This window comes from Nonomuraea wenchangensis (assembly GCF_900111685.1).
Taxonomy (GTDB): domain Bacteria; phylum Actinomycetota; class Actinomycetes; order Streptosporangiales; family Streptosporangiaceae; genus Nonomuraea; species Nonomuraea wenchangensis.
The window spans coordinates 1-113580 of the sequence record NZ_FOHX01000016.1 but is presented as its reverse complement, the minus strand read 5'-3'; the positions used below and the strand labels follow the sequence as shown (position 1 = coordinate 113580).

The 113580-nt window shown below is 70.7% G+C and carries 105 protein-coding genes, 1 tRNA gene and 1 pseudogene (1 of these 107 only partly in view); 60 read left to right on the top strand and 47 right to left on the bottom strand.

All coding sequences use genetic code 11. The features are described from left to right. The 3 genes from rho to thrC all read right to left on the bottom strand — a co-directional run. Nucleotides 1-1653: the 5' portion of a transcription termination factor Rho gene (gene rho, locus BMW85_RS36315; protein WP_091090803.1), read on the bottom strand. The gene continues 417 nt to the left of window position 1, outside the view; only the first 1653 of its 2070 coding nucleotides appear in the window; it begins with the start codon at nucleotides 1651-1653; its stop codon lies off the left edge, out of view. Between the two features lie 456 nt (nucleotides 1654-2109). Continuing rightward, nucleotides 2110-3015, bottom strand: coding sequence for a homoserine kinase (gene thrB / locus BMW85_RS36310; protein WP_091090800.1), 906 nt, complete (start codon nucleotides 3013-3015; stop codon nucleotides 2110-2112). A 31-nt stretch (nucleotides 3016-3046) separates the two neighbouring features. Continuing rightward, nucleotides 3047-4105: a threonine synthase gene (thrC, locus tag BMW85_RS36305; RefSeq protein WP_091090798.1), complete on the bottom strand. Its 1059-nt coding sequence runs from the start codon at nucleotides 4103-4105 to the stop codon at nucleotides 3047-3049. Nucleotides 4106-4283: 178 nt separating this feature from the next. Here thrC and BMW85_RS36300 point away from each other — a divergent pair, with 178 nt between their 5' ends. Next, the gene (locus BMW85_RS36300; protein ID WP_091090796.1) at nucleotides 4284-5771 is read left to right on the top strand and encodes a glycosyltransferase; all 1488 of its coding nucleotides are present in this window, start codon (nucleotides 4284-4286) and stop codon (nucleotides 5769-5771) included. Nucleotides 5772-5797: 26 nt separating this feature from the next. Here the strand turns inward: BMW85_RS36300 and BMW85_RS36295 are convergent, their stop codons facing one another. From BMW85_RS36295 to BMW85_RS36270, 6 genes are all read right to left on the bottom strand, one after another. Further along, on the bottom strand, nucleotides 5798-7438 hold the full coding sequence (locus BMW85_RS36295; RefSeq protein WP_091090793.1) for a glycosyltransferase family 2 protein: 1641 nt from the start codon (nucleotides 7436-7438) through the stop codon (nucleotides 5798-5800). Beyond that, on the bottom strand, nucleotides 7435-8514 hold the full coding sequence (locus BMW85_RS36290) for a glycosyltransferase family 2 protein (RefSeq protein WP_091090790.1): 1080 nt from the start codon (nucleotides 8512-8514) through the stop codon (nucleotides 7435-7437). The genes BMW85_RS36295 and BMW85_RS36290 overlap by 4 nt, the downstream gene beginning before the upstream one ends. 71 nt (nucleotides 8515-8585) lie before the next feature. Then, the gene (locus BMW85_RS36285) at nucleotides 8586-9875 is read right to left on the bottom strand and encodes a homoserine dehydrogenase (protein ID WP_245775266.1); all 1290 of its coding nucleotides are present in this window, start codon (nucleotides 9873-9875) and stop codon (nucleotides 8586-8588) included. Further along, nucleotides 9872-11254: a diaminopimelate decarboxylase gene (lysA, locus tag BMW85_RS36280; protein ID WP_091090786.1), complete on the bottom strand. Its 1383-nt coding sequence runs from the start codon at nucleotides 11252-11254 to the stop codon at nucleotides 9872-9874. Before lysA ends, BMW85_RS36285 begins: the two co-directional genes overlap by 4 nt. 124 nt (nucleotides 11255-11378) lie before the next feature. After that, a complete protein-coding gene (locus BMW85_RS36275) occupies nucleotides 11379-12002 on the bottom strand; it encodes an anticodon-binding protein (RefSeq protein ID WP_091090783.1) in 624 nt (207 codons plus the stop codon). A 10-nt stretch (nucleotides 12003-12012) separates the two neighbouring features. Next, a complete protein-coding gene (locus BMW85_RS36270) occupies nucleotides 12013-13857 on the bottom strand; it encodes a glycosyltransferase family protein (RefSeq protein ID WP_245775265.1) in 1845 nt (614 codons plus the stop codon). A 71-nt stretch (nucleotides 13858-13928) separates the two neighbouring features. Between BMW85_RS36270 and BMW85_RS36265 the strand changes: the two genes are divergently transcribed. Further along, the gene (locus tag BMW85_RS36265; protein ID WP_091090779.1) at nucleotides 13929-15566 is read left to right on the top strand and encodes an asparagine synthetase B family protein; all 1638 of its coding nucleotides are present in this window, start codon (nucleotides 13929-13931) and stop codon (nucleotides 15564-15566) included. Between the two features lie 258 nt (nucleotides 15567-15824). Continuing rightward, nucleotides 15825-17558 (top strand): maltose alpha-D-glucosyltransferase, encoded by a 1734-nt coding sequence (gene treS, locus BMW85_RS36260; protein ID WP_091090776.1) that lies wholly within the window; start codon nucleotides 15825-15827, stop codon nucleotides 17556-17558. Here the strand turns inward: treS and BMW85_RS36255 are convergent. The 3 genes from BMW85_RS36255 to BMW85_RS36245 are packed head-to-tail and all read right to left on the bottom strand — an operon-like array spanning nucleotide 17545 to nucleotide 21040. Then, nucleotides 17545-19812, bottom strand: coding sequence for an ABC transporter permease (locus tag BMW85_RS36255; RefSeq protein WP_091090774.1), 2268 nt, complete (start codon nucleotides 19810-19812; stop codon nucleotides 17545-17547). The two genes, treS and BMW85_RS36255, sit on opposite strands and share 14 nt — an antisense overlap. Next, a complete protein-coding gene (locus tag BMW85_RS36250; protein WP_091090771.1) occupies nucleotides 19809-20537 on the bottom strand; it encodes an ABC transporter ATP-binding protein in 729 nt (242 codons plus the stop codon). Before BMW85_RS36250 ends, BMW85_RS36255 begins: the two co-directional genes overlap by 4 nt. Continuing rightward, the gene (locus BMW85_RS36245; protein ID WP_020546714.1) at nucleotides 20534-21040 is read right to left on the bottom strand and encodes a PadR family transcriptional regulator; all 507 of its coding nucleotides are present in this window, start codon (nucleotides 21038-21040) and stop codon (nucleotides 20534-20536) included. Before BMW85_RS36245 ends, BMW85_RS36250 begins: the two co-directional genes overlap by 4 nt. 163 nt (nucleotides 21041-21203) lie before the next feature. Here BMW85_RS36245 and BMW85_RS36240 point away from each other — a divergent pair, with 163 nt between their 5' ends. The 7 genes from BMW85_RS36240 (at nucleotide 21204) to BMW85_RS36210 (ending at nucleotide 27595) form a co-directional block, all read left to right on the top strand. Beyond that, nucleotides 21204-22433, top strand: a complete 1230-nt coding sequence (locus tag BMW85_RS36240) for an ABC transporter substrate-binding protein (protein WP_091091097.1) — start codon at nucleotides 21204-21206, stop codon at nucleotides 22431-22433. An 8-nt stretch (nucleotides 22434-22441) separates the two neighbouring features. Beyond that, nucleotides 22442-23773: an ABC transporter substrate-binding protein gene (locus BMW85_RS36235; protein WP_091090769.1), complete on the top strand. Its 1332-nt coding sequence runs from the start codon at nucleotides 22442-22444 to the stop codon at nucleotides 23771-23773. 12 nt (nucleotides 23774-23785) lie between these two features. Next, complete coding sequence (locus tag BMW85_RS36230) at nucleotides 23786-25162, top strand: ABC transporter permease subunit (protein WP_091090766.1); 1377 nt, start codon at nucleotides 23786-23788, stop codon at nucleotides 25160-25162. Further along, a complete protein-coding gene (locus BMW85_RS36225; RefSeq protein ID WP_091090764.1) occupies nucleotides 25159-26082 on the top strand; it encodes a carbohydrate ABC transporter permease in 924 nt (307 codons plus the stop codon). Before BMW85_RS36230 ends, BMW85_RS36225 begins: the two co-directional genes overlap by 4 nt. 111 nt (nucleotides 26083-26193) lie before the next feature. Continuing rightward, nucleotides 26194-26871 carry a uracil-DNA glycosylase gene (locus BMW85_RS36220; protein WP_091090761.1) on the top strand — a complete coding sequence of 226 codons (678 nt, stop codon included), beginning with the start codon at nucleotides 26194-26196 and terminating at the stop codon, nucleotides 26869-26871. A gap of 10 nt (nucleotides 26872-26881) precedes the next feature. Next, entirely contained in the window at nucleotides 26882-27211 is a 330-nt protein-coding gene (locus BMW85_RS36215; protein WP_091090760.1) for a hypothetical protein, read from the top strand. A 93-nt stretch (nucleotides 27212-27304) separates the two neighbouring features. Continuing rightward, on the top strand, nucleotides 27305-27595 hold the full coding sequence (locus BMW85_RS36210; RefSeq protein WP_091090757.1) for an MTH1187 family thiamine-binding protein: 291 nt from the start codon (nucleotides 27305-27307) through the stop codon (nucleotides 27593-27595). 3 nt (nucleotides 27596-27598) lie between these two features. On the opposite strand, the gene BMW85_RS36205 is transcribed toward BMW85_RS36210, so the two are convergent. Beyond that, the gene (locus BMW85_RS36205) at nucleotides 27599-28126 is read right to left on the bottom strand and encodes a CGNR zinc finger domain-containing protein (protein WP_091090755.1); all 528 of its coding nucleotides are present in this window, start codon (nucleotides 28124-28126) and stop codon (nucleotides 27599-27601) included. A 25-nt stretch (nucleotides 28127-28151) separates the two neighbouring features. Here BMW85_RS36205 and BMW85_RS36200 point away from each other — a divergent pair, with 25 nt between their 5' ends. Together BMW85_RS36200 and BMW85_RS36195 are read left to right on the top strand one after the other, a co-directional pair. Then, entirely contained in the window at nucleotides 28152-29423 is a 1272-nt protein-coding gene (locus tag BMW85_RS36200) for an MFS transporter (RefSeq protein ID WP_091090753.1), read from the top strand. A 77-nt stretch (nucleotides 29424-29500) separates the two neighbouring features. Next, complete coding sequence (locus BMW85_RS36195; protein ID WP_091090750.1) at nucleotides 29501-31099, top strand: FAD-dependent monooxygenase; 1599 nt, start codon at nucleotides 29501-29503, stop codon at nucleotides 31097-31099. Between the two features lie 36 nt (nucleotides 31100-31135). Here the strand turns inward: BMW85_RS36195 and BMW85_RS51515 are convergent, their stop codons facing one another. From BMW85_RS51515 to glgX, 6 genes are all read right to left on the bottom strand, one after another. Beyond that, entirely contained in the window at nucleotides 31136-31270 is a 135-nt protein-coding gene (locus tag BMW85_RS51515) for a CGNR zinc finger domain-containing protein (protein ID WP_245775276.1), read from the bottom strand. A 41-nt stretch (nucleotides 31271-31311) separates the two neighbouring features. Beyond that, a complete protein-coding gene (locus tag BMW85_RS36185) occupies nucleotides 31312-31920 on the bottom strand; it encodes a hypothetical protein (protein ID WP_091090748.1) in 609 nt (202 codons plus the stop codon). A gap of 41 nt (nucleotides 31921-31961) precedes the next feature. Continuing rightward, nucleotides 31962-32909: a hypothetical protein gene (locus BMW85_RS36180; protein ID WP_091090746.1), complete on the bottom strand. Its 948-nt coding sequence runs from the start codon at nucleotides 32907-32909 to the stop codon at nucleotides 31962-31964. Between the two features lie 145 nt (nucleotides 32910-33054). Beyond that, entirely contained in the window at nucleotides 33055-34773 is a 1719-nt protein-coding gene (gene treZ, locus BMW85_RS36175; protein WP_091090744.1) for a malto-oligosyltrehalose trehalohydrolase, read from the bottom strand. Then, nucleotides 34763-36913 carry a malto-oligosyltrehalose synthase gene (treY, locus tag BMW85_RS36170; protein WP_091090742.1) on the bottom strand — a complete coding sequence of 717 codons (2151 nt, stop codon included), beginning with the start codon at nucleotides 36911-36913 and terminating at the stop codon, nucleotides 34763-34765. Before treY ends, treZ begins: the two co-directional genes overlap by 11 nt. Further along, nucleotides 36906-38999, bottom strand: coding sequence for a glycogen debranching protein GlgX (gene glgX, locus BMW85_RS36165; RefSeq protein ID WP_091090740.1), 2094 nt, complete (start codon nucleotides 38997-38999; stop codon nucleotides 36906-36908). The genes treY and glgX overlap by 8 nt, the downstream gene beginning before the upstream one ends. 775 nt (nucleotides 39000-39774) lie before the next feature. On the opposite strand from glgX, the gene BMW85_RS36160 reads away from it, so the two are divergent. The 6 genes from BMW85_RS36160 (at nucleotide 39775) to pip (ending at nucleotide 43519) form a co-directional block, all read left to right on the top strand. Further along, a complete protein-coding gene (locus BMW85_RS36160) occupies nucleotides 39775-40626 on the top strand; it encodes a helix-turn-helix domain-containing protein (protein WP_091090737.1) in 852 nt (283 codons plus the stop codon). 181 nt (nucleotides 40627-40807) lie between these two features. After that, on the top strand, nucleotides 40808-41014 hold the full coding sequence (locus tag BMW85_RS36155; RefSeq protein WP_091090736.1) for a DUF397 domain-containing protein: 207 nt from the start codon (nucleotides 40808-40810) through the stop codon (nucleotides 41012-41014). 159 nt (nucleotides 41015-41173) lie between these two features. Continuing rightward, entirely contained in the window at nucleotides 41174-41389 is a 216-nt protein-coding gene (locus BMW85_RS36150; RefSeq protein WP_091090733.1) for a DUF397 domain-containing protein, read from the top strand. A 78-nt stretch (nucleotides 41390-41467) separates the two neighbouring features. Continuing rightward, a complete protein-coding gene (mscL, locus tag BMW85_RS36145; RefSeq protein WP_091090732.1) occupies nucleotides 41468-41887 on the top strand; it encodes a large conductance mechanosensitive channel protein MscL in 420 nt (139 codons plus the stop codon). Between the two features lie 40 nt (nucleotides 41888-41927). After that, the gene (locus BMW85_RS36140) at nucleotides 41928-42524 is read left to right on the top strand and encodes a hypothetical protein (protein ID WP_245775264.1); all 597 of its coding nucleotides are present in this window, start codon (nucleotides 41928-41930) and stop codon (nucleotides 42522-42524) included. Between the two features lie 23 nt (nucleotides 42525-42547). Continuing rightward, a complete protein-coding gene (gene pip, locus BMW85_RS36135; RefSeq protein WP_091090727.1) occupies nucleotides 42548-43519 on the top strand; it encodes a prolyl aminopeptidase in 972 nt (323 codons plus the stop codon). Here the strand turns inward: pip and BMW85_RS36130 are convergent. After that, nucleotides 43473-44021 (bottom strand): phosphatase PAP2 family protein, encoded by a 549-nt coding sequence (locus BMW85_RS36130; protein ID WP_091090725.1) that lies wholly within the window; start codon nucleotides 44019-44021, stop codon nucleotides 43473-43475. The genes pip and BMW85_RS36130 overlap by 47 nt on opposite strands. A gap of 99 nt (nucleotides 44022-44120) precedes the next feature. After that, nucleotides 44121-44423 carry a hypothetical protein gene (locus BMW85_RS36125; RefSeq protein WP_091090723.1) on the bottom strand — a complete coding sequence of 101 codons (303 nt, stop codon included), beginning with the start codon at nucleotides 44421-44423 and terminating at the stop codon, nucleotides 44121-44123. Nucleotides 44424-44503: 80 nt separating this feature from the next. Between BMW85_RS36125 and BMW85_RS36120 the strand changes: the two genes are divergently transcribed. After that, entirely contained in the window at nucleotides 44504-45298 is a 795-nt protein-coding gene (locus tag BMW85_RS36120) for a universal stress protein (protein ID WP_245775263.1), read from the top strand. 10 nt (nucleotides 45299-45308) lie between these two features. Beyond that, a complete protein-coding gene (locus tag BMW85_RS36115; RefSeq protein ID WP_218156088.1) occupies nucleotides 45309-47417 on the top strand; it encodes a sensor histidine kinase in 2109 nt (702 codons plus the stop codon). Here BMW85_RS36115 and BMW85_RS36110 read toward each other — a convergent pair. Then, the gene (locus tag BMW85_RS36110; RefSeq protein WP_177241064.1) at nucleotides 47358-47966 is read right to left on the bottom strand and encodes a response regulator transcription factor; all 609 of its coding nucleotides are present in this window, start codon (nucleotides 47964-47966) and stop codon (nucleotides 47358-47360) included. The genes BMW85_RS36115 and BMW85_RS36110 overlap by 60 nt on opposite strands. A 99-nt stretch (nucleotides 47967-48065) precedes the next feature. On the opposite strand from BMW85_RS36110, the gene BMW85_RS36105 reads away from it, so the two are divergent. Beyond that, nucleotides 48066-48797: an ABC transporter ATP-binding protein gene (locus tag BMW85_RS36105; RefSeq protein ID WP_177241063.1), complete on the top strand. Its 732-nt coding sequence runs from the start codon at nucleotides 48066-48068 to the stop codon at nucleotides 48795-48797. Continuing rightward, nucleotides 48794-51154: an ABC transporter permease gene (locus tag BMW85_RS36100; protein ID WP_091090719.1), complete on the top strand. Its 2361-nt coding sequence runs from the start codon at nucleotides 48794-48796 to the stop codon at nucleotides 51152-51154. The genes BMW85_RS36105 and BMW85_RS36100 overlap by 4 nt, the downstream gene beginning before the upstream one ends. A 30-nt stretch (nucleotides 51155-51184) precedes the next feature. Here BMW85_RS36100 and BMW85_RS36095 read toward each other — a convergent pair whose 3' ends face one another. Together BMW85_RS36095 and BMW85_RS36090 are read right to left on the bottom strand one after the other, a co-directional pair. After that, complete coding sequence (locus BMW85_RS36095) at nucleotides 51185-52303, bottom strand: glycosyltransferase (protein ID WP_218156087.1); 1119 nt, start codon at nucleotides 52301-52303, stop codon at nucleotides 51185-51187. Beyond that, nucleotides 52300-53271, bottom strand: a complete 972-nt coding sequence (locus BMW85_RS36090) for a glucosyl-3-phosphoglycerate synthase (RefSeq protein WP_091090717.1) — start codon at nucleotides 53269-53271, stop codon at nucleotides 52300-52302. Before BMW85_RS36090 ends, BMW85_RS36095 begins: the two co-directional genes overlap by 4 nt. On the opposite strand from BMW85_RS36090, the gene BMW85_RS36085 reads away from it, so the two are divergent. Together BMW85_RS36085 and BMW85_RS36080 are read left to right on the top strand one after the other, a co-directional pair. Continuing rightward, nucleotides 53218-54321: a Gfo/Idh/MocA family protein gene (locus BMW85_RS36085; protein ID WP_342743477.1), complete on the top strand. Its 1104-nt coding sequence runs from the start codon at nucleotides 53218-53220 to the stop codon at nucleotides 54319-54321. The genes BMW85_RS36090 and BMW85_RS36085 overlap by 54 nt on opposite strands. Continuing rightward, on the top strand, nucleotides 54314-55432 hold the full coding sequence (locus BMW85_RS36080) for a zinc-binding dehydrogenase (RefSeq protein WP_091090713.1): 1119 nt from the start codon (nucleotides 54314-54316) through the stop codon (nucleotides 55430-55432). The genes BMW85_RS36085 and BMW85_RS36080 overlap by 8 nt, the downstream gene beginning before the upstream one ends. A 9-nt stretch (nucleotides 55433-55441) precedes the next feature. On the opposite strand, the pseudogene BMW85_RS52675 reads toward BMW85_RS36080, so the two are convergent. The 3 genes and pseudogenes from BMW85_RS52675 to BMW85_RS36065 all read right to left on the bottom strand — a co-directional run. Beyond that, nucleotides 55442-56686, bottom strand: a pseudogene (locus BMW85_RS52675) (MGH1-like glycoside hydrolase domain-containing protein); the annotation flags it as partial. Next, the gene (locus BMW85_RS36070) at nucleotides 56617-57402 is read right to left on the bottom strand and encodes a sugar phosphate isomerase/epimerase family protein (protein WP_091090711.1); all 786 of its coding nucleotides are present in this window, start codon (nucleotides 57400-57402) and stop codon (nucleotides 56617-56619) included. The pseudogene BMW85_RS52675 and the gene BMW85_RS36070, both read right to left, overlap by 70 nt. 2 nt (nucleotides 57403-57404) lie before the next feature. Continuing rightward, nucleotides 57405-58433, bottom strand: coding sequence for a zinc-dependent alcohol dehydrogenase (locus tag BMW85_RS36065; RefSeq protein ID WP_091090708.1), 1029 nt, complete (start codon nucleotides 58431-58433; stop codon nucleotides 57405-57407). Between the two features lie 241 nt (nucleotides 58434-58674). Here BMW85_RS36065 and BMW85_RS36060 point away from each other — a divergent pair, with 241 nt between their 5' ends. Genes BMW85_RS36060 through BMW85_RS36045 form a run of 4 tightly spaced genes read left to right on the top strand, consistent with a single transcriptional unit; the run spans nucleotide 58675 to nucleotide 62948 of the window. Then, nucleotides 58675-60042: an ABC transporter substrate-binding protein gene (locus BMW85_RS36060; RefSeq protein WP_091090706.1), complete on the top strand. Its 1368-nt coding sequence runs from the start codon at nucleotides 58675-58677 to the stop codon at nucleotides 60040-60042. Continuing rightward, nucleotides 60039-60959 (top strand): carbohydrate ABC transporter permease, encoded by a 921-nt coding sequence (locus tag BMW85_RS36055; RefSeq protein WP_091090704.1) that lies wholly within the window; start codon nucleotides 60039-60041, stop codon nucleotides 60957-60959. Before BMW85_RS36060 ends, BMW85_RS36055 begins: the two co-directional genes overlap by 4 nt. After that, nucleotides 60946-61791: a carbohydrate ABC transporter permease gene (locus BMW85_RS36050; RefSeq protein ID WP_177241062.1), complete on the top strand. Its 846-nt coding sequence runs from the start codon at nucleotides 60946-60948 to the stop codon at nucleotides 61789-61791. Before BMW85_RS36055 ends, BMW85_RS36050 begins: the two co-directional genes overlap by 14 nt. Before the next feature lie 5 nt (nucleotides 61792-61796). Further along, nucleotides 61797-62948: an ROK family transcriptional regulator gene (locus BMW85_RS36045; RefSeq protein WP_091090699.1), complete on the top strand. Its 1152-nt coding sequence runs from the start codon at nucleotides 61797-61799 to the stop codon at nucleotides 62946-62948. Here the strand turns inward: BMW85_RS36045 and BMW85_RS36040 are convergent. Beyond that, nucleotides 62945-63697 carry a helical backbone metal receptor gene (locus BMW85_RS36040; protein WP_177241061.1) on the bottom strand — a complete coding sequence of 251 codons (753 nt, stop codon included), beginning with the start codon at nucleotides 63695-63697 and terminating at the stop codon, nucleotides 62945-62947. The two genes, BMW85_RS36045 and BMW85_RS36040, sit on opposite strands and share 4 nt — an antisense overlap. Before the next feature lie 76 nt (nucleotides 63698-63773). On the opposite strand from BMW85_RS36040, the gene BMW85_RS36035 reads away from it, so the two are divergent. Continuing rightward, a complete protein-coding gene (locus tag BMW85_RS36035) occupies nucleotides 63774-64586 on the top strand; it encodes an SAM-dependent methyltransferase (protein ID WP_091090696.1) in 813 nt (270 codons plus the stop codon). A gap of 27 nt (nucleotides 64587-64613) precedes the next feature. Here the strand turns inward: BMW85_RS36035 and tpx are convergent, their stop codons facing one another. Both tpx and icmF read right to left on the bottom strand, forming a co-directional pair. Continuing rightward, nucleotides 64614-65114, bottom strand: a complete 501-nt coding sequence (gene tpx / locus BMW85_RS36030) for a thiol peroxidase (RefSeq protein WP_091090695.1) — start codon at nucleotides 65112-65114, stop codon at nucleotides 64614-64616. Nucleotides 65115-65165: 51 nt separating this feature from the next. Beyond that, nucleotides 65166-68372 (bottom strand): fused isobutyryl-CoA mutase/GTPase IcmF, encoded by a 3207-nt coding sequence (icmF, locus tag BMW85_RS36025; protein ID WP_091090692.1) that lies wholly within the window; start codon nucleotides 68370-68372, stop codon nucleotides 65166-65168. A gap of 105 nt (nucleotides 68373-68477) precedes the next feature. On the opposite strand from icmF, the gene BMW85_RS36020 reads away from it, so the two are divergent. Beyond that, nucleotides 68478-69533, top strand: a complete 1056-nt coding sequence (locus BMW85_RS36020) for a glucose 1-dehydrogenase (RefSeq protein ID WP_091090689.1) — start codon at nucleotides 68478-68480, stop codon at nucleotides 69531-69533. 16 nt (nucleotides 69534-69549) lie between these two features. Here BMW85_RS36020 and BMW85_RS36015 read toward each other — a convergent pair whose 3' ends face one another. Next, a complete protein-coding gene (locus tag BMW85_RS36015; RefSeq protein ID WP_281249652.1) occupies nucleotides 69550-70509 on the bottom strand; it encodes a CHAP domain-containing protein in 960 nt (319 codons plus the stop codon). A gap of 170 nt (nucleotides 70510-70679) precedes the next feature. After that, the gene (locus BMW85_RS36010; RefSeq protein ID WP_091090685.1) at nucleotides 70680-71450 is read right to left on the bottom strand and encodes a PP2C family protein-serine/threonine phosphatase; all 771 of its coding nucleotides are present in this window, start codon (nucleotides 71448-71450) and stop codon (nucleotides 70680-70682) included. A 76-nt stretch (nucleotides 71451-71526) separates the two neighbouring features. Here BMW85_RS36010 and BMW85_RS36005 point away from each other — a divergent pair, with 76 nt between their 5' ends. Both BMW85_RS36005 and BMW85_RS36000 read left to right on the top strand, forming a co-directional pair. After that, on the top strand, nucleotides 71527-73443 hold the full coding sequence (locus BMW85_RS36005) for an N-6 DNA methylase (RefSeq protein ID WP_091091069.1): 1917 nt from the start codon (nucleotides 71527-71529) through the stop codon (nucleotides 73441-73443). Nucleotides 73444-73535: 92 nt separating this feature from the next. Continuing rightward, nucleotides 73536-74426 carry a serine/threonine-protein kinase gene (locus tag BMW85_RS36000; protein ID WP_091090682.1) on the top strand — a complete coding sequence of 297 codons (891 nt, stop codon included), beginning with the start codon at nucleotides 73536-73538 and terminating at the stop codon, nucleotides 74424-74426. A 122-nt stretch (nucleotides 74427-74548) separates the two neighbouring features. On the opposite strand, the gene BMW85_RS35995 is transcribed toward BMW85_RS36000, so the two are convergent. Next, entirely contained in the window at nucleotides 74549-75058 is a 510-nt protein-coding gene (locus BMW85_RS35995; protein ID WP_091090679.1) for an enterochelin esterase domain-containing protein, read from the bottom strand. Between the two features lie 170 nt (nucleotides 75059-75228). Between BMW85_RS35995 and BMW85_RS35990 the strand changes: the two genes are divergently transcribed. From BMW85_RS35990 to BMW85_RS35965, 6 genes are read left to right on the top strand one after another with little or no spacing between them, the layout of a single operon-like run. Next, on the top strand, nucleotides 75229-76518 hold the full coding sequence (locus tag BMW85_RS35990; RefSeq protein ID WP_091090678.1) for an ABC transporter substrate-binding protein: 1290 nt from the start codon (nucleotides 75229-75231) through the stop codon (nucleotides 76516-76518). Beyond that, nucleotides 76515-77480, top strand: a complete 966-nt coding sequence (locus tag BMW85_RS35985) for a carbohydrate ABC transporter permease (protein ID WP_091090675.1) — start codon at nucleotides 76515-76517, stop codon at nucleotides 77478-77480. The genes BMW85_RS35990 and BMW85_RS35985 overlap by 4 nt, the downstream gene beginning before the upstream one ends. Then, nucleotides 77477-78280, top strand: a complete 804-nt coding sequence (locus tag BMW85_RS35980; RefSeq protein ID WP_091090673.1) for a carbohydrate ABC transporter permease — start codon at nucleotides 77477-77479, stop codon at nucleotides 78278-78280. The genes BMW85_RS35985 and BMW85_RS35980 overlap by 4 nt, the downstream gene beginning before the upstream one ends. After that, on the top strand, nucleotides 78277-79638 hold the full coding sequence (locus BMW85_RS35975; protein WP_091090671.1) for a GH1 family beta-glucosidase: 1362 nt from the start codon (nucleotides 78277-78279) through the stop codon (nucleotides 79636-79638). The genes BMW85_RS35980 and BMW85_RS35975 overlap by 4 nt, the downstream gene beginning before the upstream one ends. 32 nt (nucleotides 79639-79670) lie before the next feature. Beyond that, complete coding sequence (locus BMW85_RS35970) at nucleotides 79671-80666, top strand: LacI family DNA-binding transcriptional regulator (protein ID WP_091090668.1); 996 nt, start codon at nucleotides 79671-79673, stop codon at nucleotides 80664-80666. Further along, nucleotides 80663-81526 carry a phosphotransferase enzyme family protein gene (locus BMW85_RS35965; protein WP_091090665.1) on the top strand — a complete coding sequence of 288 codons (864 nt, stop codon included), beginning with the start codon at nucleotides 80663-80665 and terminating at the stop codon, nucleotides 81524-81526. Before BMW85_RS35970 ends, BMW85_RS35965 begins: the two co-directional genes overlap by 4 nt. A 10-nt stretch (nucleotides 81527-81536) precedes the next feature. On the opposite strand, the gene BMW85_RS35960 is transcribed toward BMW85_RS35965, so the two are convergent. The 5 genes from BMW85_RS35960 to BMW85_RS35940 form a co-directional block, all read right to left on the bottom strand. Beyond that, nucleotides 81537-83045 carry a glycoside hydrolase family 13 protein gene (locus tag BMW85_RS35960; RefSeq protein ID WP_091090663.1) on the bottom strand — a complete coding sequence of 503 codons (1509 nt, stop codon included), beginning with the start codon at nucleotides 83043-83045 and terminating at the stop codon, nucleotides 81537-81539. Nucleotides 83046-83049: 4 nt separating this feature from the next. Further along, complete coding sequence (locus BMW85_RS35955; RefSeq protein WP_245775262.1) at nucleotides 83050-83985, bottom strand: carbohydrate ABC transporter permease; 936 nt, start codon at nucleotides 83983-83985, stop codon at nucleotides 83050-83052. Beyond that, the gene (locus tag BMW85_RS35950; RefSeq protein WP_091090660.1) at nucleotides 83982-84848 is read right to left on the bottom strand and encodes a carbohydrate ABC transporter permease; all 867 of its coding nucleotides are present in this window, start codon (nucleotides 84846-84848) and stop codon (nucleotides 83982-83984) included. Before BMW85_RS35950 ends, BMW85_RS35955 begins: the two co-directional genes overlap by 4 nt. A gap of 5 nt (nucleotides 84849-84853) precedes the next feature. Beyond that, complete coding sequence (locus BMW85_RS35945) at nucleotides 84854-86206, bottom strand: ABC transporter substrate-binding protein (protein ID WP_091091067.1); 1353 nt, start codon at nucleotides 86204-86206, stop codon at nucleotides 84854-84856. A gap of 93 nt (nucleotides 86207-86299) precedes the next feature. Continuing rightward, the gene (locus tag BMW85_RS35940; protein WP_091090658.1) at nucleotides 86300-87289 is read right to left on the bottom strand and encodes a LacI family DNA-binding transcriptional regulator; all 990 of its coding nucleotides are present in this window, start codon (nucleotides 87287-87289) and stop codon (nucleotides 86300-86302) included. A gap of 238 nt (nucleotides 87290-87527) precedes the next feature. Between BMW85_RS35940 and BMW85_RS35935 the strand changes: the two genes are divergently transcribed. Then, entirely contained in the window at nucleotides 87528-90803 is a 3276-nt protein-coding gene (locus BMW85_RS35935) for a discoidin domain-containing protein (protein ID WP_091090655.1), read from the top strand. A gap of 3 nt (nucleotides 90804-90806) precedes the next feature. Here the strand turns inward: BMW85_RS35935 and BMW85_RS35930 are convergent, their stop codons facing one another. Further along, nucleotides 90807-91679 (bottom strand): sugar kinase, encoded by an 873-nt coding sequence (locus tag BMW85_RS35930; protein ID WP_091090652.1) that lies wholly within the window; start codon nucleotides 91677-91679, stop codon nucleotides 90807-90809. Between the two features lie 191 nt (nucleotides 91680-91870). Here BMW85_RS35930 and BMW85_RS35925 point away from each other — a divergent pair, with 191 nt between their 5' ends. The 4 genes from BMW85_RS35925 (at nucleotide 91871) to BMW85_RS35910 (ending at nucleotide 94534) form a co-directional block, all read left to right on the top strand. Further along, nucleotides 91871-92614, top strand: coding sequence for a hypothetical protein (locus BMW85_RS35925; protein WP_091090650.1), 744 nt, complete (start codon nucleotides 91871-91873; stop codon nucleotides 92612-92614). 149 nt (nucleotides 92615-92763) lie between these two features. Beyond that, a complete protein-coding gene (locus tag BMW85_RS35920; RefSeq protein WP_177241060.1) occupies nucleotides 92764-93486 on the top strand; it encodes a DUF4344 domain-containing metallopeptidase in 723 nt (240 codons plus the stop codon). A 31-nt stretch (nucleotides 93487-93517) separates the two neighbouring features. Next, nucleotides 93518-94225, top strand: coding sequence for a maleylpyruvate isomerase family mycothiol-dependent enzyme (locus tag BMW85_RS35915; protein ID WP_091090645.1), 708 nt, complete (start codon nucleotides 93518-93520; stop codon nucleotides 94223-94225). Between the two features lie 27 nt (nucleotides 94226-94252). After that, complete coding sequence (locus BMW85_RS35910) at nucleotides 94253-94534, top strand: DUF6343 family protein (RefSeq protein ID WP_177241059.1); 282 nt, start codon at nucleotides 94253-94255, stop codon at nucleotides 94532-94534. Here BMW85_RS35910 and BMW85_RS35905 read toward each other — a convergent pair. The 3 genes from BMW85_RS35905 to BMW85_RS35895 form a co-directional block, all read right to left on the bottom strand. Next, entirely contained in the window at nucleotides 94505-94744 is a 240-nt protein-coding gene (locus BMW85_RS35905; protein WP_091090642.1) for a DUF3040 domain-containing protein, read from the bottom strand. The genes BMW85_RS35910 and BMW85_RS35905 overlap by 30 nt on opposite strands. Nucleotides 94745-94830: 86 nt before the next feature. Further along, nucleotides 94831-95076 carry a type B 50S ribosomal protein L31 gene (locus BMW85_RS35900; protein WP_091090639.1) on the bottom strand — a complete coding sequence of 82 codons (246 nt, stop codon included), beginning with the start codon at nucleotides 95074-95076 and terminating at the stop codon, nucleotides 94831-94833. A 28-nt stretch (nucleotides 95077-95104) separates the two neighbouring features. Next, a complete protein-coding gene (locus BMW85_RS35895; RefSeq protein WP_177241058.1) occupies nucleotides 95105-95866 on the bottom strand; it encodes an SDR family NAD(P)-dependent oxidoreductase in 762 nt (253 codons plus the stop codon). A 35-nt stretch (nucleotides 95867-95901) separates the two neighbouring features. Here BMW85_RS35895 and BMW85_RS35890 point away from each other — a divergent pair, with 35 nt between their 5' ends. The 3 genes from BMW85_RS35890 (at nucleotide 95902) to BMW85_RS35880 (ending at nucleotide 100166) form a co-directional block, all read left to right on the top strand. Further along, nucleotides 95902-97101, top strand: a complete 1200-nt coding sequence (locus BMW85_RS35890) for an MFS transporter (RefSeq protein WP_245775261.1) — start codon at nucleotides 95902-95904, stop codon at nucleotides 97099-97101. A gap of 120 nt (nucleotides 97102-97221) precedes the next feature. Next, nucleotides 97222-99063, top strand: a complete 1842-nt coding sequence (gene recQ / locus BMW85_RS35885; protein ID WP_091090633.1) for a DNA helicase RecQ — start codon at nucleotides 97222-97224, stop codon at nucleotides 99061-99063. Nucleotides 99064-99257: 194 nt separating this feature from the next. Beyond that, nucleotides 99258-100166: a helix-turn-helix domain-containing protein gene (locus tag BMW85_RS35880; protein WP_091090631.1), complete on the top strand. Its 909-nt coding sequence runs from the start codon at nucleotides 99258-99260 to the stop codon at nucleotides 100164-100166. Between the two features lie 266 nt (nucleotides 100167-100432). Here BMW85_RS35880 and BMW85_RS35875 read toward each other — a convergent pair whose 3' ends face one another. Further along, a complete protein-coding gene (locus BMW85_RS35875; protein ID WP_091090628.1) occupies nucleotides 100433-101077 on the bottom strand; it encodes a TIGR03086 family metal-binding protein in 645 nt (214 codons plus the stop codon). A 324-nt stretch (nucleotides 101078-101401) separates the two neighbouring features. Between BMW85_RS35875 and BMW85_RS35870 the strand changes: the two genes are divergently transcribed. Together BMW85_RS35870 and BMW85_RS35865 are read left to right on the top strand one after the other, a co-directional pair. Next, nucleotides 101402-101737: a hypothetical protein gene (locus BMW85_RS35870; RefSeq protein WP_143082521.1), complete on the top strand. Its 336-nt coding sequence runs from the start codon at nucleotides 101402-101404 to the stop codon at nucleotides 101735-101737. A 128-nt stretch (nucleotides 101738-101865) separates the two neighbouring features. Beyond that, nucleotides 101866-102417, top strand: coding sequence for a dihydrofolate reductase family protein (locus BMW85_RS35865; protein WP_091090623.1), 552 nt, complete (start codon nucleotides 101866-101868; stop codon nucleotides 102415-102417). A 9-nt stretch (nucleotides 102418-102426) separates the two neighbouring features. Here BMW85_RS35865 and BMW85_RS35860 read toward each other — a convergent pair whose 3' ends face one another. After that, nucleotides 102427-103242 carry an alpha/beta hydrolase gene (locus BMW85_RS35860; RefSeq protein WP_091090621.1) on the bottom strand — a complete coding sequence of 272 codons (816 nt, stop codon included), beginning with the start codon at nucleotides 103240-103242 and terminating at the stop codon, nucleotides 102427-102429. A gap of 55 nt (nucleotides 103243-103297) precedes the next feature. Further along, on the bottom strand, nucleotides 103298-103537 hold the full coding sequence (locus BMW85_RS52670; protein ID WP_177241057.1) for a hypothetical protein: 240 nt from the start codon (nucleotides 103535-103537) through the stop codon (nucleotides 103298-103300). A 98-nt stretch (nucleotides 103538-103635) separates the two neighbouring features. Here BMW85_RS52670 and BMW85_RS35850 point away from each other — a divergent pair, with 98 nt between their 5' ends. Together BMW85_RS35850 and BMW85_RS35835 are read left to right on the top strand one after the other, a co-directional pair. Beyond that, complete coding sequence (locus BMW85_RS35850; RefSeq protein WP_177241056.1) at nucleotides 103636-105063, top strand: recombinase family protein; 1428 nt, start codon at nucleotides 103636-103638, stop codon at nucleotides 105061-105063. 853 nt (nucleotides 105064-105916) lie between these two features. After that, nucleotides 105917-106114 (top strand): helix-turn-helix domain-containing protein, encoded by a 198-nt coding sequence (locus BMW85_RS35835; RefSeq protein ID WP_091090610.1) that lies wholly within the window; start codon nucleotides 105917-105919, stop codon nucleotides 106112-106114. Between the two features lie 309 nt (nucleotides 106115-106423). Here the strand turns inward: BMW85_RS35835 and BMW85_RS35830 are convergent, their stop codons facing one another. Together BMW85_RS35830 and BMW85_RS35825 are read right to left on the bottom strand one after the other, a co-directional pair. Continuing rightward, nucleotides 106424-107704 (bottom strand): winged helix-turn-helix domain-containing protein, encoded by a 1281-nt coding sequence (locus BMW85_RS35830; protein ID WP_143082520.1) that lies wholly within the window; start codon nucleotides 107702-107704, stop codon nucleotides 106424-106426. Nucleotides 107705-108607: 903 nt separating this feature from the next. Continuing rightward, the gene (locus tag BMW85_RS35825) at nucleotides 108608-109129 is read right to left on the bottom strand and encodes a hypothetical protein (RefSeq protein ID WP_091090606.1); all 522 of its coding nucleotides are present in this window, start codon (nucleotides 109127-109129) and stop codon (nucleotides 108608-108610) included. Between the two features lie 425 nt (nucleotides 109130-109554). Between BMW85_RS35825 and BMW85_RS35820 the strand changes: the two genes are divergently transcribed. The 10 genes from BMW85_RS35820 to BMW85_RS35780 all read left to right on the top strand — a co-directional run. Continuing rightward, complete coding sequence (locus tag BMW85_RS35820) at nucleotides 109555-110100, top strand: HNH endonuclease (protein WP_091090604.1); 546 nt, start codon at nucleotides 109555-109557, stop codon at nucleotides 110098-110100. Then, the gene (locus tag BMW85_RS35815; RefSeq protein WP_091090601.1) at nucleotides 110100-110714 is read left to right on the top strand and encodes a bifunctional DNA primase/polymerase; all 615 of its coding nucleotides are present in this window, start codon (nucleotides 110100-110102) and stop codon (nucleotides 110712-110714) included. Before BMW85_RS35820 ends, BMW85_RS35815 begins: the two co-directional genes overlap by 1 nt. A gap of 14 nt (nucleotides 110715-110728) precedes the next feature. Next, nucleotides 110729-110917, top strand: coding sequence for a hypothetical protein (locus BMW85_RS35810; protein WP_091090600.1), 189 nt, complete (start codon nucleotides 110729-110731; stop codon nucleotides 110915-110917). 12 nt (nucleotides 110918-110929) lie between these two features. Further along, nucleotides 110930-111226, top strand: a complete 297-nt coding sequence (locus BMW85_RS35805) for a hypothetical protein (RefSeq protein WP_091090597.1) — start codon at nucleotides 110930-110932, stop codon at nucleotides 111224-111226. Further along, a complete protein-coding gene (locus BMW85_RS35800; protein WP_091090596.1) occupies nucleotides 111223-111894 on the top strand; it encodes a hypothetical protein in 672 nt (223 codons plus the stop codon). Before BMW85_RS35805 ends, BMW85_RS35800 begins: the two co-directional genes overlap by 4 nt. Continuing rightward, a complete protein-coding gene (locus BMW85_RS49955; protein WP_177241055.1) occupies nucleotides 111894-112037 on the top strand; it encodes a hypothetical protein in 144 nt (47 codons plus the stop codon). Before BMW85_RS35800 ends, BMW85_RS49955 begins: the two co-directional genes overlap by 1 nt. Further along, nucleotides 112034-112321, top strand: a complete 288-nt coding sequence (locus tag BMW85_RS35795) for a hypothetical protein (protein ID WP_091090593.1) — start codon at nucleotides 112034-112036, stop codon at nucleotides 112319-112321. The genes BMW85_RS49955 and BMW85_RS35795 overlap by 4 nt, the downstream gene beginning before the upstream one ends. Beyond that, the gene (locus BMW85_RS35790; RefSeq protein ID WP_091091066.1) at nucleotides 112321-112536 is read left to right on the top strand and encodes a helix-turn-helix domain-containing protein; all 216 of its coding nucleotides are present in this window, start codon (nucleotides 112321-112323) and stop codon (nucleotides 112534-112536) included. The genes BMW85_RS35795 and BMW85_RS35790 overlap by 1 nt, the downstream gene beginning before the upstream one ends. Nucleotides 112537-112863: 327 nt before the next feature. Further along, a tRNA-Met gene (locus BMW85_RS35785) sits at nucleotides 112864-112935 on the top strand. Between the two features lie 378 nt (nucleotides 112936-113313). Further along, a partial coding sequence (locus BMW85_RS35780; protein WP_143082519.1) for a helix-turn-helix domain-containing protein occupies nucleotides 113314-113580 on the top strand: 267 nt, incomplete at its 3' end.

The following is a 113580-nucleotide window of genomic DNA, read 5'->3' as shown; positions in this document are numbered from 1 at the left end:
ACCACCCGACAGGATGCGCCCGGACGCCGGGGCCGCCAGGTTGTAGGCGCGGCCGAGCCGGGTGATCGAGTCGAGCAGGACGACCACGTCGTGGCCCAGCTCCACCAGGCGCTTGGCGCGCTCGATGGCGAGCTCGGCGACCGTGGTGTGGTCCTCGGCAGGACGGTCGAAGGTCGAGTGGATGACCTCGCCCTTCACCGACCGCTGCATGTCGGTGACCTCTTCCGGCCGCTCGTCCACGAGCACGACCATCAGGTGGCACTCGGGGTTGTTGCGGGTGATCGCGTTGGCGATGGCCTGCAGCACCATCGTCTTGCCGGCCTTGGGCGGAGAGACGATGAGGCCGCGCTGGCCCTTGCCGATCGGGGAGACGAGGTCGATGATCCTCGTGGTGAGGATGTTGGGCTCGGTCTCCAGGCGCAGGCGCTCCTGCGGGTAGAGCGGCGTCAGCTTGTTGAAGTCGGGCCGGTTGCGGGCCTGGTCCGGGTCCATGCCGTTGACGGTGTCGAGGCGGACCAGGGCGTTGAACTTCTCGCGCCGCTCGCCCTCGCGGGGCTGGCGGACCGCGCCGGTGATGACGTCGCCCTTGCGCAGGCCGTTGCGGCGGATCTGGGCGAGCGAGACGTAGACGTCGTTGCTGCCCGGAAGGTAGCCGCTGGTCCTGACGAAGGCGTAGTTGTCGAGGATGTCGAGGATGCCGGCGATCGGGATGAGCACGTCGTCGTCGCCGATGACGGGCTCGCCCGCCTCGAAGCGCTCGCGGCCACGGCCACGGTTGCGCTCCCTGAAGCGGCCACGGCGGCCGCGGCCACCGCGCTCGTCGTCGTCGGCGCCGCCGCCCCGCTGGTCACCGCGCTGGTCGCGCTGGTCACCGCGCTGGTCGCCCCGCTGCTCGCCCCGCTGCTCGCCGCGGCTGCCCGCGTCGGCGGCGCGACCGTCGGCCCGGCCGTCCGTGCGACCGTCGGTGCGGCCACCCTCGCCGCGGTCACCGCGCTCGCCCCGGTCACCGCGCTCACCGCGGTCGGACGAACGGTCGGAGGACCGCTCGGCGGAACGGTCTGCGGAACGGTCGGAGGACCGCTCGCCGCGCTCACGGCGCTCGCCACGGCTGCGGCGCTCCCTGCGGCTCTCGCCGCGCTCGGCGCGCTGCTCGCCCTGGCCGGCGTCGGCGGCCTGGGCCTGCTCGACGACGGGCTCGGCGGCTGCGGCGGGCGCGGCCACGGGCTCGGGCGCCTGGGCCACGGGCTCCGGCGCGGCGGCCACGGGCTGCGGCGCCGGCTGCGGCGCGGGCTCCTCGACGGCGGTCTTGGCGCGGGAACGTTCCCTGCGTGCCCGGGTGGGCCGCTCGGCCGCGGGGGCCGCCTCGGCCACGGGTGCGGGCGCCTCCGCGGCGGCCGCGGGGGCCGGCGCGGCGTCGCCCGTGCCGCCACCCTGCTTCTCCTGGATGGCCGCGATCAGCTGGCTCTTCCGCATGCGCCCCGTCCCGCTGATGCCCAGCTCAGCTGCGATCTTCTGCAGCTCGGGCAGCACCTTGGCGGACAGGCCGGTGCCGGAGCGACGCGCACGAGGCTTGGCCGCGGCGCGAGTGGGGGTGTCGCCGGACGCGGGCTCAGCGCCTGGTGCGTCGGAGAGGAGTTCGGTGGTGTCGCTCAACTAAAAGGTCCTTCCCAGGGGTCGGGCGCCGGTTTTGTTCTGCCGGGCGTCCCGGAGGTGCTTGCGATCCGGCGGGACAGACCGGGTCGGGGTGCACTTTGCGATCTTCGGCTGTCGCTGGAGACGGCCGCCACTCTTGGAGAGGGGTTGGTCACGCCGCCGCTGGGCCGTGGCGCGTGCCTGACACCCCCCAGATTGCTGTCGCCAGCCAGATGTCGATTGGATTCGAATGCGCAGATCCCCGTCGTCGACGCCTCGGTTCGGGCCAACCGGGTGTGGGCCAACCGGAGGCGACTAATTCCGGGGAGACAGCCGCGCTGCCCACGCCTCGCGACGTGAAGCATGATGCAGCGATGTGTGGCTGACAAGCACGCACCCACCAAGGGGGCATCTGGTGCGGCTATCAGCCTAACATCACCAGCGCACACGGCTATTCCCTGAAGGTCTAAAGAGGCATCAGCGTGTCTCGGGGAACTGAACGTTCGCACCAACCGGGTCGACGTCCATTTGCTGGATGTGCCAGTCATTACCCACTTCTGGCGCGATCAAATCCTGCGTATCCGATGTCGAAAACGCAAGAACCGTGGGACCCGCTCCCGAAACGACCGCGGGCACGCCCACTGCACGCAGACGTTCTACCAGAGCCGCGCTCTGCGGCATCGCAGGCGCGCGGTAATGCTGATGGAGCCGATCTTCCGTGGCGGCGAGCAGGAGCCCCGTCTCGGGCCGCTGGGTCAGCGCGGCTATCAGCAACGCGGCCCGGCCGGCGTTGAAGGAGGCGTCCTTGTGGGGCACGTCCTTCGGCAGCAGCCCCCGGGCGGTCTCCGTCGCCAGCCGCGCGGACGGAACCAGGACGACGGGACGGACCCGCTGGTCGGGAGCCAGTTTCACCATATGCGGCGCCCCCGCGTGGTCGGACCAGGCGACGGTGAGACCGCCCGCCAGGCACGGCGCCACGTTGTCGGGGTGGCCCTCCATCTCGGTGGCCAGCGCGAACACCTCGTCGTCCGGCCACTCGACCTCCGCGAGCGCGCGGGCGGCGAGCAGTCCGGCGCACACGGCGGCCGACGACGAGCCGAGGCCGCGGGCGTGCGGGATGCGGTTGCGGCAGCGCAGGCGGATGCCCGCGGGCTGCGCGACCCCCATGCGGCCGAACGCCTCGCGCATGGCGCGTACGACCAGGTGGCGCTCGCCGAGGTCGACCTCACCCGCGCCCTCGCCGCTCACGCTGACCTCGACGCCGCGCTCGCCGGTGAGGCCGGCCTCGACCTCGTCGTACAGGCTCAGCGCGAGGCCGAGCGCGTCGAAACCCGGGCCGAGGTTCGCCGAGGTGGCGGGCACGCGGATGTCAACGGTCCTCATTCACGCATCAGATCCTCACTCCCCGCCCCCGTCAGGCGAGGTTGAGCGCCGCCGCGGCGGCGTGGACGTCGATGGGGATCACCGTCGGCGCCGGCGCTCCCGAGATGGCCCAGTCAGGGTCCTTGAGTCCGTTGCCGGTGACGGTGCAGACGATGCGCCGCCCCGGCTCGACCAGGCCCTGCTCGTGCGCCTGGAGCAGCCCGGCGACGCTCGCCGCCGAGGCCAGCTCCACGAACACGCCCTCTTCCTGGGCCAGCAGTTTGTACGCCGCCGCGATCTGCCGGTCGGTCACCGACTGGATGACGCCGCCCGACTCGTCGCGCGCCGCCGTGGCGAGCGACCAGGAGGCCGGGTTGCCGATGCGGATGGCGGTGGCGATGGTGTGCGGACGGGTCACCGGCGCGCCCTGGACGATCGGCGCGGCGCCGCTCGCCTGGAAGCCGAACATGCGCGGCTTCCGCGTCGCCAGGCCGTCGTCGAAGTATTCCTGGTAGCCCATCCAGTAGGCCGAGATGTTGCCCGCGTTGCCCACCGGGATGCAGTGGATGTCGGGCGCGTCGCCGAGCGTGTCGACGATCTCGAACGCGGCCGTCTTCTGCCCCTGCAGCCGGTAGGGGTTGACCGAGTTGACCAGCGCGATCGGGTAGCTGGACGACAGCTTGCGGGTCATCTCCAGACAGTCGTCGAACGACCCCTCGACCTGCAGCAGCGTGGCCCCGTGCACGAGCGCCTGGGCGAGCTTGCCCATGGCGATCTTCCCGCGCGGCACCAGGACGGCGCAGGTCAGCCCGGCGCGCACGGCGTAGGCCGCGGCGGAGGCGGAGGTGTTGCCGGTGGAGGCGCAGATGACCGCCTTGGCTCCCTCCTCGACGGCTTTGCTGATGGCCATCGTCATGCCGCGGTCCTTGAAGCTGCCGGTCGGGTTGGCCCCCTCGACCTTCAGGTAGACGTCGCACCCGGTGAGGGCGGAGACGCGGTGCGCGGGCACCAGCGGCGTGCCGCCTTCGAGCAGCGTGATGACCGGCGTCTTCGTCGTCACGGGAAGACGCTCGCGGTATTCCTCGATGAGGCCACGCCACGACCTGCTCATGATGACTCCCTACCTGCGGTGTTGGTCACAGAGTGTACGGGGTGCGGGCGACCGCAGCCGATTCGCGTCCATGAGTCGGACACAGCTCGGACACGGGTCGGACGTATGGGTTGGACAACGGTGCTATTGAGGAAATTCTCAGCATCTCCCGATAAGGTCTCGGCAGGGGGTCACGACCATGAACGCGCGTCCTGCTCTGAGGCAGAACGACTATTCGCCGATCGAGGCGCCGCCGCTGGGCGCCTGGTCACCCGCCCTTTCCGTGAGCGTGGTGATACCGGCGCACGGCGGGCAGGACAAGCTCGACCTGACGCTGGCGGCGCTGGCGGCGCAGACGTACCCGGACCGGCTGATGGAGGTCCTCGTCGTCGACGACGGCAGCGAGCCGCCCATCCGCCTGCCCGAGCTGCGGCCGGTCAACACGCGCGTCGTACGGGTGCGGGACGGCTGGGGCATCTCCAACGCCGTCAACACCGGCGCCAAGGCCGCCGACGGCGAGATCATCCAGCGGCTCGACTCGGACATGGTGGCCTGCCGCGAGCACATCGAGGCGCTGGCCCGCTGGCACCATGTGACCGACTACCTGGTCACGATCGGGATGAAGAAGTTCGTCGAGCCGCCGGCCGTCACGCCCCGGCAGGTCTTCCAGGCCCGGCGCCTGGACGAGGTGTTCGCGCTGGAGGAGGCCGTCTCCAGCTCCACCGAGGCGACGATCGCCAAGACGGACGGGCTGCGCGCGAGCCGCAACCCGTACCACGTGTGTACGGGGCCGACGTTCGCCCTGTCGCGGGAGGTCTTCCACGCCGTGGGCGGTCTCGACCCGACCGTGGCGCGCGGCGAGGACACCGAGTTCGCCTACCGGCTGGCCATGCACGGCGTCGTGTTCGTCCCCGACCTGGAGGCGCAGGCCGTCCACCTGGGGCTGCCGGCGCAGCACCGCGACAGGGAGCAGGCGGTGCGGGCGGTCGAGCCCTACCTGGCGCACCGCATCCCGCTGCGCAGGGACCTGCGCAAGGATCCCGGACGGCGGTGGCTGGTGCCGTACGTGGAGGTCGTGCTCGACGTCACCGACACCTCCGGGACGGTGGTGCGGCAGGCGGTCGCGGCGGCGCTCGGCGGCAAGCTGCAGGACGTCGTGGTGACGCTGGTCGGGCCGTGGTCGCTGCTGCGGGACGGGCGGCGTTCGGTGCTCGGCGACCCGTGCTTCGAGCTGCGGCTGCTGCGCGACCTGTTCGCGCACGACGAACGCATCCGGCTCATCGACGAGGCCGCGCCGACACCCGCGCCGTGCCCGTTCCGCTACCGGGGGCCCGTGGACGTGCCGCTGCACCGGGCGACGTTGGAGCGCATGATCGAGTCGGCGCAGAAGGACCTGGCGGGCGTGCTCGTCGTTGACCTGCCGGACGGGCGGACGGCCCGGCTGGAGCGTACGTCGGCGCTGGGGCGCGCGGTCCTGCTCACCGAGCCCGGCGCCGGCCCCGCCGACCTGGACGCGGTCATCGCGGCCACGCACGGCGTACGGCACGAGCCGCCGGACCGCTACTGGCCCGCACCGAAGCAGCCCGAGCCGGTCACCATCCCGGCGCCTGGGCCGGTGACGATGCCCGCCGCTGATGCCGAGCGCTCCTTGCTCGGCCGCCTGAAGTCCGCCCTCCGCCCCAACTGACCGCGACCTGGGGCGGCTGCGTAGCTTTAGTCGCGGGGGCGGCGGAGGGCGCGGCGCATGGTGGTGGAGACGACTGTGCGGAGGCTCTGCTGGGCCGCGCGGTTGGCGGCGGCGAGCTCGCGGCGCAGACCGCCGACCTCGCGCCGGAGCTCGACCGCCGACTTGCGCCAGCGCCCGGCCTCCTCCTTCCACTTGCTCACCTGCGCCCGCAGCCGCTCGTTCTCCTTGGCCAGCCGGGCCGCCTCGGCCTGGGCCTCCGCCCGTGCCCGGTAGACGCTCCGCCGGCCCAGGGGCGGCGCCGCCGCTTCGGCGGCGAATCCGTACGTCTCGCCGTCCACCCACGTGACGCCGGACACCTCGTCCACCACGTCGTCCAGGTCCTCGCCGGGCGCGGCCACGAGGCGGGCCCTGGCGAAGGCGGAGAGGCGTTCGAGCCGGGCCGCGACCACGCCCTCGGCCGACTCGCTCAGCAGCACGTTGACCAGCCCCAGCCCTTCGTCGCGGGCCAGGTCGAGCAGCCGGGCCAGGCTGTCCTCCTCGGGGACCCAGCCGGCGGGCAGCCGCAGCACGTACGGGACGGCGGGGTCCACGTCCTCGGCGGCGGCGGCGAGGCGCACCCGCCCGTCGTACCGGTAGTGGCCCTCGACCAGCACCAGGTCCAGTGCGGGGTCGCGGAGCGGGGCGCGGCGCTCGCGGCGCAGGGTGTCCCAGGGCCCGACGACCAGCACCGACAGGTCGGGCACGGTCGCGGCGAGCAGCGCGTCCACGCTCGCCCGCACCTCGTCGTAGCCCGCCGTGCCGTCCACGACGGCCGTCACGTAGGGGACCTTCCACTGCCGCCCCGGATGCCCGCGCAGCCACCGGTAGGCGGGGACGCGGTCGGCCACGAACGCGTGGCTCACCCGGTCGATGGCCGGCTTGTCGCGCATCCGCATGGTGGGCCCGAGGTGGTAGGCGCGGGCGGCCGGCTCGGGCACGAAGACCGCGCCGGCCTGGCTCAGCCGGTAGCCCATCTCGGTGTCCTGGCCGAGTACGAGGTCGTCGTCCATCGGCCCGGCCGCCGCGACGAGCCGGGCGTGGACCGAGGTGGCGCCGCCGACGTGCAGGCTGAAGGGCCGCTGCGGGTTGTCGGTGAGCCCGCCGGTGCGTTCGACGAGGTCGACGATCCAGGTGTGCGGCTCGGCCGGCTCGAAGTGCGCCTCCAGGTCGTCGGGCAGCTCGGCGGGCGGCTCGGCCTCGGTGAACCTGATGTAGCCGGTGACGACGAGGTAGGGCGCCGTGTGGTGCCAGCGCATGTGGGCCTCGATCGCGCCGGGCGTGAGCACAACGTCGGAGTCGAGCCAGTGGATGACCTCGCCGCTGGCCTCGGCCAGCCCGGCGTTGCGCGCGGCGGCCCGGCCCGGCTCGGGGCAGCGGATCAGCCGGGCGCCCTTGGGCGCGGCCCCGGGCAGGCGCAGCGGCGGCTCGCTGCCGTTGTCGACGACGATCACCTCGGTGAGCTCCGCCGGATAGGTCTGCCGGGCGAGCGCCGCCAGCACGAGGTCGAGCTTGTCCTGCCCGCCGTACGCGGGGACGACGACGCTGACCGTCAGCTCCGGTGTGAAGCCGGGCTCCGGCCGCAACGTCCGGTAGTCGTTGCCGCGTACGCGGGCGATCCGGTCGGTCACGCGGCCTCCATGAGCAGGCTCGGCCGGAACCCGCGCCACTGGTTGGCGGCCACCTTGACGAAGTGGGCGAGCGGGAGCTGCCAGGTGTGGTCGCCGCTCAGCCCGCGGCGCAGGACGTAGCCGAGCCCGTGCGTACGGTAGATCTTCGCGCCCGCCCCCGAGGCCGCCTTGAGGAACTCGAGGTCCACGGCCCGCGCGACCGGCGGGAAGCCGCCGAGCTCCCTGAACCGCGCCAGCGGCACCATGATCGTGCCGCCGGCCACGTGGTCGGAGTAGACCTCGCTCGGATAGCCGGCGCCGCTGGCGAACGTCGTCCGCCTGATCGTGGCCTTCAGGGGCTCCAGGTAGAAGAACTCGGCGGTGGTGCCGACGATGTCGGCCCCGGCGTAGGCGCGGGCCATGACCAGGTCGGACAGGTGGTCGGGGCCGTACCAGTCGTCGTCGTCCCACTTGGCGAGGAGGTCGCCGCCGGCGAGCGCCGCCGCCTGGTTGAGCACCTCGCCGAACGGCACCGACTCCGCGACCTCGACCCACCGCACCGGCAGCGCGCAGTTGTCGACCGCCTCACGTACGTGCTCGTACGGCACGCCGTGCAGCCCCAGCACCACCTCGGCCGTCACGCCGCGCTGCCGCTCCATCTGCGCCAGCGCCGCGCCGACCAGGGCCGGCCGTTTGGTGGCCATGACGATGCTGACGCTGGGCGGGGTCGCGGGCGCGGGGTGGGCGAGGCGGCGCAGGCGTACGCTGTGCTCCTCCCGCCGCAGGTCGGCGAGGCTGCGGGGGGTGCCGTCGGCGGCGTGGCCGAGCCAGTCGCGGTCGGTGAGCAGCGCCGCGAGGCCGGCGGGCACCCAGTCGGGGGCCCGCTCGGCGGTCAGCGGGACGCCGGCCGCGGCCAGCTCGACGATCCCGTCGAGGGGCACCGGACCGTCCGGCCACTCGATCTCCAGGCCGCGCAGCGGGCGCAGCTCGGGCACGGCGGGCGGGCGGCCGTCCACCGCCCATCCGCCGCCCGCCCAGTGCAGGCGGGCCGGCCCCTTCTCCGGCGTGCGCAGGAAACCGCACGGGGTGACGGACATGAAATGGGTGCTCCTCGACCGCGGGGATTCAGTCGGCGCCTACCTTACGCCCGTTTCGCGGCCTTCCGGCGCTAGTCGTCGCCCTCCACGCGCATCACGCCGGTCACGGCCCGCACGATGTCGAGCTCCCGCAGCCCCTCCAGCGTCGCGGTGAGCGCGGCGTCGGTGGCGCGGTGGGTGACGATGACGAGCTGGGCGTCGTCGCCGTGCCCCTCCTGGCGCACGGTCTGGATGGACACGTCGTGCTTGGCGAACAGCTCGGCCACCCGCGCCAGCACGCCCGGCTTGTCGGCCACGTCGAGCGCCATGTGGAGGCGCGTGACGGTCTCGCCCATCGGGTGGGCGCTCAGGTCGGCGTAGGTGGACTCCTCGGGGCCGCGGGTGCCCGCGAGGCGGTTGCGGGCCACCGCCACCAGGTCGCCGAGCACGGCCGAGGCCGTGGGGGCGCCGCCCGCGCCCTTGCCGTAGAACATGAGCTGCCCGGCCGACTCGGCCTCCACGAAGACCGCGTTGTAAGCCTCCCGCACGCCCGCGAGCGGATGCGTGCGCGGGATCATCGCCGGGTGCACGCGCACGCCGAACGAGCGGCCGTCGTCGGAGCGGGCGCAGATGGCCAGCAGCTTGATGACGTAGCCCATGGCCTTGGCGGAGGCCACGTCGGTGGCGGTGATCTCGGTGATGCCCTCGCGGTGCACCGCGGCGGCCGTCACCCGGCTGTGGAAGGCGAGCCCGGCGAGGATGGCGGCCTTGGCCGCGGCGTCGAAGCCCTCGATGTCGGCCGTGGGGTCGGCCTCGGCGTAGCCGAGCGCCTGGGCCTCCTCCAGGGCGTCGTTGAAGGACGCGCCCGTGGAGTCCATCTTGTCGAGGATGTAGTTGGTGGTGCCGTTGACGATGCCGAGCACACGCTTGACGTGGTCGCCGGCCAGCGACTCGCGGAGGGGACGCAGCAGCGGGATCGCGCCCGCCACGCTCGCCTCGAAGTAGAGGTCGCCCTTGCCGGCCCGCGCCGCCTCGTGCAGGGTGGCGCCGTCCTCGGCCAGCAGCGCCTTGTTGGCGGTGACGACGGACTTGCCGCGCGACAGCGCCGAGACGATGAGGCCGCGGGCGGGCTCGATGCCGCCGATGACCTCGATGACGATGTCGACGTCGTCGCGGGCGACCAGCGACTCGGCGTCGGTGGTCAGCAGCGCGGGATCGACCTCGACGTCGCGTTTGCGGCCGAGCCGGCGCACGGCCACCCCGGCCAGCTCCAGCGGCGCGCCCACGCGGGCGGCGAGGTCGTCGGCCTGCTCGTGCAGGAGCCGGATGACCTGCGAGCCCACAACCCCGCAGCCCAGCAGAGCCACTCTCAGCGGTTTCACAGCTGCCCCCTCAACAGGTCTTCCTCGGTCTCGCCCCGTACGATCACCCGGGCCTTGCCGCCCGAGACGGCCACCACGGCCGGCTTGGGCAGGTAGTTGTAGTTGCTGGCCAGCGACCGGCAGTAGGCGCCGGTCGAGGAGACCGCCACCAGGTCGCCCGGCGCGAGGTCGGCGGGGAAGTGGCAGTCGCGCACGAGGATGTCGCCGCTCTCGCAGTGCTTGCCGACCAGGCGGCTCAGCATGGGCGCGGCGTCGCTCGCGCGGCTGGCCAGCACCGCCGTGTAGTCGGCGCCGTAGAGCGCGGTGCGCACGTTGTCGCTCATGCCGCCGTCGACGCTCACGTACGTGCGCAGCCCCTCGACGTCCTTGACCGTGCCGACCTCGTAGAGGGTGATGCCGCCAGGACCGACGATCCCGCGGCCGGGCTCGACGGTGAGCCGGGGCACCGGCAGGCCCGCGTCCACGCAGACCTTGGTGACGATCTCGCGCAGGCCGTCGGCCAGCTCCTTGATGTCGGGCGCGTCGTCGCCCTCGACGTAGGCGATGCCGTAGCCGCCGCCGAGGTCGAGCTCGGGCAGCACCACGCCGTGCTCGTCCTTGATCTCCACCAGCAGCCTGGCCAGCCGCCGCGCGGCCACCTCGAACCCGCCGGTGTCGACGATCTGGGAGCCGATGTGGGAGTGCAGGCCGACGAGTTCGAGCTGCGGCAGCGCGAGCACGCGGCGTACGGCCTCGGCCGCGGCGCCGTGGCCGAGCGAGAGGCCGAACTTCTGGTCGTCGTGCGCGGTGGCGATGAACTCGTGGGTGTGGGCCTCGACGCCGGTGGTGACCCGGATCATCACCTTGGGCCGCTTGCCCATCTGCTCGGCGAGGTAGCCGAGCCTGGCGATCTCCTCGAAGGAGTCGACCACGAGGTGCCCGACGCCGGCCTCCAGGGCCCTGGACAGCTCGGCGACGGACTTGTTGTTGCCGTGGACGGTGATGCGCTCGGGCGGGAAGCCGACGCTGAGCGCCACGGCCAGCTCGCCGCCGCTGGCGACGTCGAGGCCGAGCCCCTCGTCGTGGAGCCAGCGCACGATCTCCTTGCACAGGAACGCCTTGCCGGCGTAGTGGACGTCGGAGCCGGCGAAGGCCTCGGCGTAGTCGCGCATGCGCGAGCGCACGTCGTCCTCGTCGAGGACGTAGAGCGGGGTGCCGAAGTCGCGGGCGAGGTCGCGCACGTCCACGCCGCCGACCGTGAGCGCGCCATCGGTCCGGGTCGACGTTCGGGGCCAGATCGCGGGCTGGATCCGGTTGAGGTCGGCGGGCGCCTGCGGCGGGCGCTCCTGGGGCAGCATCTCGGCGTGCCGGTCCCCGGCGGGATGGGCGAATCGACTCACCCGATCGAGGCTATCGGAACCGCCACTCCACCATGACCTGGTGACCACGTATCGAGACGGGATCCGGCTCCACGGGGGATATTTTTACGCTTTTTCGCTGTTTGGCCGAATATTTTGCGATCTATCAGAGTCGTTCCGGACCCATCAGCACCTGTCCCACCGCCACCGCCAGCCGCACCCGCGCCGTGTGCACCGGCAGCGCCGGCTCGTCGCCGCGCGGCACGGCGGGCGCGCGCTCGTGCGCGTCGTGGAAGGCCAGGGCCAGCCGCACCAGGTAGGTCTCCCACCCTGGCTCCCTGCTCAGCGCCCGGCCCGGCAGCTCGGCCAGCGCCCGCAGCACCGCCCGGTCCCAGGGGCCGTCCAGCGCCGCCGGGTCGAAACCGTCCCCGGGCACCCCGAGCGCGCGGGCCCACCTCATTACCGCCCGCGCCCGCGCGTGCCCGTACCGCACCACGAATCCGGGGTTGTCCCAGGTGCGCGGGAAGTCCGGCCAGCCCGGCTCCGGGATCGCCGGGACCTCGAACGACTCCAGCAGCGTGCCGGGCACGCGCACCTCGATCTCCAGGAGCCCGTTCGCGCGGGCCGCGACGCCCGCCACGCCGGGCACCGCGCGGACCCGCCCGGCCAGCTCCGCCACGGGCATCCGCCGCCGGAGCGCCGCCGCCGAGACGAGCAGCGCCCGGCGCTCCCAGCTCCCCTCGGGCGCGGGCGGCTCCCCCAGCACCCCGGCCAGCTCCGGGAACGTCATGCCGAGGACTTTAGATGAGCGCGTGGGGCTCGGCGGAGCCGTACTCGACCAGCTGGGCGGCGCCGAGCAGCCAGCGGTCCTCGTCGCGCACCCGTACGTAGCCGAACCGGTCGGCCGAGAACACCCTGATCCCGTCGGTGCGGCACTGCCGCATCATGACCTCGTCCCAGCCCTCGCTGAGGTCGGCGAAGCCGATCTCGCGCAGGGCGTTCCTGCGGGCCAGGAGGGTGGCGCCGGCGATCTCCGGCAGGTAGGCGTACTCGGCCTCGGGCTGCTTGAGCAGCGTGGCCTGGGGCTTGCGCAGGTGGGCGTAGTAGGCGGCCTTGCCGACGAGGTCGGCGGTGCTGAACAGGAACGCCCGGCGCAGGTCGGCCAGGTAGTGGGGGCCGTAGACGTCGCGCGGGTCCATGACCGCCACCAGGTCGGCCTCGCACAGGTCGAGCCCGGCGGCGAGCATCGCGCCCTCGCTCATGGACGGGTGCGGCCGGCGGTAGACGACGTCGAGGTCCGGCAGCACGTCGCGGGCGCGCAGCTCGGCCTCAGGCGGCCCGATGACGATCACCTGGGCCACGCCGGTCTGCCTGGCGACCTGGGCGAGCCCGTGCTCCACGAGGTGCGGGTCGGTGATCGGCAGCAGCACGGACGTCTCCAGCGTCGCGCGGGCGCTGGGCAACCCGATGGTCTCCAGCAGCTCGTCCACGCGCTCGGTCATCGTCCCCATCTGGTACGCCCGCCGCAGCGCCACGTGCGCCCGCCGCGAGTCGGCCTCGGTGCCGATGGGCGTGCCGCAGGCGGCGATCTCGGCCAGCCGCCACTGGGGCGTGCCGGGCGGGCAGTCGGCGGCGGCCGGCCATCGGTAGGAGGTGAGCACGTCGGGGTAGGCCAGGTGGCCCGGCAGGAGCTGGTCGAGCGTGAGCACCCGGTCGATGCGCCCGCCGGCCAGGGGCAGCGGGTTGTGGACGCGCGGCTGGATGCCGAACTGCAGCCTAGGCCAGGGCACGGACAGGTCATTGGTGAAGCGGTGCTCGAAGAGCTGCGCGGTGGCGGCGTAGGCGTCGATGGCGCCCTTGGTGTGCCAGAACACGGTGCGGATGCCGCGCTCGGCGCACCAGGCCAGCAGCGCGCGGATGCCCTCGCCGGGCTCGCCGGTGATCTCCTCGGCCCACGGGCCCTCGGTGACCGACTCGACCACGAGCAGGTGGGGCACCTCCAGCGGGAGCACCCGGGCGAAGTCGCGGGGCGTGAAGCCGGTGGTCTGGCGCCACTCGTAGCGGAGCAGTGCCTCCGCGTGCGGGTCGGCGATCACCGCCGCGGTGATGTGCGGCCTGGTGTTCGGGCCGGTCGGCACCCGGAACGGCTTGAGCTTGAACGAGGCGCCGCCGAGCGTGCGGGTGGAGGTCGTCGCCTGGTAGGCGGCGCCGGGGCGCTCCTCCTTGCCGGCGGCGGGAGTGACGGGCCTGCGCTTGGGGGCGCTCGGCCGCTTGACCGGCTTGGCGGCCGTCCGCAGGCCCTTGGCGAGCCGGACCGGGTTGCTCTTGCCGCTCTTGATCGCGTCGCCGAGCCGGTTCCAGCGGGCGACCTTGATCGACGACAGCTTCCAGTTGGCCACCTCGGCCTGGAAGCGCTGCTCGGCCAGCTCCCTGCGGAGCTTGTCCGCGGCGGCCCGCTCGGCCTCCAGCGCGGCCTCGGCCTCGCTCAGCCGCTCGGCGAGCGCTCTGGCCTCCTCGACGCTGCGCTCGGCCTCGGCGAGCCGCCCCTGGGCGGCGTCGAGCAGCCTCGCCAGCTCGGCGGCCCGCTCCGCCTGCGCCACCGCGTCTCGCAGTGCCCGGCGCGTGCTCTCAAGCTCAGTGGACAAGTCGACCTCCGCTTCCTCAGCCTGGCAAAGGATACTCTTTTGCGAGAAGCGGCTCGAAGGGATGAGATCCGGTGCAGTTCAACGTGCGGCCCTACGTCTGCGGCGCTCTCGGCCGGATCGACACCGCCATACTGGGCAAGCTCACCGGCGCGGGCCCGCGGGTGCGCCCGGCGCTCCAGACGCCAGAGGCCGCGCTGTTCAGCTCGGCGCCGCTGCCGCCCTACCACCGCGCGGCCGACTCGTACGCGTTCGCTTGGGGCGAGCGCCGCCCGCCGGCCGCCGACGACTGGATGACGGTCGCCGAGACGTACGAGACGCCCGGCCTCGTCGGCGACGGCCCGGACGTCACCCTGCACACGGGGGCGCTCGGGCTGGTCGACGTCTACTACGTCCGCCTCGGCGAGGCGGTCTACTTCTCCTCGCTGATCCAGCCGCTGCTCTCCCTGGTGCCGGTCGCCATCGACTGGTCGGCCTGGGCGTCGATACTCCAGGTGACGTTCCCGCTGGGCGAGGCGACGCCGTACACCGAGGTCAAGCGGCTGCCGGGGTCGAGCGCGCTGGTGTGGCGGCACGACCGGGTGTCGGTCGAGCGGCGGCTGCCGCGCTGGCTGCGCACCGAGCCGTACGAGGCGTGGACCAGCCCCGCCGAGATCGTCGAGCTGCTGCACCAGGTCTACGCCGAGTACGACGGCCGCAAGCTGCTCGTGCCGGTCAGCGGCGGCTACGACTCCCGGCTGCTGGCGAGCGTGGCCAAGGCCCGCGGCGCGGACGTCGAGTCGTGGACCACGAGCCCGGACGACGGCACCGACACCGACATCGCCTTCGCCCGCGCGATCACCAAGGAGCTGGGCATCCCGCACCGGGTGATCACGCAGGACCCGGCGGACTACCCGGCGGACGCCGTCGAGGTGGCCCGCAGGCTGGAGTACCTCACCCCGCACCACGCCTGGTACGCCCCCTTCGCCAAGGAGGTGCACGGCGCGGGCCGGATCCTGGTGGACGGCCTGGCCGGCGGGCCGCTGCTGAAGAACTTCATGGTGAGCGGGGCCGCGCTGGAGGCGCGGACGCAGGCCGAGCGGTCGGCGGCGGTGCTGGGGTCGCTGTCGCTGGGCGCGCCCTCGCGGCCGTTCCTGTCGAAGGCGGCGGCGGAGTGGATGGAGGAGAGCGTGCGCGAGCAGTTCGCGGCGGCCACCTCCATGCTCCACGGCCACCGGGCCGAGCTGCCGCTGTCGGTGCTGCACACCAGGACGGTGCGGGGCATCGCGCGCTCGGCGGTGAACCTGGTGGGGCCCGAGGCGTCGTTCGCGGCGCCGTTCATCCATCCGGACTTCTTCGACGCGGCGCTCTCCGTCGGGGTGGCCCGCAAGGACAAGGGCCGTTTCTACCGCGAGGTGCTGCACGCGGCCGACCCGCGGGTGGCGGCCCTTCCTTCCACGAACGTCGTCAAGCAGCCGCTCCAACGGGTGCCGCTGCGTTCCACGGCGGCACCGGCCCGAAATTATGCGCACGGCATGCTGGAGACGCTGGTGAGCAGGGTTCCGGGGCTGCTGTCGGAGGAGCTGCACGAGGTGGTGGCGGGAGGCCCGGACGCACTCACCAGGTTCAGTGGCTGGAACGACCGCTTCTGGGTGCGTGGATTGGTACTCTTCGGGCTTTGGCTGAGTGACTTCGAGAACGACCTCTCCGAGCTGGTGCCGCCTTTCTCATGAACTCTCGGTAACAACGTGGTTACATACGGATCTCGCGGGTATTACACCCGGCACAGCAGAAGCGGGTTCCGGAAAGCCGACGGGCTGGTAGTGTTCGGCCCGTAAGCGCCGCACAAACGGGCAGCGGATCACAAATCCGGTCTCGTTCGAGGGCATGGAGTTCGCAGGGATGACGACTCCAGGCGGCGCGGTCACCAATCAAGAACGCCGGGGAACCGGTGACTTCGTCCTGCCCACATCTCTTCCTGTGAGCGACATATGATCAACGCATCCCCAACGCCGGAGCCGATCTCCGAGGCATTCGTCTCCGAAGATCCAGCCTGGTACAAGCGGGCGGTGTTCTACGAGGTCCTCGTCCGGGGGTTCAAGGACTCCAACGGCGACGGCACCGGCGACCTTCGGGGGCTCATCGAGAAGCTCGGCTATCTCGAATGGCTCGGCGTCGACTGCCTGTGGCTGCTGCCGTTGTACGAGTCGCCGCTGCGCGACGGCGGCTACGACATCTCCGACTACATGAAGATCCTTCCTGACTTCGGAGATCTCGGGGACTTCATCCAGCTGATCGAGGCCGCCCACGAGCGCGGCCTGCGGATCATCACCGACCTCGTGATGAACCACACCAGCGACAAACATCCTTGGTTCCAGGCCTCGCGGCACGATCCCGAGGGCCCGTACGGCGATTTCTACGTGTGGTCGGACGATCCCACCGGATACCCCGACGCGCCGATCATCTTCATCGGCGCCGAGGAGTCCAACTGGACCTACGACCCGGTGCGCAAGCAGTACTACTGGCACCGCTTCTTCCACCACCAGCCGGACCTCAACTATGACAACCCGGCGGTGCAGGAGGCCATGCTGGAGGTGCTGCGCTTCTGGCTCGACCTCGGCATCGACGGCTTCCGCCTGGACGCGGTCCCTTACCTGTTCGAGCGGGAGGGCACCGCCTGCTCCGGGCTGCCGGAGACCCACCAGTACCTCAAGCGCATCCGCTCCGAGGTCGACCGTCTCTACCCGGACCGGGTGCTGTTGGCCGAGGCCAACGGCTGGCCCGAGGACGTCGTCGAGTACTTCGGCGACCCCACCACCGGCGGCGACGAGTGCCACATGGCCTTCCACTTCCCGCTGATGCCGCGCATCTACATGGCGGTGAAGAAGGAGACCCGCGAGCCGATCTCCGAGATCATGTCGCGCACTCCCAAGCTGCCCGAGCACGCCCAGTGGGGCATCTTCCTCCGCAACCACGACGAGCTCACGCTCGAGACGGTGACCGAGGAAGAGCGCGACTACATGCACAACGAGTACGCCAAGGACCCGCGCATGCGCGCCTACCTCGGCATCCGCCGCCGCCTGGCGCCGCTCCTCGACAACGACCGCGACCGGATCGAGCTGTTCACGGCCCTGCTGCTGTCGCTGCCCGGCTCGCCGATCATCTACTACGGCGACGAGATCGGCATGGGCGACAACATCTGGCTGGAGGACCGCGACGCGGTCCGCACACCGATGCAGTGGAGCCCTGACCGCAACGCGGGCTTCTCCACGGCCGATCCCGGGCGGCTCTACCTGCCGGCCGTCATGGACCCGATCTACGGCTTCCAGGCGGTCAACGTGGAGGCCCAGCAGCGCCACGAGGGCTCACTGCTGCACTTCACCCGCAGGATGCTGCAGATCCGGCGCAAGCACCCGGTGTTCGGCACCGGCGCCTACACGGAAATGTGGTCGTCCAACCCGTCGGTGCTCACGTTCATCCGCGAGGAGCGCGACGACGTGATGCTGTGCGTCAACAACCTGTCGAAGTACCCGCAGCCGGTGGAGCTCGACCTGCGCAGGTTCGAGGGCATGACGCCGGTCGAGGCGCGCGGCGGCGTGCAGTTCCCGACGATCGGCGAGCTGCCCTACCTGCTGACACTGCCCGGCCACGGCTTCTACTGGTTCAGCCTCAAGCGTGGCGCGGCCGCCCGCAGGGAGTCGGCCGAGGTCGTCAGCGAGAGGTGACCGGCACCTGGGCACGGGCCGCGCGGCGGGCGGGGATGAGCGCGACCGCGAGGGCCGTGCCCACAGCCGTCAGCACGGCGATCGTCAACGTCAGTGCCGAGGGGGCGCGGCCGATGCCCGCCCCCACCCCGCTCGTGTCGCCCTGAAGGTCGATCAGGCTCGTCACCACCGACATCCCCGCCGCCGCGCCCGCGCCGACCCCCAGCACCACCAGCAGGCCCGTGGCGGTCACCAGCGTCGCCATGACCTGGCGCGGCGTCAGCCCCATGGCCTTCAGCACGGCCAGGTCGAAGGCGTGGTCGCGCAGGCCGAGCGCGCTCGCGGTGAGCAGGTTGGCCAGCCCGATGAGGGCCAGCACCCCGATCAGCGCCACGATGATCACCCGGATGACCGCCAGCCGGTCGGCCGGGTTGACCACCTCCTGCACCTCCAGGCCCTCGCCCGACTCGGCGAGCAGCCTGCCCCGCACCTCGGCGGTGTCCGCGCCCGGCTTGAGTGCCAGCGCGTAGAACTCCGGCGGCACCGCGTCCTTGGCCGACAGGCTGTCCAGCCCGACCGACAGCACCTCGCCGTCCTGGTCGGGCTCGACGTTGCGGCCGACGATGCGCACGATCAGCGGCGTGCCACCCACGGTGAGACGCACCCGGTCGCCGATCTCGACCCCCAGCAGGTCGAGCAGTCCCTGCCCGGCGACGGCCTCGCCGGGACGGCCGTACATCCGCCCCTCGACCACCGGGAACGGGTAGGGCGTGGCCGACGCGCCGATCGCCCGCACCCGTACGGACCGGGCCTCGCCGGGCGACAGGGCGTTGACCTCCGTGCCCGGATAGACCTCGGCCACGCCGGGGTCGCTCTCGGCGATGCGCCTGGCCTCGGCGGGCTCGACCTTGCCCGCGCGGACGTACAGCGAGGCGTGCTGGCCCACCTGCTCGGGATGGTCGGCGAAGTCGTCGAGCGTAGCCCACACGCCGAGCCCGATGGTGATCATCATCATCGGCACGGCCAGCCCGAACGCCGTCAGGAACGCCGGCGTCCGCCGGGTGAAGGCGTCACGGGTGCCGAGCACGAGGGCCGGCGGGAGCCGTACGAGGAGTGCCAGGCGCGCCAGCCGCGACAGCCGGCCCCGCGGCGGCCCGGACGGCACGTCGGGGATCGGCGGCGTGCGCCCGCCGCGCCAGGCGGGCACGCCCACGGCGGCGAGCACGGCCAGCGCCGTGCCTCCCACGATGGCCAGCATCGGCGCCGGGGCGACGGAGGTCGAGCCCAGCATCAGCACCATCACGCCCCAGCCGGCGACCGCGCCCGCCATGACCCCGAGCAGGCCGAGCGCGCCGTGCTCCACGAGCAGCAGCAGCGCCACCTGTCCCCTGGTGAAGCCCAGGGACTTCAGGGTGGCCAGGTCGCGGAGCTGGGTGAGCACCCGGCCGCCGGCCGCGTTGGCGAGCGCCAGCGCGGCGGCCACCAGCCCGACCGCGCCGAACAGCGCGAGCAGCGTGCCCAGCAGCCGGTTGTCCAGCTCCATGGCGGCCCTGACCTCGCGCCAGGTGTAGACCCGCTGGAGCTTGTCCTCCAGCATCACCACCACGCGCTGCGAGACGACCTGCGTGGCGTCGGGGTCGGCCAGGCGCAGCCCGGTGACCCACTCGCTGCGGCCCAGCATGGGCTCGATCCGGTCGAGCATGAGGGGCAGCACGTACGCCAGGCCGGGCGTCCACTGCGGGTAGAAGCCCTGCTCGGCGGAGTCGGCGATGCCGCGTACGTAGAGGGTGTGCCGCCCGCCGCTCAGCGCGATGATCGTGAACGGCGCGCCCACCCGGAGCCGCAGCGACTCGGCGAAGGACCGCTCGACCACGACCCCGTCCGGCTGGGACGGGTCCAGCCAGCGGCCCTCGGCCACGACCGGATGCGCCACCCCCGGCGGCGTGGCGGGCATCGCGCGCAGCGCCGCGGGCTCCTTCTTGCCGTCCTGGGCCACGGTGACGGGCGCGGAACGGTAGGGGCCGGCGACCCGCGTCACGCCGTCGATGCCGTTGAGCGAGACGTCGGGGCGGTCGTCGGTGTAGAGCCAGACGTGGGCGCCGTCGGTCCTGGCGAACAGGCTCCGCCAGGGGTTGGTGCCCTCCTCCAGGAGGGTCGCCGCGGTGATCAGCGCGGCCACGATCCCGGCCACGGCCAGCACGGTGAGCACCGCCTGGCCCTTCCTGGCCCGCAGGTCGGCCTTGATCCACCGGCTCCCCGCGAGTGCGGTGCTCATCTGAGGTCGATCACCTCGCCGGCCGTGCCGGTGCGGCGGCGGGCGATGCGGCCGTCGTCGACGATCTCGCCGTCGAACAGGGAGACCACCCGGTCGGCCAGGCTGGCCACGCGGGCGTCGTGGGTGACCATGACGATGGTCTGGCCCTCCTTGTGCACGGTGCCGAGCAGGCGCAGCACGTCGCGGGTGTTGCGGCTGTCGAGGTTGCCGGTGGGCTCGTCGGCCAGCAGCAGGGCGGGCTGGTTGGCGAGCGCCCTCGCCAGCGCGACGCGCTGCTGCTCGCCGCCGGAGAGCTGGGCGGGCGCGGCGTCGGCGCGGTCGGTGAGGTTGAGCGCGGCGAGCAGGCTCTCGCGCCGCTCGCGGGCCACCTTGGGCGAGGCTCCGGCGAGCAGCGCGGGCAGCTCGACGTTGTCGCCCACGGTCATGTTGGCGACCAGGTTGAAGAACTGGAAGACGAAGCCGATGCGCCTGCGGCGCAGCACCGCCCAGGCGCTCTCGGAGAGCGTGTCGACGCGCTTGCCGTCGAGCCAGATCTCGCCGCTCGTCCTGGTGTCGAGGCCGCCGAGGAGGTGGACGAGGGTGGACTTGCCGGACCCTGAGGGACCCATGACGGCCACGAACTCACCCGGCTCGACCTGGAGGTCCACGCCGCGTACGGCGGGCACGGGCAGGGCGCCGTCCTGGTAGATTTTGACCAAATTGACCGTTTTGATGACGGAGGTCATGCCAGATCCTCCTGGCACCGTTCGAGCCAGTCAAGGTCCGCCTGCAGATGGAGCATGGCCCCCTCGATGAGCAGCAGGGCCACCCGGTCGGTCGGGGGCGTACGGGACAGCAGGTCGTTGAGGTCGCTCATGAGCCCGAGGTAGTGACGCCGCTGGCGGCTGATCAGCGCCATCCGGTCGGCGATGCCGGTGAGCGGCGCGAGCACGAGCTTCATGAAGAACTCGTCGCGCACGCGGGGGCCCTCGGTGGGCTCGTCCACCCAGATCTCGAGCAGGTCGCGACCCTTGGCGGTCAGGTAGTAGACCTTCTTGTTGGGCCGGTTGGACTGCTCGACGTCGACGGCCCTGACCAGGCCGTCCTTCTCCAGCCTGCCCAGGGTGACGTATATCTGCCCGATGTTCGGGGAGGGGTAGGCGCTGCCGAAGGTCTGCTCCAGCGCTTGTTTCAGCTCATAGCCGTGAGCCGGCTCCTTCGCCAGAAGCGCCAGCAGGTGAAGCCGCACGCCTCACCTCCCCGGGCGTATGGGAACGCGTGTTACGAACGCGTTACGCGGTTATCCATTGACCTTCAGATTACAGGTGTGCATAACATGAATGCATCTACCTAACACGTATGTAACCCCGTTGAACACGGAGGAAACAAGAGTGCTCCGTCCGCTTCCGCTCATGCTGACCGTCCTCCTCGCGACGGCCGGCTGCGCGGCGGTGGGCGACAAAGGCGGCGGCGAGCCGGCGACGGGCGGAACCGGGCCCATCACCTTCGCCACCGGACGCGACACCACGGCGTACCTGCAACCCCTGCTGGACCGCTGGAACCAGGCCCACCCGGCCGAGAAGGTGACGCTGCTGGAGCTGCCCGAGGCCGCCGACGAGCAGCGCGCTCAGATGGTGGCCAACCTCCAGGCCCAGAGCAGCCGCTACGACGTGCTCGGGCTCGACGTGGTGTGGACTGCCGAATTCGCGGAGAACGGCTGGATCATCCCCCTGGAGCGCGGGCTCTTCCCGCTCGACAGGTTCCTGCCGCCCGTCGTGGAGACGGCCGTCTACAAGAACAAGCTCTGGGCGGTCCCGTACACGAGCAACGCGGGACTGCTCTACTACCGGACCGACCTGGTCAAGAAGCCGCCGAGGACATGGGCCGAGCTCCGCGACCAGGCACGGAAGATCACCGAGAAGCACGACGTCAAGGGCTACGCCGGGCAGTTCCTCGCCTACGAGGGGCTGACCGTCAACTTCTCCGAGGCCCTGCAGTCGGCCGGCGGCCAGATACTCAACCGCGACGGGACCGGGGTGACCCTCGACCCGGCCAAGGCGGAGACCGCGCTCGACTTCCTGCTCCAGGGCCTGCGGGAGGGCTGGATCCCCAAGGAGTCGCTGAGCTACAAGGAGGAGGAGACCCGCCTCGCCTTCCAGGAGGGGCGGCTGGCCTTCGCCCGCAACTGGCCCCACGCCTACGGCCCCGCCCGGGTCGAGCTGGGCGACAAGATCGCGGTCACCAGGCTGCCGGGGCTGGACGGGCCGGGCTCCAGCACGCTGGGCGGCGCCAACCTCGCCGTCAGCGCCTTCTCCCGGCACCAGCAGACCGCCCAGGAGTTCATCCGCTACTTCACCAGCCTGGAGAACGAGCGCCGCGTCCTGACCGAGGGGTCCTTCCCGCCGGTGTGGACCGAGCTCTACGACGACCCCGACCTGATCAAGCGATTTCCGTACCTGCCGGTGCTCAAGGAGAGCATCCTCGCCGCCAAGGCACGTCCGGTGAGCGCCAACTACAACCAGCTGAGCTTGGTGATCGCGAGTTCGGTCGCCAAGGCCCTCGGCACCCCCACCCCTGAGTCCGCGGCCGACGCCGCGGTCTCGATGAAATCCGAACTCGACGAGATCATCAGAACCCAGTGAGGCAAACCATGCGCACAGCCAGAGCAGCAGCAGTCCTGGCCGGGCTCGCGATAGCCGTCGCCGCGTGCGGCAACGCGCCCTCCACGACGGAGGAGCCCGCCGCGTCGGGATCCGCCCCGGCGAGCGCCGCCGGCGGCGACCAGCCGCTCAAGGGCGTCAAGCTCGAGGTCGCGGCCAAGTGGACCGGCGCCGAGCAGAAGAACTTCGAGCAGGTGCTGAAGGCGTTCACCGACAAGACCGGCGCCGAGGTCACCTACGCCTCCACCGGCGAGGACACCGGCGCCTACCTCGGCCCGCGCATCCAGGGCAACAACCCGCCGGACGTCGCCATCCTGCCGCAGCCGGGCCTGGTCCAGCAGTACGCCGACCAGAGCGCGCTGAAGCCGCTGAGCCCCGACGTCATCAAGGAGATCGACACCAACTACACGCCGTACTGGAAGGAGCTCGGCTCCGCCGGCGGCCAGGTCTACGGCGTGCTCATCAAGGCGGCGCACAAGTCGCTGGTGTGGTACCGCGCCCCCGCCTTCGACGACGCCGGTGTGCAGCCCGCGACCACCTGGGACGAGCTGGTCAAGAACGCCCAGACGATCGCCGACTCCGGCACGGCCCCGTTCTCGCTCTGCGGCGCCTCCGGCTGGACCCTCACCGACCTCTTCGAGAACGTCTACCTGTCCTCGGCGGGCCCGGAGAACTACGACAAGCTCTCCAAGCACGAGATCCCCTGGACCGACCCGACCGTGAAGGTCGCCCTGGAGAAGATCGCGCAGATCGTCGACAAGCAGGAGTTCCTGGTCGATGGCACCTCCGGCACCATGCAGACGGACTTCCCGACCTGCGTGAGCAAGGTCTACAGCAACAAGAAGGCCGCGATGGTCATCGAGGCCGACTTCGTGGCCGTCGAGGCGGTCAACTCCGGCGCCAAGGTCGGCGAGGACGCCAAGTACTTCCCCTTCCCCAAGGCCGGTGACACCGCCCCGGTCGTCCTCGGCGGCGACGTCGCGGTGGCCATGAAGGACTCCCCTGGCGCCCAGGCGCTGCTGCAGTTCCTGGCCTCCAAGGAGGGCGGCGAGGTCTGGGCCAAGCTCCCCGGCTACCTGTCGCCGAACAAGAACGTCTCCCCCGACAACTACCCCGACGAGCTGACCCGCCAGCTCGGCCAGACCATCGTCTCGGCCGGCGACGCCGTCCGCTACGACATGTCCGACCTGGCCCCCAGCGCCTTCGGCGGCACCGACGGCAAGGGCGAGTGGAAGATCCTGCAGGACTTCGTGCGCAAGCCGAGCGACGTCAAGGGCGCCCAGGAGGCGCTCGAAGCAGAGGCCAAGAAGGCCTGGAAGTAAAGAGGTAAGGCCGTGACCGAACGGTTGGACGGCCCGAAGGTCCCGCCCGCGACGACCGCGGGCGGGGCCGCCACCGGACCGGCTGATACCCCCCCGAAGAAACGACGCCTCGGCCCCTCGCCGGCGGTCGCGATCGCCTTCCTCCTCCCGGCGGCGCTGCTGCTCGGGATCTGGGTGGTCTACCCGATCGTCTACTCGATCATCCGCAGCCTGTTCGACGCCAAGGGCTCCGGGTTCGTCGGGCTCGGCAACTACGCCACGATCTTCACCGACGGCGGGATGCTGACGACGATCCGCAACAACCTCATCTGGGTCGTCGTCGCGCCGATCATCGTCACCACGATCGGCCTGATCTTCGCGGTGCTGACCGAGCGCATCAAGTGGGCGACGGCGTTCAAGCTGATCGTGTTCATGCCGATGGCGGTCTCGCTCATGGCCGCCGGCGTGATCTTCCGTCTGGTGTACGAGCAGAGCCCTGACAAGGGCCTGGCGAACGCCATCCTGACGACGGTGCACGACACGTTCTCCTCCTCGCAGGGCTATCCCGAGGCCCGGCCGCGCGAGGGCGACCAGTCCCCGGTCGCCGACCAGGGCGGCGCCGTCGTCACCAAGCAGCCCGCCCAGGCGGGCCAGCCGGTGCTGATCCCCATCGTGGGCGTCAAGCCCGCGGTCATGCCGGCGAACGCGGCGCCGGCCAAGGCCCCGCAGCCGGGCAACGCGTTGTCCGGCGTCGTGTGGTTCGACTTCACGGCGGGCGGCGGCGGCACGAGCGGCCAGGTGGACGGCACCGAGAAGGGCCTGCCGGGCATGACCGTCGAGGCCGTGCGCGGCGACGAGGTGGCCGGCACCGCCACGACCGCCGAGGACGGCTCGTTCCGCTTCGAGGGCCTGCCGGCCGGCTCCTACACGGTGCGGCTGCCGAAGGCGAACTTCGAAGCGGCCTACGGCGGGCTCTCCTGGCTCGGCCCGACACTCATCACGCCGGCCATCATCGGCGCCTTCGTGTGGGTGTGGGCAGGTTTCGCGATGGTCCTGCTGGCGGCCGGTCTCGCGGCGATCCCGCGTGACGCGCTGGAGGCGGCCCGCATGGACGGCGCGACGGAGTGGCAGGTGTTCCGCAGGATCACCGTGCCGCTGCTCTCGCCGGTGCTGCTCGTCGTCTTCGTGACGATGATCATCAATACGCTGAAGGTGTTCGACCTTGTGTTCATCATCGCGCCGGCCTCGGTCCAGCCACAGGCGAACGTGGTCGCGCTGGAGATGTGGCGCGTGTCCTTCGGCGGCGGCAACAACCAGGGGCTCGGCAGTGCGCTGGCCATCTTCCTGCTGGTTCTGGTCCTTCCCTTCATGATCATGAACATCCGCAGGTTCAGGAGGGAGAACACATGACCACCGCCACCGCGAGTGCGCCGTCCGGCGCTCCCTCCGACGCCACGTCCGGCCTCGGGGCCGGCGCGCCCCGCCGGGGCATCGCCGGCAAGATCGTCGATCGCCTGGGCAGCGGGGCCGTCCAGGTCGTCATGGTGATCCTCGGCCTGTTCTGGCTGGTGCCGACGCTGGGCCTGATGGTGGTCTCGCTGCGGACCAACCAGGTCAACAGCGCCGAGGGCTGGTGGACGATCTTCACCAAGCCGGCCGAGCTGACCATCACCAGCTACAAGAACCTGCTGAGCGGCGGCTTCTCCGCCTCCTTCTGGAACACCGTGCTCATCACGGTGCCGACCACGGTCCTGGTGATCGGCATCGCGGCGATGGCGGCCTACGCCTTCGCCTGGATGGAGTTCCCTGGCAGGGACACGGCGTTCCTCGTCGTGGTCGGCCTGCTCATCGTGCCGATCCAGATCGCGCTGATCCCCATCGCCGTGCTCTACGGCAACGTCGGGATCTTCGGCTCGATCCCGGGCGTGGTGCTGTTCCACGTGGCGTTCGGCCTGCCGTTCGCGATCTTCCTGCTGCGGAACTTCTTCGTCGGCATCCCGGCCTCGCTGCTGGAGGCCGCGCGCATGGACGGCGCCTCGGAGTGGAAGATCTTCGCGTCCGTGGTGTTCCCGCTGGGCAAGCCGGCGATCGCCTCGCTGGGCATCTTCCAGTTCCTGTGGGTCTGGAACGACATGCTCATCGCGCTGGTCTTCGCCGACACGGGGAACCAGCCGATGACCAAGTACCTGCAGTCGCAGATGCGGCAGTTCGGCTCGAATATGGACATTCTCTCGTCCGGTGCGTTCCTGTCGCTGATCATCCCGCTGATCCTGTTCTTCGCGTTCCAGCGGTACTTCGTCCAGGGCATGATGTCCGGCTCCGTCAAGTGACGGACCCTCACGGGCGCCCGCCACGGGGGCGGGCGCCCGTGATCATTCCGGTACGGGGTCAACGGGCGTTCGGCACACAAGGCGTACCGGACCTAGATAAGCTCAACGGCCATGGCCGGTCGTCCACTGAATGAAATCGTCGAAGCCGGATGGGCTTCGGCGCTCGAACCCGTCGCCGAGCAGATCGCCCAGATGGGCGAGTTCCTGCGCAAGGAGCTCGCCGAGGGCAGGCAATACCTCCCCGCGGGCAACGACGTGCTGCGCGCGTTCAGCCAGCCCTTCGACGACGTCAAGGTGCTCATCGTCGGCCAGGACCCCTACCCGACGCCCGGCCACCCGGTCGGGCTGTCGTTCTCGGTGGCCCCCGACGTGCGGCCGCTGCCGGGCAGCCTGGTCAACATCTACAAGGAGATGGAGAGCGACCTCGGCCTGCCCCGGCCGTCCAACGGCGACCTCACGCCGTGGGCCGACCAGGGCGTGCTGCTGCTCAACAGGGTGCTCACCGTCATGCCCGGCAAGCCCGCCTCGCATCGCGGCAAGGGCTGGGAGCAGGTCACCGAGCAGGCCATCCGCGCCCTGGTCGCGCGGAACAAGCCGATGGTCGCCATCCTCTGGGGCCGCGACGCCCGCAACCTCGCCCCCATGCTCGGCGAGGTGCCGCGCGTCGAGTCCGCCCACCCCTCCCCGCTGTCGGCGCGCAGCGGCTTCTTCGGCTCCCGGCCGTTCAGCCGGGCCAATGAGCTGCTGGTCGGGCAAGGCGCGGCGCCCGTCGAGTGGAAGCTGCCCTAGAGTCGTCGCCATGACTGATGAAGAACCGAAGTACCTCCGCCTCACGGTCGAGCTGACCGTCGAGGTGCTCGACATGAACGCCCTGCAGGCCGCGGCCCTCGCCGAGATCCGCCACCCGGACGCCGACCTCACCGAGGAGGAGCGCACGGAGCAGGCCGAGCTGGTCAACGCCGACGACACCGGCGCCTCGGCGCTCCAGTGGCTGATCGAGCCGGACCACGTGCTGGCGCTGGTCGACCACATCGCCGAGATCGAGCCCCGGGAGGCCGTGCTCGGCGTGGAGCCCTCCGAGGGGCTCAGCGACGAAGAGGACGAGGAGCACGACCACGACCACGGGTGACCGTGCAGGGGTGAGCGGTGGGCCACGACGTTCGACGGCGTCGTGGCTTTTCGCGTCTCCCGGCCTTTCGCCTGCTCAGCTAGGATCGGCAGGGTGATCGTCGCATTCTCCATCACCCCGCTGGGCGTCGGCGAGGGGGTCGCCGAGCCGGTGGCCCGCGCCGTCAAGGTGGTCCGCGACAGCGGCCTGCCCAACCGCACGGACGCCATGTTCACCACGATCGAGGGCGACTGGGACGAGGTCATGGCCGTGGTCAAGCGGGCCGTCGACGCGGTCGCCGAGGTCGCGCCCCGGGTGAGCCTGGTGCTCAAGGCCGACCTGCGCGAAGGCGTGACGGACGGCATGACGGCCAAGGTCGAGTCCCTGGAACGCCACCTGTCCTGACGCTCACGTGCCGGGTGCCATGCGGCTCGCGCGGTGGCGGCGCACGGCGTCACGGTTGGCGCACCGCGGCGAGCAGTAACGCTGCCGGCCGGTGCGCGAGGTGTCGGCGAAGATCGCCGTGCACTCGCCGACCGCGCACCGCCTGAGCCGATGCATGCCCCGTCCCACCAGGTGCAGCGCGGTGCCCACGGAGATGAGCGAGAACAGCACCGCGCCGAGCGTCTGCCGGTCGTCCCGGTAGTGCAGGTGCCAGGCCCCCGCGTGGTCGGTCATGCGGGGGTAGGCGGCCGAGTCGGCCAGCATGCGGTTGACCAGCGCGGCGCGCTCGTGCTCGTCCTCCGTGTCGACGACCTTCTCCCAGGCGTCCAGCACCGCGTGCACGCGGACCAGGTCGTCCCGCGTGACCGGGCGCTCCAGCACCAGGCCGGCCTCGCGGCAGCGGCCGGCCAGCTCTGCGGGCGTCGCCGGGCGGCGGTTGGCCAGGTCCGCGGCCAGGTTGACGGCATCCTCGCCGTAAGGGTTGAGATGCATAAGACCATTACAGCAGGCTGGCGGCATGACCCGCCACCCAGGAATCGGACGGTACCGATGGGTGGTGCTGACCGCCGCCACGTTCACCCAGGCCGCCTCCGGCTTCTTCGTCCAGGGCATCGGGGCCATGGGCGTGCACCTGCGGCACGACCTGGACCTGAGCGCCGCCCAGCTCGGCCTCCTCCTCTCGGCCGCCCAGCTCGCCCCGCTGGCGGGCCTGCTGGTCGCCGGGGAGCTCCTGGACCGCCACGACGAACGCTGGGTCGTGGGGGCGGGCGCCGGCGTGGTGGCCGTGAGCCTGGCCGTGGGAAGCCTCGCGCCCGGGTACGCGGCCCTGCTGCTCGTCCTCCTGGTCGTCGGCGCGGGATACAGCACCGTCCAGCCCGGGGGCAGCAAGTCGGTGGCGTCCTGGTTCGACCCGTCCCGGCGGGGCCTGGCCATGGGCGTCCGGCAGGCCGGTCTGCCGCTGGGCGGCGTACTCGCGGCGGCCGTACTGCCCGCGCTGGCCGCCTCCGCCGGGTGGCGCGCGACGCTGGTGGCGGGCGCGGCGGTGGCATTCCTGGGCGCGATCACCTTCACGGCCTTCTGCCGCCGCCCGCCCCTCCCCCTGACCGGCATCCCCACTGAGGCCGAAGCCAGCACGGGCGCGCAGGCCGACGGGCGGCTGCGTCTGCTGCGGGAGCCGGCCATGGTCAGGATCCTGGTGTCCAGGACGAGCCTGGTCGCGGCGCACAGCGGCATCGGCGTCCTGACCGTGCTGCACCTGCACGAGACGGCGTCCCTCGCACCGGGCACGGCGGCCCTCGTCTTCGTGGCCGTGCAGGCGGCGGGCGCGGCCGGCCGGATCTGCCTGGCCGCCTGGAGCGACCGCGGCCGATCCGGCGCCTCCGACGGTCACCGCCGATCCGGCCGCTACGCCTGGGTGCTGGTCTGCCTGGTCGCGGTGGTCGTGGGCCTGGTCGCGCTCGCCACGCCCGCCGGACGCTCCCCGGTGGCGGCTCCCCTCCTGTTCGTCTGGCTCGGGTTCTTCGGCATCGGCTGGTACGGCCCATGGGTGGCCCATCTGGCCGAGTCGGCGCCTCCGGGCAGGACCGGGTTCGCCCTCGGCTCCGCGATGGCCGTCAACCAGGTCGCCATCATCCTCACCCCGCCCGCCCTCGGCCTGCTCAAGGACGTCTTCCACGGGTTCGCGCCGGCATGGGGCCTGCTCGCCGCCCTGTCCGCGACCGCCCTGGCCCTCACGGTCCGCACCCCCGGGACCCGGCCCGCACGGAGACACTTTCGCGATATGTCTTGACCTTCACAACTGACGCGACATATCGTGTCGCTCGGCCGCAAACGCGATAGTACGCGTCCTCGGAGGTGGGGAGAGCAATGGAGCAGGAGCGAGTGCCGGTCCTTGTGGTCGGCGGGGGGTACGCGGGGCTGAGCGCGGCGATGCTCCTGGCCTGGCGGGAGGTGCCGGTCATGCTGGTCGAACGGCACCCGAGCACGTCCATCCAACCCAAGGCGTTCGGCGTCGGCCCGCGCGCCGTGGAGCTGCTGCGCCCCGTGCCGGGCGTCGAGGAAGCCCTCTCCGGCATCTGGGCCGGCATCGGCGACGACATGCGCATCGCCATCGCCAAGAGCCTGGCCGACCCCGACCCGCACATGATCATGACCAGCGAGGACGAGGACATGAGCTTCCTCCGCGAGGTCACCCCGGTCGCCCAGATCGGCGCGCCCCAGGCCGAGATCGAGCGCGTGCTCCGGCACGCCGCCGAGGAGCTGGGCGCCGACCTGCGCTTCTCCACCGAGCTCTGCTCACTCGACCAGGACGACGACGGCGTCACCGCCCGCATCCGCACCGGCGGCGGCGAGGAACGGCTCGTCCGCGCCGACTACGTGGTGGCCGCCGACGGCTACCGCAGCCCCCTGCGCCACGCCCTCGGCGTGCCCACCTCCGGCAAGGGCGAGCTGGGCCAGACGTGCTCCATCATGTTCGACGCCGACCTCGGCGGCCTGGTGCGCGAGCGCGAGGTCACCCTCTGGTACCTCCAGAACGACGCCTTCACCGGCGTCATCGTGACCGGCACCGGCGTCGGCGCACACGTCCTCGGCGTCAACCTGACCGAAGGCCAGACCGAGGCCGACTTCACCGACGAGCGCTGCGTCGAACTCGTCCGCATCGCGACCGGCCGCCCCGACCTCGACGTGCGGGTGCTGGACCGTACGACGTTCGGGCTGGCCCACATCCTGGCCGACACCTACCGCGCCGGCCGGGTCTTCTTCGCCGGGGACGCCGCCCACACCATGCCGCCCACCGGCGGCCAGGGCGGCAGCACGGCGCTCCAGGACGGCGCCGACCTCGCCTGGCGGCTGTGGCTCGTCGTCACCGGCCAGGCCGGGCCGGACTTCCTCGACACCTACGACGCCGAGCGCCGCCCCATCGGGGCGCTGACCGCCGACGCGCACCTCGCCAACCTCGGCGTACGCATGCCGCCGGCGGCCCGCGTCGGCTACCCGGAGCCGCTCGCCGACCCGAGCGGCGCCCTGATCGGTCACCGCTACCACTCCACGTCGATCCTGGACGAACCCGGCGACGACGGCTCCATCATGGAGGACCCCCGCGTACCGAACGGCCGGCCCGGCAGCCGGGCACCGCACGTGGTCCTCGACTGGGAGGGCCAGCGCATCTCCACCATCGACCTGTTCGGCTCGGGCTTCGTCCTGATGGCCGACAGGCAGGGCGGTCACGCCTGGATGGACGCCGGGCGCATGGCGAAGGAACGGCTGGGCGTGCAACTGACCCGCCTGCTGGTGGGCGATGAGCTGCGGGACGTGGAGGGGTGCTGGCGCGACCGGTACGGCGTCAACGGGGACGGCGCCGTCCTGGTCCGCCCGGACGGCTACGTCGCCTGGCGCACCCCGTCCATGGTCGACGACCCCCTGGCCACCCTGGAGCAGGTCCTGCGCGCCGTCCTCAGCCGCTGACCCCGGACCGCCCAGGCGGCGGCCGAGGTGCGCCCGCTAGGTGGTCTGTCCGGTCCGCCGGCGGGCCTGTTCGACGCGGTTGCCGCAGACGCGCATCGAGCACCAGCGGCCCGTACGGGATCGGGAGTGGTCGTAGAAAGCCCACTGGCAGCGGTCGGGGACGAGGAGCACCACCTCGCAGGCATCAGGCGAGGAGCACCGCCTCGCCGGTATCAGGCGAGGAGGAGTTCTTCGCGGCGGTTGCGGAGGCGGGTGCGGAGGTTTTCCAGGGCGCGGCAGCGGCTCTCCAGGTCGTCCACCAGCGTTCGCCCCTGGCGGAGCCCCAGTGCGCCGTGCAGGGCGTCGGGCTCGATCGTCATGCCCAGGGCCTGCAGGTGGCGGACGAACACGGCCACCGCCTCCCGGTCGCCCGGTCGGCGCAGGGCGGCGCGGCCCGCGTCCCTGGCGCGTTCCCGGGCCGGGAGCTCCACGTCCAGCTCGGCCAGCAGCCGGCCGAGCTCCAGGAGCTCGGCGCCGCGCGGGTCGGCCGACTCCGTGAGGCGCCGCTCCTTGCGCAGCAGCAGCTCCTCGTACAGATCCCGGGCCGGGCCGACCTCGGCCAGCTCCCGTTGCAGCGACGCCAGCGCGCGGTCGAACGCCTTCAGCTTGGCCTCCTCCACCGCCACACTCTCCGGGTCCCACGCCACGAGCGCGTCCAGCGCCTCCCGCGTCTCGCGCATCCGGCCGGCGATCGCCTCCCGCTGCTCGTCGAGTTCGTGCCGGCGGCGGGCCCGCCGCTGTGCCGTTCGCAGATCCTCGTCGATCATCTCGAACTGAATCACGTCACTTTGACGTCCCTCCGCCTCGGATGGTTCAGACGGGATCAGGCGGCGGCCAGGACGGGGGTGGAGGTGAGGGTGGCGTGGTGGGCGCCGCGGGTGGCGCAGAGCCAGTCGTTGACCGAGCCGGTGAAGCCCGAGGGCGGACCGACCTTGAGGCAGGTGACCTGCCCGGCGCCGGGGGCCGGGCCGACCTTGAGCCGGCGGATGCTGCCGGTGCGGCCGAGCTCGCCCTGGCCCGCGTCGTACGGAGTCAGCCGGACGCCGAACGGCGCCCCCACACCCTCAGGCTGGACGTGGAGGAAGTCGTCGAGGCGGCGGTGCGGGGCGCCGGGATGGGCCGCGAGGTAGGCGAGCTGGCCGGCGACCAGGTGGTGGGCGACCGTGCGCAGGAGGTGGGTGGCGCACAGGGTGTGGGCGCAGGCCGCGCCGTCGAGGGTGATCTCGGGCAGCGCGAACCTGCGCAGGCCGCGGGAGGTCATGCGCAGGCAGTCGCAGCCGGCCGTGTCGGCGGGGTCCCACGGCGGGCAAGTGGCGTCGTGCACCTGAACGTCCCAGCCGAGCCAGTCGTCGCCCAGGTCGAAGGCCGGGGGCTCCTCCGGACGCCGTCCGCGGGCGGGCACGGAGGCGCCGGTCAGGGGGTCGATCAGGACGCCGTCGCAGGCGTCGGCGAGGGCGCGGGCGACCGCGCGGGCCGTCTGCGCGACGGCGGGCAGGCGGTGCGGGGGCGCGGTGGCGGCGACCACGAGGTGGGCCGTGGCCCGGCGCAGGCGCCGCAGAAGATCGGCGGGGAGCGTCGCCCCTGCCGGTCTCCATGGGGTGGCGTGCCGGGCGACGGTCAGGAGGCCGGCGCCCATCGCGGTGAGCGCCGCCCTGCGATGAGCCGGCGCGATCCGCCAGGGCACGAGTGACCCGGGGGCGACCGGGAGCCGTGCCACGGCGATGACGAACAGGGATGTCAGGGTGCGGGGCAGCGGAAGGACGAGCTGCATGAATGGCCTCCGTGATCGGGGTCCCGTCGGATGAGTGAGGGACCCAGGGTCGGGGACGGAGGCCGGGCGGCAGGGCGGCGAACGTGATTCTGTGGACGACGGTGACATCACGCGCTCAGCCTGTGGACAAGCAGCCTGTGCGGCGTCAGGTGGTCTCGGGGCGGCTGATGGTCAGTGACTGACCCGGCAGGCGCAGCCGGCCGTCCTCGCCCGCCCGTACCGGATCGTCGGACGCCAGCAGCACCGCCCCCGCCGCCACCGGCACGCTCACCGTCTCCTCCGCGAAGTTCACGCTGACCGCCAGCTCCCCCCGCCACATGACCAGCCACTTCCCGTCCGGATCCACCTCCACCCTGACCCGATCCAGCCGCGGGTCAGACAGCTCGGGCAGGGCCTTGCGCAGCGCCACGAGGTCGCGGTACCAGCACAGCAGCGACCAGTGCGCCTCCTCCTTGAGCTCGGTCCAGTCCAGCTTGGACCGCAGGAACGTCTCCTCGTCGGACGGGTCGGGCGCGTCCCACACGTACCCGAACCCGTCGAACTCGCGCTCCCGCCGCTCCGCCTCGCGCTCCCGGAGCCGCGGCTCGACGTGGTCGGAGAAGAACAGGAAGGGGGAGCGCGCCCCCCACTCCTCCCCCATGAACAACATCGGCGTGAACGGCGAGGTCAGCAGCAGCCCCGCCCCCAGCTTCAGCGCCGGGACGGGCAGCCGGTCGCCGCGGGGCCGGTTGCCGATCTGGTCGTGGTTCTGCAGGCAGGCCACCAGCCGATGGCCGGGCACCCCGGCGTACGACCGCCCGTGGGAGCGCCCGCGGAAGCTGGAGTACGTCCCGTCGTGCAGCACCCCGCCCTTCAGGACCTTGGCCAGCGCCGGCAGCGCCGCGAAGTCCTTGTAGTAGCCGTGGCTCTCGCCGCTGACCGCGCAGTGGAGCGCGTGGTGGACGTCGTCGTCCCATTGCGCGTTCATGCCGAGCCCGCCCGCCTCCGGCGGCTGCACCATGCGCGGGTCGTTGAGGTCGGACTCGGCGATCAGCGTCAGCGGCCGGCCGGCGGCGCAGGCCAGCGCGTCCACCTCGGCGGCCAGCTCGGCCAGCAGGTGCGTGGCGCGGGCGTCGTGCAGCGCGTGCACGGCGTCGAGCCGCAGCCCGTCCACGTGGTAGTCGCGCAGCCACTGGAGGGCGTTGCCGATGAAGTAGCGCCGCACCTCGTCGGAGCCGGGCCCGTCCAGGTTGACCGCCTCGCCCCAGTAGCTGCCGGGGAAGCCCGCGAAGTACGGCCCGAACGGGCGCAGGAAGTTCCCCGACGGCCCGAGGTGGTTGTGGACGACGTCGAGGATCACGCCGAGGCCGGCCCGGTGACAGGCGTCCACGAACGACTTGAGCCCGTCGGGCCCGCCGTACGTCTCGTTCACCGCGTAGAGATCGACCCCGTCGTACCCCCAGTTGCGCCCGCCGGGCACCGGCGCGACCGGCATGATCTCCACGAGGTCCACGCACAGCTCGACGAGGTGGTCCAGCTTCTCGATCGCCGCGTGGAACGTGCCCTCCTGCGTGAACGTCCCGACGTGCAGCTCGTAGACGACGGAACCGCGCAGGTCCCGCCCCTTCCAGTCGTGGTCCGACCAGGTGAACCTGGCGTGGTCGTAGACCGCGCTCGGCCCGAAGACGCCGTCCGGCTGCCGGCGCGAGCGCGGGTCGGGGTAGGGCCCGTCGCCGTCCACCATGAACGCGTACCGGGTGCCGTGCTCCGCGTCCTCGACCTCCGCCGACCACCAGCCACCCGCCTCGGGGGACATCAGCCGGCGTGAGCCCTGCACGTCCACCTCGACCGTCGTGGCGTCCGGCGCCCAGACCTCAAAGATCATGTCTCTCCAGCAGTGCGACCGGATACTGACCGAGCAGGTGGGCGAGCGGCACGCGGCCGGTGTGGAGGCCGCCGGTGAGCAGGTCGCGCCACGCTCCCGGGGGCAGGGAGAGCGACGTGCCGCCCCACCCCGTACGGGCCAGCCGCACCGGCAGCCGGGTGGCGACGGCGACCGCCCGGGGCCGCCCGCGCTCGTCCTCGCCGCGGGCGAAGGCGATCACGTGCTCCGCCGCCGGCCCGTACGCCTCCAGCGGCAGGTACGCCGCCCCTCCCCCGAGCCGCCGCCGCAGCCGCAGCGCCTGCCGGGTGAGCAGCAGCTTGGCCGCGTCCCAGCGGGTGGCGGGCTCGGCGGGGAAGCCGACAGGACGCCGGTTGTCCGGGTCGACCAGCGAGAAGTCGCTCTTCTCGTTGCCCTGGTAGACGTCCGGCACGCCGGGCATCATGAGCTGCACGAGCTTGGCGCCCAGCGAGTTCGACATCGCGTACGGCTCGATCCGCTCGGTGAACTTGCCGATCGGCAGCCGCACCGCCGCCTCGGCGAACTCCCGCAGCCCCCGCTCGTACGCCGGGTCGGGAGCGACCCACGAGATCCTGGTCTTGGCCTCCCGCGCCGCCTTGAGCAGGTAGTCGGCGAACCGCTCGGCCGAGATCGGCCAGGCGGCCATGAGGTTCTGCCAGGCCAGGTAGTCGAGGTGGGGGTCGAAGCTCACGGCGGCCGACCACTGCGCGACCGCGTCGGCCCACTCCTCCGGCAGCTCCGACAGCACCGACAACCGCGCCCTGACGTCCTCGGAGCGTTTGGTGTCGTGCGTGGAGAGCGTCGTCATCGTGTACGGGAGCATCCCCGCGCAGAACTCATGGAACTCCGCCACGGACGTCCCGAACACGTCCGGCTCGCCGCCCACCTCGTTGAGGCAGGCCAGCGGGAACCACCGGTAGAGCGCGGTGTCCTCCACGCCCTTGGCCATGACGGGGCCGCACGCCTGCTGGAAGCGGGTGATCGTCTCCGCCGAGCCGTACAGCACCTCGTGGACCAGCGGCCCGACGGCCGCCGAGCAGGACGCGGCGGCCAGCTCGACGATCTCGACGGACTCGGGGAGCGGCGGCTCGCCCGGCACCACGTACGCGCGGTAGACCGGCATCGCGGCCAGCAGCTCGCGCACCGCCTCGGGCGCGCAGCCCGCCGACCTGGCCAGCCGCTCGACCTCGGGGCGGAAGAACAGCTCCAGCACCTCGCGCTTGGACTCCAGCATCACCCGCCGGTAGTCGGTGGGCTGCCCGGTCAGCTCGGTGAACAGCCGGACCAGCGCCTCCCCGCCCCCCGGGTCCACGAACAGGCCGTTGACCCGGTTGAGCACCTCGTAGCCGGTGGTGCCGTCGCAGGGCCAGTCGGCGGGCAGCCGCTCGGGGCCGATGAGGATCTTCTCGACGACCGTCCAGGTCTTCTCGCCGGTACGGGCGCGCAGCCGTTCCAGGTAGCCGCGCGGATCGGCGAGGCCGTCGGGGTGGTCGACCCGCAGCCCGTCCACCAGCCCCTCGTCGAGCAGCCAGAAGATCACCTCGTGCGTGGCGAACAGCACGGCGGGGTCCTCGACGCGCAGCCCGATGAGCGTCGAGACGTCGAAGAAGCGCCGGTAGCCGGGGCCCTGCCGCCAGTCGACCAGCCGGTGGTGCCCGGGGTGGGGGAAGGTGTGCTCGTGGTAGCGCAGCACGTCGCCGTCCACGACCGGCTCGGTGTCGTCGCCCAGCACCGGCAGCGCGACCTTGCCGTCCTCGTCCCACGCGATGTCGAACCAGGCGGCGTACGGGGAGTCGGGGCCGTCCTTCAGCACCGACCAGAACGCGGGGTTCTCCGTGTTCATGTGGTTGGGGACGATGTCGACGACCACCCCCAGGTCGTGCGCGGCGAGGACCTGCGCCATCTCCCTGAACCCGCTCGCCCCGCCGAACGCCTCCCTGATCCTGGAGTGGTCGGTGACGTCGTAGCCGTGCCGCGACCCCGGCGCGGCCTCCAGCACCGGCGACAGGTAGACGTGGCTGACGCCCAGGTCGCGCAGGTAGCCGGCGATCCCCGCGACTTGCGCGAAGCCGAAGTCGGGGGTCAGCTGCAGCCGGTACGTCGAGGTCGGCCGCCTAGACACGGCGCAGCACCCGTACGCTCCTGCCGGGGACCTCGATCGCCTCGCCGCCGCGGCAGATCCGCACGTCGAGCATGATCGGCATCGCGGTGTCGATCTCCGTGTTCCACATCTCGCCGTAGTCCTTGGGGATCGTGAACTTGATGGTGTCGTGGTGGGCGTTGAACAGCAGGAGGAAGGAGTCGTCGCGGATCGGCCGGCCGCGCCGGTCGGGCTCGGTGATGGCCTCGCCGTTGAGGAAGACCGCGAGGGACTTCGCGTAGCCGACGTTCCAGTCGCTGTCCGTCATCTCCTCCCCTGTCGGGGTGAGCCAGGCGATGTCGTTGAGGCCGCGTACCGGCTTGCCGTAGAAGAACCTCCTGCGCCGGAAGACCGGGTGCTTCTTGCGCAGCTCGGCGAGCCGCTGGGTGAACTCCAGCAGCAGCCAGTTCTCGCGCACGTCGGACCAGTCGACCCAGGTCAGCTCGTTGTCCTGGCAGTAGCCGTTGTTGTTGCCCTTCTGGGTGCGGCCCAGCTCGTCGCCGTGGGAGAGCATCGGGACGCCCTGCGACAGGAACAGCGTGGTGAGGAAGTTCCGCTTCTGCTGCTCGCGCAGCGCCTCGATGGCGATGCCGGCCGCGCCCTCCTCGCCGCAGTTCCATGACCTGTTGTCGTCGGTGCCGTCGCGGTTGCCCTCCTTGTTCGCCTCGTTGTGCTTGTGGTTGTACGAGACGAGGTCCTGGAGGGTGAAGCCGTCGTGGCAGGTGACGAAGTTGATCGAGGCGGCCGGGCGGCGGCTGTCGTCCTGGTAGAGGTCGCTGGAGCCGGTGAAGCGGGAGCCGAACTCCGGCAGCGTCGCCGGCTGCCCCCGCCACAGGTCGCGGATGGTGTCGCGGTAGCGGCCGTTCCACTCGGTCCAGCGGGAGGGGAAGTTGCCGACCTGGTAGCCGCCGGGGCCGACGTCCCACGGCTCGGCGATCAGCTTGACCTGCGACAGCACCGGGTCCTGCTGGACCAGGTCGAAGAAGGCGCTCAGCCGGTCGACCTCGTGCAGCTCCCTGGCGAGGGTGGAGGCGAGGTCGAAGCGGAAGCCGTCCACGTGCATCTCGATGACCCAGTAGCGCAGCGAGTCCATGATCATCTGGAGGACGTGCGGTGAGCGCATGAGCAGGCTGTTGCCGGTGCCCGTGGTGTCCATGTAGTAGCGCTTGTCGTCGTCCACCACGCGGTAGTAGTTGCCGTTGTCGATCCCGCGGAAGCCCAGTGTGGGGCCCAGGTGGTTGCCCTCGGCGGTGTGGTTGTAGACCACGTCGAGAATCACCTCGATGCCCGCCTCGTGCAGCGCCCGCACCATCGCCTTGAACTCCAGCACCTGGCCGCCGCGCTGCCCCTGGCTGGAGTAGCGGTTGTGCGGGGCGAAGAAGCCGATCGAGTTGTAGCCCCAGTAGTTGGACAGCCCGCGCTCCTCCAGGATGTGGTCCGTCACGAACTGGTGCACCGGCATCAGCTCCAGCGCGGTCACGCCGAGCATGGTGAGATGGTCGAGGATCTCCGGGTGGCCAAGGGCGGCGTACGTGCCGCGCAGGTGCTCCGGGATCTTGGGGTGGCTGATCGTCAGCCCGCGCACGTGCGCCTCGTAGATCACCGTGTCGTGGTACGGCGTCGCGGGCGGCCGGTCGTGGCCCCAGCCGAAGAACGGGTTGATGACGATCGAGCGCTGGACGTAGGGGGCCGAGTCCATGTCGTTGCGGGTGTCGGGGCTGCCGAAGCGGTAGCCGTACACCGCCTCGTTCCACCTCACGTCGCCCTCGATGGCCATCGCGTACGGGTCGAGCAGCAGCTTGTTCGGGTTGCAGCGCAGGCCGTGCTGCGGTTCGTACGGGCCGTGCACGCGGTAGCCGTAGCGCTGCCCCGGCCCGACGCCCGGCAGGTAGCCGTGCCAGATGAACCCGTCCACCTCGGTGAGCGGCACCCGCGACTCGAGGTTGTCGTCGTCGAACAGGCACAGCTCGACCTTGTCGGCGACCTCGGTGTAGACCGAGAAGTTGGTCCCCGCGCCGTCGTAGGTCGCCCCGAGCGGATACGGGTCTCCCGGCCAGACTTCGATCATCGAGGCTCCCTTGCGGTCTCTCCCCATGTTCTGTTCCCCCCGCGTCACCCGACAAGCAGCCGGGCCAGCACTGCCCGATCGCGGACGTTCCAGTCATCGGCCTGTCCTCGCCGCACGGGCCGGGCGCCGTGACCCGGACATGAGTGAGCCGCCCCCGGCGGCGCGGTTGCCGGAGGCGGCTCACTTTCACAGCCCACCCCAGGTGGGCCCCCTACCCCGGCGGCCTCCGAACGGCGCCCGGTGGTAGCACCCAGGGCAGACTGCGAACTCGGCCGGAGACGGACCCCGTCGTCCGCCTCCGCCGCCCATCGGGCCGTCGCACGCCCCCCGCGGGCGTACCGACCCGGCCTCAAGGGCCTCACTCGGGTGAACGGCATCGGCGCATTCACCCTCAAGTTGCTAAAATTCAAAGGCGATCATTCTGACGCTCTGGCAGGAGCTGGTGATCGCGCGACTGGGAAACGCGGCAATTCACGTCCCAGCCCGGCGTCCCGGGCGGCTCTCCTGAGTCGTCCGGGACCATTGAGGTCGCGGCATCTCGAAAAGCTGTCTCTGATCTTCGGCATCGGAGTCGATCATTCAGGCTCCGCCGGCACCATCCTTCCTTGTAAGCCTGCCGAAGGTTTACCCGGCTTCGGCCAGAAAGCCACCTGCAGATGGCAATTGCCATACGAACGTGCCGGTGAGGATTACCTAACGTTCGATCATGGAAACGGTGGGTATGATCGCGGTAAAACCCTCCGCCGCTCCCGAAGCCGCTCCCGGAAGGGGTGCGATGGCCTTGCCGAACCCCACGCTCAGGCAGCGCCAGCTGGCCCAGCGCCTGCGCGAGCTGCGCCACGAGAAGGGGCTCAGCGCGGCGGAGGTCGCCGAACACCTGCTCTGCTCGCCCACCAAGATCAGCAGGATCGAGCGCGGCCAGCGCCCCGCCAGCCTGCGCGACGTCCGGGACCTGTGCCGGCTCTACGGCCTGGCCGAGCCCAAGATGACCGAGCTGATGACCCTGGCCAGGGAGGCCCGCCAGAAGGAATGGTGGCAGACGCTCGAGGACGTCAAGTTCGCGCCCATGCTGGGCCTGGAGGCCGGCGCGACGGCGATCACCGAGTACGTGATCCAGCTCGTGCCGGGGCCGATGCAGACCGAGGACTACGCGAGGGCGGCCATCCGCGGCTGGCTGCCGCGCATCGCGCCCGACATCCTGGAGGAGCGGGTGCGGGCGCGCGGGAAGCGCAAGAGCGAGCTGCTGTTCAGGGCCGACCCGCCGCGCTACTGGGTGCTCCTCGACGAGTCGGTGCTCCACCGCCACGTCGGCAACAGGCAGGTCATGCGGGCCCAGCTCCAGCACATCCTGGAGCTCTCGGAGCTGCCCCACGTCCGCATCCAGGTCATCCCCTTCACCTCGGGGGCGCACATGGGCTTCGACAGCCCGTTCCGCTTCCTGGAGTTCGGCCGTAACTCCGGCATCGCAGACACCGTCTTCGTAGAGCACCAGATGGGTCTTTTCTATCTCGAAAGCGACAAAACGATTAGGCATTTCGAGGAAGTCATCGACCACTTGAGGGCCGAGGCGCTCGGGTTCCAGGAGTCCTTGAACCGTGTCGCTGAAATGCTGACAAAGTTCTCATAAAGTCATATAACAGGCCGACTCGAAACCCCTTTGCCCGCAATCCTCTGGCAATTGCCAGGAGGAAGTGCCAGTCTATGCATGACACTTGAGACGCCGACGAAGCGTCTTCCTTACTGCGTTCCGGTCGTGCCCGAACTCCATCGGGTCGTCACGGCGCTCCTGATAGTGCACGGAGGAGAGAATGTCCACCCGGCCACACTCTGACGCAATTCGCCACTGGCGTACTTCGTCTTTCTGCAACGGTGGTAGTTGCGTCGAGGTAGCCCTGCTCTCCGCCGACACCATAGGCGTCCGCGACAACAAAAACCCTGATGGGCCGGTCATCGTCTTCAACGCGAACGCCTGGAACGCCTTCGTGGGAAGCATCAAGGGAACCCCTCAGGGCTGAGAGCACTATTTTCACGGGCGGCCACCTCATGGGTGGCCGCCCGTCACTTTTGACACCCGTCCCCACTCCCGGTCACCCGCCCATGAATTCGCCTCCGGTATTCGGGGTAAAATGCCCGTCGGCGCAATACCTCTACAGCCGACCCCCAGGAGGTAGTGCATGACTCGCTCGCCTGCTCTCGACCATGCCTACTGGCACAGTTGCAACGGCGGCCAATGCGTCGAAGTCGCCGTGCTGGACGGCAAGGTCTGGGTGCGGGGCAGCCAGGACGCCGACGGCGCCGTCCTGCCGTTCTCGGTTGACGAATGGTCCGACTTCATCCGCGGGGTGAAGGACGGCCGCTTCGACCTCGAACGGCTCGCCCCCGGGGCCTGACCGGCCTCGACGTTCTCACGGGCCCGAATCCGGGTCGATCGGGTTTCAGATCGCACACCCGGGCAATATGCCGACCTCATGGGCGGTTTCAAGCAGTTCTTACTCCGTGGCAACATCGTCGAGCTGGCGGTGGCGGTGATCGTCGGCGCCACCTTCAGCGGGCTCGTCCAGGCGCTGGTCACCGACCTGATCACCCCACTGATCGGCGCCATCACCGGCGGCAGGCAGCCCAACTTCGCCAACTACTCCTTCACCGTCAACGGCAGCGAGTTCAAGTACGGCGACTTCCTCAACCACCTCATCGCGTTCCTGATCATCGCGGCGATCATCTACTGGCTGGTGGTGGTGCCCATGACACGGCTGATCCGGTGGGTGGAGCGGGACAAGAAGTCCTCGACGAAGGAGTGCCCCGAGTGTCTCAGCGAGATCCCGGTGGAGGCGCGGCGGTGCGCCAACTGCACCGTGGAGTTGGTGCCGAACTCGGAAAAACCGGTGTAGCCGCGCGCGGGCCGCGAAGCGGGTCCGACAAGATGGACCGATGAGCGTTGAGTTGATGGTCTGGGACGAGCCGGAGCCGGTCGGCAGGGATCAGGCCCGCGCCACCTACCTGGCGGTCAAGCGCGCAGAGCCGACTGACGGGCCGAGCCACGAGCCCGGCGATGGGCCCGAGGTCGTCAAGGAGCTGCCCGGCGAGGTCCGGCGCTACCCGGACGGTCACGTGCTCGTGTCCATGGACCTCGACAGCATGGACGAGCTGTCCGCGCGGGTCCTCACCATCGCGCGGGCGCACGGCCTGGTGTGTTACGACCCGCAGCGTGACCTCGTGCACAACGTCGCGCCGCTCGGCGTGTACGAGGGCATGCAGCTGCACACCGGCGACGGGATGATCGTGCACGATCCGGACCTGGGGCTGGTCGACGACGTGCTGGGCACGCTGTCGGCTCAAAACCCGTTCGCCGCGCTGGTGAACTTCGGGCAGCACTTCATCCAGGTGTCGCCCGGCTACGAGCTGGAGTACAAGGAAGGGACGCTGATCCGTACGACGGTGGCGGAGCTGGAGGAGGTGCGGCGGGCCTTCCGCGAGTACGCGACCGGCGACCGGTCCTTCCTCACCCGCCACGAGTGGACCCAGTAGCGGATGCGGCAGGATCAGAGCCCATGAGAACTCTCTACCCGCCCGTCGAACCGTACGACTCCGGGCTGCTCGACGTCGGCGACGACAACCAGATCTACTGGGAGACCTGCGGAAACCCGGACGGCAAGCCGGCCGTGATGCTGCACGGCGGGCCGGGCGGCGGGTGCAGCGCCAAGCACCGGCGGCAGTGGGACCCCGAGCGCTACCGGATCGTGCTGTTCGACCAGCGCAACTGCGGCCGGAGCACGCCGCACGCGAGCGACCCGGCCACCGACCTGTCGGCCAACACCACGTGGCACCTGGTGGCCGACATGGAGCGGCTGCGCGAGCACCTCGGCGTCGAGCGGTGGCAGGTGTTCGGCGGCTCGTGGGGCAGCGCGCTGGCGCTCGCCTACGCCGAGACGCATCCGGAGCGGGTGAGCGAGCTGGTGCTGCGCGGCATCTTCACGCTGCGCCCGCAGGAGCTGCGCTGGTTCTACCAGGAGGGGGCGAGCTTCCTGTTCCCCGACCTCTGGCAGGGCTACCTGGCCCCGATCCCCGAGGAGGAGCGCGGCGACCTCGTCGCGGCCTTCCGCAGGCGGCTGGAGGGCGACGACGACGCGGCCCGGCTCGCGGCGGCGAGGGCGTGGGCCCAGTGGGAGGCCGGGACGATCACGCTGCGGCCCGACCCCGCCCTGGTGAGCGAGTTCGGCGAGGACCGGATGGCGGTCGCCTTCGCCAGGATCGAGAACCACTACTTCACCCACGGCGGCTGGTTCGGCCCCGAACAGCTCATCCGGGACGTGGACAAGATCCGCCACCTCCCCGCGGTGATCGTCCAGGGCCGCTACGACGCCTGCACCCCGATGGCGACCGCCTGGGACCTGCACCGGGCGTGGCCGGAGGCCGAGTTCCACGTGGTGGACGACGCCGGGCACGCCTACACCGAGCCCGGCATCCTCGACCGGCTCATCGCGGCGACAGACGCGTTCGCACCAGACGTACGGCAGGGGTGAACGCCCCCACCACCAGCAGCGCGAACAGCGGCGCGAGCGCGGCCCCGAGCAGGAAGCCCACGATCACGTCGTGCGGGTAGTGCACTCCCACGAACACCCGCGAGAACGCCATGACGACGGCCAGCGGGACGACCAGCCACGCCAGGGCACGCCAGACGAGCACGAGCGTGGCCGCCGCGCCCGCCGCGATCACCGAGTGGTTGCTGGGAAAGGACCAGTCGGTGGGCGGCGGGCACGCCGCGATGGTCGTGATCACGCCCCGGCAGGGCCGGTCCTCGCGTACGAGGACCTTGACGACCTCGCTGAGCACGTACGCCAGCACGATCCCGACCGGCCCGGCCATGACCAGGGCCAGGTCGCGCGCCGGCGCCCGCCACGCGCGCAGGAACGCCATCACGAACAGCGCCGCGAACAGGAATAACCCGGCGTCGGTCCCTACCTCTGCGAGCGTGTGCAACCACGCGGGCGTGCTGGAGGCGAAGTCGACGATCTCGCGGTACACCGGTGTCCAATCCGTGAACGGGCAGTGGACACGACCTTAAGGACTCCGGTCGTCGAACGCCTCGACCTTATGGCGGAATGTTGGGAAAAGTCTTCAAGATCAGCTGAGGAGCAGGCTTGTGAGCTGCGCCTGGCGGCTCTCCAGCTCGCCCCGGGTGATCAGGCCGCGGTCGAACGCCTCGGTGGTGGCGTCGCGCTCGGCCACGTAGTAGGCGGCCATGATCTCGCTGCGGAGCGGCGTGAACCCGCGCTCCACGCAGTGGGCGAAGACGGTGACCTTGCGGTCCACCGCCTCGGCGGGAACGGTGCAGGCGAGATCGTGTTCCCGGAGCTCGCGAACCGCCTGACTGAGGGTGACCTGACCGAGGGATCCGTTGAACGTGGTGTCAAGAGTGATCTTCACTGGCTTTGCGCCTCCGCACGTTTACAACGTTCCGCACGATGTCGCGTATTCCCCTGCTCGAAGCGGGTAAGAGGGCATTCGTGATCGGAGAGCACGTGATCGTCGGCTACACCGGCGACCCCGGCGGGCGGGAGGCTCTGGTCCTGGGCGCGGCGATCACTCGGATGACCGGTGGCGAGCTCACGGTGGCGACGATCTACCCGCCCGGGAGCCCCGGGCTGGCCGTCGAGGCACAGGCCAACCTGGCGCACGCGGCCGAGGAGCTGGGGGACGCCCCCGCCGGATACCTCGCCTACGAGAGCCGGGGCAGCGGGCGCGGCCTCGCCGTGCTGGCCAGCCGGATGCGGGCCGACCTCGTCGTGGTCGGCTCGGCGGGCGGCGGGCAGCACGGGCGCATCGCCCTCGGCACCACCGCCGACCACCTGCTCCACCTGTCGCCCGAAGCGGTCATGGTGGCGCCCGCCCAGTACGCCCCGCCCGAGGAGCCCGACCGGCTCACCCTGGCCTACGTGCACCGGCCGCAGTGCGACGCCGCCGTCGAGCGGGTGGCGCAGGCGGCGCTGCGGCTGGGGGTGCCGCTGCGGCTGATCACGTTCGACCTGCGTACCGAGGATCGGAGCAGGCTCAGGGACGATCTCGCGCTCGCCGTCCGGCTGGCGTGGGAGGGCACCGGCATCGAGGCGGAGGCGGAGGTGGCCGAGGGCCACGACGTGGCGACGGCGATGGCCGGCGTCGAGTGGCTGCCCGGCGAGCTGCTGGTCTGCGCGGCCAGCGAGGACGCGCAGCCGCACCGGGTGTTCCTGGGCGAGCTGGCGATGAAGATGCTGCGGGCCTCCCCCTGCCCCGTGACCGTGCTGCCGCGGGGCTTCTCCTAGGCTGCTGCCCGTGCTTGTCGCGCGGGTGATCGTCGTCGCGGTGCTGGCCGCGTTGTCCAGCGTGTACGTCCTGGCCGGCGCGCCGGGCACGGCGCTGGTCTTCGCCGTGCAGTGCCTGCTCACCTTCCGGTCGCGGTCCTTGTGGCTGGTGGCGGTGCAGGCCGTGCTGGTCTGCTGGGTGACGCTGGGCTCGGGGGCGTCGGTCGTGGTGCTCGGCTTCCTGGCCGGGTCGTTGCTGGTCACCCGGTTGTGGGCGGTCGCGCCGCTGGTGGTGTTCGGGGCGGTGGTGATCGCGTACGCGCGGACCGGCGACGTGCCGCGCACGCTCGACCTGGCGGTCACCACGGTGCTGATGACGTTGATCGTCCCCGGGCTCATCCGGCTGGTGCAGCGGGTGGACGAGCTGCACGGCACCCGGCCCGCGCTGGCCGCGGCGGCGGTGGGCGAGGAGCGGCTGCGCATCGCGGCCGAGCTGAACGACGGTCTCGGGCGTGGGCTGGCGATGATCATCGTGGGCGTACGGCGGGCCGTGGCGGCGCCGGCGGGGGCGGGCGAGGTGCTGGGCGCGGTCGTGGTGGAGGCGCGGCGGTCGCTGGCGGAGGCGCGCTCGGCGGCGGCCGGCTACCGGGCGATGTCGCTGGGGCCCGAGCTGACGACGGCCCGGGGCATGCTGGAGGCCGCCGGGGTGGCGGTGGAGGTGCGGGCCGGGCACGAGGAGCCGCTCGGCCCGGCCGGTGCGCTGCTCGCCGCGGTGCTGCGGGAGGCGGTCACGGACGTGGTCCGGCGCGGTGCGGCCCGCACGTGCGTGATCGAGACCGCCGAGGAGGGCGGCCGGGTGCTGCTGCGCGTCCGCGACGACGGCCGCCGCACCGCCGAGGACGGCGACGGCCTGGCGGACCTGGCCGCCCAGGTGCGGGCGGCGGGCGGCGAGCTGACGAGCGACCTGTCCCCGCAGGGCCGCTACACCGTGCGGGCCGCGCTCCCCGCTCCCGAGGCGGGCGGTCCCGACCGGGCCGGGCTGGGCCTCGCGTCGGTGGACGTGTCGGTGTGGCTGCTGGCGGCGGTGCTCGTCGGGTTCAGCCTCAAGGCGCTGCTCCTGATCCCGCCGCACCTGCTCCTCCCGGCCGCCGCGACGCTGGCCGTGATCGTGGTGATGCAGCTCAGGTCGGTGACCGGCCGCCACATGGCGGCCCTGTCCGTGATGGCGGTGCTCACCTTCGCGCCGATCCCGGTCTTCGGCCCGGTGTGGCTGGGCGTGGGCGGGTTCCTGGCGGGCCCGGTGCTGCTGGCCTTCCGGCCCTGGGTGGCCTGGCCGCTGGCCGGTGCGGTCGTCGCGGCCACCGGCGCCGTCGCCGTCCGCCTGGCCCTTCCGCTGCCCGAGTCGGTGAACGTCACGGTGAGCAACCTCGTCACCGGCCTGGTGGTCTACAGCCTGCTCCGCCTGGCCCAGCTCGCCAGGGAGCTGGAGGCGGCGAGGGAGAGCCTCGCCCGTTCGGCGGTCGTCGAGGAGCGTCTGCGCGCGGCCCGCGACCTGCACGACCTCCTGGGCCACAGCCTGGCCGCGATCCTGCTCAAGTGCGAGCTGGCCCGTCGCCTGCCGCCGGAGCGGGCGCGGGCGGAGCTGGCGGACGTCCTCGCCATGGCCGAACGCGCCGAGCACGACCTGCGCGCCGTCTCCGGCGAGCACCGCGACCTGTCGCTCGCCGCCGAGGCGGAGGCGGCGCGCGCGACCCTGGCCGCGGCCGGCGTCGAGGTCACGGCCGAGCTGGCCCACCCGCCGCTGCCGCCCGAGGTGGAGACCGCGCTGAGCGCCGTGCTGCGCGAGGCGGTGACGAACGTCCTGCGGCACAGCCCGGCCGCCCGCCGCTGCTCCGTGTTCACCACCGGCGAGGACGGCCTGGTCCGGCTCACCGTACGCAACGACGGCGCGCGCGCCGTCACGGCCCGCCGCGGCTCCTCCGGCCTCGGCAACCTGACCACCCGCCTGGCCGCGCTCGGCGGCCACCTCACCACGGGCGTCGAGGACGGCTGGTTCGCGCTGGAGGCCCGGGTGCGGGCCTCAGATCCAGCCGCTCTCGCTGGCGATGCGCACGGCGTCGGTACGGTTGCGCGCGTTTAGCTTGGCCACGATGGCCGTGAGGTAGTTGCGCACGGTCCCGGCCGTCAGGTGGAGCCGGGCGGCGATGTCCGGCGCGTCGGCCCCGGCCGCCGCCAGGCGCAGCACGTCGGCCTCGCGCGGCGTGAGCGGGTTGTCCGCGAGGTCCCAGGCGGTGACCGCGAGCGCCTTGTCCAGCACCCGCTCGCCCCTGGCCACCGCCCGGATGGCGGCCACCAGCTCCTCCGGCGGGGCCGTCTTCAGCAGGAACCCGCCGACCTGGGCCGCCAGCGCCCGTTTGAGATGCCCCGGCTTGCCGTAGCCGGTGAGCATGAGCGTGCGGCACGCCGGGACCCTGGCCCGGATCTCGGCGGCGGCGGCCAGGCCGTCGAGCGCGCCCGGCATGTCGATGTCGAGGACGGCCACGTCGGGCCGCCCGACGGCGGCGGCGTCCACGGCGGCCTGCCCTGACTCGACCGCGGACACCACCTCCAGGTCCTCCTCCAGGTCGAGCAGGGCCGCGAGGGCGCCGCGGATCACCGCCTGGTCCTCCGCCAGCAGTACACGAATCACGGCACACCAATGTAGGGGTGTCCGGTTCATGACGACGTCACGGGTGATCGGTGACGGCGTCTCTGGGACGCGCCGCGCCCCGCCGACAGGCTTGAGCACATGACGGATGTGGTGCGGCTGGACGCCGTGAGCAAGGTGTACGGCAAGGGACAGGGCGCGGTGGCCGCCCTGCGCGAGGTGACGGCGAGCATCCCACGCGGGACGTTCACCGCCGTGATGGGCCCTTCGGGATCGGGCAAGAGCACGTTCCTGCACTGCGCGGCCGGGCTGGACGTGCCGTCGTCGGGCTCGGTGCGCCTCGGCGGCACGGAGCTGGCGGGCATGGGCGAGACGGAGCTGACCGAGCTGCGCAGGCGCCGGGTCGGCTTCGTCTTCCAGTCGTTCAACCTGATCCCCGCGCTGGACGTGGTGGAGAACGTCACCTTGCCCCTCCGCCTGGCGGGCGCCCGCGTGGACCGGGAGTGGCTGGCGGAGATCCTGCGCAGGGTCGGGCTGGAGGGCCGCGCCGGGCACCGGCCCGCCCAGTTGTCCGGCGGCCAGCAGCAGCGGGTCGCGATCGCGCGGGCGCTGGTGACGCGGCCGGAGGTGGTGTTCGGTGACGAGCCGACCGGGGCGCTCGACACGATGACCGCCCGCGAGGTGCTGGGCCTGCTGCGGGAGGTGGTGGAGAGCATGGGCCAGACCGTGGTGATGGTGACGCATGATCCGGTGGCGGCCTCGTACGCGGGGAGCGTGCTGTTCCTCGCCGACGGCCGGATCGTGGACGCGATGAGCGCGCCGACCGCCGACAAGGTGGCCGAGCGCATGACCAGGATGGGGGCGTACGCGTGATCGGCCTCGCGGTCAGGACCCTGCGGCACCGCAAGGGCGCCTTCGCGGGCGCGTTCGTGGCGTTGCTGTGCGCGGCGGCGCTGGTGTGCGCGTGCCTCATGCTGCTGGAGACCGGCCTGCGCGGCGCGGTCGCCCCCGAACGGTACGCGGGCACGCCGCTGGTCGTGGCCGCCGACCAGTACGTCAGGCAGAGCGTGGACAAGGGGAAGGGCAAGACGAAGACGAAGGCCAAGCCGCTGACCGAGCGCGCCTGGCTGCCCGCCTCGGCCGCCGCCGAGCTGCGCCGCGCGCCCGGCGTGTCCAAGGTGATCACGGAGGTGACGTTCCCGTTCGGCGGGTTCATCGGGCACGGGTGGGAGTCCGCGGGGCTGACCCCGTTCACGATCGCGGAGGGGCGCGAGCCGCGGGCGGCCGGCGAGGTCGTCGTGGACGCCCGCGCCGGGCTGGCCGTCGGCGGCACGTTGCGCGGGCGGCGCGTGGTGGGCGTGACCGCGCAGGCGCTGCCGAGCCAGGACACGGTCTTTCTCAGCACCGCCGAGGCCCGCAGGCTCGCGGGCCGGCCGGACCTGGTGAGCGCGGTCGGCGTCTTCGCCTCGGGCGACGTGCCCCTCCCGTCGGGCGCGGTGGCCTACACCGGCGACGAGCGCGGGCGGCTGGAGTTCCTGGACGCCGAGCAGGCCAGGGTCTCGCTGATCAGCATGGGCGGCGCGCTGGCAGGGACGTCGCTGCTGGTGGCGATCCTCGTCGTGGTCGGCACGTTCGCGCTGTCGGTGCAGCAGCGGCACCGCGAGCTGGCCCTGCTGCGGGCCGTCGCCGCGACCCCGAAGCAGGTCCGCCGGCTGGTGAGCGGCGAGGCGCTGCTGGTGGGCGTGGCCGCCGGGGCGCTCGGGGCGGGCGCGGGCCTCGGGGTCGGCGTGTGGCTGCACGCCACGTTCGTGGCGCTCGGGACCACTCCGGCGAACCTGCGGCTGGTCGTCAGCCCGTTCCCGCCGCTGGTGGCGTTCCTGGCCACGCTCGGGTCCGCGCTGGTGGCGGCGCGGGTGTCGGCCCGGCGGATCGCGCGCATCCGGCCGGTGGAGGCGCTCGGCGAGGCCGCGCTGGACCGGGGGCGGCTCCCGTGGTGGCGGGCCGTGGCCGGGATCGCCTGTGTGGCGGGCGGGGTGGTGCTGGCGCTGGTGCTGTCGGGGCTGCGGACCGAGGCCGCGGCCACGCCGGTGACGATGCTGACGGCGCTGGTGTGGACGGTCGCCGTGACGCTGCTCGGGCCGCTGCTCGCGCGGGCCGCCGCGCGGGTGCTGCCGCTGCGGGCGGCCGGGGTGAGCGGCTTCCTGGCCGCGCGCAACCTGCGGGCCACGCCTGCGGGGCTGGCCTCGGTGCTGTCGCCGCTGACCCTGCTGGTGGCCATGACGTGCACGATCCTGTTCGCCCCCGCCACGGTGGGGCAGGCGGCGCTGGAACAGGCCGGCGAAGGGCTGCGGGCCGGCCACGTGGTGGTGGGCGCGGACGCGGCGACGGTCGCCGACGTGCCCGGCGTCGAGGCGGTCACCCCGGTGCTGCGCACGACGGTCAGGGTCGGGCTGGACAAGTTCTCGGCGCAGGCGCTCGCCTACGACCCGCGCACCGTGGACCTGGGCGTCACCGAAGGCTCGATGGACCGCTTCGCCGCGGACGGGGTCGCGGTCAGCACGGCGGCCGCCGCCCGGCTCGAAATCGGTGTCGGCGACCCGCTGCGGCTCACGCTCGGCGACGGCACCCCCGCGCGGCTCACGGTGGCCGCGCTCTACGCCCGCGGGCTCGGCTTCGGCGAGCTCACCCTGCCGTACGAGCTGGTCCCCGGGCACGTGGACGACGCCTCGGGCGCCCTGCTCGTGTCGGCGCCCACGCTGGACGCGGACGCGCTCGCGGCGGCGCTGCCGGACGGCGCGGAGCTGTCCGGCGCCTCCGGGCCCAGCGTGGGCGGGGGCGCCAACCAGCAGGCCACGCTCGTCGCCCTCGGGCTGATCATCGCCTTCACCGCGATCGCCGTGGTCAACACCGTGGCCATGGCGACCTCGGGGCGGGTCAGGGAGCTGGCGGCGCTGCGCCTGGCGGGCACCACGAAGCGGCAGGTGCTGCGCATGCTGCGGCTGGAGACGCTGGGCGCGGCGCTGGTGGCGGCGGCGCTGGGCACGGGGATCGCGCTGGTCACGCTGGCGGCGTTCGGGGCGGGCATGACGGGGTCGGCGGTGCCGTACGTGCCGGTGGGGACGTACGCGCTGGTGATCGCCGCCGCGACCGGCCTGGCCCTGCTCGCCACCTCCGTCCCGGCCCGGCTGGCGCTGCGGGTGCGGCCGGCCGCCGCCGTGGCGTCCCGCTGACGGCGAAGGGCCGCCGGGCGGCCCTTCGCGTCAGGCACCGCGCAGGATCCGCTCGTACAGCTCCAGGTAGCGCTCGCCCATCACCGACGGAGAGAAGCGGCGGCGGGCCTCCGCGCGGCACTCCTCCGGATCGATCTCGTCGATCCGCAGCAGCCACTCGGCCAGCTCCTCCTCGGTGTCGGCGAGGAAGCCGGTGCGTCCGTGGTCGATGATCTCCGGCAGGCAGCCGCGGCGCAGCCCGACGGGCGGCACGCCGAGCGCCAGCGCCTCGACGACGGCGGTGCCGCCCGGCTCGTCCCACTGGATGGGGAAGAGCGCGGCCCGCGCCGAGGCGTAGAGCCGGTCACGCTCCTCGCCGCCCACCGCGCCGACCCATCTCACGAGGTCGTGATCCAGGTACGGCGCCACCTGGTCGAGGTGGTAGCGCACGTCGGGGTGGCCGTGCAGCGGATGGTCGGGGTCCTGGGCGACGACGTCCAGCTCGGCCTGGCTGTCCCGGCCGCTGACCGGCCCGGCCAGCACCAGCGGCAGCCCCAGCTTCTGGCAGACGCGGGCAGCCACGTGCTGCCCCTTGAGCCCGCAGACCCGGCCCATGACGATCAGGTGCTCGCCGCGCTCGGCCTCGACCCGCCGGCCGGCGAGCGGCGTCGCCAGGTGGATCGCGCCGAGCGAGGCGGCGCGCAGGGCCTCGGGGGCGCGGGCGAGCTGCGACTCCGAGACGCCGTTCACCTTGATCGAGGACGGGAACGCGCCGTAGAAGTGAGGATGTTTGCGCAGGTCCCAGTGGAGGGTGTGGAGGACGGGCGGCCCGCCGTACGCCGCCAGCACCGCCGGCCCCACCACCTCCAGGTGATCGTGGACGAGGTCGATGTCGTCGCGCCCGCGCAGCTCGGCGACGATCCGCGCCTGATGGGCGTGCGCGATGCCCATGACCTGGTTGTACGGCTTCTGCAGCTCGCCGAACTGACCGTCGTCGAAGACGCTGATCAGCTCGTCCACCTCTAAGTCGCTGCTCCCGACGGTGGCGAGGACCACCCGCACGCCGCGCTCGCGCAGCGCGGGCACCAGCGTGGCCACGACGTTCTCGATCCCGCCGTAGCCGGGGGGCGGGACGGTGAGCCACGGCCCCGCGTTCATGAGGACCTTCACGCGCGATCCTCCTCCAGCACGGAGGCGAGCGGGGGACGCTCGGCCACGGCCACGTCCACCAGCCCGGCGTCGCCGTCGAGGCCCCACTGCAGCAGCGTGTGCGCGGGCGGCTCGGACGCCATCACCCGGCCCTGGCCCTCCAGCCGGGACCAGGCGGTGAGCATGATCTGCCCGGCCATCCGGCCGAGCGCGCTCATGTCCTGGTGGGTGTGGGTACGGTGACCGAGATCGACCTGGGCCATGGCGTCCAGGCCGACGAGGTCGAGCAGGTCCACCAGCAGGCCGAACTCGACGCCGTACTCGGTCACGAAGGGCACCTGTTCGAGCACGGCGCGGCGGGCGGCGTACTCGCCGCCGAGCGGCTGCGCGAACCCGGCCAGCTCGGGCCAGAACAGGTTGATGAGCGGGCGGGCGACCAGCTCGGTGACGCGCCCGCCGCCGCCCCGCTGGGGGACGCCGTCCGCGCCGATGTAGGGCCGCTCGTAGGTGGCCTTGACGAAGTGGACGCCGGCGTCGACCAGCAGCGGCCCGACCAGCCCCGCGATGTAGTGCGCGCCGAAGCTGCGCAGGTCGGCGTCCACGAACACGACGATGTCGCCGCTGCTCGCGGCCAGCCCCTTCCACAGGGCCTCCCCCTTGCCGGTCAGCGGGGGCAGGTGGGAGAGCACGTCGTTCTGCGCCACGACGCGGGCGCCCGCCGCGCGGGCCCGCTCGGCGGTCGCGTCGGTGGAGTTGGAGTCGACGACCAGGATCTCGTCGACGAGGGGCGCCCGCTCGACGAGCTCCCTGCGGATGACGGTGACGATGTCGCCGACCGTGCTCTCCTCGTCGCGAGCAGGCAGCACGACGCTCACCGTGGTGGTTCCCTTGGCCAGCATTAAGGCGTCGACGGGCCATTCGGCGGCAGTGCTCGAATGGGGGCCGTACCACTCCTGGACCCTGGACAAGGCTCGCACATCTGTTTTCATGCAGTCAGCCCCGTTCTCATGAGGACCCGCAACCTGCCCGTCCTATGCGCTTCCGAACATATTTGTTTGATAGCAACTGAACGTGGCATATGCGGGGGTGTGCCCCCACTGACCCGAGTCGGCATCGTAGGTGCCGGAAATGTCGCCGCCCGTCACGCAGACGTCCTGTCCGGGTTCTCCGATGTCACGATCGCCGGGATCGCCGACACGGATCTCGCGAAGGCCGAGGCTCTCGCCTCACGGCATGGCTCCCCCGCCTATGGCAGCCACGCGGACCTGCTCAGTGCCGGCCGTCTCGATGCGGTCTATGTTTGCGTGCCTCCTTTCGCGCACGGTAACCCCGAACTGGATGTTTTGTCGTCCGACCTGCCGCTTTTCGTGGAAAAACCACTATCTTTGGACCTCCGAACCGCGGAAACCATCGCGGCCGAAATCGACCGTAGATCTCTTCCGTCCGCGGTCGGCCATCACTGGCGTTATCTCGACGTCCTCGACCGGGCCACGGAACTGCTGGCCGGCCGCCCCGTACGGCTCGCGATCGGCCACTGGCTGGACAAGGTCCCGCCGGTCGGCTGGTGGCTGCGGCGGGACCTGTCCGGCGGCCAGGTCGTCGAGCAGGCCGTGCACGTCCTGGACCTGGCGCGGGTGCTGGTCGGCGAGGTCACGATGGTGCACGCGGTGGCCTCGGGCGAGGCGCCCGACGGCGAGGTGGACCGGGCGGGCGCCGCCGTCCTGCGCTTCGCCGGCGGCGCGGCCGGGCTGCTCGCCACCTCCTGCCTGCTCACCCGCAAGCACCGGGTGGGGCTGGAGGTCTGCGCCGACGGCATCGCCCTGGAGCTCTCCGAGACCCACCTGGTGGTGGACGGCGAGCGGGTGATCGAGGACGACGGCCGCGCGAAGACCCTCGTGGACCGCGCGTTCATCGACGCCGTGCAGGGCAAGGACGCGGACGTACGGGCCACGTACCGCGAGGCCCTGCGGACCCACCGCCTGGCCCTGGCCCTCGCACAGTCGGCCGCCGAGGGAGGGCCGGTGACGCTCGATGGGTGAGGTGCTCACGATCGAGGCTCCCGGCAGGGTCGCGCTGGTCGAGGAGAAGCTGCCCGAAGTCCCCGAGGGCGGGTTCAGGGTGGCGACGGCGTACAGCGGCGTCTCCGCCGGGACCGAGCTGACCTACGTCAAGGGCGACAACCCCTACCTGAACGCCACCTTCGACCGCGAGCTCGGCCTGTTCGTGCCGGGCACGCCGTCGATCGAGTACCCGGTGCGCGGCATCGGCTACATGCAGGTCGGCCAGGTGGTGGAGACCCGGACCACGGCCGTGCGCGAGGGCGCGCGGGTCGCCATGGCGTACGGGCACCGCACCGCGTACGTCGCCGATCCGCTCGCCGACCGCTTCGTCGAGCTGCCGGAAGACCTCGACCCGCTGCTCGGCGTCTACGTCGCCCACATGGGCCCCATCTGCGCCAACGGCCTGCTGCACGCCGCCCACGACCTGTACGGCCCGGCCGCGCGGCGGCTCGGCGACGGCGTGCACGGCCGGCGGGTCGTGGTCGTGGGCGCGGGCGTGGTCGGCCTGCTGGTGGCCTGCTTCGCGATGCACGGCGGCGCGGCCGAGGTCGTCGTCGTGGACGAGACCCCGGCCAGGCTGGAGGTAGCCGCGGCCCTGGGCGCGGACGTCCTGGCCGCTTCCCAAGACGACACGGATGACGACCCGGCGGTGACGTTGAAGCGGCGCTGGCGGCACGGCCCGCAGGACCGGGGCGCGGACGTGGTGTTCCAGTGCCGCGGCCGGGCCCGCGCGCTCGCCCTCGGGCTGCGCCTGCTCCGCCCCCAGGGCACGCTGGTGGACCTGGCCTTCTACACCGAGGGCGCGGGCGAGGTGCGGCTCGGCGAGGAGTTCCACCACAACGGCCTGTCGGTGCGCTGCGCGCAGATCGGCCGGGTGCCGCGCGGGCTGGCGCACGCCTGGGACAGGGAGCGGCTGTCGTACGAGACGATCGGCCTGCTCAGGGAGTGGGGCCCGCGCCTACGCCGGCACCTGGTCACCGATGTCGTCGGCTTCCGTGACGCTCCCCTGCTCCTCGGCGACCTCGCCGCCCGGCGGCGTCAGAGCCTCCAGGCCGTGCTCCGCCACGAGGTCGAGGAGGAGGGCGGCTGACCAGCTGAAGTCCGAGCAGCCGTGGCCGCGCAGGGTGAACGGGTCGAAGTACTCGCGAAAGCCCGACCGGGCGATCACCCGGACGATGCCCTCGGCGACCGGCCGGGCCAACTCGGGGCGGTGCTCGCTGAGCCCCTGCCAGATCAGCCAGCTCAGGTTGACCCAGCTCGGCCCGCGCCAGTAGCGCACGGGGTCGAAGTCGGGCGCGGCGGGCGAGAAGCTGGGCAGTACGCCGTCCTTGAGCGCGAACCGGTCGAGCGCGGTCGAGATCAGCCGTTCGACGACGTCGCCCGGCAGGCCGGGCAGCAGGAGCGGGGTGAGGCCGGCGGCGCTGTCGGAGCGGATCATCCGGCCGGCGACCAGGTCGCGGGGCTGGAAGAGCGCGCCGTCCCACAGGTGCTCGACCATGGCGGCGGTGACGGCGGCGGCCTCGTGCCGGTGCGGCTCGGGGTCGAGGCCGAGCTCGGCGGCGATCAGTGCGAGCACGTGCTCGGCCTGGCCGTAGGCGGCGTTGAACAGCGGGTCCTCGACCTGGAACGCGCCGGGGCTGAGGTAGCCGGAGTCGCGGTAGGCCCTGGCGAGGGCGACGTAACGTTCGTAGTCGCGGTCGGTGGGCCGCTCGTCGGCGTCGACGGTGCCGAGGTCGCGCCGGACGTAGCCGGTGGGGCGGTCGTGCACGGCGTGCAGCGGCTGGTCCCAGGCCGGGCTGTTGTCCATGCCCGACTCCCACGGGTGCACGATGGCGATCAGGCCCTCGGGCGAGCGCCGGGCCGCGCGCAGGAACTCCTGCTGGGCCACGAGCTTGGGGTAGACGCGGCGCAGGAACGCCGGGTCGGGCTCGGCCAGGTGGGTCCTCCACGCGGCCAGGGCGTGCACCGGCGGCTGGACGATGCCGGAGGTCGAGGTGCCGGAGGGCGCGCGGACCTGCCAGAAGTCGGGGCCGGGGAAGTAGGCGCCGTCGGGCACCCGGGGGTTGAACACGATGTGCGGCACCCGGCCGTCGCGCCACTGCGCGCCGAGGAGGCTGAGCAGCTCGGCCCGGCCGCGCCGCGGCGACCAGCGGGAGTGGCCGATGGCGATGAAGGCGGAGTCCCAGCTCCACTGGTGGGGGTACAGCCGGCGGGAGGGGACCGTGTGGTTGCCGTCCCAGTTCGACACCAGGACGCGCACGGCCTCGCGCGGGATCACAGGAACTTCCGTACGAACGCCGCGGTCTGCGGGAGCACGACCTCGGGCTCGCCGCGCAGGCGGCATTCGAGCGCGAGGTAGCCGTCGTAGCCGTAGGCGTCGAGGGTGGCGAGCTGGGCGCCCCAGTCGAGGTGGCCGGTGCCCGGCTGGTGCCGGTTGGACTCGCTGATCTGCATGTGGGCGAGGTAGGGGGCGGCCTCGGCCAGCGCGCGGCAGGGGTCGTCCTCCTCGATGTTCATGTGGTAGGTGTCGCCGACGACCCTGACGGAGTCCATGGCGCAGTACGAGACCGCGTCCGCGAGGGTGTTGACCATGTGGTTCTCGTACCGGTTGAGCGGTTCGAGCATGATCAGGACGCCGTTGCGCTGCGCGTGCTCGCCGAGGACGCCGAGCGCCTCGGTCAGCACCTCGCGGTCCTCCTCGGCGCTGCGCGGCGGCTCGAACGGCGGCAGCCGGAGCGAGAACTGCCCCCAGGAGGCGGGGGTCATGACGCCGATGCCGCCGAGCTCGCCGATGACGGTGAGCTGCGAGCGGAGCTGCTGGATCGCGTCCTTGCGCTTGGCGGGGTCGAAGTCGCCGATGAAGTGCGGCATGTCCACGCAGACCGTCGGCATGACGACGCCGTCGGCCAGCGCCCGCTTGAGCTCGGTGAGCCGGCCGGCGAAGTGGAAGTCGCCCTTGCCGCGCAGCTCGATCGCGTCGAAGCCGGCCTCCACGGCGAAGGCGAACTTCTCCTGCAGGGAGCGGCCGGGCAAGAGTTGCTCCTGGACGGCGAGCTTCACGGTCACTCCTCGAATCGGAAGACGAGCTGGAGCACCTCGGACTGGTGCTTGTCGAGCAGGTCGAACGCCTCGGCCGCCCGCTCGACGGGGACGACGTGGGTGATCAGCTCGGCGACCTCGACCTCGCCGCGGTGCACGAGCTCCATGAAGGTGCGCTGCAGCCGTTCGACGTCCCAGCGGTGGCTGAGCCAGGAGGCGACGCCGCCGATCTGGGAGGAGACGAGCTGGACCTGGTTGTGGTGGAACTCCTCGCCGAGCCGCAGGCCGACGCCGTCGCCCTGGTAGAACCCGGCGGCCACGACCCGGCCGCCCCTGCGGACGGTCCTGATGGCCTCGTGCAGCCCGAGGTGGGTGCCGCTGAGCTCGATGACGGTGTCGGCGCCCGCGATGCGCTTGCGCGTGAACTCGGCGACCGAGCCGCCGCGCACGTCGAAGGTCTCGGCCGCGCCGAACCTCCTGGCCAGCTCCAGTCGGTCGGGGATGGCGTCGGCGGCGACCACGCGGGCGCCGCTGAGCACGGCGAGGCGGGTGGCCAGCAGGCCGATGACGCCCTGGCCGAAGATCGCGACCTGGTCGCCGAGATGGATGTCGGCGGCGTGCACGGCGTTGAGCGCGATGGCGCCGACGCGGGCGAAGACGCCGCCGAGCGGGTCGGCGCCGGGCGGCAGCAGGTGCCCGACCAGCTTCTCGGCCGGGACGACGGCCTCGGCCCGGTGGCCCCAGATGCCCCACACGAGGCTGCCGACGGGCGGGTCGGCGACGTCGGGCGCCGCCTCCACCACCTCGCCGACCTCCTGGTAGCCCCAGCCGCTCAGGGGGTAGGCGTGGGTGCGGCCCTCGACGAAGAGGCGGCGCTCGGTGTCCCACTTGCGGTTGAGGTAGGGGTTGGTTCCGCGGTAGGCGGTGAGCTCGGTGCCTGCCGAGACGCCTGAGTAGATCGTCCGGACCCGGACGGAGCCGGGGACGATCTCGGCGGGAGTTTCCAGGCCGACGCGGACACGGCCCGGCTCCTCGAACGTGATGACGCGCATTCCCCACACTTACGCTTAATGATCAAACAGAAGTAGAAGCTTTATTGGTCTTTTGCACACGATAGTTGCGCCCGTAACCGGCGTAAGTCTACGGCTTCCGCGCGATGCGGCTGAGGTAATTGGGGTTTCTGACCGCGTGTCTTGTGGAAAGCGACCTTACCGGTCCCGGCGTGGCGTGGCGGACGTTGCGGCAACTGCTCCCGGGGTAAGGGCGGCATATCCCCAACCGGAGGAGCGTGCAATGCCGAAGAAGGTTACCGCCGTCCTCTCCGCCGCCCTACTGGTGACCGCCACGCTGACCGCCTGCGGCGGCGGCGAGGAGCAGGGCGCGGCCCCCAAGATCACGGTGTGGACCGAGGAGAACCTTGAGGACCGCATGGCGGTCCAGAGACAGATCATCGCCGAGTTCACCAAGAAGACCGGCATCCAGGTGGAGCTGGTGGGCGTCGCCGAGGACCAGTTCAGCCAGACCGTCACCGCCGCTGCCGCCGCCGACGACCTGCCCGACGTCATCGGGGCGCTGCCCCTCGCCTCGGTGCGGGAGCTGCAGGCCAACGACCTGCTCGACACCGAGACGCCCGGCAGGATCGTGGACGGGCTCGGCCGGGACACCTTCTCCCCCCGCGCCCTGGAGCTCGACACGGCGGACGGCAGGCTGCTGGCCGTGCCGAGCGACGGATGGGCGCAGTTGATCCTCTACCGCAAGGACCTGTTCGAGAAGGCCGGGCTGCGTCCGCCGGACACGTACGAGGCGCTGGAGGCCGCCGCGCGGAAGCTGAACACCGGCGGGATGGCGGGCATAACGCTGGCGATCGCGCCGAAGGACTCGTTCACGGCGCAGAGTTTCGAGCACGTGGCGCTGGCCAACGGCTGCCAGCTGGTCGACAATTCCGGAAATGTCGTTCTTAACTCGCCGCAATGCGTCAAAGCATTCGAGTTCTATGCGAACCTGGCCAAAAACTACTCGGTCAAGGGCAAACAGGACGTCGACACCACCAGAGCCACCTACTTCTCCGGCAAGGCGGCCATGATGATCTGGTCGTCGTTCATTCTCGACGAGCTGGCCGGGCTCAGGAAGGACGCCCTGCCGAGCTGCCCCGAATGCCGCAAGGACCCGGAGTGGCTGGCCAGGAACACCGGCATCGTCACCGCGCTCAAGGGCCCCGACGCCAGCGCCCCGGCCCAGTACGGCGAGATCGTCTCGTGGGCCGTCACCCGCGACGCGGCCAAGGAGCCGGCGAGCGCGTTCGTGACGTACATGATGGACGAGGGCTACGCGCGCTGGCTCGGCATGGCCCCTGAGGGCAAGTTCCCCACCAGGACGACCTTCGCCGAGCAGTGGGACAAGCTGCCCGCCGGCGTCGACACCAAAAAGCCGCTGTCGGAGATCTACCCGGCCGACGTGCTCACCACCCTGCGCGAGAGCCCCGACACCTTCGCCCGCTGGGGCATCCCCCAGGGCCAGGGCAAGCTGGTCGGCGCCACCATGGGCGAGCTGCCGGTGCCGAAGGCGCTGAGCGCGCTGGTCGACGGCTCGCTCACCCCGCAGGCCGCCGCCGACCAGGCCAAGGCCGACGTCGAGTCCATCAAGCGCGGGATCAGGGAGTGAGCCGGACTCCTGCCCGCACCCTGCGGCAGCAGGAGGGCCGGGCCGGACTCTCGCTGATCTCGCCGACGCTCGTCATCACGCTGGTCGTGGTGGTGCTGCCGCTGCTGTGGGCGATCATGCTGGCGTTCCAGGACGCCCGGCTGATCAACATCCGGCGGACCGGCATCTTCGGCCACTACACGCTGGAGAACTTCGGCTACGTCGTCTCCGAGCCCGGCTTCTGGTCGTCGCTGGTCAACACCCTCGTCTACACGGTGGCGGGCACCGGGCTGTCCATCGTGATCGGGCTGGTGGCGGCGCTGGCGCTGCGCGACAGGTTCCGGGGGCGGACGCTGGTGCGGGCCTCGATCCTCATCCCGTACGTCGCGCCGGTCGTGGCCGTGGCGTTCCTGTGGGAGACGATGCTCAACCCGCAGTACGGCATCGTCAACACCTGGCTGCGGGAGCCGATCGCCTTCCTCACCCAGGCCAAGGGCGAGTTCCTGGGCGTGCAGGTGCCGGTGGCGCTGCTCACGGTGATCGCGTTCGAGGCGTGGCGGTACTTCCCGTTCGCGTTCCTGTTCATCCTGGCCCGCCTCCAGGCCCTGCCGGGCGAGCTGGACGAGGCCGCGGTGGTGGACGGCGCGACGCCCACCCAGCGCTTCCGGTACGTGATCATGCCGCAGCTCTGGCGTACGGTCGCGCTGCTGGCGGTGCTGCGCTTCGTGTTCACCTTCACCAAGTTCGACGACGTCTATCTGCTGACCGGCGGCGGGGCCGGCACCGAGGTGGTCAGCGTACGGGTCTACAACTTCCTGACCTCGCGCGACGACATCGGGGCCGCGGCCGCGCAGGCCCTCGTCCTCGCCGTGTTCCTGGTCGTCTTCCTGGCCATCTACCTGCGGTTCTTCGCGGGAGGCGAACGTGAGCAGAGATAGGTTCGAGCGCGGGCTGCTGCGGGTGCTGAGGCCGGTGGTGATCCTGGCGCTCTTCCTGGCCACCGCCTTCCCGTTCCTCTACATGGTGACGCTGTCGGTCCGCGACATCCAGGAGCTCATCCTGGACCCGGGCTCCATCTGGCCGGAACGGTTCACTCTCGACACCTACGTGGACGTCCTCACCAAGCAGGGTTTCCTGACGTTCATGCGCAACAGCGCGATCGTGGCGGTCGCGTCGGTGGCGGTCACGCTGCTGATCTCGATCCCGGGCGCGTACGCGGTGGCGCGGCTGCGCTTCTTCGGCCGGCGGCAGGTGCACTTCCTGTTCCTCGCGGTCTACCTGTTCCCGGCGATCGTGCTGGCCATCCCGCTGTTCGTGCTCTTCACCATGCTCGGGCTGCGCGGGTCCCTGGCCAGCTTGATCCTCGTGTATATCGCGCAAACGGTGCCCGTCACGGTATACATGCTCCGCAACTACTTCGAGACCGTGCCGCGGAGCGTGGAGGAGGCGGCCGCGATCGACGGATGCACGAGACTGTCGACCATCTGGCGCGTGGTGCTGCCGCTGTCGAAGCCCGCGCTGATGGCCACCGGACTCTACGCCTTCATGATCGCCTGGAACGAGTTCCTGTTCGCCCTGCTCTTCCTCGTGGAGAAGCGCGAGAGCTGGACGGTCTCCCTCGGGCTGTCGCAGCTCGCGGGCAGCATCGAGATCCCGACGACGGTGCTGATGGCGGGGTCGGTGGTCCTCACGTTGCCGATCGTGATCGTGTTCTTCGCCAGTGAACGCCTGCTGACCGAAGGGCTGACGGCTGGAGCAGAGAAGGGATAGCACGCATGCTGACGGCAGGGCAGATCCTCCAGCTCATCCGGAACGGCACCTGCCGGACGCGCAAGGAACTCATCGAGCACACCGGCCTGTCCCGCTCGACGATCACCGACCGGGTCGACCGGCTCATCGATGCCGGCTACATCCACGAGTCCGGCGTCGGGGCGTCCGGGGGCGGGCGACCGCCCTCGGTCCTCGACGTGGACGCCGGGCGGCGCCTCATGCTCGTCGCCGACCTCGGCGCCATCCACGCGCGGGTGGCGCTCACCGACCTCGCGGCCCGCCCGCTCGCCGAGGAGAGCGCCGGCCTGCGCATCGACCTCGGCCCCGAGGCGGTGCTGTCGTGGGTGCGCGAGTGCTTCCAGCGGTTACTGGACCGGGCCGGCCGCCTGCCGGGCGAGGTGTGCGGCATCGGGATCGACCTGCCCGGCTCGGTCGACCACGTCAGCGGGCGGGTGATCCGCTCCTTCCTCATGCCCGGCTGGGACGACTTCCCGGTGGGCGAGGCCGTCGGCGCGGGCTACGACGTGCCGATCCTGGTCGAGAACGACGCCAACGCGATGGCGCTGGGCGAGTGGTGGACGTCCTGGCGCGGGAGCGACGCGCTGCTCCTCGTCAAGGTCTCGACCGGCATCGGCACCGGCATCGTGCTCGACGGCCAGATCTACCGGGGCGTCGAGGAGGCCGCGGGCAACATCGGGCACGTACGCATCCGCGAGAGCGACGACCGCGTGTGCACCTGCGGCTCGCGCGGCTGCGTGGCCTCGCTGGCGAGCGGGCGGGCCCTCGCCGCCGACCTCGGCCAGGAGTCCAGCCTGGACGTGGTCCGGCTGGTGCAGACCGGCGACCCCGCGGCCATCGCCCGCACCCAGGAGGCCGGGCGCACGCTCGGCGTGGTGCTGGCCACGGCGGTCAGCCTGCTCAACCCGGCCGCGCTGGTGCTGGCCGGGGACATGGCCGAGACGCGGGAGCACTATCTGACCGGGATCCGCGAGGTCGTCTACCGGCGGAGCCTGCCGTACACGACGAGGAACCTGGAGATCGTCACCTCGTCGCTGGGCGGGCGGGCGGGGATCGCCGGGATGGCGGTGATCGTGATGGAGCACGTGCTCTCCGCCGCCGCCGTGGACGCCGCCCTGCGGCCCAAGCCGGCCGGCTAGCGGGCGCCGAGGGCGCGCGGGAGCGCCTGGGCGGCCTCGGTCAGCGACGGGCCGTACCACGTGAGCAGCCGCCCGCTGACCAGCGCGCAGTCGAGGCCGGGGAAGCACTCCGGGCCGTCGTCCGCCGCGAAGGCGTAGGGCTCGTCGGGCAGGACCACGAGGCCGGGCCGGCGCGCCACCAGCTCGGCGAGCGGGATCTTGGGATAGCGCTCGGCGTGGCCGGCGTAGAGGTTGTCCACGCCGAGGCGGCGGAGCACGTCGCCGGTGAAGGTGTCGCGGCCGACGACCATCCAGGGCCGCCGCCAGATCGGGACGATCGCCGTGCGCCGGTGGGCCGGGGCGGGCCGCCGCCAGGCGTCCTCCGCCGTGTCCAGCCAGGCCGGGCGGGCGGTGCGGCAGGCGTGCAGGAACATCCGCTCCAGCGAGGCGAACGCCTGCTCCAGCGTCTCGATCCTGGTGACCCAGACGGCGAGCCCGGCCGCGCGCAGCGCCTCCAGGTCGGCCGGGCGGTTCTCCTCGGCGTTGGCCAGCACCACGTCGGGCCGGAGCCGGACGATCGCCTCCAGGTCGGGGTTCTTGGTGCCGCGCACCCTGGCCACGTCGAGGTCGGCCGGGTGTGAGCACCAGTCGGTCGCGCCCACCAGGGCTCCTGGCACGGTCGCCGCCACGGCCTCGGTCAGCGACGGCACCAGGGACACGATCCGCCGCACGGTCTCCGGCACCGTCACCGGGACGCCGATGTCATCCACAAGGCTCCCCTTCTGTCGGCAGATGTCCGTAGAATCGGGATCGATGATGATCAACTCTTGATCGGGGGTACGGCGGTTGGACCAGAAGTCCCTCGGCTTCGATCCGCACACGCCCAACGTAGCCCGGCTCTACGACTACTACCTCGGGGGCAAAGACCACTTCCCGGCCGATCGCGAGGCGGCCGAGCGGGTTCTCCGGGTGGCTCCGGAGGCGCGGGCCGCGGCGCGGGCCAACCGTGCCTTCCTGGGCCGGGCCGTGCGCCATCTCGCCGAGGCCGGCATCCGGCAGTTCCTGGACATCGGCACGGGGCTGCCGGCGCAGGACAGCGTGGACCAGGTCGCCGCCAAGGTGGCCCCGGACTCGCGGGTCGTCTACGTCGACCTCGACCCGGTCGTGCTGGTGCACGCGCGGGCCCTGCTGTGCGGCCGGCCCGGCACCGTCGTGGTGCAGGGCGACCTGCGCAAGCCCCGCGACATCATCGGCCATCCCGAGGTGCTCGGGGCGATCGACTTCAGCAGGCCCGTGGGGGTGCTGCTGGTGGCGGTCATGCACTTCGTGGCCGAGGCCGACCGGCCGCGGGAGATCCTCGCGACCCTGCGCGAGGCGATGGCCCCCGGCAGCTACCTCGTGCTCTCCCACGGAGCCCTCGACGCCTTCGGCGCGCGGCGGGCCGCCGCCGAGCGCGCCACCGAGGTCTACGAACGCTCGAACGCGCCGCTCACGCTGCGCGAGCGGGGGCGCATCCTGGAGCTGTTCGACGGGTTCGCGCTGGAGGACCCCGGCCTGGTCTGGCTCCCCGAGTGGCATCCGGAGCCGGCCGACACCGTCGACTTCGTCGCGGCCCCCGACTCCTCGCTCACCCTGTGCGGCGTCGCCAGGAAGATCTAGGACGCCGCACCGGGTGAGCATGCCCGCCTACTTGAGCGCGGCGAGCGCGCCGTCGTAGTCGGGCTCCTGCGTGATCTCCGGCACGAGCTCGGAGTAGACCACCTTGTTGTCGCCGTCGAGCACGACGACCGCGCGGGCGGCCAGGCCGGCGAGCGGCCCCGACTCCTGCGCCACGCCGTAGTCCAGCAGGAACTCGCGGCCCCGCATGAGCGACAGCATGGTGACGTTGTCCAGCCCCTCCGCGCCGCAGAACCGCTTCTGCGCGAACGGCAGGTCGGCCGAGACGCACAGCACCTTCACGTCCGGGTGCTCGGCGGCCACCTCGTTGAAGCGGCGCACCGAGGCGGCGCAGACGCCGGTGTCGACGCTCGGGAAGATGTTGAGCACCTTCGTCGACGCGCCGAGGTCCGACAGCGACAGCTCGGCGAGGTCGCCGCCGACCAGCCGGAAGTCAGGGGCGCTGTCGCCCTGCTTCGGGAAGGTGCCTCCCACAGTGATCGGGTTGCCCTTGAAGGTGACGTCGGACATGAAATGCCTCCTGGATACCGGTGTTTCCCCGATCGCCGATCCTATGACGGCTCATACGTTACGCCGGTACTGGCCACCCGCCTCGAACAGGGCCTCGGTGATCTGCCCGAGCGAGCAGTGCCTGGCCGCCTCCATGAGGACCCCGAAGGCGTTCTCGTCCGACATCGCCGCCTCGCGCAGCCGGGCGAGCTGCCTGGGGGCCTCCTCCCGGTTGCGCTCGTGGAAGGCGCGCAGCCGGTCGAGCTGCGACTGCTTCTCCTCCTCGGTGCCCCGGGCCAGCTCCAGCTGGTGCGGCGCCGGCTCGTCGCCGTCCTCCTTGGTGAACGTGTTGACGCCGACGATCGGCAGCGAGCCGTCGTGCTTGCGCATCTCGTACAGCATGGACTCGTCCTGGATGCGGCCGCGCTGGTAGCCGGTCTCCATCGCGCCGAGCACGCCGCCGCGGTCCGACAGCCGCTCGAACTCGGCCAGCACCGCCTCCTCCACCAGGTCCGTCAGCTCCTCGACGATGAACGAGCCCTGCAGCGGGTTCTCGTTGCGCGCGAGGCCCCACTCGCGGTTGATGATGAGCTGGATCGCCATCGCGCGGCGGACCGAGTCGGCCGACGGAGTGGTGACGGCCTCGTCGAAGGCGTTGGTGTGCAGGCTGTTGCAGTTGTCGTAGATCGCGATGAGCGCCTGCAGGGTGGTGCGGATGTCGTTGAAGTTCATCTCCTGGGCGTGCAGCGACCGGCCCGAGGTCTGGATGTGGTACTTGAGCTTCTGCGAGCGCTCGCCGGCGCCGTAGCGCTCGCGCATGGCGATCGCCCAGACGCGGCGGGCCACCCGGCCGAGCACGCTGTACTCGGGGTCCATGCCGTTGGAGAAGAAGAACGACAGGTTCGGCGCGAAGTCGTCCACCTTCATGCCCCTCGCCAGGTAAGCCTCCACGTAGGTGAAGCCGTTGGCGAGGGTGAAGGCGAGCTGGCTGATCGGGTTCGCCCCGGCCTCGGCGATGTGGTAGCCGGAGATCGAGACCGAGTAGAAGTTGCGCACGCCGTTGCGGATGAACCACTCCTGGATGTCGGCCATCATCCGCAGGCTGAACTCGGTGGAGAAGATGCAGGTGTTCTGGCCCTGGTCCTCCTTCAGGATGTCGGCCTGCACCGTGCCGCGCACGGTGGCGAAGGTGCGCGCGGCGAGCTCGCGGTCCTCGCGCTCGTCGGGCTCGCGGCCCTGCTCGGCGCGGAAGCGCGCCCTGACCTGGTCGAGCGCGGTGTTGAGATAGAAGGCGAGGATCGTCGGGGCGGGGCCGTTGATGGTCATCGAGACGGACGTGCTGGGAGACGTCAGGTCGAAGCCGTCGTAGAGCGCCTTCATGTCGTCGAGCGTGGCGATCGACACGCCCGAGGTGCCGACCTTGCCGTAGATGTCCGGGCGCGGGTCGGGGTCGTTGCCATAGAGGGTGACCGAGTCGAACGCGGTGGACAGCCGGGTCGCGGGCTGGCCGGCCGACAGCAGCTTGAAGCGCCGGTTGGTGCGGAACGGGTCGCCCTCGCCGGCGAACATCCGGGTCGGGTCCTCGTCGTCGCGCTTGAACGGGAACACCCCGGCGGTGAACGGGAACGCCCCCGGCAGGTTCTCCGCGCGCAGGAAGCGCAGCAGGTCGCCGTGGTCGCTGTAGCGGGGCAGCGCCACGCGCGGGATGCGGTTGCCGGACAACGTCTCGCGCCACAGCGGGGTGTGGATCTCCCGGTCGCGGACCTTGACCACCAGCTCGTCGGCCCGGTAGCGCTCGACCGTCGCGGGCCAGGCGGCGAGCAGCGCGCGGCTCTCGTCGGTCAGCTCGCGCTCGGCGCGGTCCTGGAGTGCCCTTAGCCGCTCGTCGTCGCCGTCCCCCTCCAGCAGGTCGCGGACGGCGGCGAGCTGCTGGCGGCGGCGGGCCGCCTCGGCCTGGGCCAGCGTCTCTGCGTGGTAGCCGCGTACGGTCTCGGCGATCTCGGCGAGGTAGCGGGCGCGGGCGGGCGGCACGATCGCGGCCGACGCCTGCGAGGTGCGGCCGGCGACCTTCGGCAGCAGCCCGGGGCCGGGCTCCGGCAGCAGCAGGCCCCTGAGGTGGTGGTAGAGGGCCGTGACGCCGGCGTCGTTGTAGCGGGAGGCGATGGTGCCGAAGACCGGCATGTCCTCGGGGCGGGCGGAGAACGCCTCGCGGTTGCGTACGAGCTGGCGGCGGACGTCGCGCAGGGCGTCCTCGGCGCCGCGGCGCTCGTACTTGTTGATCACCACGGCCTCGGCGAAGTCCAGCATGTCGATCTTCTCGAGCTGGGAGGCCGCGCCGAACTCGGGCGTCATCACGTAGATGGGCACGTCCACGTGCGGGACGATGCCGGCGTCGCCCTGGCCGATGCCGGGCGTCTCGACGATCACCAGGTCGTACCCGGCGGCGCGGCAGGCGGCGATCACGTCGTCGAGGCAGGCGGGGACCTCGTTGGGGGCGCCGCGGGTGGCCAGGGAGCGGAAGTAGACCTGGGGGCCGAGGCTGTTCATCCTGATGCGGTCGCCGAGCAGCGCGCCGCCGCCGCGCCGGCGGGTGGGGTCGATGGCGATGATCGCGATGCGCAGCTTGTCGTCGTTGTCCACGCGGAAGCGGCGGACCAGCTCGTCGGTCAGTGAGGACTTGCCGGAGCCGCCCGTACCGGTGATGCCGAGCACCGGCGCGCGCCGCTCGCCCGCGGCGCGCCTGAGCGCGTCCGTCAGCGCCTCGGGGGCGCGGCCCGACTCGACGAGGGTGATCGCGCGGGCCAGCGCCGCCTGGTCGCCGGAGAGCACGGCCTCGGGCGCGGGCGGGTCGCCCAGCTCGTGGTCGCAGTCCTCGACCAGCTTGTTGATCATGCCGGGCAGGCCGTAGCGCTGGCCGTCCTCCGGCGAGAAGATGCGGGTGACGCCGCGGGAGTGCAGCAGCTCGATCTCCTCGGGGACGATCACTCCCCCGCCGCCGCCGAAGACCTTGACGTGCCCGGCGCCGCGCTCGCGCAGCAGCTCCACCAGGTAGGTGAAGAACTCGACGTGCCCGCCCTGGTAGGAGCTGATGGCCACGCCCTGCACGTCCTCCTGGATGGCGGCGGTGACGATCTCGTCGACCGAGCGGTTGTGCCCGAGGTGGATCACCTCGGCGCCTTGCGACTGCAGGATGCGCCGCATGATGTTGATCGCCGCGTCATGGCCGTCGAACAGGGCCGCGGCGGTCACGAAACGCACGGGGTTCACCGGGACGTGCACGCCTGATCACTCCTTTGTGAGGGGCTCTCCATCCCAAGATACTAGGACGTCCTACTATTTCCCAGGAACCTGCGGGGTAGGGGACCCGGCGAGGAGGTGGGGCCGATGCGCGCACTCACGTTCGCGCCAGGGAAGAAGGGCACGCTGGAGGTCACGGAGTTGCCCGAACCCGCACCCGGTCCGGGCGAGCTGCTCGTCGAAGGGCTCGCGCTCGGCATCTGCGGGACCGACAGGGAGCTGGCGGCGGCCGAGTACGGCTGGTCCCCGCCCGGGCGCGAGCGCATGGTCATCGGGCACGAGTCGTTCGGGCGGGTCCTGGAGGCGCCGGACGACACGGCGTTCTCGGCGGGCGACCTGGTCGTCGGTGTGGTACGCCGCCCCGACCCGGTGCCGTGCGGCGCCTGCGCGCGCGGCGAGTTCGACATGTGCCGCAACGGCCAGTACACCGAGCGCGGCATCAAGGAGCGCGACGGCTACGCGAGCGAGCGCTGGACCGTCGAGTCCGACTACGCGGTGCGCCTGGACCCGTCGCTGGAGCACGTCGGCGTGCTGACCGAGCCCGCGTCCGTGGTGGCCAAGGCGTGGGACCAGATCTGGCGGATCGGCTCGCGGGCCTACTTCGAGCCCGCCAAGGTCCTCGTGACCGGCGCGGGGCCGATCGGGCTGCTGGCCGCCATGATGGGCCGGCAGCGCGGCCTGGAGCTGCACGTCGTGGACCGCTCGCCCAAAGGGCTCAAGTCCGAGCTGGTGGAGGCGCTCGGCGGCACCTACTACTCCGACTCCTCGCTCGCGCCGCTGGCCCGGCTCCAGCCCGACATCATCATCGAGTGCACCGGGGCGGGGCAGCTCGTCATCGACGCGATGACGGCCACGGCGGCCAGCGGGATCGTCTGCCTGTGCGGGCTCGCGGCGGGCGGGCGTACGCACCGGGTGGACGCAGGGGTGATCAACCGGGACATCGTCCTGGAGAACGACGTGGTCTTCGGCACCGTCAACGCCAACCAGCACCACTTCGCGAGCGCGGCCGAGGCGCTGGCCAAGGCGGACCGGGAGTGGCTGGAGCGGCTGATCACCCGTCGGGTGCCGCTGGAGCGGGCCACGCAGGCGCTGGAGCCGGTCCAGGGGGACGTGAAGGTGGTGGTCGAGCTCAACGCCTCGTGACGGGGCGGAGCGGGGCTCAGCGAGGATCGTACGGTTTGCGGCGGGACGGGGTGGAGCGGCGGGCGGCGGCCGGGTCCGAGCCCGTCCGGACCTTCTCCCGCCCTGCGTCACGCGGCCCCGGTCCCCCGCCGACGCGGACCGGCTCCCGCTCCGGGCGGACCGGCTCCCGCTCCGGGCGGGACGTCTCGCGCTGCTGCCTGGGGACGGGTGGGGCGCCGACCCGGGTGAGCTTGCCGCGGAAGGTCTCGGGGATCGGCGCGGGCCGCCGGGCCTCGTTCGTCCCGGATCCCTCGGGCCCGTCCGGCTCGTTCCACGGCCACGCGACCGGCCACGGCCAGGTGAGGCGGTGGCGGACGCGGCGATGGACGCTGCGACGGCGGGTGAAACGTAAGGACAGCACGACGGTCACCAGCACCATCGCGGCCAGCAGCGCGGGCGGCGTGCCCAGGAAGTCCAGCGGCGAGCTGCCCCCGGTGGCGGACTGCGGGGGCCGGACGAACGGCTGCTCGGTGCCGCGGATCTCGCCGAGCCGGTCGGCGTTGGCCTTGACCAGGCGCGGGACGCCGTACCCGACGACCTTGTCGGTCTCGCGGACCTTGCGCTTGAGCCAGACGCCGTCGACGTTCGCCTCGATGGTGTGGATCTTCTTGCCCTCGACCCGCTCGACGATCCCGACGTGGTCGATGCCCTTGTAGGACTTGCCGCCGCGCCAGTCGTAGAAGACCAGGGCTCCAGGCTCGGGCCGCTGGGTCCAGCCGCCCTGCTTCATGAACCATGCGGCGTGGGAGGGGGTCCAGGCGAACTCACCGACGTAGGGGGTGAGGCCCGATCTGTCCGCCGCCCAGGCGAGGAACATGTCGCACCAGGGCGCGTTGCGGAACTGGGTGTCCTGGACGCGATCCGCGTACCACTGGCCGAACTTGGTGAACTGGCCGCTCTTCTCCTTGTAGCCGAGTTCCTGCCGTACCGTCTCCAGCAGCCTCTGGGCGATCGGGTCCAGGGTGACTCCTCCGGGGTAAAACCGACAAAACCACGATGGACTGTAATAGCGTCATCGGGAAATTGCGCGGGCCACCCGGAAAGTGTCTTGCTATGAGATGAAATATCGGCTAAGTGACTGATGTGACCGGTGAGCCAGGAGGGCCCTCACGCACCCGCGCCGACGCGGTAGACCGCGACGTCGCCCGCGCCCGGCGCGACCACGTCCGCCACGATCACGGTCACGTTGTCCGGCGAGCCGCCCTCGTTGGCCAGGTCGATGAGCCGCTGCACGGCCACGACGGGATCGGCGACGCTGGTCAGCACCTCGTGCAGCATCTCCGGGCCGAGCACGGCGGTCAGCCCGTCGGAGCACAGGAGATAGCGGTCGTCCGGCTCGGCCTCGCGCAGCGCCATGTCGGGCTCGGCCCGCCCCTCGCTGCCCAGCACCCGCAGCACCATGGAACGGCGGGGATGCACCGCGGCCTGGTCCTCCGTTATCCGTCCTTCGTCCACCATCGACTGCACAAGTGTGTGATCCTTGGTCATCTGGTAAAGAGCACCGTCGCGCAGCAGATACCCGCGGGAGTCACCGAGATGAGCCAGGGCGAAACGGTAGCCGTCGAACAGCATGGCGGTCACCGTGGTGCCCATCCCCCGGCGCGCCGGGTCGATGTCGGCCAGCTCGACCAGTCGGCGGCCCGCCTCGGCCACCGCGCTCTCCAGCGCGGCCTCCAGATCGGCGCCCGTCTCGGGAAGCGTGGCATCCAACTCGCGCATGACCGCGATCGCGGCCGAGCTCGCCAGCTCGCCCGCCGCGTGACCGCCCATCCCGTCGGCCACCACGAGCAACCGGCCGCTCGCGTAGCCGGAGTCCTCGTTCTGCTCCCTGCGTCGGCCCACATCTGATCCGGCGGCATAGCGGATGTTGTGCTTCATACACCGCAGTAAATCATTGGTTGAAAGACTTCACAAGCAGATGCGCTGAAGACTCTTGTGAACTACTGTGGGCATCATGAGCCACGACCCGACCGTCAACGCCGGGGACATCGCCCGGCTCGCCGGTGTCGGGCGTGCCGCGGTCAGCAACTGGCGCCGCCGCCACGACGATTTTCCCCAACCGGTGGGCGGCACCGCCAACCAGCCGCTGTTCTCGCTGCCCCAGATCGAATCCTGGCTGCGCCGCTATGGGAAGTCCTACCAGGTCTCCCTGGGAGATCGGGTATGGCAACGCCTGAAAGCCGCGGGCGATTTGCGGCTGGGCGAGCTGGTGGCCCAGGCGGGCATCCTGCTCACCGACCGCCACGCGCCGACGAGCGCGCGACCGGACGGGCAGCCGGACGGGCAGCACGACGGGTCGCGTGACGGGCAGCTCTCCGGGCAGCCCTCCAAGCGACTCGAAGGGCGACTCGAAGGGCGACTCGAAGGGCGGCTGGACGGTGAGCTCGCCGGGCTCGTCACCGAGCTGGCCGAGCAGCACGAGCCACTGACCGCGTACGAGTTCCTGTGCGAGCGCTACCTGGAGGCCCACTCGAGGCAGCTCTCCGTCACCCGCGACGACGTGGCCGAGCTCATGGTCCGGCTGGTCCGCGCCGAGGGCGGCACGCTGCTCGACCCGGCCTGCGGCGTCGGAACGCTCCTGCTGGCCCTCGACCGCGCCCCGCGACCCGGCGGCGAGGCCCCCCGCCGCCCCGCCAAGGTCCTCGGGCAGGAGCTGAGCGAGACCTCGGCCGCCATCACCGCGGCCCGGCTCCGGCTGCGCGGCCTCGACGCCGAGATCGCCGCCGGCGACGCCATGCGCGCCGACGCCTTCCCCGGCCTGCGGGCCGACGCCGTCGTGTGCGATCCGCCGTTCAACGAGCGGGCCTGGGGCTACGAGGAGCTGACCGGCGACCCGCGCTGGGAGTACGGCCTGCCGCCGCGCGGCGAGCCCGAGCTCGCCTGGGTCCAGCACTGCCTCACGCACGTCAAGCCCGGCGGTTCGGTCGCCATCCTCATGCCCCCGGCCGCCGCCAGCCGCAAGGCGGGCCGCCGCATCCGGGCCAACCTGCTGCGCGCGGGCGCCCTGCGGGGCGTCGTGGCGCTGCCCGGCGCCGACCTGTGGCTGCTGCGCCGGCCCAAGCCGGGCGAGCGGCCCCCGTCCGAGGTGCTGATCCTCGACGCCGCCGGCGACCTGGAGCTCGTCGAGCCGGCCTGGCGGGCCTACCTGGAGGACCGTTCCGACCAGACCGTACGCATCATCGACCTGCTGGCCGACGAGGTCGACATGACCCCGGCCCGCCACCAGCGCCACGACGACGTGGGCAAGGCCTTCGCCGAGGTCCGCGACCGGTTCCTGGCCGCCAGCGCGGCCCCTCCCGACCTGAAGGTGCTGGAGCAGCCGCTCGACCAGCCCGCGATCACGCTCGGCGACCTCATCAAGGAGGGCCTGGTGACCATGATCCAGGCGCCCGCCAAGATGGTCGCCGACGGTGGCGACGTGCCCGTCCTGACCGCCGACGACGTGCTCAGCGGCAGCCCGCCCTCCGGCTCGGCGGCCACGCAGCAGGGCCTGGTCACGCTGCGGGCCGGCGACGTCGTCGCGTCCTACTCCAGCGTGCGCGTGATCGCCGACGGCGGCGCCGTGCTGGGCCCGCACCTGACCCTCTACCGGGTGGACGGCCGGCGGCTCGACCCCGACTTCCTGGCCGGCTACCTGCGGGCCGCGGGCGGGCGGGCCACCACCGGCTCCAGCAGGTTCGACGTGCGCCGCACCCGGCTGCCCCGGCTGCCGCTGAAGGAGCAGAAGGCGTACGGCGAGGCGTTCCGGCAGCTCGCCGTGCTGGAGGACGCCATCCGCGAGACCTCCACCCTCGGGCACACCCTCATCAGACTCGGCCTCGACGGCCTCGCCGACGGCCGCCTCCACCCTGCTGATGGCCTCACTCCGTGAGGCGGGCTCACTCTTTGAGATGGGCTCGGCAGGCACGCTTCCTCGCTGTGCTGACGGTGTAGTTTTTCTCGGAAAGGCGGGAGGGAGGGGCTGTGGTCATCGGCGACCGGTATGTGCTCGACGACCTCCCTCTCGGTACGGGCGGCATGGGGGCGGTCTACGCGGGGCACGACCGCCATCTCGACCGCCGGGTCGCGGTCAAGTTACTGCGCCTGCCGAGCGGCCCCGATCACGAGCTGGAGCGCCGCTTCATCCGTGAGGCCCGCATCCTGGCCAGGCTGGAGCATCCCGGCGCGCCCGTCCTCTACGACTTCGGCACCCACGAGCAGCGGCTCTTCCAGGTGATGCAGTTCATCGAGGGCGTCACCGTGGCCGACGTGGTGAGCGAGCACGGCCCGCTGCCGGTGCCGTGGGCGGCGGCCATCGCGGCGCAGGCGTGCGCGGTGCTGTCGGCGGCCCACGCTCTCGCGATCTGCCATCGCGACCTCAAGCCGACCAATCTCATGCTCTGCCCTGACGGCAGCGTGAAGGTGCTCGACTTCGGCCTCGCGCTGCTGCGGGACGCCGACGTCACCACGTTCACCAGGATCGGGCAGATCCTGGGCACGCCCGCCTACATGGCGCCCGAGCAGATCCAGCACGGGGTGGCCGAGCCGCGCAGCGACCTCTACTCGCTGGGCTGCGTGCTGCACGAGATGCTGACCGGCCGCCAGCTCTTCACCGGGCCGACCGACTACGTGGTCTTCGAGAAGCAGGTGAAGGAGCAGCCGCCGGCCGTGCCCGGCCTTCCGCCCGGCCTCGCGGCGCTGCTGGCGCAACTGCTGGAGAAGCAGCCGGAGGCCCGGCCCGCGGACGCGAACGAGCTGTACGAGCGGCTCGACCCGTTCGCGGTGGGCCTGCCCCAGTTGCCGGGTTTCCTGGCGCCCGCGCCGAGCCCCGGCGGCATGTACGCCCGCATGGCCGGCCGCGTACTCGGCGGCTGACCCCGGCAGGGCGTCCACGAAGCCGGGGTCGCAGGTGAGCCGCCAGGCGCGGTCCGGCCCCGACTCCACGAGCCAGGCGGTGACCGGGGGGATCGCGCCGGCCTCGATGAGGTTGTCGAGGATCACCGGCAGGTCGTCCGTCCAGTCCTCGCCGTCCAGCATGACGAGGGTGCCGGGGCACGTACGGGGTCGTAGCGGTGGCCGATCGGGTGCCTGGACAGCTTGTGGCGGGGCGCGGCGGGCGGGTCGAGCCACGGGGACGGCGGCGTGGTCCCGGCGACGGAGAAGCCGTTCCATGACCGCGGGTTGAGCGGGTCGGGCAGGTCCACGCCGTCCACGCGCAGCCGGTACGAGGCCCGCCAGCCGCGCCGTACGACGTAGGTGCGGTGCCACACGTCGCCGGTGCGCTCCATGAGGGCGGCGTCGGTGTCGTGGGTCAGCTTGTTTGCGAGGACCCGCACCTCACGGGCCTCCCCCCGCCAGAGGAAGGTGACCGCGCGGTGCTCGTCGTCGCCCGGGATCGGGGTCACCAGCGGGGTGACGGCCGCGTCCAGGCTCGGCGTGGGCAGCGTGCGGGGCGGCGCCGGGCGCGGCACCCGTGGCGGCAGTGAGCGGGGGGCTCGATCGTGCATCGAGGGCAGCCTAGCCCAGACCGCGAAGGGACTGAAACATTTCGGGGAACGCTCTCTCGGATAACGGCGATCGTTATCTAACCCCCGTTGACACAAGCATGTGAGCCGCACGACTCTCGGGAGAGAGCGCTCTCTCACCTGTCCCCCCACGCACAACCCAGGAGGGTTCCATGACCCCTCGGATCCGTCTTGCCGTCCCCCTGCTCGCCGCGGCCCTGCTCAGCTCCGCGTGCGGCGGCGGAGGCGGAGGGAGCGCCGCCGCGCCGGCGAGCGCGCAGCCGGGCGAGAAGATCAAGCTCACCGTCGGCCTCTTCGGCGACTTCGGCTTCAAGCCCCTCTACGAGGAGTACAAGAAGACCCACCCGAACATCGAGATCGTCGAGAACGTCACCCAGTTCAACGACCACCACAACAACCTGGTCAAGCGGCTGGCCACCAACGCCGGCGCGGGGGACGTCGAAGCGGTCGAGGTCGGCTACATCAGCACCTTCACGGCCCAGCCGAACAAGTTCGTCGACCTCAAGCAGTTCGGCCTGGACAAGCGCCAGTCCGACTACCTCGACTGGAAGTGGCAGCAGGGCCTCAGCAAGGACGGCGGCCAGGTCCTCGGCCTCGGCACCGACGTCGGCGGCCTGGCCATGTGCTACCGCAAGGACCTGTTCAAGAAGGCCGGCCTGCCCACCGACCGCGCCGAGGTCGCCGCCCTGTGGCCGACGTGGGAGCAGTACATCGAGACCGGCAAGAAGTTCGCCGCGGCCGACGTCGCCGGCGCGAAGTTCACCGACTCCCCCGGCGAGATCTTCCGTGCGATGGTCAACCAGGCCCCGACCGGCCTGTACGACGCCCAGGACACCATCATCGTCGAGTCCAACCCCGACGTGAAGAAGGCCTGGGACCTGTCCAACCAGCTCACCCAGGAGGGCCTGACCGCCAAGCTCGCGGCCTTCTCCCCGCCGTGGAACACGGGCTTCGCCAAGGGCTCGTTCGCCACGATCATCTGCCCGGCCTGGATGACCGGCTTCATCCAGGAGCAGGCCAAGGACGCGACCGGCAAGTGGGACATCGCCACCGTTCCGGGCGGCTCGGGCAACAGCGGTGGATCGCACCTGATGGTGCCCAAGCAGAGCAAGCACCCCAAGGAGGCCGCCGAGCTGATCGACTTCCTGACCTCCAAGGACAACCAGGCCAAGGTCTTCAAGGAGGAGGGCACCTTCCCGTCGATCCCGGCGCTCTACGACGACCCGTCGATCCAGAACTTCACCAAGCCGTTCTTCGGTGACGCCCCCATCGGCAAGATCTACTCCGACGCCGCCAAGGCGCTCAAGCCGCAGCACCTCGGCCCGAAGGAGGCCGACGTCCGGGTGGCGATCGGCAACGGCCTCGGCCGCGTCGAGCAGGGCAAGCAGACGCCGGACGAGGCGTGGACCCAGGTCCTCGAGGACGTCAAGAAGATTCGATGAGCACCTACCCCCTCGCGGCGACGCGGCGGCGTAGGCGCAGTGTGCGGCACACCCTCGACATGAGGGTGTCGCCGTACGCCTACGTCGCGCCCTTCTTCCTGCTGTTCTGCGCGTTCGGCCTGTTCCCGCTGATCTACACGGCCTGGGTGAGCCTGCACGAGTGGACGCTGCTGTCGGACACCCAGGAGTTCGTCGGCCTCGGCAACTACTCGACGCTGCTGGCCGACGGCTACTTCTGGAACGCGACCTTCAACACGCTGTCCATCGGCGTGCTGTCCACCGCCCCGCAGCTCCTGCTCGCCATCTGGCTGGCGCACCTGCTGAACCGGCGGCTGCGCCTGCAGACGTTGTTCCGGATCTCGCTGCTGCTGCCGAACGTCACCAGCGTGGTGGCGGTCGTGGTGATCTTCAGCCAGCTCTTCGGCCGCGACTTCGGTCTGATCAACTGGATGTTGTCGTGGTTCGGGGTCGGCAGCATCGACTGGGCGGCCGGCACCGCGACCTCGCACGTCGCCCTGTCCGTCATGATCATGTGGCGGTGGACCGGCTACAACGCGCTGATCTTCCTGGCCGCCATGCAGGCCGTGCCGCGCGAGCTGTACGAGGCCGCCACCCTGGACGGCGCGAGCAACTTCCGGCAGCTCCGCAGCGTCACGCTGCCGATGATCCGGCCGACGATCATCTTCGTCGTCATCGTCTCCACGATCGGCGCCATGCAGATCATCGCCGAGCCCATGCTCTTCGCGCAGAGCACCGGCAGCGGGGGCGGCACCTTCGCCACCGGCGGTCCCGACCGGCAGTTCCAGACCCTGGCGCTGTACGTCTACGAGCAGGCGTTCGCCAACTCGACCTTCGACTTCGGCTATGCCTCGGCCGCGTCCTGGCTGATGTTCCTGGCCGTGGTGATCGTCTCCGGCGTCAACTTCCTCATCACCCGCAGGGCGAAAGGAGGCATCGTATGAGGCTGCGCTACCTGACCCTGACGGCCGTGGCGTTCTTCTCGGCGTTCCCGCTGTACTACAGCGTCGTCGTGGCCTCGCGGCACAACTCGGCGCTGGCGCAGGTGCCGCCGCCGCTGATCCCCGGCGGGAACTTCTTCGCCAACGTCTCCCGGGTCTTCGACACGGTGCCGTTCGGGCTGGCGCTGGTCAACTCCCTGATCGTGGCGGGGTCGATCTCGATCGCGGTGATGTTCTTCTCCACGCTCGCCGGGTTCGCCTTCGCCAAGCTGAAGTTCCGTGGCAGGAACGCGATGCTGGTCATCACGGTGGCCACCATGATGGTCCCGGCGCAGCTCGGCATCATCCCGCTCTACATGCTCATGGTGAAGCTGGAGTGGACCGGCACCAACTACGCGCTGATCGTGCCCGCGCTGGTCAACGCCTTCGGCGTGTTCTTCATGACCCAGTACCTGTCGCGGGCGCTGCCCACCGAGCTGCTGGAGGCCGGGCGGGTGGACGGCTGCACCACGTGGGGGCTGTTCTGGCACGTCGTGCTGCCCGCGGCGCGGCCGGCGGCGGCCGTGCTCGGCATGCTGACCTTCATGTCGGCGTGGAACGACTACTTCTGGCCGCTGGTCGTGCTCAACCCGGACAACCCGACGGTCCAGGTGGCGCTGTCCTCCCTGGCCAGCGGCTACGTCAACGACTACGTGCTGGGCCTCGCCGGTACGGCGGTCGGCACGCTGCCGCTGGTGGCCGTCTTCGTGCTGTTCGGCAAGCAAATCATCGGCGGAATCATGCAAGGAGCTGTTAAGGGATGATTTTTCCCGAGAACTTCGTCTGGGGCGCCGCCACGGCCTCGTACCAGATCGAGGGGGCGGTCAAGGAGGACGGGCGGGGCCAGTCGATCTGGGACACCTTCTCCCACACCCCCGGGAACGTGGCGGGCGACGACACCGGCGACGTGGCCTGCGACCACTACCACCGCTACCGGGACGACGTCGCCCTGATGCGGGAGCTGCGGCTCGCGGCGTACCGGTTCTCGATCGCCTGGCCGCGCGTCCAGCCGGACGGCTCGGGCCCGGTCAACCCGCGCGGCATCGCCTTCTACGACCGGCTCGTGGACGAGCTGCTGGCCGCGGGCATCACGCCGTACGTCACCCTCTACCACTGGGACCTCCCGCAGGCCCTGGAGGAGCGCGGCGGCTGGGCCGACCGCGACACCGCGCACCGCTTCGCCGACTACGCCGAGGCCGTGCACGCCCGGCTCGCCGACCGCGTCACGAACTGGGCGACGCTGAACGAGCCCTGGGTGGCGGCCTACCTCGGCTACGGCAACGGCGTGCACGCGCCGGGCCGCCGCGACGCCGCGAGCGCCCTGCGCTCGGCCCACCACCTGCTGCTCGGCCACGGCCTGGCCGCCCGGCGGCTGCGGCCCGGCAGCGTGATGCTGGTGGTCAACTCCTCGCCCGTGCTCACCCCGGCGCAGGTGAACGACCCGGCGGCGGTGCCCGGCGAGGCCGACGCGGCGGCCGTGGACCGCATCCACGCGCTGCTCACCCGGCAGTTCCTCGACCCGGCCGTGTACGGGACGTACCCGGAGGAGGTGCTGGCCGCGGCCGAGCGCAACGGCGGCACCGGCCACATCTGCGACGGCGACCTCGACACCATCAAGGCCCCGATCGACCTGATCGGCGTCAACTACTACAACCCGTGCGTCGTCGAGGCCGGCCCCGGCCTGCCCGCCGACGCCGCCTGGCCGGGGTCGGAGGACGTGCGGTTCGCCACCGCCGACGCCCCCACCACGGCGATGGGCTGGCCGATCGTGCCGGACGGCCTGTCGCGCCTGCTGGTCCGGCTCTCGCAGGACTATCCGCAGGTCGGACTCATGGTCACGGAGAACGGCGCGGCCTTCGACGACGTCGTGGAGAACGGGCGGGTGCACGACGCGGACCGGGTGGCGTACCTGGACGGGCACCTGCGCGAGGTGTGGCGGGCCGTCGAGGCGGGCGCGGACCTGCGCGGCTACCTGGTGTGGTCGCTGCTGGACAACTTCGAGTGGGCGGAGGGCTACCGGCGGCGGTTCGGGATCGTGCACGTGGACTACGCGACGCAGAACCGTACGCTCAAGGACAGCGCTCTGTGGTACAGCGACGTCATCGCCAGAAACGGCCTGTAGATTTTTTACGTGCTCTTCCTTCTGGTGCAGTCATGAGACGCCCGACCCTGGAGGCGGTCGCCGCCCGGGCGGGTGTCTCGCGGGCCACCGCCTCCCGCGTCGTCAACGGGCAGACGACGGTGGCGCCCCACATCCGCGACGCCGTGCTGCAGGCCATCGACGAGCTGGGCTACGTCCCCAACTCGGCCGCGCGCAGCCTGGTCACCCAGCGCACCGACTCGATCGCGCTGGTGATCAGCGAGCCCGGCACCAGGGTCTTCTCCGAGGACCCGCTGTTCTCCACGGTGATCAGGTCGGCGTCGATGGAGCTCGAGTCTGCCAACAAACAGGTCGTGCTCATGCTGGCGTCCAACGCCAAGAGCCACGCCCGGGTGGAGCGCTACATCTCCGGCGGGCACGTGGACGGCGTCATGCTCATCTCCATGCACGGCGCCGACCCGCTGCCGTCGGCGCTGTCGCGGCTGCGCGTGCCGGTGGTGTCGTACGGGCGGCCCGCGGTGCCGGTGGACATCCCGTTCGTCGACAACGACAACGTGGGCGGCGCGGAGGCGGGCGTGCGTCATCTGGTGGAGATCGGCCGGCGCCGCATCGCGACCATCGCGGGGCCGCAGGACATGATCGCCGGTCAGGACCGTCTGGCCGGCTACCGCAACGTCCTGCGCGACTCCGACCGCCGCTCGATCGTCGCGGTCGGTGACTTCACCCGCGAGTCGGGGGCGATCGCGATGCGCCAGCTCCTCGGCGACGACCCAGGCCTGGACGCCGTCTTCGTGGCCAACGACCTGATGGCGGTGGGCGCGCTCCAGTCGCTGCGCCAGGCCGGCCGCCGGGTGCCCGACGACGTGGCCGTGGTCGGGTTCGACGACATCGAGGCGGCCAAGTACACCGAGCCCCCGCTGACCACGCTGCGCCACCCGGTGACGGACCAGGCGACGGCGATGGTCAAGCTGCTGCTCGGCCTGTTCGAGGGCGGGCCGGGCGACCCGGTCATCCTGCCCACCGAGCTGGTGATCCGCGAGTCCGCGTGACGACGGCCGCCGCCGTGTCGGCCGCGGTCGCCGTGGCCCGTGAGCACGGGGTGCGGGTGGCGGAGCCCGTGCTGCTCCACGACTCCTTCAACCTGCGCGTCCACCTGCGGCCCGCGCCGGTCGTGGCGCGGGTGCCGACCGTCACGGCGATGGGGCGCGAGCGGCCGGACGAGGTGCTGCGGCGGGAGCTGGAGGTGGTGTCCCACCTGCACCGCGCGGGCGCGCCGGTGGTGCCGCCGAGCGGCCTGCTGCCGCCGGGGCCGCATCTGCGGGACGGCTTCGCGGTGACGTTCTGGACGTACACCGAGCACGACCCCGAGCGGGTGATCTCGCCCGAGGAGGCCGGGCGGGGGCTGGCCGAGCTGCACGAGGCCCTGCGCGGGTTCCCGGGCGAGCTGCCGGTCCTGTGGCCGGCGCTGGACGAGCCCGCGCGGCTGCTCGGCGTCCTGGACGGCCGGGTCGAGCCCGGGGTCCACGCCCGGCTGCGCGCCGGTCATGAGGAGCTGGCCGGGCGGTTGCCCCGGGGCGGTGGGCAGGCCGTGCACGGTGACGCGCATCCCGGCAACCTGCTGGCCACGCCGCGCGGGCTGCTCTGGAACGACTTCGAGGAGTGCATGACCGCCCCAGTCGCGTGGGACCTCGCCGTGCTGGGGCGCACGCTGCGGCTGGACGGCCGGGCGGCGCTGCGTGCGTACGGCGTGGACCCCGACGATCCCGCGCTGGCGGTCTTCCGCGCGGCGCGGGCGTTGCAGGGCACGTTGTGGCAGCTCGTACGGGCCCAGCGGTTCCCCCGATACGAGGCGGAGGCCGAGCGGGCGCTGACCGCCTGGCTCCGCGACCCGAGCGGAGCCAGGCGGTGAGACGAGGCCGCTAGGCGAGCCAGGCCGTGGTGTCGGCCGGGAGCGCGCCGTCCTCCAGGGGGCCGCTGGCCAGCAGGAGGCGGCCCTCGGGCAGCGGCACCGGACCGGGCCCGAGGTTGGTGACGCAGGTCAGGCCCGAGTCGCGGCGGAAGGCCAGCACCTCTCCTTCCGAGGGCAGCCAGGTCAGGGAGCCGTCGCCGAGCGACCCGCCCCGGATGCGCAGCCCCTCGCGGTACAGGTTGAGCATCGAGCCGAGGTCCGTGAGCTGGGCCTCGGCGGTCAGCTTGCGCCAGTTGTCCGGTTGCGGCAGCCAGGGCGTGCCCGTGCCGAAGCCGAACGGCGGCTCCTCCCCCGACCACGGCAGCGGGACGCGGCAGCCGTCGCGGCCGGGGTTCGTGCCGCCCGACCTTGCGTACATCGGGTCCTGCCGCCGCTCGTCCGGCAGGTCCTCGACCTCGGGCAGGCCCAGCTCCTCGCCCTGGTAGACGTAGAGCGAGCCGGGCAGCGCCATCGCCAGCAGCGCCGCCGCTCGCGCCCGCCGGTGGCCGAGCTCCAGGTCGGACGGCGTGCCGTGGAGCCGCCCGCCGTGCTCGAAGGTGGTGTCGGCGCGGCCGTAGCGGGTGACCGGGCGGGTGACGTCGTGGTTGGACAGCACCCAGGTCGGCGGCGCGCCGATCGGGGTGTGCGTGGTGAGCGTCAGGTCGATGACCCGGCGCAGCTCGGCGGCCTCCCAGGGGCAGGACAGGAAGTCGAAGTTGAACGCCGTGTGCAGCTCGTCGGGGCGCAGGTAGCGGGCGAAGCGTTCCTGGTCGGGCAGCCAGACCTCGCCGATGAGGACGCGCTCGCCGTACTCGTCGGCGATCTCGCGCCAGCGCCGGTAGACGTCGTGGACGCCGTCGAGGTCCTCGTACGCGGTGTCCGACTTGAACAGCAGCGCCGCCGAGTCGATGCGGAAGCCGTCCACGCCGCGCTCGAACCAGAAGCGCAGCACGTCCTCGAACTCCTGGTGGACCTCGGGGTTCGCCCAGTTGAAGTCCGGCTGCCCGGGGTCGAACAGGTGCAGGTACCACTGCCCGTCCGGCACCTGCGTCCAGGCGGAGCCGCCGAAGATGGACTGCCAGTCGTTGAGCGGCCGGTCGGCGAACCAGAACCGGTCGCGGGCCGCCGGGTCCGCCAGCGCCTCCTTGAACCAGGCGCTCTCGGTGGAGCTGTGGTTGGGCACGACGTCGATGATGACCTTGATGTCGAGCTCGTGCGCCTCCTCGATGAACGCCTCGGCCTCGGCGAGGGTGCCGAAGACCGGCTCGATGTCCCGGTAGTCGGCGACGTCGTAGCCGCCGTCGGCCATCGGCGAGGGATACCACGGGTTGAGCCAGATGGCGTCGATCCCCAGGTCCTTCAGGTAGGGCAGGCGGGATCGCAGGCCGGCGAGGTCGCCCACGCCGTCGCCGTTCCCGTCGGCGAAACTACGCAGGTAGACCTGGTAGATCGCGGCCCCCCGCCACCACGTTTTCGACATGCGATTATCCCTTGATGCTTCCGGCGGTGAGGCCCGCCATGATGTGTCGTTGGAAGACGAAGAAGACGATGATCATGGGGATGCCGGCGATCACGAGGCCGCCCATGACCTGGTTCTGGGTGACCGCCCCTGCGGTCTGCGACAGTCCGACGCTGATCGGCATCTTCTCGCTGTCGGTCATCACCAGCAGCGGCAGGACGAAGTCCTTGAAGGCGGTGACGATCGTGAAGATGGACACCACGCCGAGGATGGGCCGGGAGACCGGCAGCACCACGGACCAGAGCGTGCGCACCGGTCCGGCGCCGTCGATCTGCGCGGCCTCGATGAGCTCGCGCGGGATGGAGTCGAAGAACCGTTTGAGCAGGAAGATGTTGAATCCGTTGGCCGCCGCCGGGAACCACAGCCCCCACGGGTTGTTCAGCAGCCCGAGGTCCACGATCGTCACGTAGAGCGGGATGAGGATCACCATCGGCGGGATCATCAGCGTGGCCAGCATCGCGCCGAGGATCACGTTGCCGAACATCGGGCGCAGCTTCGACAGCGCGTACGCCGCCGACACGTCCACCACCATGGAGAACAGCCAGGCGCCGAAGGCGTAGTAGGCGGTGTTCACCAGCAGCGTGCCGAGGTCGAACAGGTCCCACGCCTCGGCGAAGTTGTCCAGCGTCGGGTCCTGCGGCACCGGTGTGGGCGGCATCTCGGCGATCTCGTCCGGCGTCTTCATGGCGCCGGTGACCATCCAGTAGAGCGGGAAGACGAAGGCCAGCGTGAACAGCAGGACGACGGAGACCAGCACGAGCCAGTAGATCCGCCGCCCCCACCGGCTGTTGAGCTGGTGGGGCGAGACGATCGTCCTGAACTGCACCTGCATCGGTTTCGGCCGTCGTCCGGCGGCGCGTCTGCTCTTCCGGCCGGCGGTGCCCGCGCCGACGGCGATCATGCCTGGTCCTCCCGGGTGGTGCGGAGCTGGAAGGCGGCGAAGACGAGCAGCGCGAGCATGAGCATCATGCCGAGCGCCCCGGCCTGGCCGTAGTTCATCTGCGAGAAGGCGAACTGGTACATCAGGTAGACCACGCTGACGGTCGCGTTCTCCGGGCCGCCGCCGGTCAGCATGTACGGCTCGATGAACACCTGCATGGTCGCCACGATCTGCAGCATGAGCATGAGCAGCAGGATCAGCCGCGTCTGCGGGATCGTGACGTGCCGGATCCGCTTGAAGATCCCGGCACCGTCGAGCTCGGCGGCCTCGTACAGCTCGGGCGGGATGTTCTGCAGCGCGGCCAGGTAGATCAGGGTCGCGCTGCCCATGTTCATCCAGGTCGAGACGATGACCAGCGAGATCAGCGCCGTGGAGGAGCTGTCCAGCCAGGCGAGCGGCGGCAGGTGGAGGAAGTCGAGTATCTGGTTGAACAGCCCGGGCCCCGGATCGTAGAACCACCGGAACAGCAGCACCGCGACGATCGGCGGCAGCATCACCGGCAGGTAGACCACGAACCTGAGGTAGGCCCGGGCGTGGCGCAGCTCGTTCAGCACGAGCGCGACGACGAACGGGACGGCGTAGCCGCACAGCAGCGCCAGCGCGGTGAACTCCAGGGTGTTGAGCCACGCCTCGCCAAAGGCCGGGTCGGCGACGGCCGCCTTGAAGTTGTCCAGCCCCACCCATTCGGGCGGGTTGATCAGATCGGTCCGCTGGAAGCTCAGGACGAACTCCCTGACCATCGGATACCAGGCGAACACCGTGAAGCAGAACAACGCCACACAGAGGAACCCGTAGGCCGTCAGATTGCGCCTCAAGATCCGCATCAGGGTCAGCCCTTGGCCGCCAGCATCGCGTTGGCCTTGGTCTCGGCGTTCGCCAGGAGCTCGTCCACGCTCGCGTCCTTGCGGCTCAGCACGCCGGACATCGGCACGTCGAGGATGGCGTACAGCTCCTGCGCGTGCGGGGGCTCGGCCTTCGGCGGGACGATGGCGGCGGCGTCCACGTACGTCTGGTAGTTCTCCACGGGCAGCGAGGCGTTCTTCACCCGCTCCTCCTGGAGGGCCTTGCCGGTGGGCGAGTCGCCGTAGACGGCGTTGTCGGGGACGCCGACCGGGTTGCCGATGGCCTTGCCGCGGGCGAAGTCGAAGCGGCCCTTGCCGACGGTGTTGAAGCGGAAGTCGATCCACTCCATGCCGGCCTTGGCCTGCTCGGGCGTGGCCTTCGGGTTGATCATGTATGCCTCGCCGCCGCTCAGCGACGCCTTGGCCTCGGGGAAGCCGGTGATGCCGTAGTCGTCGACGTTGCCCTTGAACTTGGTGACCACGTCCGTGACCACGTCGGGCGCGCCGAGCATCATGCCGACCTTGCCGCTGCCCATGGCCATCATGAGCGACTCCCAGCCGACGAGGAGCTTGCTTCCCATGCTGTTGTCGACCCAGCGCATGTCGTGCAGGGTCTGCAGCACGGCCTTGCCCTCGGGCGAGTTGAACGCGGCCTTCTTGCCGTCGTCGGTCAGTACGCTGCCGCCGCGGCCGTAGAGGGCCTGGGTGAAGTGCCAGCCGCCGGTGTTGCCGCCGGAGTACTCGCCGTAGCCGACGTAGCCGGCGCCGAGGCCGGCGATCTTCTTGGCCGCCTCGCGCACCTCGGCCCAGGTCTTCGGCGGGGTGTTGGGGTCGAGGCCGGCCTTGGTGAACAGGGCGCGGTTGTAGACCAGGCCGACGCTGTAGTGCACGTTGGGGACGCCGTAGACCTTGCCGTCCTTGGTGAGCAGCTCGCGGTGGTCGGCGCGCAGGTCGTTCCAGTTCTTGACCGAGCCGGTGTACTGCGTGATGTCGAGGGCCTGCCCCTGGGCGATGACGTCGTCGTAGTTCGTCATGGGCACCACGAAGACGGTCTCCATCTGGCCGCCCGCCAGCTTGGGCCCGAAGGTCTTGGGGTCGAAGCACGGCTGCTGGTCGGTGCTCTTCACCGTCACGCCGGGGTGCGCCTTCATGAACGCGGCGACGTCCTCGTCCCATGCCTTGCGGTCGTTGGGGGCGGTCTTGGCGGGCTGGCAGGCGACCGTGATCGACACGTTCGCCGCCCCGCCGGAGGCCGCCGGCTGCGGCGACTCGCCGGAGCCACAGGCGGTCGCCGAGAGGCCGAGCGCGGTTACGAGCAAGAGTCCGGTGGATCTCCGCATGGTCTGACCCTTCTGATGCGAGGTGCCCACACCATAGGATCAGCGACACATGGACGCAATATTCCGACGCTCTATTGCAAGATAACGACTACGTCACGCAGGGCAGCGCGCGGTGGAGGCCCGCACCACCAGCTCGGGCTCGAACAGCAGCTCGTCGGCCGGGACCACCGCCTTGTCGATCTGCGCGACCAGCAGGTCCACGGCGGCCCGGCCCATCGCGTCGATCGGCTGGCGGACCGTGGTGAGCGGCGGCTCGGTGCAGTTCATGAGCGCGGAGTCGTCGAAGCCGATCACCGAGATGTCGCCGGGCACCGAGAGCCCGGCGCGGCGCGCGGCGCGTACGGTGCCGAGCGCGAGCAGGTCGCTCGCGCACACCACGCCGCTCACCCCGCGCCTGACCAGCCGGGCGGCGGCCGCGTGCCCGCCCTCCAGCGAGAACATCGTGTGCTCGACCAGCTCGGCGTCGCCGCCCCCGGCGAGGAACGTCTCCAGCTTGCGCCGCGAGGGCATGTGGTCCTTCGGCCCGAGCACCATGCCGACGCGCTCGTGGCCGAGTGCGCGCAGGTGGGCGACCGCGATCTCGGCCGCCACCACGTCGTCGCAGGAGACCTGGGGGAAGTCGAGGTGCCCGACGGCCGCGTTGACCAGGACGGTCGGGAGCTTGCGCTCGTGCAGCAGCTCGTAGTGGCCGTGCGCGGCGTCGGCCTGGGCGTACAGGCCGCCGGCGAAGACCACGCCGCTGACCTGCTGCTGGAGCAGGAGGTCGACGTAGTCGGCCTCCGAGACGCCGCCGACCGTGCGGGTGCACAGCACCGAGGTGAAGCCCTGCTGGGCGAGCGCGCCGCCGACCACCTCCGCGAAGGCGGGGAAGATCGGGTTCTGCAGCTCGGGCAGCACCAGGCCGACCAGCCTGGCCCGGTCGCCGCGGAGCTGGGTGGGGCGTTCGTAGCCGAGCACGTCGAGAGCGGTCAGCACGGCCTCGCGGGTCGCGTCGGAGACCCCCGGCTTGCCGTTGAGCACGCGGCTGACGGTCGCCTCGCTCACCCCGACCTTCTTGGCCACCTCTGCGAGTCGTCGTGTCATGCGCAAACTATACGGCCTTCAGCGCAAGCGCTTGCAAGGACTTACGTGGATCGGACGGCACCGCTTGCGTCGGCCGGGCACGGATTTCCCGCCCGCCACCTGGTGTTGACCAGCTCCGACGGCCGACCGGGACCGACTCCTGTCAGTCCAGCGTTTGCGAAACTCAGTCGAAATATTGCGGCCATCTGCTCGACATCCTATGGTTCGGCCAACTAGCCTCCGCCGAAGGGCCACCCCCATGAGAGCTGTCCTAGCCGCCCTTTCGTTAGCCATCGGACTCCTCGCCGCCCCCGCCGCCGCCGCACAGGCCGCGGCCGACACCAACCTCGCCGCCGGCAAGGCCGCCACCGCGAGCAGCTTCACCGACGTCTACCCGGCCGCCAACGTCACCGACGGGAACCAGGCCACCTACTGGGAGTCGGCCAACAACGCCTTCCCGCAGTGGGTCCAGGTGGACCTCGGCACCAGCGCGAGCGTCAACCGGCTCGTGCTCAAGCTGCCGTCGGGCTGGCCCAGCCGTACGCAGACGCTGACCGTCCAGGGCAGCGCGAACGGCTCCACGTTCACCACGATCGCCGCCTCGGCCACCTACACCTTCAACCCGACGGCCACCGTCACCTTCGCCGCGACCACCACCAGGTACGTCCGCCTCCAGATCACCGCCAACTCCGGCTGGCCCGCGGGCCAGCTCTCGGAGTTCGAGGTCTGGGGCACCGCCGACGACGGCCCGCCGCCGCCCGGGACGAACCTGGCGCTCGGCAAGCCGATCACCGAGTCCTCGCACACCCACACGTACGTCGCCGCCAACGCCAACGACGGGAACCTGGGGACGTACTGGGAGAGCGCCGCCTACCCGGGGCAGCTCACCGTCCAGCTCGGCGCCAACGCCGACCTCACCTCGATCACCGTCAAGCTCGACCCGGGCCAGGCGTGGGGGCGGCGCACGCAGACGTTCCAGGTCCTCGGCCGCGAGCAGAGCGCCACCTCCTTCACCGGCCTGGTCGCCTCGGCGACCTACACCTTCGACCCGGCGACGGGCAACTCGGTGACCGTCCCGGTGACCGGCAAGGCGGCCGACGTCCGGCTGCAGTTCACCGCCAACTCGGGCGCGCCCGGCGGGCAGGTCGCCGAGTTCCAGGTGTTCGGCACGCCGTCGGCCAACCCCGACCTCACCGTGACGAACCTGACCTCCAGCCCGGCCTCGCCGGTCGAGACCGACGCGGTCACGCTGTCGGCCACGGTCAGGAACGCGGGCACCGCCGGCTCCGCCGCCACCTCCGTCACCTTCTACGCGGGCACCGCCAAGGTCGGCACCGCCGCCGTGGGCGCGCTGGCCGCGGGGGCGTCGGCGACCGTGTCGGCGAACATCGGGGCGCGGGACGCGGGGACGTACCAGCTCTCCGCCAAGGTGGACGAGGAGGGCAAGGTCGTCGAGCTGAACGAGGCCAACAACACCGCCACCGGCACGCTCACCGTGCGGCCGGTCGACACCGCCGACCTGGTCGCCGCGCCGGTCGCCTGGACGCCGGGCAACCCGGCCGCGGGCGGCACGGTGACGTTCAGCGTGGCGATCAGGAACCAGGGCACGGTCGCCTCCAGCTCGGCCGCGCACGGCGTCACGCTCACCGTCGTCGACGCCGGCGGCACGGTCGTACGGACCCTGACCGGCTCGGTGAGCGGCGCGATCGCGGCCGGCGCGACCACCGCGCCGATCACCCTCGGCACCTGGACCGCGGCCAACGGCAGGTACACGGTCAGGACCGTGCTCGCCGACGACGCGAACGAGCTGCCGGTCAAGCGCGCCAACAACACCGGCGAGCTGCCGCTGTTCGTGGGCCGCGGCGCGAACATGCCCTACGACACCTACGAGGCCGAGGACGCCGTGCTCGGCGGCGGCGCGACCCGGGTCGGCCCGAGCAGGGACGTCGGCACGCTCGCCGGCGAGGCGTCCGGCCGCCGCGCGGTCACGCTCAACCAGACCGGCGCCTACGTCGAGTTCACCACCCGCGCCGACACCAACACCCTGGTCACGCGCTTCTCCATCCCCGACGCGCCGGGCGGCGGCGGCATCGACTCGACGCTCAACGTCTACGTCAACGGCACGCTGCTCAAGGCGATCCCGCTGACCTCCCGCCACGCCTGGCTGTACGGCGCCGAGCACCAGCCCACCGACAACCCCGGCTCCGGCCCGCCCCGGCACATCTACGACGAGGCGAACCTCATGCTCGGCACCACCGTGCCGAAGGGCAGCAGGATCCGCCTGCAGAAGGACGCGGCCAACACCAGCACGTACGCCATCGACTTCATCGACCTCGAACAGGCCACCGCGGTCGGCAACCCCGACCCGGCCAAGTACGCCGTCCCCGCCGGATTCACCCACCAGGACGTCCAGAACGCCCTGGACAAGGCCCGCATGGACAGCAGCCTGACCGGCGTCTACCTGCCCGCCGGCGACTACCAGACCGGCTCGAAGTTCCAGGTCTACGGCAAGGCCATCAAGATCGTCGGCGCGGGCCCGTGGTTCACCCGCTTCCGCCCGCCCTCCGGCCAGGAGAACACCGACATCGGCTTCCGCGCCGACGCCACGGCGAACGGCTCGACGTTCCAGGGCTTCGCCTACTTCGGCAACTACACGGCCCGCATCGACGGCCCCGGCAAGGTCTTCGACTTCTCGAACGTGGCGAACATCACGATCGACAACATCTGGGTCGAGCACCAGGTCTGCATGTACTGGGGCACCAACACCGACGACATGACGCTGAAGAACTCCCGGATCAGGAACACCTTCGCCGACGGCCTCAACTTCACCAACGGCAGCACCGGCAACCACGTCAACAACATCGAGACCCGCGGCACGGGCGACGACAGCTTCGCGCTGTTCTCGGCCACCGACAACAACCCCGGCGAGCAGCACGGCAACGTCTTCGAGAACCTCAGCTCGCTGCTCACCTGGCGGGCCGCCGGCCTGGCCGTCTACGGCGGCTACGACAACGTCTTCAGGAACATCTACGTGGCCGACACGCTCGTCTACTCGGGCGTGACGATCAGCTCGCTCGACTTCGGCTACCCGATGCACGGCTTCGGGGCGAGCCCGCCCACCGTGTTCGACAACATCTCGCTGGTCAGGGCGGGCGGCCACTTCTGGGGGCAGCAGACGTTCCCGGCGCTGTGGGTGTTCTCCTCCTCCAAGGTGTTCCAGGGCATCAGGGTCAGCAACCTGGACATCGTGGACCCGACGTACAGCGGGATCATGTTCCAGACCGGCTACTCCAGCCCGACGACGCCGCTCAACCCGGTGAAGGACACGACCTTCACCAACGTCTCGATCAGCGGCGCCCAGAAGAGCGGCGACGCCTTCGACGCCAAGTCCGGCTTCGGGATCTGGGTGAACGAGCTGCCCGAGCCCGGTCAGGGCCCGGCGGTCGGGTCGGCCACGTTCACCGGCCTCCGCTTCAGCGGCAACGCGCAGAACATCAGGAACACGACCTCGACGTTCACCCTGACGATCAACTGACCGTCACAGCTCGGCCCTGGTGGGCAACCCCTGCCAGTCGCTGACGCCCGTCACCGCGGCGGCGCTCAACAGCGCCCCGCGGTGCAGGCGTTCCTGCGGGGTGAGACCGTCCAGGGCGGCGCTGATGTAGCCGGCCGCGAACGCCTCCCCCGCGCCCGACGGGTCCACCACCGGCAGCTGCCAGCCCTGGACGTCGTAGCGCATGCGGTCGGCGCGTACGGTGGCGCCCTTCGCGCCGCGGTCCACGACCACCTCCCGCTCCGGGGTGAGGGCGGGCTTGACCAGGTCGAGCTCGTCCTGGCGGAGGAAGAGCAGGTGGGAGGCGCAGGCCAGCTCGCTCAGCACCTCCTCGGCCTCGCGGACCGACGGCCAGAGCTCCGGGACGTACTCGACGGCGAAGGAGATCACCACGCCGGCGTTGCGCGCGGCGCTGACGGCGGCGCGCACCGCGTCCTGGGCGTCGATGCCGAGCGCGGCCGTGAGGCCGGTGACGTGCAGCATCTTGGCCGCGCCCACCCGGTCGATCGGGACGTTGCCCGGCGACAGGAGCGAGCCGGCCGAACCGGCGCGGTAGTGCGCCGTGCGCGGCTCGCGGCCGACACGGCTCTCCCTGAGCAGCAGGCCCGTCGGCAGCCCTTCGGACACCCGCATGTCCGTCACGTCCACGCCCTCGCCGCGCAGCACGGTCAGCACCCGCGCGCCGAGCTCGTCGCCGCCTACTTTGCCGAGGTAGGCGCAGTCGTGGCCGAGCCTGGCGAGCGCCACGGCCAGCGTGAGCTCAGGCCCGCAGACGTCGAGCCTGGCCTCCCCGTCGTGGCGGACCCGGCCGCTGGTGACCACGCCGAGGGGCTCGCCGAGCGTGTAGACGTCCGTCATGGCACAGACTGTAGTAGGTCAAGGAGCCCGAAAAAGAATTTGGGTCACATAAGTGCAGGTTAACGCCGTGATCAAAAATTTCTCGTAACTTTAGCCAACCTTTGCCCCTTTTCGTGCCTCAAAGTAGTAGAGGGAGTCCGGCCACCCCGGGCCGGCTCTGAAGCGATACGGGGAGAGGAATCAGCACCCTCATGAGAAAGATCGCACTGGGTTTCGTCTCCGCCCTCGTGGGCGGGGCCATGCTCGTAACGGGGGCGGGGGCCGCCTCCGCCAGCACTGCCACCAAGGCGGACACCCGCCTGTTCATCCGCAGCATCACGCCGAATCCGGTCGTGGTCAAGAAGGGCGCGGAGACCACCGCGTTCATTCACGTCCGGGCCGGCTCGGACGTCAAGAAGGTCGAAGTGACCGTGGCTCCGGTGGACGGCGTCAACACGCTGCGCGCCAAGGACGTCAAGCCGCTGGAGAGCTGGCGCTTCTCGGTCGGCTTCACCGACGGTGACGCCTTCGGCAAGTGGAAGGCCACGGCCGTGGCGTTCGACGGCGCCGGCAAGGAAGTGGCGAAGGACGACGCGTACTTCGCGGTCGAGCTCGCCAAGACCAAGGCCGACACGCGCGTCTCGCGCTTCGAGGCCGAGCCGCACAAGGTCCGCAAGGGCAAGTCGATCTACTTCTCCGGTCGGCTCCAGGCCGATGACCACCGGTGGAAGGGCGTCCGCGGCGAGAAGGTGAACATCTTCTACCGTGCCAACGGCCACAGCGCCTGGAAGTGGGTCACTTCCACCACGACGAAGTGGGACGGCAAGTTCTTCGCCAAGACCAAGGCGTACAAGAGCGGCTGGTTCCGCGCTTCGTTCGCCGGGAACGACGAGCTCAACAGCTCGACGAGCCGCGCCGACTACGTGCGCGTCTACGGTTCCTGGTGGCGTCGCTGAGCAGCACCACTCCTGAGGCCCGGTCCCCTCGCGGGGGCCGGGCCTCCGGCTTTTCACGAGGTTTTACCTGGGCAGGGGTTTAGCGATCAGCTGATCGCCGCATGGTAGGTCGCACCGCCGCGACCCTCCATAGGGAAGGAGCCCCCCGCATGCCGCACTCCCTCGCCGCCCTGGCCCTGAGCATGGCGAGCGCGCTGGGAGCGGCCCCCACACCGTCCCCTCCGGCCGCCTCGCCTCCCGCCGTGCGGTTCGAGCCCGCCGGCTCCGAACGCGCGGAGCAGGCCCGGCGGCTGCTCAAGGAGAGCGACGCGCTGCGTACGAAGATCAGGCCGCCGCGGGCGGTCGAGGTCGTCGCCCGCGACTGCGACGGGCGCTCGGCCGCCTGGGACGCCCGCGAGAGCCGCATCACGATCTGCTACTCCCTGGTCGACCGGCTGCGGAGCACGCTCAACGGCATCTCCGAGACCGAGGAGGCCGACGCCCGCACCGCCGGCCGCCGCGTCGAGGCCGCGCTGACCGCCTTCTTCCACCACGAGCTCGGCCACGCCCTCGGCACGCTGGGCGGCCTGCCGGACGACGCGGGCCGGGCCGACCGCCTGGCCGCGCTCACGCTGGTCGCCGACCGGCCCGAGCAGGCGATCCCCGCCGCCGAGGCCCGCCATCTGCTCGCCGCCGGACACGCCGGCCTCGGCCACCTGGCCGGGGAGGAGGAGTCGGCCACGTTCGCCTGCCTGCTCTACGGCGCCGATCCGGTGCGCAACGCCGCCATCGCCAAGGGCGGCTGGGTGCCCGCCGACCGGGCGCCCTCGTGCGCCGCCGAATACCAGCAGGCCAGGTCCGACGCCGGGCCCCTGATCAGCAAGGCTCGGTGAAAGGCGGGACATCACGGGTAGCGTCCGGAGTATGGCTGAGGACGACCCGCTGCGTGAATTCGACCCGTTCGACATCTTCGACGCCGAGGCGGCCAGGCTGGACCGGTTCTTCGCCGGGCTGGACGACAGCGGCTGGCTGCGGCCGTCCCACTGCACGGGCTGGACGGTCCGCGACGTGCTCGCGCACCTGGCGGGCGAGGAGATGTACAACCACGCGGTCCTCGACGGGACCGTGCCCGAGCTGATGAGCCGGATGTCCGCCGAGGGCATCAGCGGCTACGAGGACTTCAACGAGTGGTGCGTACGCGAGCGCCGCGACCTGCCGGTCGAGGACGTCCTGCGGGAGTGGCGCGAGAAGAACGGCGACACCCGGCGCCGCATGCGCGAGCTGGGCCCGGACGCCATGCTGGAGACGATGGCCGGGCCCTATCCCAACGGGCACCAGACCTTCCACTACGACTCCGAGTACGCGACCCACGCCGACGACGTCGAGGCCCCGGTCTCAGAGGACGAGGCCGACGACCGGACGTTGTGGCGGACCGCGGTCGGCCGGTTCGCGCTGGCCGAGAGCGACTCGAAGGTGCAGGTCGAGCAGACGGCCGATGATGTCTGGGTGGCGCTGGACGGGGTGACGGCGACGCTGTCCTACCCGGAGTTCGTGGCGGCGACGGTGGGCCGGCTGCCCGCCTCCCACGGGCTCGACCCGCGCCTGGCCGGCGCCCTGAGATGCCTGGCCTGACCGCTCCACGCCGGAGAGGAGACGATCATGTGGCTACGTGACCGTACGGGCACGGAGCCCCTCACCGCGCGCAGCCCACTGCGGGCGCGGCGGGTCCTGTCGATGGTGGCGCTGGTGCTCGCCGTCGCCGCGGCGGTGTTCTTCGCGATCCGCGCCATGAGCACCGGCGAGGAGGTCTGGCGCTGGGAGGCGGCCATCGCGGCGGCCGTGGCGGTCGTCGCCGCCGTCGACCTGCTGGTGATCCGGCACCGCAGCTCGGGCCGCCGATCCCGGTCGGGTTCAGGTGGCCAGGACCGCTACGAGCAGTGACACGACCACCAGCGCGACCGCGACGACGATCACCCACCCGTGGGTCAGCGCCCACAGACGGGCGCGGCCCCCGTAGGGCCGCTCCGGCAGGCCGCCGACCGCCTCGATCCTGTTGATGGCCGCGACCCGCCGGGCCAGCTCGGGATCCTCTCGCTCCAGGGCCTGCTCGATCTGGGCGAGTATGCGGCGTTCCCTTCCAGAGAGACCCATTCGCTCCACCACTGCTGCTCTCACGCCGGTGGAGAACTTTTACCCGCCGGTAGTTCCGGCATGCCCGCCTCTTGGGCGGGTCCTGATCACTTCTTGCCGTAACGCTGGTTGAACCGCTCGACGCGGCCGGCGGAGTCGATGACCCGGCCGCGACCGGTGTAGAAGGGGTGGCTGGCGGACGAGACGTCCACGTCGACGACCGGGTAGGTCCGGCCGTCCTCCCACTCGATCGTCGCCCCGCTCGTACGGGTCGAACGGGTGAGGAAGGCGAAGCCCACGCTGGGGTCGCGGAAGACGACGGGACGGTACGCGGGGTGCAGGTTCTTTCGCATGTCCCGCTCAACCAGATGGCAACGGTTTTCATTCCCTGGCTTCCGGGTCGAGCCCGAGCACCGTACGCCCGCCGTCCACCGGCACGGTCGCGCCGTTGACGAACGCCGCGTCGTCCGACAGCAGGTAGGCCACGACGGCCGCCACCTCGGCCGGCTCCGCCACCCGCCCCAGGGGATGCAGCACCGCGAGCTGCTCCTCCACGGCCGCCGCCGCCTCCTCCCCCAGCCCGGCCAGGAACGCCAGATACCGCTCGGTCGCCACCGTGCCGGGGGCGACGGCGTTGACCCGGATGCCGCGCCTGCCGTACTCGACGGCCAGCGACCTGGTCAGCCCCTCGACGGCGGCCTTGGCCGTCGCGTACGGCAGCCCGCCGGGCACCGCCCGGGTCGCTTGATGGGAGGTGACGTTGACGATCGCCCCCGGCCCGCCGGCGGCGAGGAAGGCACGGACGGCCGTGGCGCAGCCGACCACGGCCAGGTCCAGGTTAGCCGCGATCAGCGCCCTGACCTCGGAGATCGGCGAGGCGTGCACGGAGGCGTCGCGGAAGACGGCCGCGTTGTTGACCCAGCCGCGCAGCGTGCCGTGCTCCTGGGCGAGGGCGGCGGCCCGCGCGGCCACCCGCTCGTCCGCCGCGTCACCGACCACCGGCACACCGCCGGCCCCGGCCTCGTCGAGGGCTTCGGCGTCGCTCTCGATGACGACCACCGCGCCGCCGCCCGCCAGCAGCCGCTCGGTCACCGCCCGCCCGATGCCGCGTCCGCCACCGGTCACCACGTAAGAGGGAGTCATGCCCCGACGCTACCCACGGGGATAAGGTCGACGGAGTGATCGACGATCTTTCTCCGGGCGCGCGGGCCCGCATGGTGGCCGCGCTCGCGATCACCCAGACCGCCGGCTACGGCGTGCTCTACTACGCCTTCTCGGTGTTCATCCCGCCGATGACGCGCGACCTGGACACCGGGGTCACCGCGCTGACCGGGGCGATCACGCTGTCGGTGCTGGTCTCGGGGGTGGCGGCGCCCGTCGTCGGGCGCCTGCTGGACCGGCGCGGCGGGCGCGGCCTGATGACGGCCGGGTCGCTGCTGGGCGCGGCGGCGGTGCTGGCCTGGTCACAGGTGCGCTCCGTGGCCGAGCTGTACGCCGTGTGCGCGGTGCTGGGCCTCGCGTCGGCGGCGGTGCTGTACGAGGCCGCGTTCGCGGTGATCGTCGCCTGGTTCGATCCGGCGCGGCGGGCACGGGCGCTGCTCACGGTCACCGTGGTCGCCGGGTTCGCCTCCAGCGTCTTCCTGCCGCTCACCGGGTTCCTGACTGACCGGTACGGCTGGCGGCAGGCCCTGATGGTGCTCGCCGCCGGTTACGCGCTGACCGCGGTGCCGCTGCACGCCCTCACGGTGCGCGACCGGCCGGCGCCGGCGCGCGCGGACCGGGGCGCGATCGTCGGCGGCGCGCTGCGGGAGCGGCCGTTCTGGCTGCTCGCGGCCGGGTTCCTCGCCCAGACCGGGGCGGTGTCGGTCATGGGGGTGCTGCTGGTGACGTACCTGATCGCGCTCGGGCATCCGCCGGTGTTCGCGGCGACCGTGGCGGGGCTGCTCGGGGTGCTGTCGGTCACCGGCCGGCTGGTCACCACGGGGCTGCAGGCCCGCTGGCGGGTGGCGCTGATCACGGCGGCGATGTTCGGGCTGCAGGGGCTCGCGGCGGTGCTGCTGCCGCTGGCCGGACGCAGCACCGGCGGGGCCGTGGCGGCCGTGGTGCTGTTCGGGCTGGGGTTCGGGGTGGCCACGATCGCACGGCCCGCGCTCATAGCCGACCGGTACGGCACCGCCGCGTTCGCGTCGCTGAGCGGCGCGCTGGCGCTGCCCATCACGGTGGCCAAGGCGCTCGCGCCGCTGGCGGCGGCCGGGATCGCGGAGGTCGCCGGGTTCCCCGCGGTCATGGGGGCGGTGGCGGCTGCCTGCGCGACCGGAGCGCTGGCGCTCGTGGCCTACGATCGGCAAGGGATCGTCGGCGGCGCCGCGGCCCCCTGACGACCGCACGCGAGTGGTCGCGCGCCGGTGCCCGCATGCCAGTGGTTCCGTGCCGGGGGTTCCCGCTCGCCCTCGGCGAACTTCACGTACCGTCCGCCCGCGACCACGTAAGGTAGCCACATGGATACCCCCTCCGAGGTTCTGCACCGCGTGTTCGGCTACGACTCGTTCCGGCCGGGGCAGCAGGAGATCATCGACCAGGTCGTGGCCGGCGGCGACGCGCTCGTCCTCATGCCCACCGGGGGCGGCAAGTCGCTCTGCTACCAGATCCCGGCCCTGGTGCGTCCCGGTGTCGGGGTGGTCATCTCGCCGCTCATCGCGCTGATGCAGGACCAGGTCGACGCGCTGCGCGCGCTCGGCGTGCGGGCCGGTTTCCTCAACTCCACGCAGGACTTCGACGAGCGCCAGCTCGTCGAGGCCGAGTTCCTGGCGGGCGAGCTCGACCTGCTCTACCTCGCCCCCGAGCGGTTGCGGGTGGAGGCCACGACGCGGCTGCTGGCCAAGGGCGAGATCTCGGTGTTCGCGATCGACGAGGCCCACTGCGTGGCGCAGTGGGGCCACGACTTCCGCCCCGACTACCTCGCCCTGTCGGAGCTGCGCGAGCGCTGGCCGGAGGTGCCGCGCATCGCGCTCACGGCCACCGCGACCCCCGCCACGCACGCCGAGATCTCCTCGCGGCTCGGCCTCGACCAGGCCCGCCACTTCGTGGCCGGCTTCGACCGGCCCAACATCCACTACCGGATCACGCCGAAGGCCGAGCCGAAGAAACAACTGCTGGAGTTCCTGCGCACCGAGCATCCCGGCGACTCCGGCATCGTCTACTGCCTGTCGCGCTCCTCGGTGGAGAAGATCGCCGAGTTCCTGGTCGAGCACGGCATCGCGGCGGTGCCCTACCACGCGGGGCTCGACGCCCGCACCCGCGCCGCCCACCAGGCCCGCTTCCTGCGCGAGGACGGGCTCATCGTGGTCGCCACCATCGCCTTCGGCATGGGCATCGACAAGCCCGACGTGCGCTTCGTGGCCCACCTCGACCTGCCCAAGTCGGTGGAGGGCTACTACCAGGAGACCGGGCGGGCGGGCCGCGACGGGCTGCCGGCGACCGCGTGGATGGCCTACGGCCTGCAGGACGTCATCCAGCACCGCCGCCTCGCCATGGAGGGCGACGACGCCCACCGCCGCCGCCAGGTGATGCACCTCGACGCCATGCTGGCGCTGTGCGAGACCGCCGGCTGCCGCCGCGTGATGCTGCTCGACTACTTCGGCCAGCAGGGGGCCGAGCCGTGCGGCAACTGCGACACCTGCCAGTCGCCGCCCGAGACCTGGGACGGCACGGTCGCCGCCCAGAAGGTGCTCTCCGCCGTCTTCCGGCTGGCCAAGGAGCGGCGGCAGAAGTTCGGCGTGGGCCAGATCGTCGACATCCTGCTCGGCAAGACCACCGCCAAGGTGCTGCAGCACGGCCACGACTCGCTCACCGTCTTCGGCGTCGGCACCGAGCTGGGCAACCAGGAGTGGCACAGCGTGGTGCGGCAACTGCTGGCGCAGGGGCTGCTGGCGGTCGAGTCCGACTACGGGGCGCTGGTGCTCACCGACGCCAGCGGCGAGGTGCTGCGCGGCCGGCACGAGGTCCTGCTGCGCCGCGACACCCTCCGCCCGCCCCGCACCCGCGGCACCTCCGGCACCGGCTCCGGTTCGGGGTCCGGGTCCGGGAAGTCCCGGCAGGCGGTCGAGCTGCCCGCCGAGGCGGCCCCGCTCTTCGAGCGCCTGCGCGCCTGGCGCGCCACGGTGGCCAAGGAGCAGGGCGTTCCGGCCTACGTCATCTTCCACGACGCGACCCTCCGCGAGATCGCCACCCGCCGCCCGGCCACGACGGCCGAGCTGAGCACGGTCAACGGCGTCGGCGAAAACAAACTGGCGAAATACGGCGACCAGGTCCTGGAGGTCCTGACCACCGACCCCACCTGACCAAAAGTCCGCCGGGAACGGGGGCGCACACTGCCACCGCTGGAGCGCGCCGCCACGCTCGGGGCCAGGGCCGCGCGGGTTCTGGCCGAGCATGCGGAACTCGGCGCCGAAGGGGCAGGTCGTGGCGCTTCTGGGCGACGGCTTGTGGGAAATCGCTTGAGGTTCCAGCCGGTGGAAGGTGCAGAGTTCAAGCCATGAACGACGTGACGGGCCTCTACACGATCGGGCAGTTGGCACGGCGTACGGGGCTGCGGGCGCGCACCATCCGTTTCTGGTCCGACAGCGGCGTCGTACCGCCGGTCCAGAGGTCGGAGGGCGGATACCGGCTCTACGACGCGGAGGCGGTCGCGCGGCTGGACCTGGTCCGGACGCTTCGCGATCTCGGGCTCGGTCTCGACGCCATCCAGCAGGTGCTGGAGAGGCGCGTCACGCTGAGCGAAGTGGCGGACCTCCACGTCAAGGCGCTCGACGCCGAGATCCGCATCTTGAAGACCCGCCGGTCCGTCCTGCGTCTTCTCACCGACCGAGACAGCTCTACCAAGGAGATCGCCTTGATCAACGCACTGGCCCGGCTCTCGGCGCGGGAACGCCGGCAGATCATCGACGACTTCGTCGACCACGTGTTCGCCGACGTCGTCGATGAGGACGCGGCGCTCGTCGGGGGATGGATGCGCGACCTTCCTGCCGATCTCCCGGAGGACCCGACCCCCGAACAGGTCAGCGCATGGGTGGAGCTGGCCGAGCTGGTGGGCGACGACGGCTTCCGGCGGACGGTCCGGCGGATGGTTCTCAGCGGCGAGGGGGACAACCGGCTGGAGTACGGTCTCGACCTCCGGCCCCTGGCCCTGGAGCACGCGGGCGCCGCTCTGTCGCGCGGGCTCGCGCCGGAGGCGGACGAGGCGAGCCTGATCCTGAGGCGGATCATCCCCGACGATCTGCCCGCCCCGGAGATCGCCGCTCTGATCACCTGGCTGGAGATGGTCGCCGAGCCCCGAGTCGAGCGGTATTGGCAGCTTCTGAGCCTCGTCAAAGGCCAGGAGCCGTCCCCGCCGGCTGTCCCGGCCTTCCGATGGGTGCTGGCCGCGCTGCGCGCACACCGGTGACGTACGAGTGCGGGGGGAAGCGGGAGTGGTGGCGACGGCCGCACGAAGAACGGTCGTCGCCACCACGTTGGTCGGCCTGGATCCGGCGCTCGCGTGCCCCCCGCCGCCACCGGACCGGCCGGACGTGTTTCGGCCCCAAACGATGGGTGTGTGCCCGCTTACGATCTTCTCATCCGATTGCCCGGCCAGGTGCCGGTTTCTCGGGATCGTCTGTCTTGTCGTACACGGCGATCGTACGGTGTCGGCGCGCGGCGCGCGGGACCGGGTCAGGTGCAGTGGCCGTTCGGGTAGGGTCGCCGTCCGGCGGCGGCCGGGTCGCGTCCCAGGTAGGCCAGGAGGCGGTCGTCGGCGGGCGCGTCCACGGGGACGGGGCGCGGCGCGGCGAACCGGTGCGGCCGGTCGGCGGGCGTCACGAACAGGTGGGCCAGGTCCAGCAGCTCGTCCGCCAGCAGGAGCGGGATGGGGCGGGGCTCGCCGCACGCGGTGGCGATGTCCCAGCCGTGTACGGCGATCTCGATCGCGCCCACGGCGGCCACCATAGGGCTGGTCAGGTGGCGGTCGCCGATCGAGACCAGCTCGCCGGTGAGCGTGGCCGCCCAGGTGCCGAGGAGCTCGGTGGCGTCGTCCCGTACGAGAAGTGCCGGGTTGCCGTGGCGGTCGAGCCGCCGGGCGGTGCGCAGATGGTCGAGCGCCTTCGTGCCGAGGGTGACGGTGCCGGTGGCGGCCTCGTTCAGGGCTCGGAGGGAGTCGGTGACGTGGGCCAGCAGCCGTTCCATGGTCCAGCCGGCGCACGGGGTCGCGCGGCAGAGCATGGGCGGGGTCACGACGCGCAGACTGCCGAGCGTGTAGTCGATCGCCCGTTCCAGCAGGGCCACACCCGCTGTCAGGACTCGTTCCCGTTCACCGTTCATGGGTCGCCTCCTCGGTTGTGCTGACCGGAGGGGCGGCAGGAAGTCATCGGTGTGGATCTCGGAACCTTTCGCGGGCGGGCGGTGTAAGGGGGGCGAGGAGGGCGATCGATGAGATGGATGGTGGTGCCGCTGCTCGTGGCGGTGCTTGCGGTGGGCGCCGGTTGCGGTGCCGGTGGTGGTACGGCACCAGGCACGGCGGGCACGCCGCAGGCCAGTGGCACGCGGAGCGGCCCCGCGGGTACGCCCGGCGCGACCGGTGCCGTCGGGACCGAGAGTCCCGTTCCGGTGGTGACCGTTGACGGGGCCGGGTGTCGGGGGTCGGCGGTGTCGCAAGGGGACGGGTTTCCCGAGGTGCGGGGCACGGGTGAGGGGGTGGAGCTGTGGGGGCTGCTGTTCGGGGAGGTGCCGCTGCGGCGCGGAGTCGAGATCAAGATCGTGTGGCGGATGACCGGGGAGGGCCCGCTGCGCAAGGTCGAGGCGACGCTCCCGGACGGCGCCCGCGCCCGGCTCGCCTGGGGCCCCGAGGAGCACGGCGGGTCGAACTGGCGGCGTCCCGGACAGGAGTGGGGCACGGGGTTCGTCTTTCCCGAGCGGGGCTGCTGGAAGGTCGAGCTGACCCGCGACCGGGGCAAGGGGCACGTCTGGCTGCGGGTCCGCTAGGCCACTCCAGGCCGACCTCGCCGAGCCAGGCGGCGGCTGAAGGTGGCCGGAAGGAGATCGTAAGGTCGGTCCGACAGGGTGGTCCCAACACAGCGGACGACGAAGGCATCGAAGGGAAACCCGTCCCCATGCGCAAACTACTGCTCCAGGTCCAGGTCAGCGCCGACGGCTACATGGCCGGCCCGAACGGCGAGATGGACTGGCTGACCTTCCCCTGGACCGACGACCTCAGCGAGCACATCAACGCGCTCACCGCGAACGTGGACAACATCGTCCTCGGCCGCAGGCTCGCCGAGGGCTTCATCCCGGCGTGGGCCGCCGGTCCGCCCGGTGAGGACAAGGAGTCGATCGACTGGATGAACCGGACCCCCAAGGTCGTGATCTCCCAGACGCTCACGGAGTCGCCGTGGGAGAACGCGACCGTCGCCGGCGGCGACCTGGCCGAGACGATCAACGGGCTGAAGGCCCGGCCGGGCGGCGACCTCATCGTGTACGGCGGCGGGACGCTCGTCGCGAGCCTGGCCGAGGCCGATCTCATCGACGAGTACCACCTGTTCGTCAACCCGACCGCGATCGGCGGCGGGATGCCGGTCTTCCCCGGGCGCCGGAAGCTGCGTCTGGTCTCGGCCCGGCCGTTCGGCTGCGGCGTCACGGCGATGCACTACGAGCCCGTGAGGTAGGGCCCGGCATCACCCCCGCTGGGACAGCGCGCGGTCGAGGAAGGCGAGGACGTCGTCCAGCACCTCGTCCTGGTTGGTCTCGTTGAAGACCTCGTGCCGGGCGCCGGGGTAGACGCGCTCGGTGAGGGCGGTGCCGCGTACGGCCTCGATGCCGGCCCGGCTCGGCCCGAGCGGCACGAGCTGGTCGTCCTCACCGTGCACCCACAGCGTGGGCAGGTCGCCGAACGTGCCGCCCTTGGCGATCGCGGCCAGCGTGGCGGCGAACGCCTCCAGCGTGGCCCGCTTGAACGGCCCGTGCCAGACCAGCGGGTCGGCCGCGTACGCGACGCCCACGGCGAGGTCGCGGGAGAGCGTGGCCGGGTCGATGGGGAGGTCGGGCAGCTCGTCGAGGGCGAGCAGCGCGGGCACCGCCTCCCATTCCCCGATCACCGGCCCGGACAGGACGAGCGCGGCCAGGCCGGCGCCGTGGAGCTGGGCGTACCGGGCGGCGATCATGCCGCCCATCGAGTGGCCGATCGCCACGACGGGGACGCCGGGGTGCGCGGCCCGTGCCCGCTCCTCGACGGCGTGCACGTCGGCGACGACGTCCTCGAAGTCCTCGATGAGCACCCGCTCGCCCTCCGACCTGCCGTGCCCGGCGTGGTCGACGCCATGGACGGCGGCGCCGTGGCGGACCAGCCGGTCGGCGACGTGCTCGTAGCGGCCTATGTGCTCGCCGTATCCGTGGATCAGCAGGACGAGGTATCGGGGGTCGTCGTGCGGCCATTCGCGGACGGTGCGGGCGCCGTGCACGCCGGCGAAGACGTGCTCACGGGACTCGGCCATGCTTCACACTCCTCGGGTTCGAGCTGCGGCGAGCGTACGTCGGCCGCTCCCGCCCTCACAACCGCGTCGTAGGCTGGGTGACGATGTTCCCGCTGCCGTTGAGGGAGATCGCGCCGGGCGCGGTCCACGTGCCTGGCTGGTTGTCGATGGAGGAGCAGCGCCACCTCGTCCGCGCCTGCCGTGAGTGGGCCACGGGGCCGGTGCCGATGCGGCGCACCCAGCTGCCCGGGGGCGGCGTGATGTCGGTGCGGACGGTGTGCGTGGGCTGGCACTCGCAGGTTACAACAAAAGACACACGGATCAATAGGATCTATCCGAAGTGTCAAGTACCCGAGTCGGAGCCCCCTCATGCTTCACAGTGCCCTCCTGGCCACGCCAAACGGCCTGCGCGGTATGCGCGCGAAGATCTACATCCGCGTGTCCTCAACCCGTGGCCGGAAGGAGCTGATCAGTCCCGAGCTCCAGGAGATCGCAGCCCGCGCCAAGGCAGAGCAAGAGGGTATCGAAGTCGTTGACGTCGTCTTCGACCTTGATCAGTCAGGCCGAGACTTCGCCAAGCGCAAGATCGCGGACATCATCGACGAGGTACGTCGCGGCAAGTACGAGATCGTCCTCTTGTGGAAGTGGTCGCGGTTCGGCCGGAATCTCCGAGACAGCCTCAACAACCTCCACGAGCTCAGCCAGGTCGGCGGCATCGCTATCTCGGCCACGGAGCCAGGAGACAGCGTCACGACGATGGGCAAGTTCAGCCGCAATCAAATGCTTTCGATCGCTGAGCTCCAGTCGGACATGATCGGCGACGGCTGGAAGGAGACGCACTCCTACAGGCTGACCCAGGGCCTTCCGCACAATGGCACGCCGCGATTCGGCTACGTCTACCAGGACAAGAGGTACTTTCCTGAGCCGATTCGCGGGGATGCGCTGGCCGAGGTCTACGAGCGGTGGGTAGACGGAGAGCCGTTCCGGACGATCTCCGTGGACATGGCTGACGCCGGTATCCGTACTCCTGGCGGTGATGTCCTCGAACAGGGCCGATGGATTCAGATCATGGACACTGGCTTCGCCGCTGGCCTGATCCGCAAGAAGAAACCTGGCGCGAAGGGCAACCGCTTCGACAACTGGGACTGGCACCAGGGAGCTCACGAAGCCCTGATCGAGCCGGATCTGTGGGAGGCGTTCGTTGAGAAGCGTGTCGCTGGCCTCGGCCGAAAGTGGGCGTCTCCGAAGGCCAAGTACAGCGTCTCTGGCCTTCTCCGCTGCTCCAAGTGCATGCGGTCGATGACTGCCACGAAGACCGACCGTGGCAAGGTCCGGTTCCGGTGCTCGGGCATCAGCACCAAGCGGTGCTCCGGACTCACGATCCTCCTGAACGTGGCGAACGCCAGCATCCTGGACTGGCTCGTGAAGCGTGCGTCTGGTGGCCACAACACCGAGGAAGCGGCTCGCGCCGAGGCTGCCCGCAAGAAGCAGGACGTTGATATCGCGGCCCTCAAGAAGAAGATCGATGACCTCGACAAGCGTCTGAGCCGTCTCCTTGACGTCTACGAGTCCGGCGACATCTCCAAGGACGAGTACGCCAAGCGCAAGGCTGCCAGAGAGGCTGAGCGGTCAACGGCTCAGCAAGAGCTCACGAAGCTTAAGTCCGAGCAGACGGCTCGTCCGCTCCCCGCGTCGTTTTACAAGGGGCTTGCGGACGCTTGGGATCGGATCAGCGACGACCGGAAGCGCCAGGCTCTCAAGCAGGTTATTAACTACGTGATCGTTAGTCCGAATGACGAGTCTGATGGCGATCGATGCCTCGTCGTCCCGAAATTCGGCTAGGCTGCATCGCGGAAGGTCGTCGCCCTAGAGGGTCCAGGGTGACGGCCTTCCTCGTCTCCGAGCTCATCGTCATATCGGCCTTCACGCCAAGCTTCTACCAGTCCAATGGCGACGATTTCAAAGAATCGCTCCCAAGCCTCTTCTTCAGTTGTCGCAGGGTTGTACGCTCGTGCCACGTACTCGACGGTACGGGCAAATCGTCCTGGAATGTTAGTTAGGGCATAACTGCGAAATCTATTGGACCTCTCACACAGCCAATTCCTTGACATCTCCGAACTCGAATGTGCTATGGCTCGTCCTGGCCCTCGGTCCCGATTCTGGCCCTGTCCTCTCGGCCGGTCCCGAGGACCAAGATGAGGACCGAGACGAGGACCGTCCTGAGGACCGAGCTCCCGTCCTGGAGGACTGGTCCTTTGTCCTGGAGCCGCTGTCCTGAGGACCGTGCGCGGGGACCGAGGACCGAGGATGGCCACCTCATTGCCATACCCGCACGTCAACGGACACCAGGCGTAGTCCATAGTGGTCGTCGATGTGTGCGAGACGACAGGACGATGAGCCTCTTTGGGACACCCAGCAAGTTGCCGACTACCTCAACGTGAGCCAGCGGTGGGTCCGGAGAGAGGGCCCCGGCTACGGTCTGCCGCTCTTCAGGGTCGGCAAGTTTCTGAGAGCTAAGCCGGCTGAGATACGGGCGTGGCTGGAGCAACAGCGCCAGCATGAGTAGACGGGTTGGCCTTCCACTGGTCACGGATCGCCCGGATCGAGGACGGGGACCAGGAACAAGCCAGCCATAGATAGCCATACCCATATCCGAAATCGGCCGGATACCACCCGTGGTCCAGACTCCTGCTCGATGTGTACGAAACGGGATGACGACGGCCCTCTTTGGGGTGTGCAACAGGTGGCCGACTACCTCAACGTCAGCAAGCGTTGGATTTACCGCGAGGGTCCTGGTTACGGCCTACCGGCCTTCAAGATCGGTCGACACTTGAGGTACAAGCCGGCGGAGGTGCGGGCATGGCTGACGCAGCAACGCTTCTATGGGAAATAGCAGTCCTCGCGCCCCTTGTCCTCTGGGTCTCCGAGGACCGGTCCCCGGTCCCCAACGAGCCAGGACCGAGGACCGACTTCAGCACCGGATCGAGGACCGGGGACCAGAGGACCAGCTTCAGGACCGGGGACCGGCCAGAGGACCGGGCACAGCACTGGGGACCAGAGGACCGTCGTGAGGACCGGGAATCGGGGGCAGGACAGAGGACCGAGAAGAGGTCCCGAGGACCAGGACAGGACCGAGGAACCGAGGACCAGGACAGCAGAAAGCCCCCGACCATTTCGGCCGAGGGCTCTCGCGTTTATCCGATTAGCTCGCGATACGGCCGAGGTACCGAGCGAGCCGATTCGCGGGGCTCAGCGGGTCATCATCGACCACGGGCGCGAACACGTTCGCCTGACGCTCCGCCTGGAGTTCGCCCCAGGTCTTGGGCGTCTCGAAGGGCTTGACGTCCTCCGGCTTGACGCCCCAGTACTCGGCGTAGCCTTCGGCCTCCGGGTTGAACCGGATCTCGTCCTCCTTGATCTTCTCCACACGTTCGTACAGGTCGGCGCGACGCCCGATGAAGTCCTGCCAGATCGGCTTGTTCACGAGCCGCTCACGGACCTCCGCAGGTACGCACGCCTGGTCAGCGCCGTACGGAGCAACGAGCGGGTAGAGCTCGATCATCCTGACGATGTCCGCGTACGAGGTCCCGTTCTCGATCCACCGATTGAACGTGCTGGCTAGCGCGGGGAGGTTGATGGCGTTCGGACGACGGATGGCATCGGACCAGTCCTTGTCCTTCTGGTAGCGCTTGACCGTACGCTTGAACTCCATGGCCAGCGACATACCGGCACCGCTCGTGTCCTCAGCGACGTCGTACGCCAGCTCTTCGGCGGGCTCGTCCTTGACGCTGGTGAGCTGCTCCGGCAGGCGGATCATGTTGCTGATCTCGACGCCGTTCCTGACGATGGACTCCTTGTTCAGGATGTACTCGTTCTGCTCCATCTGGCCGAGACGGCGGCGATCCAGGAGGCCAGCTCCTTCGAGCTCACGGAGCCAGGTGTTGAGCTGCCGGAGGCTGATGTACGGATCATCGTCTTTGGGCCTCGGGCTCTTGAAGTAGGTCCGGAGCTTGCTTTGAGGAATCCGTACGGCCTCGTAGCTCTTGCCGGTGGCCTCAAGCATGTAGAGCAGGTGGAACGCCTCGTCCGAGATGTCGGCCGTGATCACGCTCATCTCGACCTGCGACTTGGCCCTGTGGCTGATGTTCGGCTTGCCTCGGTACGTGTCGTTCTCGAAGGCCGGAACCAGGATCTCGTACCGGTTGCCCTGCTGGGTCTTGGTGGTTCGGAGGAAGCCATCACGCTTTAGCTGAGCGACCGTACGCTTGACGGTGCTTTCCGACATCCGGAGCTTCTCGGCGATATCCGAGGCGGTGAAAATCGGCCAGCGGATACCGGAACCGTAGGCGCTGTGGTCGCTCTTGCTGGCGAGTACGAGCGCGATGACGCGAATTCCAGCGCTGGTGACGTAATCCGAGAAGACGGTCGTTTCCGGGACTTCGGCGAATACCCGCTCGACCGTTCGGACTGATACACTGTTCACAGATGAACCTATCTTTCATCTCACCGGCCCGGAGCGCTGCAACGCTCGCGGGCCTTTTTCGTGGCCGAGTTTTCCGGCCTAGATCAACGGTACCAGAACGGGTTCCGCCGATGATAATTCCCAGTTGCCGCGCTGTGCGCCACACCGGCCGATGAGCCGATGCTAGTTAGGATGTCTGTGGGAAATCCACAAACCTAGTAACTGATTGAGGCCGGAAGTTTGAAACCGTGGGCGGTCTGGCGAAGCCGCTGGTAGAGGCCGATGAGGTCACTGACTTCCGATGGATTGGGTCACTGACTTCCGATGGATGAGGTCACTGACTTCCAGCTATAAGCATAGTATTTAACCAGAGAGACTTAACCAGAGTCCTTTCAGGACGATCGCGCTCCGCGCGGCTCGTGCGGGACTCCGTCCAAGGACCAGAAAACCCGAAGGCCGGAGGACGAAGTATTTTCATCGCTATGAGCTGATAGCTGATAGCTGGGAGCTGAAAATCGGGGGGATGGATACCCGGCTACCGACAGGCCCTCCGGCCCAACACCTTGACCTCAAGGTCCATATGCCTGCTCGGCCTCCGGCCAGAGTCACCGGCATATTGATGTGCGCCTCATCATGCTCCTCGGCCTACGGCCGGATTCCTGGCTGCGCATGTCGCCGGTCGGTTGAGATGGTCCCCGGCTCGGTATCCGGCCTGCGGCCGATTTTCTGCTCGGGTCCTTCAAGGACCTGACCTATTCCCGGTCTCCGGTCGGCTCACAGAGCCACTCACAGAGCTAACCGGCCTCCCAGTGCCAGCCGCACCCTGAAAAACGGCTCAGAATCACGTACAGCGCCTCGGACGCATAAAGACATGCTTCAGGAACAGGTGCAGACCTTCACGCACACGGCTCAAGGCTCGGGCGACTAGTCTTTTGGAGGGAGGACCAGCGGTGGACGGTCCTCTCCGTTATCGAAGCCGAGCCGACCATGCTCCGCTGCTTCACGTAGATCACGGCGAACTTTCAGCGCAAGAGCCTCCGCCACGTCCGGAGGCATAGCACTAAGCAGCATGAAGCTCTCGATGGAGTTAGATGTTATTGAAGGATCGAGGGCCTTTAGCAGCCTGGCCGAGGTTCTAATCGCGCCCAGCTTCCTGGACTCCTCTACGAGCTGAAGCGCTGCCTCCCTGTGCTGGCCGTCCACCGGGACAGCCGCTACGACTTCGTCTTGTAGTTGCTCTACCCGATGTTGCTGCTCCTTGACCACCGCGTCGAAGTCCACTTGGCCGCCTGGATACGAGAGCGTCTTGAGCCGATCAAGCAGGCGCTCGAAGGCGTCTCGGTGCTTGCGCATGATCAGCCATACAGCTACAACCACGGCCACCGGCCAGGCCACAGCTCCGACCAAGCCGGCGATCGCCTCGATCAACTTCGCCCATTCGTCCATGGCTCAAGCATCCCTCGGGCGTTGGAAGCCTGGGATTGACGTGGCCGGATCGTGACATGCGCTGGCTCAAGTTAATCGGCTGATTGACATGGTCTGCTCTGATTGGTGCCGTATCACGCTTCTCCAAGTCACTGAGGTCCTTCAAGGACCCGAGCTACCGGCTGATAGCTGTGAAACGCCGGGCGAACACCTGTCATTTATCTCGTGTGATCAACTTCACACCGCTTGAGGCTTGATTTCGGCCTTTTGGCGTTACCACTCGCCTTACACCTATGTGTCATACTTAAAGGGACAGCCAGGAAGGGCAGTCGAAAACTAAATCGGCGAAACAAGCGGACTTCATCTGGAACACAAAGAGCGCCCCGGAGAAACGGACTCCAGAGCGCTCGGTCCTTCCTCCTAGCTACTCCTAGGAGTTCCAGACAATGAGTAAGTCTACCGAATTCAACGCCGAGCCCCTGCGCGTTTCCGTCACGGTCCGCCTGGACGAGAGCAGCTCCGCCACCGAGAAGGACGTCGAGCGCTTTCTGAGCAAGGTCACGGTCCTCGAAAACGGCTGCTGGACCTGGACCGGCACCACGAACAAGCCGTACGGCAAGAACAAGCACATCCTGAGCTACGGCCGGTTCAACTTCCAGGGCAAGCTGTGGGTCGCTCACCGCTGGCTGTGGGAGCAGATCAACGGCCCGGTGCCCGAGGGCCTCGTCCTGGACCACTTCCTGGCCAACCACGGCGAGTGTATCGGCGCGAAGTGCGTCAACCCGGATCACCTGGAGCCGACCACCTTCGGCGAGAACATCCGGCGTGGCAACGGTGCCTGCGCTCGCAACGCCAGGAAGACGGCCTGCCCGAAGGGCCACGAGTACGACGGCAAGGACAAGCGCGGCTTCCGGACCTGCTCCACGTGCGCCGAGTCCTCCAGGGTCAAGGCCAAGCAGAAGGCCGAGAGCCTGAAGGCGGTGGCTGCCTGATGATGCTCACCGGTAACTCGACCAAGGACACGATCGCTCGGGCCGCTCGCCAGTACACGGAAATCGGCTGGCCGGTGTTCGCCGAGTCCTACATCGAGGATCTGACCTGCTCGGTGTGCCAGATCGCCCACACGACGGACGAGTCCATGGAGTCGTGCTCCTGCCTCCGGTGTCACGGCGTCTTCTCAGCCACGGCTGACCGGAAGCTCGTCCGGGAGATGTTCCGGGGAATTCCTCGGCCGATCCTCAACATCCGGACCGGCGCGGTCTCTGGCCTGGTGGCCATCGAGATCACTTCCCCGGTCGGCGTTCAGACCGCTGCACGACTCGACCGAGCCGGCCTACTCCCGAACACGGTCACTGCGCGGACTGGCGGAGGCGGCGGCTACCTGATCTACAAGCACCCTGGCGGTTACGTCCCGTCCGTCCGAGACGGCCTCGGCCCTGGAGTCCACGTCCACGGCGAAAACGGCTGGTTCATGGCTCCGCCTACTCGGAACCCCCGCAACGGCTCGATCATCACCTGGCTCTCAGGAAAGGCCGAGAAGCCGGTCGTCGAGCCCCATCCCCGAATCATCAGCAACATCTCCGAGCGCTTCGCTAGCGCTGCCTGAGAGGAAACCCCCGCATGTTCAAGAAGTTCATCGAGAGCCGTCGTGAGGCCAAGGCCGACCGCATCCGATACAACGAGTGGCTCACCGAGCAGGAAATCGCCATGAAGCGGGCGCTTGACGAGATGCGTCAGCTCCGCGACCGGAACGCCGAAATCGCCGAGCGCGTGCCGGACTTCCGGTTCCAGATCACCGAGACCCTCTGAAAGGTAAATCCAATGAACGTCTTCCACAGCTCCAAGAACTGCACCGACCGGCGCTGCCTGGTTCACGGCCTCTCGAACATCGCCGACAACTTCGAGAAGGCCAGCCGGGAAATCCGGGAGCTGAACGAAAAGCTCCCGGTGAAGAGCCTGAACAGCATCGCGCAGGCGGTGACCTACAGCGACGAATACCGGAAGAACTGCGTTGCGGACGGCGATGACCGGACTCTCCGCCAGATCCTCGACGACATCGACCGGAAGCTGAACGAGACTGCCGAGCTCCAGGAGCTCCATCAGGAGGTCTGCAAGTGACCTACGTCGATAAGACGTACAGCGAGCTCGCCGCGATTCGCGGCGGGCTTCCGCTGTTGTCAGAGGCAATGATTCCCGGCACTCCGCGCCGCTGGGTTGAGCGGGATCTGTCCGAGTCTGAGATCGCTCGGCAGGGTGCTGAGCACAAGGCCGACCGTATCGAGCGGGTCACCAACCTTGCCAAGGGCCTGAAGCCGACTGGCAATTCGCGGGCTCCGCTCAACCTGGCTGTCCTGGACACCCAGATGTCAATCGAGGAGGTCGTGAAGGAGCTGGAGGAGGCTGTCTGTGAGCGCCTCGGCCTGTCGGTCCTGGCGTCCACCAGCTCTGCCGACCGGATCACTCGGCTGATCAGCCTGCTCGACAGGATCGCTCTGGACGAGGACCTAGCCGAGCACGTCCTGGCCGAGTCTCGGCGCATGGGCCGTCAGGTTCGTCAGGCTCTCGGCGATGCCGAGGTCGTCCACAAGATCAGGGCTCGTTGCCCGATCTGCGGCTCGAAGTCCATCAGGGCCTTCACCGAGCGCGAGCTGATCGCGTGCATCAACCCTGGCTGCCGTTGCGACGACGATGACTGCGTGTGCCAGCAGGATCTCCGGCACCTGTGGGCCTACTCCCAGTGGCCGGCACTGGCCGAGGTGTTCGATGCCCAGAGGAGCGCCGCCTGATGAATCCCAACGAGCAGCCGGAGCCGATCCGCCCGAAGTGCGCCTTGTCGAACGGGACCTGGGACCAGGTATTCGACGAGGAGAAGGGCGAGTGGGTCTGTCCGCCCGACCCCTTCAAGACTGCCGAGGAGGAATCGGCGTGATCCGGAAAATCGGCACCGTCAACAGCAACGTCCAGAAGGGAATCCCCGTGCACCAGATTGACAGCAAGAGGATCGAGGAAGCGTTCGCCAGCTTTGGCAACGCGATGAAGGCGGTCAGTGACAATTTCGCGGCTCAGGCAGTTTTCGGGCTGGCGCTGAATGATTTCGATGCCGTGGCCAGCAGGCTGGCCGGACTCGACACGGATCTCGTGATGCGTATCCATGAGGCCGCTGTCGATCTGGCGCTCGTGGCCGACTTGGAGCTGAAGGGTAGGGGCGTGTGATGAGCGACGTCCTGGTAACCGCTGAGCAGGCTGCTGACGCGGTCGGTGTGACGAAGTCGGCCATTCATGTGTGGGTACACCGTGGCCGTCTCAAGCACGTGAAAAAGGACGGGAAGAAGCACCTGTACCGACTGGCTGACGTGTTCGAGGCCGAGCGCCTGGCACAGGACAAGTACCGCCACAAGGGCGAGAATGGGAATGCGGAGGCATTCTAGGGCGTTCTGCTATTCTGTAATAGAAACCGCTACTGGTGTACCCTGCTCAAAACAGGCTGACCGTCCAGAAAGACCCGCTTCGAGCACTCGATCCCCATCACGGGGGACATCGCTCAGCGGGTCTTTCGCATTCCCGAGCAGAAATCGGCCAAGACATGGTCCACAGATCAGACGACGGTAAGCGCCAGATAGTACGAGACGTCATCGGCATCGGCGTATGGACCGTCGCGTTCCTCGCCATCATCGCCCTAGCCATAGCAGGATTCGTCCTAGTGCTTGGAGCGCTGGCCTGAATACCACCTTGGTCCTCGTGGTCAAGGTATCCATCGCGGGATGGTGTAACGGAAACACACCGGCCTCATAAGCCGGACGATGCGAGTTCGACTCTCGTTCCCGCAACTACCGACACAGGCTGACCGTGTGGATCGACCAGTACCTGTGCCCATCTGGCGACTGGAGCGTCCAGCAACAAGGCTCCGCCAGGGGCAGAAAACTCGGGCGCGGAATGGTTTCGACGTCGAGGAAAGCCGCATGCGGACCCCTGACGGACCGGGTTTCGACTACCCGCGCGTCCACATGCGAGTGCATCACGGGGACCACTAGAAAATAGCCAGGACTCTACGGGATGCAGCGCCAGAAAATACCAGGGCGGATATGGCCTGGTCAGAAAATCGGCAGGGGACGGAGCATTTCCTACTCCTACTACAGAGGTTGAAAAACTGAGGTGTCACCGCGCGGTTGCCTGCTCGCGGCGGGGTTCGGGAGTATGCCGGTGGGATGCGTTACCCGGATGGTGGTGGTCTGACCCCGGCGGCGCGAGCCAAGCGTGAACAAGTCCGCTTGGAGGCTGCCGGGTTGTTCGCCGCGGGCATGTCGCCGCCTGCGGTGGCCAGGAAGCTGCGGGTCTCACGTAAGTCGGCCTATGTCTGGCACAAGGCATGGCGCACGGCAGGGGCCGAGGCGCTGGTGTCGAAGGGGCCAGGCGGGCCGCCTTGCCGGCTGAATGCCGCGCAGGTGGAGCGGTTAGAGGCCGCGTTGGACGCC

Coding starts and splice junctions, on each gene's coding strand:
- BMW85_RS36065 (WP_091090708.1), bottom strand. CDS start 58,433: ATGCGCGTCATCACGTTCGAGGAGCCGGGCCGTGTCCGCGTCGGCCTG.
- BMW85_RS36060 (WP_091090706.1), top strand. CDS start 58,675: ATGCCGAAGAAGGTTACCGCCGTCCTCTCCGCCGCCCTACTGGTGACC.
- BMW85_RS35915 (WP_091090645.1), top strand. CDS start 93,518: ATGGCTGAGGACGACCCGCTGCGTGAATTCGACCCGTTCGACATCTTC.
- BMW85_RS35810 (WP_091090600.1), top strand. CDS start 110,729: ATGTTCAAGAAGTTCATCGAGAGCCGTCGTGAGGCCAAGGCCGACCGC.
- BMW85_RS35880 (WP_091090631.1), top strand. CDS start 99,258: ATGAACGACGTGACGGGCCTCTACACGATCGGGCAGTTGGCACGGCGT.
- BMW85_RS36195 (WP_091090750.1), top strand. CDS start 29,501: ATGGAGCAGGAGCGAGTGCCGGTCCTTGTGGTCGGCGGGGGGTACGCG.
- BMW85_RS36225 (WP_091090764.1), top strand. CDS start 25,159: ATGACCACCGCCACCGCGAGTGCGCCGTCCGGCGCTCCCTCCGACGCC.
- BMW85_RS36220 (WP_091090761.1), top strand. CDS start 26,194: ATGGCCGGTCGTCCACTGAATGAAATCGTCGAAGCCGGATGGGCTTCG.
- BMW85_RS36255 (WP_091090774.1), bottom strand. CDS start 19,812: ATGAGCACCGCACTCGCGGGGAGCCGGTGGATCAAGGCCGACCTGCGG.
- BMW85_RS36045 (WP_091090699.1), top strand. CDS start 61,797: ATGCTGACGGCAGGGCAGATCCTCCAGCTCATCCGGAACGGCACCTGC.
- BMW85_RS35960 (WP_091090663.1), bottom strand. CDS start 83,045: ATGTCGAAAACGTGGTGGCGGGGGGCCGCGATCTACCAGGTCTACCTG.
- BMW85_RS35975 (WP_091090671.1), top strand. CDS start 78,277: ATGATTTTTCCCGAGAACTTCGTCTGGGGCGCCGCCACGGCCTCGTAC.
- BMW85_RS35910 (WP_177241059.1), top strand. CDS start 94,253: ATGTGGCTACGTGACCGTACGGGCACGGAGCCCCTCACCGCGCGCAGC.
- BMW85_RS36300 (WP_091090796.1), top strand. CDS start 4,284: ATGAACGCGCGTCCTGCTCTGAGGCAGAACGACTATTCGCCGATCGAG.
- BMW85_RS36235 (WP_091090769.1), top strand. CDS start 22,442: ATGCGCACAGCCAGAGCAGCAGCAGTCCTGGCCGGGCTCGCGATAGCC.
- BMW85_RS36215 (WP_091090760.1), top strand. CDS start 26,882: ATGACTGATGAAGAACCGAAGTACCTCCGCCTCACGGTCGAGCTGACC.
- BMW85_RS36080 (WP_091090713.1), top strand. CDS start 54,314: ATGGGTGAGGTGCTCACGATCGAGGCTCCCGGCAGGGTCGCGCTGGTC.
- BMW85_RS36085 (WP_342743477.1), top strand. CDS start 53,218: ATGGGGGCCGTACCACTCCTGGACCCTGGACAAGGCTCGCACATCTGT.
- BMW85_RS36250 (WP_091090771.1), bottom strand. CDS start 20,537: ATGACCTCCGTCATCAAAACGGTCAATTTGGTCAAAATCTACCAGGAC.
- BMW85_RS35905 (WP_091090642.1), bottom strand. CDS start 94,744: ATGGGTCTCTCTGGAAGGGAACGCCGCATACTCGCCCAGATCGAGCAG.
- BMW85_RS36290 (WP_091090790.1), bottom strand. CDS start 8,514: ATGTCCGTCACCCCGTGCGGTTTCCTGCGCACGCCGGAGAAGGGGCCG.
- BMW85_RS36005 (WP_091091069.1), top strand. CDS start 71,527: ATGAGCCACGACCCGACCGTCAACGCCGGGGACATCGCCCGGCTCGCC.
- BMW85_RS35990 (WP_091090678.1), top strand. CDS start 75,229: ATGACCCCTCGGATCCGTCTTGCCGTCCCCCTGCTCGCCGCGGCCCTG.
- BMW85_RS35970 (WP_091090668.1), top strand. CDS start 79,671: ATGAGACGCCCGACCCTGGAGGCGGTCGCCGCCCGGGCGGGTGTCTCG.
- treZ (WP_091090744.1), bottom strand. CDS start 34,773: ATGATCTTTGAGGTCTGGGCGCCGGACGCCACGACGGTCGAGGTGGAC.
- BMW85_RS36240 (WP_091091097.1), top strand. CDS start 21,204: ATGCTGACCGTCCTCCTCGCGACGGCCGGCTGCGCGGCGGTGGGCGAC.
- BMW85_RS35955 (WP_245775262.1), bottom strand. CDS start 83,985: ATGATCGCCGTCGGCGCGGGCACCGCCGGCCGGAAGAGCAGACGCGCC.
- BMW85_RS36010 (WP_091090685.1), bottom strand. CDS start 71,450: ATGAAGCACAACATCCGCTATGCCGCCGGATCAGATGTGGGCCGACGC.
- BMW85_RS36020 (WP_091090689.1), top strand. CDS start 68,478: ATGCGCGCACTCACGTTCGCGCCAGGGAAGAAGGGCACGCTGGAGGTC.
- BMW85_RS35895 (WP_177241058.1), bottom strand. CDS start 95,866: ATGACTCCCTCTTACGTGGTGACCGGTGGCGGACGCGGCATCGGGCGG.
- recQ (WP_091090633.1), top strand. CDS start 97,222: ATGGATACCCCCTCCGAGGTTCTGCACCGCGTGTTCGGCTACGACTCG.
- BMW85_RS36150 (WP_091090733.1), top strand. CDS start 41,174: ATGACTCGCTCGCCTGCTCTCGACCATGCCTACTGGCACAGTTGCAAC.
- BMW85_RS35925 (WP_091090650.1), top strand. CDS start 91,871: ATGAGAAAGATCGCACTGGGTTTCGTCTCCGCCCTCGTGGGCGGGGCC.
- BMW85_RS49955 (WP_177241055.1), top strand. CDS start 111,894: ATGAATCCCAACGAGCAGCCGGAGCCGATCCGCCCGAAGTGCGCCTTG.
- thrC (WP_091090798.1), bottom strand. CDS start 4,105: ATGAGCAGGTCGTGGCGTGGCCTCATCGAGGAATACCGCGAGCGTCTT.
- BMW85_RS36200 (WP_091090753.1), top strand. CDS start 28,152: ATGACCCGCCACCCAGGAATCGGACGGTACCGATGGGTGGTGCTGACC.
- BMW85_RS35825 (WP_091090606.1), bottom strand. CDS start 109,129: ATGGACGAATGGGCGAAGTTGATCGAGGCGATCGCCGGCTTGGTCGGA.
- BMW85_RS35985 (WP_091090675.1), top strand. CDS start 76,515: ATGAGCACCTACCCCCTCGCGGCGACGCGGCGGCGTAGGCGCAGTGTG.
- BMW85_RS36205 (WP_091090755.1), bottom strand. CDS start 28,126: ATGCATCTCAACCCTTACGGCGAGGATGCCGTCAACCTGGCCGCGGAC.
- BMW85_RS35875 (WP_091090628.1), bottom strand. CDS start 101,077: ATGAACGGTGAACGGGAACGAGTCCTGACAGCGGGTGTGGCCCTGCTG.
- BMW85_RS36180 (WP_091090746.1), bottom strand. CDS start 32,909: ATGCAGCTCGTCCTTCCGCTGCCCCGCACCCTGACATCCCTGTTCGTC.
- BMW85_RS35805 (WP_091090597.1), top strand. CDS start 110,930: ATGAACGTCTTCCACAGCTCCAAGAACTGCACCGACCGGCGCTGCCTG.
- BMW85_RS35930 (WP_091090652.1), bottom strand. CDS start 91,679: ATGACGGACGTCTACACGCTCGGCGAGCCCCTCGGCGTGGTCACCAGC.
- BMW85_RS35950 (WP_091090660.1), bottom strand. CDS start 84,848: ATGCGGATCTTGAGGCGCAATCTGACGGCCTACGGGTTCCTCTGTGTG.
- BMW85_RS35850 (WP_177241056.1), top strand. CDS start 103,636: ATGCGCGCGAAGATCTACATCCGCGTGTCCTCAACCCGTGGCCGGAAG.
- glgX (WP_091090740.1), bottom strand. CDS start 38,999: ATGATCGAAGTCTGGCCGGGAGACCCGTATCCGCTCGGGGCGACCTAC.
- BMW85_RS35820 (WP_091090604.1), top strand. CDS start 109,555: ATGAGTAAGTCTACCGAATTCAACGCCGAGCCCCTGCGCGTTTCCGTC.
- BMW85_RS36140 (WP_245775264.1), top strand. CDS start 41,928: ATGAGCGTTGAGTTGATGGTCTGGGACGAGCCGGAGCCGGTCGGCAGG.
- BMW85_RS35860 (WP_091090621.1), bottom strand. CDS start 103,242: ATGGCCGAGTCCCGTGAGCACGTCTTCGCCGGCGTGCACGGCGCCCGC.
- BMW85_RS36105 (WP_177241063.1), top strand. CDS start 48,066: ATGACGGATGTGGTGCGGCTGGACGCCGTGAGCAAGGTGTACGGCAAG.
- BMW85_RS35835 (WP_091090610.1), top strand. CDS start 105,917: ATGTGTACGAAACGGGATGACGACGGCCCTCTTTGGGGTGTGCAACAG.
- tpx (WP_091090695.1), bottom strand. CDS start 65,114: ATGTCCGACGTCACCTTCAAGGGCAACCCGATCACTGTGGGAGGCACC.
- pip (WP_091090727.1), top strand. CDS start 42,548: ATGAGAACTCTCTACCCGCCCGTCGAACCGTACGACTCCGGGCTGCTC.
- BMW85_RS35940 (WP_091090658.1), bottom strand. CDS start 87,289: ATGACACGACGACTCGCAGAGGTGGCCAAGAAGGTCGGGGTGAGCGAG.
- BMW85_RS35900 (WP_091090639.1), bottom strand. CDS start 95,076: ATGCGAAAGAACCTGCACCCCGCGTACCGTCCCGTCGTCTTCCGCGAC.
- BMW85_RS36090 (WP_091090717.1), bottom strand. CDS start 53,271: ATGAAAACAGATGTGCGAGCCTTGTCCAGGGTCCAGGAGTGGTACGGC.
- treS (WP_091090776.1), top strand. CDS start 15,825: ATGATCAACGCATCCCCAACGCCGGAGCCGATCTCCGAGGCATTCGTC.
- BMW85_RS35995 (WP_091090679.1), bottom strand. CDS start 75,058: ATGCACGATCGAGCCCCCCGCTCACTGCCGCCACGGGTGCCGCGCCCG.
- BMW85_RS35980 (WP_091090673.1), top strand. CDS start 77,477: ATGAGGCTGCGCTACCTGACCCTGACGGCCGTGGCGTTCTTCTCGGCG.
- mscL (WP_091090732.1), top strand. CDS start 41,468: ATGGGCGGTTTCAAGCAGTTCTTACTCCGTGGCAACATCGTCGAGCTG.
- thrB (WP_091090800.1), bottom strand. CDS start 3,015: ATGAGGACCGTTGACATCCGCGTGCCCGCCACCTCGGCGAACCTCGGC.
- BMW85_RS35790 (WP_091091066.1), top strand. CDS start 112,321: ATGAGCGACGTCCTGGTAACCGCTGAGCAGGCTGCTGACGCGGTCGGT.
- BMW85_RS35935 (WP_091090655.1), top strand. CDS start 87,528: ATGAGAGCTGTCCTAGCCGCCCTTTCGTTAGCCATCGGACTCCTCGCC.
- BMW85_RS36160 (WP_091090737.1), top strand. CDS start 39,775: ATGGCCTTGCCGAACCCCACGCTCAGGCAGCGCCAGCTGGCCCAGCGC.
- BMW85_RS36155 (WP_091090736.1), top strand. CDS start 40,808: ATGTCCACCCGGCCACACTCTGACGCAATTCGCCACTGGCGTACTTCG.
- BMW85_RS35920 (WP_177241060.1), top strand. CDS start 92,764: ATGCCGCACTCCCTCGCCGCCCTGGCCCTGAGCATGGCGAGCGCGCTG.
- BMW85_RS35945 (WP_091091067.1), bottom strand. CDS start 86,206: ATGCGGAGATCCACCGGACTCTTGCTCGTAACCGCGCTCGGCCTCTCG.
- BMW85_RS35865 (WP_091090623.1), top strand. CDS start 101,866: ATGCGCAAACTACTGCTCCAGGTCCAGGTCAGCGCCGACGGCTACATG.
- BMW85_RS35815 (WP_091090601.1), top strand. CDS start 110,100: ATGATGCTCACCGGTAACTCGACCAAGGACACGATCGCTCGGGCCGCT.
- BMW85_RS36275 (WP_091090783.1), bottom strand. CDS start 12,002: ATGACGTTCCCGGAGCTGGCCGGGGTGCTGGGGGAGCCGCCCGCGCCC.